General features: G+C 45.6%; 103 protein-coding genes, 2 tRNA genes and 1 riboswitch (1 of these 106 running past the window's edge). Of the genes, 34 read left to right on the top strand and 71 right to left on the bottom strand.

What is annotated here, in order from left to right:
* The 11 genes from MKY14_RS00520 to MKY14_RS00470 form a co-directional block, all read right to left on the bottom strand.
* On the bottom strand, window positions 1–204 hold the 5' portion of the coding sequence (locus tag MKY14_RS00520) for a hypothetical protein (RefSeq protein ID WP_076107537.1). Its footprint begins 441 nt before the window's first position; the window shows 204 of its 645 coding nt (coding positions 1–204); it begins with the start codon at window positions 202–204; its stop codon lies off the left edge, out of view.
* 144 nt (window positions 205–348) lie between these two features.
* Window positions 349–870 (bottom strand): flavodoxin family protein, encoded by a 522-nt coding sequence (locus MKY14_RS00515; protein ID WP_076124948.1) that lies wholly within the window; start codon window positions 868–870, stop codon window positions 349–351.
* A gap of 21 nt (window positions 871–891) precedes the next feature.
* Entirely contained in the window at window positions 892–1353 is a 462-nt protein-coding gene (locus MKY14_RS00510; protein ID WP_076305953.1) for an FMN-binding protein, read from the bottom strand.
* A gap of 90 nt (window positions 1354–1443) precedes the next feature.
* Window positions 1444–2022 carry a TetR/AcrR family transcriptional regulator gene (locus MKY14_RS00505; RefSeq protein ID WP_076124944.1) on the bottom strand — a complete coding sequence of 193 codons (579 nt, stop codon included), beginning with the start codon at window positions 2020–2022 and terminating at the stop codon, window positions 1444–1446.
* Between the two features lie 66 nt (window positions 2023–2088).
* Window positions 2089–4170: an alpha/beta hydrolase fold domain-containing protein gene (locus MKY14_RS00500; protein WP_340975481.1), complete on the bottom strand. Its 2082-nt coding sequence runs from the start codon at window positions 4168–4170 to the stop codon at window positions 2089–2091.
* A gap of 207 nt (window positions 4171–4377) precedes the next feature.
* Window positions 4378–5934: a glycoside hydrolase family 32 protein gene (locus MKY14_RS00495; RefSeq protein ID WP_340975479.1), complete on the bottom strand. Its 1557-nt coding sequence runs from the start codon at window positions 5932–5934 to the stop codon at window positions 4378–4380.
* 88 nt (window positions 5935–6022) lie between these two features.
* Window positions 6023–7507, bottom strand: coding sequence for a glycoside hydrolase family 68 protein (locus MKY14_RS00490; protein WP_076219908.1), 1485 nt, complete (start codon window positions 7505–7507; stop codon window positions 6023–6025).
* 138 nt (window positions 7508–7645) lie between these two features.
* Window positions 7646–8923 carry an ABC transporter substrate-binding protein gene (locus tag MKY14_RS00485; protein ID WP_076308264.1) on the bottom strand — a complete coding sequence of 426 codons (1278 nt, stop codon included), beginning with the start codon at window positions 8921–8923 and terminating at the stop codon, window positions 7646–7648.
* A gap of 29 nt (window positions 8924–8952) precedes the next feature.
* Window positions 8953–10149 (bottom strand): response regulator transcription factor, encoded by a 1197-nt coding sequence (locus MKY14_RS00480; protein ID WP_340975477.1) that lies wholly within the window; start codon window positions 10147–10149, stop codon window positions 8953–8955.
* Between the two features lie 5 nt (window positions 10150–10154).
* Window positions 10155–11936, bottom strand: a complete 1782-nt coding sequence (locus tag MKY14_RS00475) for a cache domain-containing sensor histidine kinase (protein ID WP_340975473.1) — start codon at window positions 11934–11936, stop codon at window positions 10155–10157.
* A gap of 209 nt (window positions 11937–12145) precedes the next feature.
* Complete coding sequence (locus tag MKY14_RS00470) at window positions 12146–12928, bottom strand: helix-turn-helix domain-containing protein (protein ID WP_036679206.1); 783 nt, start codon at window positions 12926–12928, stop codon at window positions 12146–12148.
* A 208-nt stretch (window positions 12929–13136) separates the two neighbouring features.
* On the opposite strand from MKY14_RS00470, the gene MKY14_RS00465 reads away from it, so the two are divergent.
* Window positions 13137–13502: a VOC family protein gene (locus tag MKY14_RS00465; protein ID WP_051491055.1), complete on the top strand. Its 366-nt coding sequence runs from the start codon at window positions 13137–13139 to the stop codon at window positions 13500–13502.
* Window positions 13503–13603: 101 nt separating this feature from the next.
* Here MKY14_RS00465 and MKY14_RS00460 read toward each other — a convergent pair whose 3' ends face one another.
* A complete protein-coding gene (locus MKY14_RS00460) occupies window positions 13604–14809 on the bottom strand; it encodes an MFS transporter (RefSeq protein WP_340393866.1) in 1206 nt (401 codons plus the stop codon).
* A gap of 192 nt (window positions 14810–15001) precedes the next feature.
* On the opposite strand from MKY14_RS00460, the gene MKY14_RS00455 reads away from it, so the two are divergent.
* A complete protein-coding gene (locus tag MKY14_RS00455) occupies window positions 15002–15574 on the top strand; it encodes a TetR/AcrR family transcriptional regulator (protein WP_076276409.1) in 573 nt (190 codons plus the stop codon).
* Between the two features lie 333 nt (window positions 15575–15907).
* Here MKY14_RS00455 and MKY14_RS00450 read toward each other — a convergent pair whose 3' ends face one another.
* Complete coding sequence (locus tag MKY14_RS00450; RefSeq protein WP_076305959.1) at window positions 15908–16786, bottom strand: SDR family NAD(P)-dependent oxidoreductase; 879 nt, start codon at window positions 16784–16786, stop codon at window positions 15908–15910.
* Window positions 16787–16951: 165 nt separating this feature from the next.
* Here MKY14_RS00450 and MKY14_RS00445 point away from each other — a divergent pair, with 165 nt between their 5' ends.
* Together MKY14_RS00445 and MKY14_RS30745 are read left to right on the top strand one after the other, a co-directional pair.
* Window positions 16952–17410 carry a MarR family winged helix-turn-helix transcriptional regulator gene (locus MKY14_RS00445; RefSeq protein ID WP_076220140.1) on the top strand — a complete coding sequence of 153 codons (459 nt, stop codon included), beginning with the start codon at window positions 16952–16954 and terminating at the stop codon, window positions 17408–17410.
* Between the two features lie 74 nt (window positions 17411–17484).
* A complete protein-coding gene (locus tag MKY14_RS30745) occupies window positions 17485–17550 on the top strand; it encodes a putative holin-like toxin (RefSeq protein ID WP_367946865.1) in 66 nt (21 codons plus the stop codon).
* 214 nt (window positions 17551–17764) lie between these two features.
* On the opposite strand, the gene MKY14_RS00440 is transcribed toward MKY14_RS30745, so the two are convergent.
* The 3 genes from MKY14_RS00440 to nrdR form a co-directional block, all read right to left on the bottom strand.
* Window positions 17765–17837, bottom strand: a tRNA-Lys gene (locus MKY14_RS00440).
* A gap of 10 nt (window positions 17838–17847) precedes the next feature.
* Window positions 17848–17923 (bottom strand) — tRNA-Ala (locus MKY14_RS00435).
* A gap of 251 nt (window positions 17924–18174) precedes the next feature.
* Window positions 18175–18651 carry a transcriptional regulator NrdR gene (gene nrdR, locus MKY14_RS00430; RefSeq protein ID WP_036678976.1) on the bottom strand — a complete coding sequence of 159 codons (477 nt, stop codon included), beginning with the start codon at window positions 18649–18651 and terminating at the stop codon, window positions 18175–18177.
* Between the two features lie 164 nt (window positions 18652–18815).
* Between nrdR and MKY14_RS00425 the strand changes: the two genes are divergently transcribed.
* A complete protein-coding gene (locus MKY14_RS00425; protein WP_036678974.1) occupies window positions 18816–19034 on the top strand; it encodes an alpha/beta-type small acid-soluble spore protein in 219 nt (72 codons plus the stop codon).
* Window positions 19035–19118: 84 nt separating this feature from the next.
* On the opposite strand, the gene MKY14_RS00420 is transcribed toward MKY14_RS00425, so the two are convergent.
* The 11 genes from MKY14_RS00420 to MKY14_RS00370 all read right to left on the bottom strand — a co-directional run bounded on the left by MKY14_RS00420 (window position 19119) and on the right by MKY14_RS00370 (window position 31515).
* Window positions 19119–19682 (bottom strand): lytic transglycosylase domain-containing protein, encoded by a 564-nt coding sequence (locus MKY14_RS00420; RefSeq protein WP_076124928.1) that lies wholly within the window; start codon window positions 19680–19682, stop codon window positions 19119–19121.
* The gene (gene coaE / locus MKY14_RS00415) at window positions 19679–20275 is read right to left on the bottom strand and encodes a dephospho-CoA kinase (RefSeq protein ID WP_076124927.1); all 597 of its coding nucleotides are present in this window, start codon (window positions 20273–20275) and stop codon (window positions 19679–19681) included. The genes MKY14_RS00420 and coaE overlap by 4 nt, the downstream gene beginning before the upstream one ends.
* 9 nt (window positions 20276–20284) lie before the next feature.
* The gene (locus MKY14_RS00410; protein ID WP_076124925.1) at window positions 20285–21031 is read right to left on the bottom strand and encodes a manganese efflux pump; all 747 of its coding nucleotides are present in this window, start codon (window positions 21029–21031) and stop codon (window positions 20285–20287) included.
* Window positions 21032–21162: 131 nt separating this feature from the next.
* Entirely contained in the window at window positions 21163–21999 is an 837-nt protein-coding gene (gene mutM, locus MKY14_RS00405; protein ID WP_076305960.1) for a DNA-formamidopyrimidine glycosylase, read from the bottom strand.
* Between the two features lie 52 nt (window positions 22000–22051).
* A complete protein-coding gene (gene polA / locus MKY14_RS00400) occupies window positions 22052–24721 on the bottom strand; it encodes a DNA polymerase I (protein WP_076191179.1) in 2670 nt (889 codons plus the stop codon).
* Between the two features lie 189 nt (window positions 24722–24910).
* The gene (gene phoU / locus MKY14_RS00395; RefSeq protein WP_036678957.1) at window positions 24911–25570 is read right to left on the bottom strand and encodes a phosphate signaling complex protein PhoU; all 660 of its coding nucleotides are present in this window, start codon (window positions 25568–25570) and stop codon (window positions 24911–24913) included.
* A gap of 73 nt (window positions 25571–25643) precedes the next feature.
* Window positions 25644–26399, bottom strand: coding sequence for a phosphate ABC transporter ATP-binding protein PstB (pstB, locus tag MKY14_RS00390; RefSeq protein ID WP_036678954.1), 756 nt, complete (start codon window positions 26397–26399; stop codon window positions 25644–25646).
* 198 nt (window positions 26400–26597) lie between these two features.
* Complete coding sequence (locus MKY14_RS00385; RefSeq protein WP_036678951.1) at window positions 26598–27326, bottom strand: response regulator transcription factor; 729 nt, start codon at window positions 27324–27326, stop codon at window positions 26598–26600.
* A gap of 109 nt (window positions 27327–27435) precedes the next feature.
* Window positions 27436–29232 carry a two-component system histidine kinase PnpS gene (gene pnpS, locus MKY14_RS00380; protein ID WP_076124920.1) on the bottom strand — a complete coding sequence of 599 codons (1797 nt, stop codon included), beginning with the start codon at window positions 29230–29232 and terminating at the stop codon, window positions 27436–27438.
* Between the two features lie 178 nt (window positions 29233–29410).
* Window positions 29411–29797, bottom strand: coding sequence for a VOC family protein (locus MKY14_RS00375; protein WP_076220032.1), 387 nt, complete (start codon window positions 29795–29797; stop codon window positions 29411–29413).
* Between the two features lie 158 nt (window positions 29798–29955).
* On the bottom strand, window positions 29956–31515 hold the full coding sequence (locus tag MKY14_RS00370; RefSeq protein ID WP_076278646.1) for a fumarate hydratase: 1560 nt from the start codon (window positions 31513–31515) through the stop codon (window positions 29956–29958).
* 102 nt (window positions 31516–31617) lie between these two features.
* Here MKY14_RS00370 and yfbR point away from each other — a divergent pair, with 102 nt between their 5' ends.
* On the top strand, window positions 31618–32223 hold the full coding sequence (gene yfbR, locus MKY14_RS00365; protein WP_081390510.1) for a 5'-deoxynucleotidase: 606 nt from the start codon (window positions 31618–31620) through the stop codon (window positions 32221–32223).
* Between the two features lie 83 nt (window positions 32224–32306).
* On the opposite strand, the gene thiH is transcribed toward yfbR, so the two are convergent.
* The 6 genes from thiH to MKY14_RS00335 form a co-directional block, all read right to left on the bottom strand.
* Complete coding sequence (gene thiH / locus MKY14_RS00360; RefSeq protein ID WP_076276413.1) at window positions 32307–33422, bottom strand: 2-iminoacetate synthase ThiH; 1116 nt, start codon at window positions 33420–33422, stop codon at window positions 32307–32309.
* A gap of 33 nt (window positions 33423–33455) precedes the next feature.
* Window positions 33456–34223: a thiazole synthase gene (locus MKY14_RS00355; RefSeq protein WP_340975469.1), complete on the bottom strand. Its 768-nt coding sequence runs from the start codon at window positions 34221–34223 to the stop codon at window positions 33456–33458.
* Between the two features lie 55 nt (window positions 34224–34278).
* Window positions 34279–34482, bottom strand: coding sequence for a sulfur carrier protein ThiS (gene thiS, locus MKY14_RS00350; protein WP_038569682.1), 204 nt, complete (start codon window positions 34480–34482; stop codon window positions 34279–34281).
* Between the two features lie 38 nt (window positions 34483–34520).
* The gene (locus MKY14_RS00345) at window positions 34521–35126 is read right to left on the bottom strand and encodes a thiamine phosphate synthase (protein ID WP_340975467.1); all 606 of its coding nucleotides are present in this window, start codon (window positions 35124–35126) and stop codon (window positions 34521–34523) included.
* 113 nt (window positions 35127–35239) lie between these two features.
* Window positions 35240–35341: riboswitch (TPP riboswitch) on the bottom strand.
* A gap of 87 nt (window positions 35342–35428) precedes the next feature.
* On the bottom strand, window positions 35429–36301 hold the full coding sequence (locus MKY14_RS00340) for an SDR family oxidoreductase (RefSeq protein ID WP_038569678.1): 873 nt from the start codon (window positions 36299–36301) through the stop codon (window positions 35429–35431).
* Between the two features lie 237 nt (window positions 36302–36538).
* Window positions 36539–38650, bottom strand: a complete 2112-nt coding sequence (locus MKY14_RS00335; RefSeq protein ID WP_340975466.1) for a GDSL-type esterase/lipase family protein — start codon at window positions 38648–38650, stop codon at window positions 36539–36541.
* A 194-nt stretch (window positions 38651–38844) separates the two neighbouring features.
* Between MKY14_RS00335 and MKY14_RS00330 the strand changes: the two genes are divergently transcribed.
* Complete coding sequence (locus MKY14_RS00330; protein WP_340975465.1) at window positions 38845–39783, top strand: AraC family transcriptional regulator; 939 nt, start codon at window positions 38845–38847, stop codon at window positions 39781–39783.
* A gap of 77 nt (window positions 39784–39860) precedes the next feature.
* Here MKY14_RS00330 and MKY14_RS00325 read toward each other — a convergent pair whose 3' ends face one another.
* From MKY14_RS00325 to citZ, 4 genes are all read right to left on the bottom strand, one after another.
* Complete coding sequence (locus MKY14_RS00325) at window positions 39861–40289, bottom strand: hypothetical protein (RefSeq protein ID WP_036678923.1); 429 nt, start codon at window positions 40287–40289, stop codon at window positions 39861–39863.
* Between the two features lie 127 nt (window positions 40290–40416).
* Window positions 40417–41358 carry a malate dehydrogenase gene (gene mdh, locus MKY14_RS00320; protein ID WP_340975464.1) on the bottom strand — a complete coding sequence of 314 codons (942 nt, stop codon included), beginning with the start codon at window positions 41356–41358 and terminating at the stop codon, window positions 40417–40419.
* 78 nt (window positions 41359–41436) lie between these two features.
* Window positions 41437–42732, bottom strand: a complete 1296-nt coding sequence (gene icd, locus MKY14_RS00315; protein WP_036678918.1) for an NADP-dependent isocitrate dehydrogenase — start codon at window positions 42730–42732, stop codon at window positions 41437–41439.
* A gap of 147 nt (window positions 42733–42879) precedes the next feature.
* The gene (gene citZ / locus MKY14_RS00310) at window positions 42880–43992 is read right to left on the bottom strand and encodes a citrate synthase (protein WP_036678915.1); all 1113 of its coding nucleotides are present in this window, start codon (window positions 43990–43992) and stop codon (window positions 42880–42882) included.
* A 397-nt stretch (window positions 43993–44389) separates the two neighbouring features.
* Here citZ and ytvI point away from each other — a divergent pair, with 397 nt between their 5' ends.
* On the top strand, window positions 44390–45505 hold the full coding sequence (gene ytvI / locus MKY14_RS00305) for a sporulation integral membrane protein YtvI (RefSeq protein ID WP_076124908.1): 1116 nt from the start codon (window positions 44390–44392) through the stop codon (window positions 45503–45505).
* Between the two features lie 89 nt (window positions 45506–45594).
* Here the strand turns inward: ytvI and MKY14_RS00300 are convergent, their stop codons facing one another.
* From MKY14_RS00300 to MKY14_RS00290, 3 genes are read right to left on the bottom strand one after another with little or no spacing between them, the layout of a single operon-like run.
* The gene (locus tag MKY14_RS00300) at window positions 45595–45993 is read right to left on the bottom strand and encodes an FxsA family protein (protein WP_076124906.1); all 399 of its coding nucleotides are present in this window, start codon (window positions 45991–45993) and stop codon (window positions 45595–45597) included.
* A complete protein-coding gene (locus MKY14_RS00295) occupies window positions 45990–46517 on the bottom strand; it encodes an acyl-CoA thioesterase (protein ID WP_340393849.1) in 528 nt (175 codons plus the stop codon). The genes MKY14_RS00300 and MKY14_RS00295 overlap by 4 nt, the downstream gene beginning before the upstream one ends.
* Window positions 46518–46556: 39 nt before the next feature.
* Window positions 46557–47741, bottom strand: coding sequence for an MFS transporter (locus MKY14_RS00290; protein ID WP_340975462.1), 1185 nt, complete (start codon window positions 47739–47741; stop codon window positions 46557–46559).
* A 127-nt stretch (window positions 47742–47868) separates the two neighbouring features.
* On the opposite strand from MKY14_RS00290, the gene MKY14_RS00285 reads away from it, so the two are divergent.
* A complete protein-coding gene (locus MKY14_RS00285) occupies window positions 47869–48570 on the top strand; it encodes a G1 family glutamic endopeptidase (protein WP_076301303.1) in 702 nt (233 codons plus the stop codon).
* Between the two features lie 186 nt (window positions 48571–48756).
* Here MKY14_RS00285 and pyk read toward each other — a convergent pair whose 3' ends face one another.
* The 6 genes from pyk to MKY14_RS00255 all read right to left on the bottom strand — a co-directional run bounded on the left by pyk (window position 48757) and on the right by MKY14_RS00255 (window position 57026).
* Entirely contained in the window at window positions 48757–50175 is a 1419-nt protein-coding gene (gene pyk, locus MKY14_RS00280) for a pyruvate kinase (RefSeq protein ID WP_076146191.1), read from the bottom strand.
* 330 nt (window positions 50176–50505) lie between these two features.
* A complete protein-coding gene (locus tag MKY14_RS00275; protein ID WP_036678900.1) occupies window positions 50506–51507 on the bottom strand; it encodes an acetyl-CoA carboxylase carboxyltransferase subunit alpha in 1002 nt (333 codons plus the stop codon).
* 1 nt (window position 51508) lies between these two features.
* Window positions 51509–52402 (bottom strand): acetyl-CoA carboxylase, carboxyltransferase subunit beta, encoded by an 894-nt coding sequence (gene accD / locus MKY14_RS00270; protein WP_076124903.1) that lies wholly within the window; start codon window positions 52400–52402, stop codon window positions 51509–51511.
* A gap of 72 nt (window positions 52403–52474) precedes the next feature.
* On the bottom strand, window positions 52475–52663 hold the full coding sequence (locus tag MKY14_RS00265) for a hypothetical protein (RefSeq protein ID WP_036678895.1): 189 nt from the start codon (window positions 52661–52663) through the stop codon (window positions 52475–52477).
* A 146-nt stretch (window positions 52664–52809) separates the two neighbouring features.
* Window positions 52810–53310 (bottom strand): phosphatidylglycerophosphatase A family protein, encoded by a 501-nt coding sequence (locus tag MKY14_RS00260; RefSeq protein ID WP_036678892.1) that lies wholly within the window; start codon window positions 53308–53310, stop codon window positions 52810–52812.
* Window positions 53311–53384: 74 nt separating this feature from the next.
* Complete coding sequence (locus tag MKY14_RS00255) at window positions 53385–57026, bottom strand: DNA polymerase III subunit alpha (RefSeq protein ID WP_340975459.1); 3642 nt, start codon at window positions 57024–57026, stop codon at window positions 53385–53387.
* Window positions 57027–57167: 141 nt separating this feature from the next.
* Between MKY14_RS00255 and MKY14_RS00250 the strand changes: the two genes are divergently transcribed.
* From MKY14_RS00250 to MKY14_RS00240, 3 genes are all read left to right on the top strand, one after another.
* Window positions 57168–57491, top strand: a complete 324-nt coding sequence (locus tag MKY14_RS00250) for a YtrH family sporulation protein (protein ID WP_036678886.1) — start codon at window positions 57168–57170, stop codon at window positions 57489–57491.
* Window positions 57492–57496: 5 nt separating this feature from the next.
* The gene (locus tag MKY14_RS00245) at window positions 57497–57997 is read left to right on the top strand and encodes a DUF4044 domain-containing protein (RefSeq protein WP_038569663.1); all 501 of its coding nucleotides are present in this window, start codon (window positions 57497–57499) and stop codon (window positions 57995–57997) included.
* An 83-nt stretch (window positions 57998–58080) separates the two neighbouring features.
* Window positions 58081–58395: a YtpI family protein gene (locus MKY14_RS00240; protein ID WP_076124899.1), complete on the top strand. Its 315-nt coding sequence runs from the start codon at window positions 58081–58083 to the stop codon at window positions 58393–58395.
* Between the two features lie 133 nt (window positions 58396–58528).
* Here MKY14_RS00240 and MKY14_RS00235 read toward each other — a convergent pair whose 3' ends face one another.
* Window positions 58529–59863: a DRTGG domain-containing protein gene (locus MKY14_RS00235; protein WP_076124897.1), complete on the bottom strand. Its 1335-nt coding sequence runs from the start codon at window positions 59861–59863 to the stop codon at window positions 58529–58531.
* A 300-nt stretch (window positions 59864–60163) separates the two neighbouring features.
* Between MKY14_RS00235 and MKY14_RS00230 the strand changes: the two genes are divergently transcribed.
* Both MKY14_RS00230 and MKY14_RS00225 read left to right on the top strand, forming a co-directional pair.
* The gene (locus MKY14_RS00230; RefSeq protein ID WP_340975457.1) at window positions 60164–60997 is read left to right on the top strand and encodes a hypothetical protein; all 834 of its coding nucleotides are present in this window, start codon (window positions 60164–60166) and stop codon (window positions 60995–60997) included.
* Between the two features lie 38 nt (window positions 60998–61035).
* Window positions 61036–61287, top strand: coding sequence for a hypothetical protein (locus MKY14_RS00225; protein ID WP_143762362.1), 252 nt, complete (start codon window positions 61036–61038; stop codon window positions 61285–61287).
* Between the two features lie 884 nt (window positions 61288–62171).
* Here MKY14_RS00225 and MKY14_RS00220 read toward each other — a convergent pair.
* The gene (locus MKY14_RS00220; RefSeq protein WP_076184273.1) at window positions 62172–62453 is read right to left on the bottom strand and encodes a hypothetical protein; all 282 of its coding nucleotides are present in this window, start codon (window positions 62451–62453) and stop codon (window positions 62172–62174) included.
* A gap of 195 nt (window positions 62454–62648) precedes the next feature.
* Here MKY14_RS00220 and MKY14_RS00215 point away from each other — a divergent pair, with 195 nt between their 5' ends.
* Window positions 62649–63224 carry a hypothetical protein gene (locus MKY14_RS00215; RefSeq protein ID WP_076124891.1) on the top strand — a complete coding sequence of 192 codons (576 nt, stop codon included), beginning with the start codon at window positions 62649–62651 and terminating at the stop codon, window positions 63222–63224.
* A 150-nt stretch (window positions 63225–63374) separates the two neighbouring features.
* Here the strand turns inward: MKY14_RS00215 and MKY14_RS00210 are convergent, their stop codons facing one another.
* Complete coding sequence (locus MKY14_RS00210; RefSeq protein ID WP_036683973.1) at window positions 63375–63713, bottom strand: YlbF family regulator; 339 nt, start codon at window positions 63711–63713, stop codon at window positions 63375–63377.
* A 368-nt stretch (window positions 63714–64081) separates the two neighbouring features.
* Here MKY14_RS00210 and MKY14_RS00205 point away from each other — a divergent pair, with 368 nt between their 5' ends.
* Genes MKY14_RS00205 through MKY14_RS00180 form a run of 6 tightly spaced genes read left to right on the top strand, consistent with a single transcriptional unit; the run spans window position 64082 to window position 70766 of the window.
* A complete protein-coding gene (locus tag MKY14_RS00205; protein WP_036683975.1) occupies window positions 64082–65449 on the top strand; it encodes a YheC/YheD family endospore coat-associated protein in 1368 nt (455 codons plus the stop codon).
* A 10-nt stretch (window positions 65450–65459) separates the two neighbouring features.
* On the top strand, window positions 65460–66626 hold the full coding sequence (locus tag MKY14_RS00200) for a YheC/YheD family endospore coat-associated protein (protein ID WP_340975456.1): 1167 nt from the start codon (window positions 65460–65462) through the stop codon (window positions 66624–66626).
* Window positions 66627–68000 carry a YheC/YheD family endospore coat-associated protein gene (locus tag MKY14_RS00195; protein WP_036683976.1) on the top strand — a complete coding sequence of 458 codons (1374 nt, stop codon included), beginning with the start codon at window positions 66627–66629 and terminating at the stop codon, window positions 67998–68000. It abuts the gene before it with no gap.
* The gene (locus tag MKY14_RS00190; protein ID WP_076124884.1) at window positions 67997–69109 is read left to right on the top strand and encodes a YheC/YheD family endospore coat-associated protein; all 1113 of its coding nucleotides are present in this window, start codon (window positions 67997–67999) and stop codon (window positions 69107–69109) included. Before MKY14_RS00195 ends, MKY14_RS00190 begins: the two co-directional genes overlap by 4 nt.
* A gap of 26 nt (window positions 69110–69135) precedes the next feature.
* Window positions 69136–69654, top strand: a complete 519-nt coding sequence (locus tag MKY14_RS00185; protein WP_076124882.1) for a GNAT family N-acetyltransferase — start codon at window positions 69136–69138, stop codon at window positions 69652–69654.
* On the top strand, window positions 69636–70766 hold the full coding sequence (locus tag MKY14_RS00180; RefSeq protein WP_076124880.1) for a YheC/YheD family endospore coat-associated protein: 1131 nt from the start codon (window positions 69636–69638) through the stop codon (window positions 70764–70766). Before MKY14_RS00185 ends, MKY14_RS00180 begins: the two co-directional genes overlap by 19 nt.
* 78 nt (window positions 70767–70844) lie before the next feature.
* Here the strand turns inward: MKY14_RS00180 and MKY14_RS00175 are convergent, their stop codons facing one another.
* The 5 genes from MKY14_RS00175 to MKY14_RS00155 all read right to left on the bottom strand — a co-directional run bounded on the left by MKY14_RS00175 (window position 70845) and on the right by MKY14_RS00155 (window position 77568).
* Window positions 70845–72230, bottom strand: a complete 1386-nt coding sequence (locus tag MKY14_RS00175; protein ID WP_038569657.1) for an ABC transporter substrate-binding protein — start codon at window positions 72228–72230, stop codon at window positions 70845–70847.
* Between the two features lie 93 nt (window positions 72231–72323).
* A complete protein-coding gene (locus MKY14_RS00170) occupies window positions 72324–73940 on the bottom strand; it encodes a response regulator (RefSeq protein WP_256717495.1) in 1617 nt (538 codons plus the stop codon).
* A gap of 7 nt (window positions 73941–73947) precedes the next feature.
* Complete coding sequence (locus MKY14_RS00165) at window positions 73948–75717, bottom strand: cache domain-containing sensor histidine kinase (protein WP_076124874.1); 1770 nt, start codon at window positions 75715–75717, stop codon at window positions 73948–73950.
* A gap of 45 nt (window positions 75718–75762) precedes the next feature.
* Entirely contained in the window at window positions 75763–76581 is an 819-nt protein-coding gene (locus tag MKY14_RS00160) for a carbohydrate ABC transporter permease (protein ID WP_076125141.1), read from the bottom strand.
* A gap of 90 nt (window positions 76582–76671) precedes the next feature.
* A complete protein-coding gene (locus tag MKY14_RS00155; protein WP_038569654.1) occupies window positions 76672–77568 on the bottom strand; it encodes a carbohydrate ABC transporter permease in 897 nt (298 codons plus the stop codon).
* 236 nt (window positions 77569–77804) lie between these two features.
* On the opposite strand from MKY14_RS00155, the gene MKY14_RS00150 reads away from it, so the two are divergent.
* Entirely contained in the window at window positions 77805–80345 is a 2541-nt protein-coding gene (locus MKY14_RS00150) for a heparinase II/III domain-containing protein (protein WP_340975455.1), read from the top strand.
* A 26-nt stretch (window positions 80346–80371) separates the two neighbouring features.
* On the top strand, window positions 80372–80692 hold the full coding sequence (locus MKY14_RS00145; protein ID WP_036683993.1) for a cupin domain-containing protein: 321 nt from the start codon (window positions 80372–80374) through the stop codon (window positions 80690–80692).
* Window positions 80693–80759: 67 nt separating this feature from the next.
* On the opposite strand, the gene MKY14_RS00140 is transcribed toward MKY14_RS00145, so the two are convergent.
* The 3 genes from MKY14_RS00140 to MKY14_RS00130 are packed head-to-tail and all read right to left on the bottom strand — an operon-like array spanning window position 80760 to window position 83864.
* Window positions 80760–81887, bottom strand: coding sequence for a glycoside hydrolase family 88/105 protein (locus MKY14_RS00140; protein ID WP_076278570.1), 1128 nt, complete (start codon window positions 81885–81887; stop codon window positions 80760–80762).
* Window positions 81888–81934: 47 nt separating this feature from the next.
* Entirely contained in the window at window positions 81935–82999 is a 1065-nt protein-coding gene (locus tag MKY14_RS00135; protein ID WP_254848713.1) for an alpha/beta hydrolase family protein, read from the bottom strand.
* On the bottom strand, window positions 82974–83864 hold the full coding sequence (locus MKY14_RS00130) for a pectinesterase family protein (protein WP_076191130.1): 891 nt from the start codon (window positions 83862–83864) through the stop codon (window positions 82974–82976). Before MKY14_RS00130 ends, MKY14_RS00135 begins: the two co-directional genes overlap by 26 nt.
* 73 nt (window positions 83865–83937) lie before the next feature.
* Between MKY14_RS00130 and MKY14_RS00125 the strand changes: the two genes are divergently transcribed.
* Window positions 83938–84819, top strand: coding sequence for a helix-turn-helix transcriptional regulator (locus MKY14_RS00125; protein ID WP_076124866.1), 882 nt, complete (start codon window positions 83938–83940; stop codon window positions 84817–84819).
* A 7-nt stretch (window positions 84820–84826) separates the two neighbouring features.
* On the opposite strand, the gene MKY14_RS00120 is transcribed toward MKY14_RS00125, so the two are convergent.
* Window positions 84827–86281 (bottom strand): glycoside hydrolase family 28 protein, encoded by a 1455-nt coding sequence (locus MKY14_RS00120; protein WP_340975453.1) that lies wholly within the window; start codon window positions 86279–86281, stop codon window positions 84827–84829.
* Window positions 86282–86300: 19 nt separating this feature from the next.
* On the bottom strand, window positions 86301–87866 hold the full coding sequence (locus MKY14_RS00115) for a glycoside hydrolase family 43 protein (protein WP_076304371.1): 1566 nt from the start codon (window positions 87864–87866) through the stop codon (window positions 86301–86303).
* A gap of 202 nt (window positions 87867–88068) precedes the next feature.
* Between MKY14_RS00115 and MKY14_RS00110 the strand changes: the two genes are divergently transcribed.
* From MKY14_RS00110 to MKY14_RS00090, 5 genes are all read left to right on the top strand, one after another.
* Window positions 88069–90312, top strand: a complete 2244-nt coding sequence (locus tag MKY14_RS00110) for an AraC family transcriptional regulator (protein WP_340975451.1) — start codon at window positions 88069–88071, stop codon at window positions 90310–90312.
* 321 nt (window positions 90313–90633) lie between these two features.
* Window positions 90634–91614, top strand: coding sequence for an ABC transporter permease (locus MKY14_RS00105; RefSeq protein WP_051491306.1), 981 nt, complete (start codon window positions 90634–90636; stop codon window positions 91612–91614).
* Window positions 91615–91626: 12 nt separating this feature from the next.
* A complete protein-coding gene (locus MKY14_RS00100) occupies window positions 91627–92511 on the top strand; it encodes a carbohydrate ABC transporter permease (protein WP_038569639.1) in 885 nt (294 codons plus the stop codon).
* 141 nt (window positions 92512–92652) lie between these two features.
* Entirely contained in the window at window positions 92653–94185 is a 1533-nt protein-coding gene (locus MKY14_RS00095) for a DUF3502 domain-containing protein (protein WP_076184258.1), read from the top strand.
* A gap of 390 nt (window positions 94186–94575) precedes the next feature.
* Window positions 94576–95127 carry a glutathione peroxidase gene (locus MKY14_RS00090; protein WP_340975450.1) on the top strand — a complete coding sequence of 184 codons (552 nt, stop codon included), beginning with the start codon at window positions 94576–94578 and terminating at the stop codon, window positions 95125–95127.
* A gap of 427 nt (window positions 95128–95554) precedes the next feature.
* Here MKY14_RS00090 and MKY14_RS00085 read toward each other — a convergent pair whose 3' ends face one another.
* On the bottom strand, window positions 95555–96280 hold the full coding sequence (locus tag MKY14_RS00085) for an HAD family hydrolase (protein ID WP_076184256.1): 726 nt from the start codon (window positions 96278–96280) through the stop codon (window positions 95555–95557).
* 193 nt (window positions 96281–96473) lie between these two features.
* Between MKY14_RS00085 and MKY14_RS00080 the strand changes: the two genes are divergently transcribed.
* Both MKY14_RS00080 and MKY14_RS00075 read left to right on the top strand, forming a co-directional pair.
* The gene (locus tag MKY14_RS00080; RefSeq protein ID WP_076124849.1) at window positions 96474–97637 is read left to right on the top strand and encodes a YhgE/Pip domain-containing protein; all 1164 of its coding nucleotides are present in this window, start codon (window positions 96474–96476) and stop codon (window positions 97635–97637) included.
* Window positions 97638–97733: 96 nt separating this feature from the next.
* Window positions 97734–98243 (top strand): PadR family transcriptional regulator, encoded by a 510-nt coding sequence (locus MKY14_RS00075; RefSeq protein ID WP_036684013.1) that lies wholly within the window; start codon window positions 97734–97736, stop codon window positions 98241–98243.
* Window positions 98244–98347: 104 nt separating this feature from the next.
* Here MKY14_RS00075 and MKY14_RS00070 read toward each other — a convergent pair whose 3' ends face one another.
* From MKY14_RS00070 to MKY14_RS00045, 6 genes are all read right to left on the bottom strand, one after another.
* Window positions 98348–98605 (bottom strand): AbrB/MazE/SpoVT family DNA-binding domain-containing protein, encoded by a 258-nt coding sequence (locus MKY14_RS00070; RefSeq protein WP_036684015.1) that lies wholly within the window; start codon window positions 98603–98605, stop codon window positions 98348–98350.
* 506 nt (window positions 98606–99111) lie between these two features.
* Window positions 99112–99753, bottom strand: coding sequence for a DUF6033 family protein (locus MKY14_RS00065; protein ID WP_340975448.1), 642 nt, complete (start codon window positions 99751–99753; stop codon window positions 99112–99114).
* A gap of 190 nt (window positions 99754–99943) precedes the next feature.
* A complete protein-coding gene (locus tag MKY14_RS00060; RefSeq protein WP_340977002.1) occupies window positions 99944–102025 on the bottom strand; it encodes a glycoside hydrolase family 36 protein in 2082 nt (693 codons plus the stop codon).
* 130 nt (window positions 102026–102155) lie between these two features.
* Window positions 102156–103466, bottom strand: coding sequence for an ABC transporter substrate-binding protein (locus tag MKY14_RS00055; RefSeq protein ID WP_076124844.1), 1311 nt, complete (start codon window positions 103464–103466; stop codon window positions 102156–102158).
* A gap of 122 nt (window positions 103467–103588) precedes the next feature.
* Window positions 103589–105235, bottom strand: coding sequence for a response regulator transcription factor (locus tag MKY14_RS00050; protein WP_340975444.1), 1647 nt, complete (start codon window positions 105233–105235; stop codon window positions 103589–103591).
* On the bottom strand, window positions 105228–107090 hold the full coding sequence (locus tag MKY14_RS00045; RefSeq protein WP_340977000.1) for a sensor histidine kinase: 1863 nt from the start codon (window positions 107088–107090) through the stop codon (window positions 105228–105230). Before MKY14_RS00045 ends, MKY14_RS00050 begins: the two co-directional genes overlap by 8 nt.
* Window positions 107091–107287: 197 nt before the next feature.
* Here MKY14_RS00045 and MKY14_RS00040 point away from each other — a divergent pair, with 197 nt between their 5' ends.
* Both MKY14_RS00040 and MKY14_RS00035 read left to right on the top strand, forming a co-directional pair.
* A complete protein-coding gene (locus MKY14_RS00040; RefSeq protein ID WP_036684044.1) occupies window positions 107288–108178 on the top strand; it encodes a carbohydrate ABC transporter permease in 891 nt (296 codons plus the stop codon).
* Entirely contained in the window at window positions 108178–109011 is an 834-nt protein-coding gene (locus MKY14_RS00035) for a carbohydrate ABC transporter permease (RefSeq protein ID WP_036684045.1), read from the top strand. The genes MKY14_RS00040 and MKY14_RS00035 overlap by 1 nt, the downstream gene beginning before the upstream one ends.
* A gap of 876 nt (window positions 109012–109887) precedes the next feature.
* Here the strand turns inward: MKY14_RS00035 and MKY14_RS00030 are convergent.
* From MKY14_RS00030 to MKY14_RS00010, 5 genes are all read right to left on the bottom strand, one after another.
* Window positions 109888–110880 (bottom strand): CapA family protein, encoded by a 993-nt coding sequence (locus MKY14_RS00030; RefSeq protein ID WP_445252431.1) that lies wholly within the window; start codon window positions 110878–110880, stop codon window positions 109888–109890.
* A gap of 143 nt (window positions 110881–111023) precedes the next feature.
* A complete protein-coding gene (locus MKY14_RS00025; RefSeq protein WP_076124835.1) occupies window positions 111024–111683 on the bottom strand; it encodes a class I SAM-dependent methyltransferase in 660 nt (219 codons plus the stop codon).
* 152 nt (window positions 111684–111835) lie between these two features.
* Window positions 111836–112858, bottom strand: coding sequence for an SDR family oxidoreductase (locus tag MKY14_RS00020; RefSeq protein ID WP_340975442.1), 1023 nt, complete (start codon window positions 112856–112858; stop codon window positions 111836–111838).
* Between the two features lie 35 nt (window positions 112859–112893).
* Window positions 112894–113742: an NAD-dependent epimerase/dehydratase family protein gene (locus MKY14_RS00015; RefSeq protein ID WP_076187126.1), complete on the bottom strand. Its 849-nt coding sequence runs from the start codon at window positions 113740–113742 to the stop codon at window positions 112894–112896.
* A gap of 31 nt (window positions 113743–113773) precedes the next feature.
* Window positions 113774–114706: an aldo/keto reductase family protein gene (locus MKY14_RS00010; RefSeq protein WP_340975441.1), complete on the bottom strand. Its 933-nt coding sequence runs from the start codon at window positions 114704–114706 to the stop codon at window positions 113774–113776.
* Window positions 114707–114880: 174 nt separating this feature from the next.
* On the opposite strand from MKY14_RS00010, the gene MKY14_RS00005 reads away from it, so the two are divergent.
* Complete coding sequence (locus MKY14_RS00005) at window positions 114881–115225, top strand: winged helix-turn-helix transcriptional regulator (RefSeq protein WP_036684053.1); 345 nt, start codon at window positions 114881–114883, stop codon at window positions 115223–115225.
* Window positions 115226–115343 lie beyond the last annotated feature (118 nt).

Raw genomic sequence — 115343 nt, 5'->3', positions numbered from 1 at the left:
GTGAAAAACAAAAACAGGGCCGTAGGCTTCCATGTTCAATACTTGTCCTTCAACATCTTTAAAGTGTACTCTCAATGCTACAAGGCCGTTATGGTGAACAGCCTTTAGCAGCTGCGCCATATCCTCTTCAGACATTTCTGTATTATCATTTACTTCCTCATTCTCATTTGTTATTTCATTTTCATTAGTCGTCTCATTGTTCATTTTATAATTCCCTCCCATACCTATCATACCATCTAGCGAATTGAAGGAACACTTTATAATAGAACAATTTCTACCAGATTGCAGAGAATACAAAAAAAACGGCAGCTTTGCCGTTTCTCTGTTCGTCTCGCTGGAGCTTAAAAGCTAGATCATATCCCTTACTTTCTTCACTATTTTTCCAGTTAATTGATTAATATCGCCCTCATTTAACTTATAAGCTGAGGTATCTTTACGTGCAGGTTTGTGATCTGCTGATATCAGATCTGCGATATGCTGCTCGATGAATACAACAGGGTCTGCTCCAGTTCTTTTTCTAAGCTCCCCTGGCACCTTCGGATTTGGACCGTCAGCTCCACCATTGATTGAAAGGTAACCATACTTTTGCGGATTTTTCTTCAAGTACTCTAAATAGGCACGGAGCGGTGTGGCCACTTTCCCCATCCAAACCGGTCCAAAAAATAGGATAATATCATATTTTCCTATTTGCTCAGGCTTCGGTTGAACCAACGGTATCCTGTCAAAAATCATATCAAAGGTAATCCTACCGAGTGTTCGGGGTTTAGCTTCCGAGATTCGGATATATTCAGCCGACAACGCTTTCGCCACACTCCTTGCTAATGCTTCATTATTACCTGTGAATGAATACGAAATGACTGCAATGTTCATATAAATTCTCCTTAAAATGAATTATTTCGTCTCCGCCTGCAGTAGGGCATTTTCGAGTGCCTTAAGATGTGTTTTAGAGGTAAGCGTTGCCCCGCTGATAACGTCCACCTGAAGAGACTGCGATTCAATCACATGACCAAACAAATCACCAATGCTTAGCCCACCCTTCAGTTCAGCAGGGTTCCCTGTGTTGTCCAAGGCACCTTTGAGTATTTTGATATCTGACAGTCGTCCAGCAGATATTGTGGCCTTCACCTTGGTATCTCTGGAATGATCTTTGATACCAATGTATTCCCCCACATAGCTGCCCTCCCGCAGTTTCTGTATATCTATGGCGTGGATAGTAAGCTGCTGAACTTCATGCCTTCCCGGAGCAGATAAGAGAATACCACCTATCCAACCTATGACTGTAATCCCGCATAGAATGCTGAGAACAATAATCCATTTATTGAATTTTCGCTTTTTTCCTCTTCTCTTACTCACCTGCTTGCCTCCTTCCTTTTGATTTAAAATTTGAATGAATATTTAATAATTCATTCATTTCACTAAAAAAAAAACTGCACCATAAGTGTATTAGGGGCAGTCTGTCAAACCCTTCATAATTAGTTCCAGCATATTGTCCAAAAGTTGTGGAAAATACTCCAGCCCGATTTCTTCCTTGTGGGTCTCCACATTAATCATTGCGCCGAAGATCATCATAATCATTTTACTATCCATATCGCTGCGCATTTTACCATCGGCTTGCCACTGCTTAATGATTTCATGGAAGCTATCATACAAGAAGTCGTTTACCTGAATGTTGGTTTCTTCCCGGTACAACTGTTCGATTTTTGCGAAAACACTTTTGTTATACCATTCCTTAAGAATGGGGTTGGCTATCATACCTTCCAAATTAAGCACCATCATCTGCCGTATTAGTGCTAATGGGCTTTGGCTCATATCGAGCGATTGCATACAGCTTTTTTTGAGCTTTTCGTTTTCCTCTAAAAAAATATCCATAAAAAGCTTTTCCTTGGAGGGATAATAGTTGTAAAAACTTCCTACAGCTATTCCAGCCATTGTGGTAATGCCAGAAACATTCGTGTCTTTAAAGCCTTTATTGCTAAATAGCTCTTTCGCACATTCGTATATCTTTGTTTTTTTGTCTTCCACTTTTCGTCTCTCCATGAATGAATAATTATTTTTTCATTCATATCATAGTGTTAACAGCAGAATATGTCAATGCACAAATAGATCACCAAAAGCATCAACATCCTTAGCCGAACCAATGCCGCTGTTATATTCCACCCAGCCCTTACGCCCCTCAACATCATTGTCATTGACCAATAACGAAAATTTCAGCTTCATTCCTGGCTTCACCTGTACATCGTCGGATTTTAGTTCACGCCAGGGAATGGCTAATTCGTAGCTGGTTTTTGAATCTTTACGTTCCACGGCATACTGTAATTCTATAGCATCACCCAAATTAAACCCCTTGGGTGCCAACCAGCACCATTTGAGTAATTCGCCCGTATCTCCGCGAGCCACACCGAGTTCATGGTACTCAGAAGGCACCGTTCCATCCCCGTTGGCAATGCCAATTCCAATCTGGATGCTGTCCCCACTCCAGATGGCATCTCCTGATGCTGACTGTGCATGATAATCATCGATAACTTCTACCCCAAGGTAAAGATTGTCGGCATCCCATGCTAAGGAACCCTTGGCGCTGAGATCCTGCTCTCCTTGCCAGCCCATGATTTTGACATCCTTCACATCAAAGGGAGCTTGATTCCCCCAGTCCGACAAGTTGCCATCGATTTGGACAGGCGGACTGAGTTTCGGCAACAGAAGCACGTTAAAAGAATCAACTGCCGATTGCAATAAGGTACCTATATCATTAAAAACTTTAAGCGACCGCTGGCCTCTTGCCAGCTCAGGAATCTCAAGACGAACGCTCTTACCCGGCTCCAGATTTTCCACAGTCGAAGCATAAGTACCTCGGGTAGATCGTCCCGTCTCATAATCAGCTTCCACTGAACCGCTGAAATTGCTTGTAGACTGATTAGTAACATCCATGTAGGTTTTTATCTCCTTAGTAGACTCCTCATAAAAAGTCTCGTAATACACTGCCAGCGGATCGATTACGTTGATATTCATAGTGAAGCTTGATGCCACTGTAGGATCTGCACCCCGAGAGACGAACAGCGAATCGTTTCCGCGCACCAAGCTTTCCGGAACCTGTATCCGCAGCGAACCTTCGTCTTCTCCACTAAGCAGCCATCCCTCTGGCAAATCGATATTAAGCGGCTCCTTCGATGCGCTGCGATAAGCTTCAGGCAGCTTAATATCAAAAGCAGAACCAGAAGCAACCGTGATCCCCGAATTTTCCGGAAGACTCGCAAGGTCCGAACTGTTCATGACATTCCACAGAAAATGTGCTGTTGTCTCCATAATTTCATCGATGTATTTTTCATTTTTATAATCATGTCCGACTCCCTCCAGCGTGAGCAGATTATGATAAATACCTTTCTCTTTCAATTGAGCGGCTAGGTCAATACTTTGCTGGTACGGCACCATTTTATCTATCGTTCCATGAATAATTAGGACAGGCGGCAGCTTGCTGTCAGCACTTCTTGTCAGTTCACCACCATAAATATCTATAATGGAAAATACAGACTTAACCAGGGAGGGATCTCTTGCTAAGGATAGATTCACAAAGTTCATGGCCAGATGACCTCCTGCTGAATCTCCGCCAATAACTATACGTTCCTTGTTCAATCCATAAGTCTCCGCATGCTGATTAATCCATTTGATCACATCATTTATATCCTCATTAGCATCATTAAGTGTGCGAGTAAAATTGAAAAACGGATCTTTTTTTAGCCTATAATCAATAGTGAGAACAGCATACCCCCGTTTCGCCAGGCCTTCGGAAAAATCTGCTGCATCAGACTTATCCCCTCCGGTATAACCTCCGCCATGAATAAAAATAAATATTGGCCTCTGCTTGGTATCGTCTCCAATGGGCTGGTACAAATCGAGCTTCAGCGGTTCTTCAGCATCCGTCTCGTTTTTCTTACTTGCATACAAAATATCGTGTTTCACTGTAACTTTATATGCGGGATCCAAGTACTGCACCGGAGTTTCTCTGTTATTTACAGTAACGTTAGCCATTGTTGTGTTAGTATCAACAGTACTCGTAGGCAGCACTTCCTGCACTTGCTTCTCCGAGGCGCTGTTATTTTCCCGGTGATTCAGCAGCAACCATGAACCTAATACAATAAACAGAATAAGAACAACATAAATAGGCCTTCGCTTCATTAGGACAACCTCCCAGAATGATTTTGAAACCAAAAAAGTAACATGATGCCAATAACATCATTCTAGAATTCAAGATAGCGTTTAACAATTATGTATTCCTTCGTGAATTAGGTTTAATATTACGTACTTATAATAAAAAAAGAGGACATCCATAGGTTGGAGTGCCCTCTTATTGCGCAAGAATTAGAAAAACTCTGTCTATTCATTCTAATCTTTGCCAAAATGCTTAATTACAACATTATTAAAAATCGCGGTGCCACCTTCAGAAAACAAGGTAATGCCTTGATCCTTTATTTCCGGGAAGATTTCATTAGAAAATACAATTTCACCATCATCTATAAAAACTTCAATACTTGTTCTATCCACAAGGATCTTCAGATGCACTTTTTTCTTGTTCACATCAAAGGGGGCCTTGCTTTCAAGATATCTGTCACTCTCATCAGGTTGTCCAGTGAAGGCTCTATTAACATAAGAATATTGTCCTTCAACAAACACTCCTACGTCCACGTGGCGCGTCTTATCTGCGGATTCACGAAGTCTTAAGCCTACATTGGTAATCTCTGACCAAGATAGATCTGCATCGAGCTGGTAATTTTCGCCTGTGATATCTAGTGTTGACGAGCCGTTCACTTTTATTTGTTGCAAGGAATCCGTTGAAGTTACCATTTGATCTAATGCTTCGATGGGCTGTGATACTAACTGATACGACTGCTCTTCATCTCGTGTTAATTTTATTTGACGCACGATTGAATCCATTCCGTTAAAACCTTCGTTAAGATTGGGGGTAACATGAGGGTAATCCCAATTATTCATCCAGGCCAAAGCATATCGATGATTGTATTGATCCTTGTCCTTTCCTTCTTCAAAAGTCACAGCACCATACCAATCAAATCCATAATCTAGCCACTGTGGTTCATGATGATCCGCGATAAATTCATTCTCATTAAAATCTCCAGTCCAGTAGGCATACGTGTTGGGTTTACCTATCGACTTACCATTTGCACTGACCCCAAGAACCCATTTATAAGTGCCATCATTCGCCCGCATCATATAGAAGTCAGGACACTCTACAATTCCGATATTTTCTGTTTCGAAGCCGCTTGTGTAGTGCCAATCCTTTAAATTGTCAGACTCGTAAAAGCCCACTTTCGTACCTTCGGCTAGCGTCATCACCCATTTATGAGAATGTTGATCCCATATTACCTTCGGGTCTCTGAAATCTTCCGTGCCCGGATTTGGCAAAATAGGATCATCACTATAAGATTTAAACGTCAGCCCACGATCCGTACTGAACCATAAATATTGTTCTTGCTTCCCCCCCTCTGCAGAGGGCTGTGTTAAAATCGCCACAATAGCCCCTTCGCCAAAACCTGCTGTATTGCTATCGTCAACAACAACAGATCCTGACCAGGGATCACCATTGGGTGTTGTATATTTTGGAATCGCAACGCCTTCATCTGCCCAGCTCACCAAATTCGTTGATGTGGCATGTCTCCATTCTGTACCATTTCCATCCGGGTAATCAGCATTATAGAGATAATAATAATGATATTTACCATCAAAATAAATGGGTTTCTGCGGATCGTTTTTCCAATGCTCAGGTACAGTGAAATGATAGCTAGCCCGAGTGGTAGGTTTATGATCAGGAACGTCGGTCCCCGGCTTCTTCTTCTCTCCAGCGTCATAAGTTACTAATACTATCGTCACAAAACAAATTAAACAAAGGATTAATATAGTGATTCCTATCATTTTTTTCTTATTCAAAATATACCTCGCTTTTTTCACATTGCTAATCTCAGCTTATAAAAAGAAAAGTAAACGCCAACTACATTGGCATTTACTTTGTAAATGATTAATACGGTTTGTTACCTTTAAGCGTCAATTGCCCTTGTTCCAAAATGCTGTTCGGTACAACTGAAGTCTTGGAGCCTTTAATATTCAGCACAAAGCTTGGGGCAAAAGTGGAATGATGATCCCCAAAGTAACCTCTATTCGTCATGTAACTTGTGATGACTACATTATTCCCTTTCGCTTGCGGAATCGCAAAGTGAGCATAAGTCCAGGTAATATCATAAGGATTAAGATCTTGATGGAGGACAAGTCCTGTACCATTTAATGGTTTATACGGTCCGGTTAAAGAATTAGATACGTACCCGAGCATATAGATGTCTTCATCATCAATGCCATCAATGAACATTTTAGAACCTCTTGAGCTTGTGAACAGATACCACTTGCCATTCAATTTAAATATGTTCGCACGTTCAATTTCATCTGTCACGGTGTTGGAGGCAAGTAGCGGCTTCATTTCTTTTTTGAATGTATAATCATTATTTAATTCAATGATACCGAGCGCACCATTCGCGGTTTCCGCAGATGTTTTGTCAGCACTGCTAAGTAATTTCTTTTTCTCCGCTTGGAAGAAGGCATTGCTATTACCATAATAAGCTTTGTTAAAGAGAGAGTCTTCACCCTGGTAACCCGTAGTTGTCCCTGTATTTGCTTCAAATACAAGATACTTGTGGCCTTTATCCTCCACATAGTGAGGATCTCTTAAGGTATGATTATCGTCGTAATCGCCTTTGCTAAAACCGGTGATATCAACACTTTGATAAATTTCACCTTGATTACCGTCATAGATGGATTTCATATCTTCTACGCCATCAATCTTAAGGGTATCCCCATCCGGGGCAGAGACATTAATTTGAGCTGTAGTTAAAGTTTGTTTCCCGTAAAATCCGCGATCTGGATCCCAAGGATGACGATTAGTGTAAAACAAGCGAACTTTGCCATCAGATGTCATGGTTGCTGAACCGGACCATTCTTCGGCTTGATTGTTTAAAACATAATCATCAGGAACAAGTTTGTCACTATCCTTAAACACTCTGCCGGCATTCTTCCAGCTGCTGATAGAGTTGTCTCCTTCTTTCTTATAGAACAAATAAATAAATGTGTCTGATCCATTATTAGGGTCGCCCGCCAGACCAAAAACAATTTGATACCCCTTATAACTGGCTACAGTTCCATCTGCATTTTGCAGCGGCCAAGTATCCCAAACATCCATTTCAATTTTGTTTCCATTCTCATCGAACTTAATGGCTGCAGGAATGTTCTCAATCGTTGAAGCATCAAATTTTGGGACTTGGAATTGTTTACTATTTTGTTGTTTGGGTAATTTTAACATGTCAGCGCGAGTGATATGAGAGAAACCATAGTCATTGTACTCCGGCTTGTTCGGCTTGTTATTTCCTTTCGCAAAGGTTTGAGTAGCTCCACCTAACATTAAAGCAGCTGTAAAGGTTAGGATTGTTGTTTGTTTAATCATTTTCTTGAAATTCATCATCTAACTCCTCTTATACTTTAAATTTGGGTTTCGATCTTCCTTTGTGCTGTTCCCCTTTTAAATTCTAATGAAGAGTAGACGTTATGAGTATGTCGTAAATTGATGCATTTACAGGGTTATATTGATTTGGTTTTATTACTTCACATGGGTATCCCACGATTTTTGAAGCTCTTGAAGCAATTGATCCCGATTAATTTGCTCTCCTACATAAGCTTGCATAAGATAGCCAAACTCCTCTCTTGCTCTGGGAGGGAATTTGAACCAATTCCAAGATAAAGTTTTCTGTTCATCGACGTATCGCATAAGATCTTTTACAAGCGCTCCCGAACGGTCCGTCTCTATATTTTTAAAAGCTGAAATAAAATGAAAGCGATCCTTCATGAACTTTTTCCCTGTTTCCGAGGAAACCATCCAGTTCAAAAACTTTTTGGCTTCCTTCTTCTTTTCTGGCGAAGATTCTTTATTAACAGCCCAATTATTAGATACCCCTACTGGCAACGCATTGTTTTCGGCACTATCATTAATAGGCATGGGTAAAAAACCGATATTCATATTCGGCGATATTTGATCAATTTTAGACTGAACCCAATTCCCTTGTTTTAGAATCGCCGTTCTCCCTGTTGCAAATAACTCAACTTCCGAATTATAATCTGTTGTCAAAAAATTTTCGTTACCATATTGTACGGTCAAATCCAGCATCCGAATGACATCTTTAACTTCCTTATTCTCTCGAAAAGATTGTGTTCCGTTGTTTAACCCTTGAATAAAAGCATCCGGGTCCTCCTGTTGTGCAATAGCAATATTCAACAGGAGTACAAAAAACCAATGATCGGAATACCCAACAGAAAAAGGAGTCACACCTATAGCCTTCAGCTTTTTCGCCGCCTCTTTTAATTCCGTAAACGTTGTTGGGAGAGGAGTAATCCCAGCCTTTGCGAATAAATCCTTATTATAAATAAAACCGTAGCCTTCAAAATTGATCGGCATCCCGTATATTTTCCCGTCCATCTTCATCGGTTCTAGCGCCTCGTCATAAGCCTGTTCCACCCAAGGTTGATCTGATAAATCCTCAAGATATCTACTCCATGCCTTCGCTTCTTCATAACCGCCATTTGGAAAAATATCCGGACCAACATTGGCCGCAAACCTCGCCTTTAGCTCATCAAGGTAGTTAGCTCCCCCGCCAAAGGTTAGAATTTCTACGTTAATATTCGGGTTTTCCTTTTCATATTCCTTAACCATCTGCTCGAATTCTATAGAGATTTCCACTTTAGGATTCAGTACCTCCAAAGTGACTGCCTTATCCGCTACCTTCAAATCCGCTTCCTTCAGTGGACGTGTATGCGCACCACATGAAGAAAGCGTTAGCGTAATCAACCCCACGATAATCATTTGAACCCTTTTTATTTTCATAATTCCCCCAGATGCATTCAACAATGAACTTATGTATTGGCTATCCTGACTTCCGCGTCTATTTCTCTTGCTCCCTGTGAATTACGATATTCAGCAGGCGTCATACCGACGTTTTTTTTGAACAGCTTAGAGAAATAAATCTCATCTTGATACCCTAGCTTTAAGGCAATCGAGTACATCTTTTCATCCGATTCTAGTAACCACTGTTTCGCTTGATTTATTCGTAAATGAATGACGTAATTAGTAAGAGTCATCCCTACTTCTTGCTTAAATCTCCGCGAGATATGTTCTCGGCTCAGAAAAAAACGGGTGGATAATTTGTCCAAACTTAGCTCTTCCATATAATGCTCATCAACAAATGCGACAATATCATTCATACGCCTAACATCATCTAAATCCGCCAAACGATGGATTGCTCTAAAATTTTGTTCAGCCATAGACCTTTGTACAGATTGAAAAGATAACGATATCTCTGCGAGTGATTGGATGGAGGGGCCACTAACCAAACGAACAGGTATATCAAAATGCTGGGTAATCCATTCCTCTATCGGGAAAAGCTGTCCATGAAGGGACAGAATCACACAGACATTAGGATCATTTTGAAGCGTAAATGCATTTCCCCACTCCCGTGTAGCCAGCTCTTCGGTCAAAAGCTGAATGTATGGCTCCGAATAATGAGATTGGTAAAAATACATCATGGTGAAGTCGTATACTTCTGCCTGTGGGAGAGCCGAGGCAATTTCGCCTGCATCAAAAGCTTCACCCTTACAAGCAGCAGTAATCTCCCTGTTTAAGCGAAACATTTTTACCTCTTCATAAAATCCGGACTCCATATTGCGACGTTCTCCCTCTTCTTGTTCCCAGGCTCTCAACGCCCCTTCTAAAGTTTCATTCAGCATTTTCTCTTCAATTGGCTTCATCAAATAATCAAAGCATCCCAGCTTAAACGCTTTACGCATGAAACAATAATCGTCAAACCCTGAAATCATAATCACTTTTCCCGGATAGTCTTTAGCAGCCAACCACTCGATTAACTCCATCCCGCTATTTTTGGGCATTTTGACATCTGTCATTATGATTTCTGGAGATTTCTGCTCAATCAACGCCTTAACCTCGAGACCATTTCTGGCTTCCAGCACTTCGGTAATCCCGTATTGTTCCCACCGTCCCAAAAAACGGATGATTTTTCTAACATTAGACTCATCATCTACAATAAGAGCTTTCATAAACGTTACTTCTCCTTTAGGTAGAGTGGAATTACTAGCCGTACAGTGAACCCTTGTCCCTGCATCGAATCTAGTTTGATTCCCGCTGTCTGATCGAAATGAAGAACCAAGCGATCATGAATGTTTTTTAACCCGATATGTGCAAAAGAAGAATTGCCTTCGTTAACCGATGTGTAGAGATTATTTTTTAATGCCTCAAGTTCATCATCCGTCACGCTGTTTCCGTTATTTTCTACGACTAGATTCAAATATTCACCTTGTATTTCACCATAAATATGGATGTAAGCTTGTTCATAGCCCTCGTCATAACAGTGCTTAAAAAAGTTCTCAACGAGCGGCTGCAAGATCATACTAGGAACCGGAATATCAAGAATATCTTTAGGTACATCAATGGAATAGCTAAAATCAGTCTGAAAACGTTCCGCTTGAAGATTCAAATAAGCCTGGACATAATCCACTTCGCTTTGAACCGTCGCCTTCTGATCCACACGAATCGAGTACCGCATCATTTTGGATAAAGAGGTAATCAGTTGATATACTTTTGGAGATTCAGAGAGTAGGGCAACAGCAGCAATGGATTGTAAAGAATTAAATAAAAAGTGCGGATTGATTTGCGACTTTAGCGCCCTATGCTGATTTTTCCTGTTCTCTATCTCAAGCTTATACTCCCGGTCAATATGACGGTTGATCCGATTCATCATCTCCTTGATATGTCTTTCTAGAATACCGATTTCGTCCTCCCGCATATCGTCGAATGGGGCATTCATATTCCTCCCCTCGATACGCTGGACTTTTTGACTAAGCAGTTTTATCGGCCGTGTAAATCCATAAGAAATGATTGTTATCATTATCAAGCCCAGTCCACCTACAACCACACCTACGATGATGTTTGTATAGGCGGTTTTCCTTACATCTTCAAATAAAAAAGAGCTCGGGGTTACCTTAGCAAAATGCCACGCTTTTATCGGTTCCTGCAATGTTCTAGTAAACACAATATCTCCTTCTGGAGATTTAGTATCTGCCTGTATCGGACTTATTTTCCTTTGCAGTTCATCGGGAACGGTTTTGCCTATCCATGTTTCATCACTTGCGTAAATGACATGATTCTCCGCATCGGAAAGCCATACGCTCTCTTTATTTTTCTGTAGAAAATGATTAGCGATATGAGCAATCTTGTCCAAATCAATATCTATAGTGATGACGCCCAGAAATTCCTGTGTTAGGACATCCACAATTTTGTGATGAACCGTCAAGACCATCGTTTTATCCGAAGGAGGCATAATGGAGGTATCGTTATAGTTCTCAATCGGATGCGGAGCTTCAATAAGATCATTGCTATTAGAGCTCATCAGCTTCTGAATGGAAGCTTGCTGTAATAAATCCGGATTCCTTTTACGGGAACTTAACATGGCATTATAAACTGTAAATGAGCTTTTCCCTTCATTTATGAATAAACGGATCTGACGAATTTCACTCCTCATGAGATAGAAGTTAGTCATACCCTTATTAATTTCAAGCTGCTTGTAATAAAAATCTTCTTCTAACCCTTCTTCAAACACCCTGAATAAGTCTGGATTTCGGTATAAAATATATGGAAGATTAATGATTTCATCAAAATATTGCTCTAGATCGGCTGACGCCTGCTGAATTTGCTCTTGGCTGTTCTCAAGTTCATGTCGTTCCACATTCTCTTTCGTCTGCCGATAGATCAACAACACGGATAAAAAATACGGTAGAATTATAAACACAAGCAGCAAGAATAATAAGCGCTTATGAATGCTTTTCAAATAAATACTCCTCTGTAAAAATTTCGGTTTTCAGCAAAAAATCTAATATCAGGTTTTATATTTTCACAAATATCCAACACAAAATCAAAATACTTGTTGCTGAGCAACAAGTATTTTTGCCGGATCAATATATGACAAACGCCAATCGTTTATTACCCAAATTATATCCATATGAAACAACCGTAAAGAAATTTCCGCAAATTAATCAGCTATTTGAAGATTGAAATAATTCCCTGCACAATGGGCTTCCAAAGATGTGGATATTCTTGCTGAATTAACTTTCTTACCTCCTCCCCCTTGATATCGTTGAAATTATTATCTTGAGTAATAAAGGTATAAGCACCTTTTACGGTATCCCCTATAGCTATATGCCCGCTTGCATATCCACCCATTGCAATATGGGAAGCGATAGAGAGACCACCCAAGGAGAACATACCTACAGCTAAACCTCCAACAGCAAATATCCCCAATGCTATTCCACCAACGGCCATTGTACCCGCCGCAATGCCCCCAACGGCTAACAAAAGCCCTAGAGCCAGACCTGCAAAACTGATGAGTCCTAAAGCAAGCGCACCTAAACATAATCCGCCCAAAGCAACAATACCAATGGATACCGCACCAATCGCAACATTACCTATGGCAATAACCCCTTTGGCAACGTATAGCCCCCGTCCGATATGGATATGAACCAGAGGAATTCCAAAGCATGTTCTCTTACTTTTGTACTCATAATGAAATAAGGAATTCAGATCTACATATACGGGGCTTGCGACATGCTCTGCTTTGGTATCGCTTGAAGCATCCTTCACCAGATGATCCAAACTTACGTGAAATAATTCACTTAAACTAATCATCTTATCCATTTCGGGATAGGATTGACCTGATTCCCACTTAGACACGGCTTGCCGCGAAACACCAATCACCTCCGCCAAGTTCTCCTGGGACATTCCTCTCTGTTTCCTATAGCTTTGCAATTTATTTGCAAAGTCCATTCGCCATCACCTCATGCTCATCATATTATAACGTTCTGTAATTGACTACCTATCTCCCCTTACATACTGTCAACCACTGGTTGCACAGCTGATTTTGCGGGCTTTTATCCTCATTAAACGTTCTTGATTCCCATTCTCCCTGTTTCCGGGCAAGACGATAGCGTATAATATACGAAATAGAATATTCATCAGAGGAGACTATAAAACCATGAAATTGAGTATGAATTGGATTACGCTTCGGGTCCGCGATCTGGAGGCTTCCCTTCATTTTTATAACCGGATACTGGGTCTACCCATTGAGCGTAGATTTGAGAGCAGTGGAAAACAGATCGTCATGTTAGGTCTGGAAGGGCAACCCAAGATCGAGCTTATTCAGGGAAGTGACCCGGCTTTGAAGCCGGAATGTGGCGTTTCTGTGGGTTTCGAAGTGGAGTCACTTGATGAAGCGATGGAGAGTTTAAAAAGCCAAGGTATCCCAGTAGCGCGCGGACCAATCGCACCCAATCCCCACCTGCGGTTCTTTTATATCCTGGACCCGGACGGGTTTGAGGTGCAGTTAGCGGAGCATAACTAACGTTTATCAAGCGTTATTACCTCAAAAAGAAATAGACCGCCCTAACCAAAGGTAGCGGTCTATTCTGCCGTAAACCCAACCCCCACACTTAAAGCAAGGCTTTATTCAACAGCTTTAGTTGATCTTTTTTCAGTGAAAAAGTAAACCAAAGCCAATAGCGGCAGGATCACTCCGATGAGTGAAGCGAAGGTCCATCCCCCATAGGCATAAGCCCAACCACCCAAAGATGATCCAACGGCTCCACCCACGAAGAAAATCGCCATAAAGATCCCATTAAGACGTCCCCTCGCTTCACTTCCCAATGAATAAATCACACGCTGTCCGAGTACAAGATTTCCAGATACGGCCATATCCAATGTAATCGCGGAAATAAAGAGCAGAACGAGAGCAAAAGTTGAGTGGCTATGGAAAAGATGAATTAGTAAAAAAGACAAGGTGGCTATGATCATGGCCAGTCCGGTTAACCATTTGCTCCAACCTTTATCTGCCAGTCTTCCAGCAATCGGCGCGGCTACAGCCCCACCAACACCTACTAAAGCAAACCAAGCGATACCTTGCTGCGACATTCCAAAATCATCCGCCAACCGCAACGGAACCACCGTCCAAAAGAGACTAAAAGCTCCAAATAAACAAGCTTGATATAAGGCACGTCGCCGCAATATAGGCGTTTGTTTTAAAAGGGTGCCTAAAGAGACAATTAATTTACCATAGCTTACCGAAGGTGCAGGTTTACGTTGAGGAAGAAATCGCGACAGAAGAATGGCTAACAACGTGATAACGACCGCTGAAAAAATAAACACGGCTTGCCATCCCCAGATGCTGGTGATAAAGCTTGCCACGGGCCGGGCAAACATAATACCAAGTAAAAGTCCACTCATAACATTACCAACCACACGCCCACGCTGCTCTTCAGACGCTAAATAGGTGGCATAAGGCACCAGGATTTGAGCTACCACAGAACCGGTTCCTATAAACAAAGATGCTGTCAGGAACAAAGGCGCATTAGCTGCGAAGGCTGCAACCAGCAATGCACCCACTGCAACCATTAACGTGATTATCGTGAGACGCCGATTCTCAACAATGTCACTCAGCGGCACGATAAATAACAAACCTACAACATAACCGATTTGAGTTAAAGTGACGATCAAGCCTGCGGCTGTAGAAGAAAGTCCTGTCGAGACACTGATAGGTCCGACAAGGGTTTGAGCATAATAAAGATTGGCCACGATAAGCCCGCATGCCGCTGCTAACATAAACATCATCCAACTTGAAATGTGGTTCTCTTTCGCCGCTTGTTCTTTTTGCATGTGAATCCTCCTCAGATGGTCATAATAATTTAAATACTATACGTTCAGTTCACTAATTCATGTTTAAATAATATACTGAACGTATCGTTTTGTAAATAGGCGATGGTCATTTATTTTCCCAGATTTTTTTAGTATACTGAACGTATAGTTTATATTTTGATTGGAGACAGATTAACGAAAGGGTGATTTCAGATGGAGAGTAAACGAGGACGTCCGCGTAATGTTGAGACGGAGAAGTCTATTCTTTCTGCTTCCTATGATTTGTTATTGGAAAATGGTTTTGGAGCAGTTACGGTGGAAAAAATAGCGGATCGTGCCAAGGTCAGCAAAGCTACGATATATAAATGGTGGCCTAACAAGGCTGCCGTGGTGATGGATGGATTCCTATCCTCCGCTGCGGACAGACTGCCCGTACCTGACACAGGTTCAGTATTCGATGATATTCTCATGCATGCAACGAACTTATCCCGGTTCCTGATTAGTCGAGAGGGTAAAATCATTACGGAGATCATTGGCGAAGGACAGATGGATTCAGGCTTGGCGGAAGCTTATCGGACCCGATATTTCCAGCCTCGCCGGCTTGAGGCACGGCTGCTTATGGAACGAGGTGTTCAGCGCGGGGAATTGAAGGATACTCTCGATATTGAAGTTGTTACCGATCTTATTTACGGGCCGATATTCTACCGCTTGCTGGTGACCGGCCAACCGATAGACGATGCTTATGTGCAGCAGTTGGTGAGGTACGCTTTTGAAGGAATACGGTAACTAACGGGAACGGTAAAATAGACCGCCCTCTCTCACAAGGGATCGGTCTATTTCTGATCGTAGTACTATAAAATGTCGGACTGGCGGAATGTTGAGATACAACGGACCGAGGTGCTCTTATTTTCTCATTATGGGGCATTTTCCCAAGCTATCGGACTCCTACGCACTTATTTAGTCTTTTCAAAACAAAATACTGCTACTGGAGAGGAAATAAGTGCGCTACGGTCCGATCACTCGACTAATTTCACTAAATAAAGAAAATAAGAGCTATACAGTCCGCAGGATCATGAATGGGTGATTCGAACGGACATGAGGTTAGTTTCACTAATTAAATCAGTTTCCAAAGAAACCTTTCTGCTGCAAAATGTCTCGTGTATCGTTCCATAATTTATTTTCCATTACCCTATCTCCTCCCGGTTGGACGGGTACAATGGGATTGCCTGTCCCAACGTTAAAATATCCCCCACTGCTCTCTTGATACTTAGGATCGCTCATTAAACGAATAATGATCTCCGCTCCTTTACGAGGATCGCCAATACGAAAGAAATTCAATAAGTGCTTAAGCATCGAAGAAAACCAAAGTTCACGCCCGAGACCCGTAACGTTAAAACCCGGATTCAATGCACGAACACTGATTCCCGTTCCCGCCCAGCGGCGTGCAAGCTCACTGTTAAACATAATGTTTAACAGTTTGGTTTTCCCATAAATCTCAGATGATCCCCTGTAAGTAAAGGAAGCTGTATTGAGCAAATCTCCTGGCAACTTTAGTACTCCATGCCGGCGTGAAGCTTCCGAAGCAACATTTATAATTTTTGCATTTCCTGCTGCTCTCAAAGAACGTTCTAAGGTTTGCGTCAATAACCATGGTGCAAAATAGTTCACAGCCATCATTTCTGAGAATCCATCGGCAGTTATCCGCTGTTCAAACCCATGAAGCCCTGCGTTATTTATTAACACGTCTATCTTCGGAAAAACACTAGATATTTCTTGTCCTAACCTAGTGACATCCCTCATTGAAGATAAATCTCCGTAGAAAAAACTAATTTCGGCTGCTGGTACGCTCTCCTTTATCATTTTTTCAGTTACTTCCGAACGGGTTTTACTCCTTGCAGTCAGAACAAGATGAGCACCCTGCTTTGCCATTTCAAGTGCAACGAGTTGTCCCAAACCGCTTGTAGCTCCAGTAATTACAATAATCGGCTTTGTCATCATCTACATTCTCCTTTATATCAGGAATTCATCAGGGGCAATTTCATTTTGACAGCGTATTGTCCAAATCATATAATTGACATATATCAACTATATGATTATGATTGATATATGTCAACTAAATAGATGTATGACAACTTTAAAATACAAGGTTAGGTGGTCAAAACAATGAATGCCGAACGTAAAGACACGTCGAGAGGACAATTAGAACTGAAGCTAGGTGGACAAATTAGTGCTCTCATTAGCGCTTCGCATGCCCTAAATGTCAGAACTGCTGCCGCTTTCGATTCATCTATACAGCCTGCTGCTTTCCATATAGTCCGTTGGCTGTACTCTTATGGACCAACAAGCGCCTCTGTGTTGGCAGAATCAACGGCTATGGATCGTAGTTCAGTCAGCCGTCTCATCAAGCAACTCGAAAATTTGGGTTATGTTAGAAGAGAAGACTCTCCTAATGATCGTCGAGCCATCCTTCTTACACTCACTGAACTTGGACGACAAAAAACCTTTGATGCGCTGCAGGATAAGGAATTCATATTTTATGAGCGCATAGCTCAATGGGATAATCAACAGCTTGAAACCTTTATTCAAATGCTTCAGGAGTTTAATGGATTTAATGATAATTAATAAATGGGAACAAAAAAAGAAACAGCATCTTGCTGTTTCTTTAGATATGGATTGTCTGTAATTGGAGCCAGCAATTGTCATTGATGTTCATGTTCGGCATGTTCATTATTGCATTGCTCAACTACCTCAAAAAGAAATAGACCGCCCTCTCGCAAAGGAATGCGGTCTATTTCCTGACTAAACTTCCGAAGCCGCCGCCCTTAAAAGCGGCTATTGCACTGGGAGTCGTGTTTCCGCACGGCTCTCTTTGCATTGTACGTTTTATCTACCCAAACTATACCACGATCAAAACCAAATAAAAAGTCACTCTTCCCCAAACAACAAAGAAACGGCATTTCTGCCGTTTCTTTAGGATGGACTCTCAGGGGCTCGAACCCTGGACAAATAGATTAAGAGTCTACTGCTCTACCAACTGAGCTAAGAGTCCATATGATGTTTGGTGGAGCCAAGGGGGATCGAACCCCTGACCTCATCGCTGCCAGCGATGCGCTCTCCCAGCTGAGCTATGGCCCCAAACTGAAATTTCAGATGTATGTAATCACACATTTTTTAATTTTAGTTTGGTCGTAATTGAGTTGTTCCGATAAACTCAAGCGTCGTAGGCGACTTCTATATAATATAAAAAATCGCCCTCTATGTCAACACTTTTTTTAAAATTCATTTTTCCACTCAAATTCCCCGCTCAAAACTCAGAGGAAACAAACCAGTACAAGCACTCCTAACAGACCCTAGGATTGGCTGTAACGCCCTAACTGGACAAAACCCTATAATCCCTCTAATTCTCCCGTACTCTTGGATAGCAGCCCCTTGAGTTCCTTCATGAACATATTAATATCCTTGAACTGGCGATATACGGACGCAAAACGAACGTAAGCCACTTCATCTACTGGGTAGAGCTGCTCCATCACGAATTCACCAATCTGTTGGCTTTCCACTTCCGCAACGGCGATGCCGCGCAGAGATTTCTCAACCTCGGACACGATCTTTTCTAGACGTTCCACAGAAACCGGCCGTTTCTCACAAGCACGGATGAGACCACGGAGTATTTTATCACGACTGAATTCCTCACGGCTGCCGTCTTTTTTAATTACAATGAGTGGCGTTTCTTCAATCATTTCAAAAGTAGTGAAACGTTTGCTGCAACGCTCACATTCACGCCTACGACGGATTGACTTATTTTCATTCGCTGGTCGCGAGTCCAGCACTTTAGTATTTGTGTGATCGCAGTAAGGGCATTTCATAAGCTTCATCACTTCCTATTACATAATGGTATGGGTCCCGGCACGTTATAAATCCGGCTTTTGAACGGCTTTTTTATTATTTCCAGAAATCACCGTTTTTTTCTTGTAATGATAATGGCAAGTCCGGCACATAATACAGTTACCAACAGAGGAGGTGAACAGCAATGAGCCAAAGCAACAACTCCAATAACCTTGTAGCTCCAAATTCCCGCGGTGCCTTGGAACAACTTAAATACGAAGTTGCCCAAGAACTAGGAATCACGCTTTCCCCAGATGGTTACCAAGGCAATAAAACTTCTTATGAAAATGGTTCGATCGGTGGTTACATCACTAAACGTCTTGTAACCCTGGCAGAACAACAACTGGCAGGTCAATACAAATAACCTGACCAACATAAGCTTTTTGAAGAAGTATTAAACGACCTACAGGTCGTTTAATACTTCTTTTTATACATAACACGGTAGAAATTAAAATTCTTTGTAAATGTCCGTGTACTGATCATAGTAATAATTAACGCGCTGTACATAATGCCTGGTTTCACCAATGGGAATATCTTTAATGGTTGCATCTGTCCCATCCCAGACCCCTTCGTCCAACCAGCGTTGAACTTTTCCGGGCCCAGCATTATAGGCTGCGATAATTGCTGTACGTTTACCTTCGAACTGACGGGATAAAGTTGAAAGATACCATGTACCCAGTTCAATATTAGCCGAAGGCTCATGCTTGAGTTCTTCCATAGATACGTTTGGAAGCTTGGCCTTTTCCAGCGCCCACTTCGCGGTATCCGGCATAAGCTGCATCAGCCCTAGTGCGCCTTTTTTGGATTCTCGTCCAGTTTTGAAGTTCGTTTCTACACGAATAATCGCGGTTACAAGAAACGGGTCTATCTCATAAGTGATGCTGTGCTTGCGAATCTCATCTTTAAAATGGATGGGATAAAACCACGACATCCAGTTAGTGCTCAGAAACAATATTGCCGTAAAACCCACAAATAGCAGAAGCAGTACTCTTTTTTTACGTAGCCATTTCATGATAAACCCAGCCTGTCCCAAAAAACAGCAACCTGTTGCTCAGTGTACGCAAGATCGCCACTGTTGTCGATGATGTAGTCCGCTTTATTACGTTTCTGTTCAATATCCATCTGTGCATTCAATCGCGCTTCTGCTTCTTCTAAAGAGAGCCTATTACGTTCCATTAATCGAGCAATTTGCATATCACGGGGAACGTACACTACTACAATCTCATGGAACAGGGTCTCAAGCCCTGATTCAAAAAGAAGCGGAATATCCACAATAATAAGCCGCTTCGGCTCTTCCTGCTCCATGCTGTACATACGGTCTTTGATTTCCTGCCGGATGGCAGGATGCGTCAAATTGTTCAAGGTTTGCAGGGCCACAGGATCTTGAAAGACGATTTCACCTAATTTGGCCCTATTCAGTGTTCCATCCGTAAAAAGGATCTCTTTTCCGAATTGCTTAGCAGCAGCCGCCAACACTTCATGCCCGGGAAGCATAACTTCTCTGGCGATCACATCGGCATCAACCAGCCTCGCTCCCTTGTTCACAAGCAGTGCAGACACTGTGCTTTTTCCGGATGCGATTCCTCCGGTTAAGCCTATAATCATGTACTCACCTCATAATAGCTTCAGTATTCCCATTGCAATTAATAATAACGCTGGTAATGCGGCAGCATGCTTCATCCAGTAGTTCCCGGCAAATCTAAGTCCAGTCTTCATACCCAGCAATAGAAATGTACCACTAAACAAAGCTATTGTAAGTGATGTCCATATCGGATTGAATCCAAGCAGCGCTGCGCCAAGTCCAGCCCCAAAAGCATCCAGAGAGAGCGCAATCCCCAGTATCATCGCTTCCATCGAAGAGATGCTTCCTGAGGCATCCATATCCGCAGAAGACGGGGTACGCAAGATCTGTACTACGATCCCCAAACGGCGAAGCTCAAGTGAAAAAACAGCTGATTTCAACGGTTCATCATTCATAACAGGTTCTGTACCCGCTTCAGAATCAGCAGCTACCTCTGCCCAAGCCTGCTCGGAAAATGAGCCCTTATCTACCGTTTCAGCTTTACGTCCGCCATCTGCATCTTTCTCTTTTTGCATCAGCATCTGAACAAGCGACCAGCATCCCATTAGCACAAGTATAACTGCACCAACTATAGAAGCTGCATTCGGAGACACTACCTTGGCAAGCAAAACCCCAACCTGCATCGATACACAGATAACTACCCCCGAACAGAGCGAGATAATCAGAACGGAGAGCAGTGGTATTTTCATTTTACGCAGCCCATATGTAATTCCTACACCAAAACCATCCAAACTCAAGGCAAACGCTAGCAATAGCAGTGAAAATAATGGGCTGAGCACCCGCAATCCCTCCTGTGAAGAACCGGAAAACTGAAATTTTATCGTTTCAGCTTCCGTTCTCTATTAAGCATTCTTCACACAGTATATGGGCGGGACAAGTAGTGGGTGCCAACCTTATTATTTCAACAAATTCAGTGAACAGTCGGACGCTGGCAATTTGGACAATAATGCGTGCCACGACCGCCTACAACCGTCTTCTCAATCATCGTTCCACAGTTACTACACGGCTGATCTTTACGACCGTAAATCAATAGCTGCTGCTGATACGTACCGCTCTCACCTTGGCCATTAACATATGACTTAACAGATGAACCTCCGGCGTTAACCGCTTCGGCCAGCGTGCTTACAATTGCATGATGCAGCTTGTCCAATTGATTGTCCGTGAGCGCTTTGGCGCTGTCTTCAGGATGGATACCCGCACGGTGCAACGACTCATCTACATAAATATTGCCGATGCCGACGATATATTCCTGATTAAGCAGCAGCGATTTAATTTTGGTGCTTTTACCGGACACGATCTGCTTAAACCTCTCCGGTGTAAAAGAAGGCTCCAGCGGCTCCTGCCCCAGCTTATTTAAAGGCGGCAGCTGAAGATCTTCTCCCATCTGAAAAAGATGCATCGTCCCGAACTGGCGAACATCCGTATAACGCAGCTCAGTTCCATCCGTAAAATGAAAAATCACATGTGTATGCTTGTCCAGTGGGTCATCATTTGAATAAAGTCCGTAACGGCCCTCCATCCGTAAATGTGACACAAGCACCAGACCATCCAGCACAATACGCAAAAACTTTCCTCTTCGTTCAACTTTTACAATGCTATGACCTGCCAGCAGGTGGGCAAAAGCCTGAATATCATCCGGACGCTGAATAATCCGCGCCAACCGGACGGTTACATTCTCTATCTGCTTTCCATTAACTAACTCATTAAGTGTTCTCTTGACTGTCTCTACTTCCGGTAATTCCGGCATGATGTCTTCACCTCAACTACATTATAGCTGATATGCACACCTTAAAGGGAGTCTATTTCGCCTCGTACCAGTTACTTCCAAAGCTGACCTCTGCCTTAAGCGGCACAGATAACTTCAGGGCTCCACCCATTACTTCCGGCAAAAGCGTCTTCATAAGCTCCATTTCATCCTCTGGCACCTCAAATACAAGCTCATCGTGTACTTGAAGCAGCATACGGCTCTTAAGCCCACGATCAAATAACGCCTTGTCCATATGCACCATCGCCAGCTTGATTATATCCGCTGCTGTTCCCTGTATAGGTGTATTCATTGCTGTCCGCTCCGCAAAAGAGCGCAGATTAAAGTTCTTCGCATTAATCTCCGGCAGATAACGGCGACGTTCGAGCAATGTGGTCACATAACCATACTTTCGTGCCTCCACTACAATATCGTCCATATAGCGGCGCACACCCTGATAAACCTCAAAATACTGTTCAATAAATTGCGCGGCTTCCTTACGCGGAATATTCAGATTCTGCGAGAGACCGTAATCACTGATCCCGTAGACGATCCCAAAGTTAACGGCTTTTGCGGCACGGCGCATATTACTGTCCACCTGTTCTGCGGTCACACCGAACACATCCATCGCTGTCTTCGTGTGAATATCCATATCATGCAGAAAGGCTTCCTTCATCCGCTCATCACCGGAAATATGTGCCAGCACACGCAGTTCGATCTGCGAATAGTCGGCTGCTAAGATGGACCAGCCCGGTTCGGACGGAACGAATACCTTGCGGATTTTGCGTCCTTCCTCTAGACGAATCGGGATATTTTGCAAGTTCGGGAATTGGCTGCTAAGCCGTCCTGTAGCGGCAATTGTCTGCCGATAGAATGTATGCACCTTCCCTGTGTTCGGGGAAATTTCTTTAAGCAGCCCCTCTACGTAGGTAGATTGCAGCTTTGCAATTGTGCGATATTGCAGAATCAAACGCACCACATCGTGGTATGGCGCCAGTTTCTCAAGCACTTCGGCATCCGTGGAATAACCCGTCTTCGTCTTCTTGACGACAGGCAGACCTAGCTTTACAAACAAGATTTCACCCAGCTGCTTTGGTGAGTTCAAATTAAACTCAGTGCCACAAATCTCGTATATTTCACTGACCAATTTGGAAATTTGCGCCTCGAATTCTTTTCCAAGCTCTTTAAGATCACCAGCATTGACTGCAATCCCCTGTTTCTCCATATCCGCCAAAATCCGTGACAAAGGCATTTCCAGATCCTCGAATAGCCCTGTCATTGCGGTCTCCACCAGCTCCTGCTGTTGCTTCTGTGCGATTCCAAGAACCGTTGCACTCTTTCGTGCAACGTGATTTCCTAAAACTTCAAGCTCAGGGATTTTGTATTTGGCACCTTTACCAAATACCTCTTCATCAGGAGAGAGCCGCGGCAAGCCGTATTTAGCAGTGAGATCATTTAGATTCTGATTAGCCTCCGTAGGATCAAGCAAATAAGCCGCCAGCTGCACATCATGGGCTGCACCTGCAAAAGCAATTCCCTGCCAGTGTAGAGCCAAATCAGCGCGGTGAAGATCATATCCACTTTTCGGAGCCTTTTCATCTCCTAGCCAATCACGCAGCTTCGCAGCGGCCGGTTTATGCAGTAATTCAAACGGCACATAGTAATGCCGCTCCAGAGAGGACAATCCTATTCCGATTACCTCGGCACGATGCGGATTATCTCCATACGATTCCACATGCAACGCCGAAATATCAGCCAGGGCTTCACTGAGCTCCTTAAGTTCTTCTTCACTTACGATCGTAATATCAAGTGCCGCAGCTTCTACTTCAGCTGCACTCTCCTCACCCTCGGCAACAGGAGCATAAGCACTAAGCGACAAACGTTCCAACAATGATTTAAATTCCAGCTTGGCAAGCGCTGGTCCGGCTGTATCCGCTGAAATTCCATTGAAGACCATGTCTTCCCACGAATGCTCAAGCGGTACTTCACGATAGATGGTCGCTAATTTTTTACTCATCACCGCATCTTCCGCATGGGTTTCCAGTTTCTCTTTCATTTTACCCTTTAGCTCACCGGTTCCAGCTAAGACACCTTCCACTGATCCAAATTGATGCAGCAGCTTCAAAGCTGTCTTCTCACCTACGCCGGGTACTCCCGGGATGTTATCACTTGCATCGCCCATCAGCCCTTTAAGATCAATGATCTGCTCAGGGGTTAGGTCATATTTCTCCCGGATTTGTTCCGGCCCATAAAGCTCAACTTCGGTGACCCCTTTGCGGATTAAAGCAACGGTCGTATGTTCAGAGGCCAGCTGCAACATATCCTTGTCTCCCGACACGATCATAACCTGCCGTCCCGCTTCATCCGCCTGGCGTGAAATGGTGCCAATAATATCATCAGCCTCATAATTGCCAATTTCAAACTGCGGTACACCTAAATTAGTCAGCAATTCCTTCAACAAAGGGAACTGCTCGGAGAGTTCCGGCGGTGTTTTTTGCCGGCCGCCCTTATAATCTTGATAACCTTCATGCCGAAAAGTAACTTTCCCTGCATCGAAAGCGACAATCATATGTGTCGGTTTATGTTCTTCGATTAAACGAAGCAGCATCGTTGTAAATCCGTACACCGCATTTGTCTGTTGCCCTGCTGTATTCGTCAGCGGGGGCATCGCAAAAAAAGCACGGTAAATAATATTGTTTCCATCTATAAGTATCAACTTGTCCATAGTGCACCTCGCCTTTTTCATGCTTACTCCTTACATCTTACCATATGCCCTGTACAAGTAGAAACGGCTTTACCAACCTAAACAGTGGGATAAGCTGATATGTTAAGGATATACAACAAGTAGCCGCCCTTTTAAAAGGGCGGCTACTTAGTTTAACTAAAGATATAACAAAAGCTGTGGAAGTGCAAATTACTGATTCAAGTCCGGACGGCTGCCTGTGACCAGATAAACAACACTCTCACCAATGTTAGTCGCATGATCGGCAATCCGTTCAATATAACGGCCTACCAGCGTTAATAACATAGCTTGGGATACAGAATCCGGTTTTGCCACCATATAACTATATAGCTCATTGATCATCGAACCATATAATTGATCGACCTGATCATCATCTTGTGCCATTCTATAAGCCAGATCCGTGTTCTCATCCAGATAAGACTGGATAGCCTCATCAATCATGGTCGTCACAATTTCCGCCATACGTGGAATGTCTACAAGCGGCTTGATCAGCTGCTGTCCATGGATGCGCATAGTTGCTTTCGCAACATCAATAGCCAAGTCACCCATACGTTCCAAATCGCTAGATATTTTGAAAGCAACGATAATGCGGCGCAAATCTTTTGCTACAGGCTGCTGTGTAATAATTAGCCGTGAGCCAATTTCCATGATTTTATCTTCCATGGCATTCAGCTGCAAATCTGCTTTAATGATTTCCTGAGCGCGCACAGTATCAAGATTCTGTAAAGCAACAATTGCTCCACCAAGAGCATCTATTACATGTTCACCCATCTGCTGCAGCAGACTGCGCAGCTCTTCCAAATCTTTATCAAATTCTTTTCTGCGAATCATAGTAAGAGCGATCCTCCTCATTAATGTATGGTCAGCTTGCCATTTCCAAGGACGAGCGCCCTTGTAGCCCGTATCAGCCGAAACGTCCAGAAATATAATCTTCGGTGCGGGAATCCTTAGGAGTAGAGAACAACACCTCTGTATCCGCCGCCTCTACAATTACACCATTCAAGAAAAACACGGTTCGACCAGATACACGTGCCGCCTGATGCATGTTATGAGTAACCATAACGATTGTATACTTACTTCTTAATTCCTGTACAAGCTCCTCTATCTTGAGCGTAGACACAGGATCAAGTGCAGACGTTGCCTCATCCATGAGCAGAATATCCGGCTGCACTGCCAAAGCTCGGGCGATACACAGCCGTTGCTGCTGTCCGCCGGACAAGCTAAGGGCAGATTTTTTCAGAAAATCTTTAACTTCCTCCCACAGCGCGGAATGACGCAGACTTTGCTCTACAATCTCATCCAGTTCGCTCTTTGAACGAATGCCGTGCAGGCGAGGACCATAAGCTACATTGTCGTAAATCGACTTTGGAAAAGGATTGGGCTGTTGGAATACCATGCCCACCTGCTTACGCAGGCTTTCTACCTCTACCTCGTCACTATAAATATTTTTGCCGCCGATGTTTACAGTTCCTTCAATACGTGTACCAGGAATCATATCATTCATACGATTCAGCGTGCGCAACAGAGTGGATTTTCCGCAACCGGAAGGTCCAATAAAAGCAGTAACCTGTTTCTCCGGAATTTGCAGATTCACATTCTTCAGTGCGTGAAATGACTCATAGTAGAGATCAAGTTTCTCTATGTCAATGATGGATTTCATTAGTATTTACGTCTCCTTCTCATCATCTTCGTTCTCCATAATAAGCTTTTAATGTAAATACAGTTGGAGAGAAATGTTAACGCAATGTAAAATTGGTGAAGATGAATTAGTCCACGTGATAGTATTCCCTACAATTCGGCGTGTAATCTCACCTGAATCTTGTTTATGAACGGGATAAAGAAGAAAACTCCAGTCATGCTAAATGACCGGAGCTCTCTTTTTGTTAACAACTAATTTATAACCTACACCTCGAATGGAATCGATATGGACGGATTCTGGATCTAGCTCAAGCTTTTTACGAAGTGAACTTACGTGCACATCAACGGTGCGCTGTCCACCAATATAATCAAAGCCCCATACAGCGTTCATAAGATCATCTCTTGTCAGCACTACCCCTGGTTTACGAGCCAAATATAACAATACCTCGAACTCTTTAGGTCGCAGGTTAATGCTATGTCCACCTAGGGAAACTTCATACCGCTCAGGATAGATTTCTAGTTGTCCCAGAATGATCGTAGAAGCAGATATAGGTGTCTCTTGTGGAGCCTCCTCAGCAAGACCGGAAATCCGCCGCAATACAGCGCTCACTCTTGCAAGCAATTCGGATACCCCAAAAGGTTTGGTTATATAATCATCAGCACCGGATTTCAGCCCTCTAACCACATCTTCTTCAGCATTTTTAGCAGTTAATACGATAATAGGTGTGCGGATACCTTGTCCACGCAATTTATCAAGGATGTCAATGCCATTCATTCCTGGCAGCATCAGATCCAATACGATCAAGTCAAAAGGTTCCCTCGTCGCACGATCATATCCTGCCGTTCCATGATCCTCTACCGTCACCTCGTAACCTTCCTGCGTTAAGTTATAGGACAGCAGCCGGGCTAGTGTCGGTTCGTCTTCAATGACAAGCAATCGTTGAGCCATAGGTTCCCCCGTCTTCCATATAATTTGATTTTTACAAAACAGCAACAAAACCATCATATCACCGTAATGTTAACTTAGTGTAAAATTGAAAAAGTGAATTTACAAAAATCTAATCGGTCTTTTCTTCCTGCAGCAAAGGCAATTCAATCACAAAGGAACTGCCGATTCCCAGATCACTTTCAACTGAAATCACTCCATGGTGCATATCTACCAAATGCTTCACAATAGACAGCCCCAATCCGGTTCCACCGGAGCTTCTGGATCTTGCCTTATCCACCCGGTAAAAACGTTCAAAAATACGCGGAAGATCTTTTTTAGGAATCCCCATACCTGTATCGCTAACAGTAAATTGAACATTTTCGGAGCCGTCTGGTTTCAGTAGACTCTTAACGTAGACCTTTACGTTTCCGCCTTCATGTGTGTAATTAATCGCATTAGAGAACAGATTCATAAAGATTTGACGCAGCTTATCCTCATCCGCCTCAATGAATAGCTCCTCTGGAACCTCTACATTAAGACTAATGTTTTTCTTCTCAGCGACTTTACTGATGGTTCCCAGCACGGAATCAAAGAATTCAATGATATGAACCGGTGAGCAATCGAGCTGCACCCGTTTAGATTCGATTTTAGATAATTCCAGAATATCTCCAATCAAGCGATTTAAACGCTCATTCTCATCATAAATAATTTGCAGGAAGGATCTCGCCGTCTTCTCATCTTTAACTCCGCCTCCCAGTAAGGTCTCGGCAAACCCTTTGACCGCTGCAACCGGAGTCTTGAGTTCATGCGATACATTAGCTACAAATTCACTACGCATCCGCTCCAAACGGCGAATTTCCGTAACCTCTTGCAATAGGAAAAGCATACCTCTGTACGTACCATCCTGGATCATCGGAACCGCGTCCATCCGTACAATTCGCTCTCTTGGGTTATAAATACTTCGTTCTTCATGAATCGGCTCCCGGCTTAACACCCCTTCTTCAAGCAGACGGGTTAGCTCATAATGCCGTTTTAACTCTTTGTACGAATGACCCGCCATTTCACCGTTACTGACATCAAGCATTCGCTCTGAAGCCCGATTAAGCAGCGCAATCTCTTCTTCCGCATTGATCATTATGATGCCGCCCGTCATATTATCCAGCACGCTTTGCAGCAGATCCTCATTATCACGAATCGTCTTAAGCTGGTCTTGAAGACTGTCTGCCATCGCATTAATCGCTGTAGCCAGCTGTCCAACTTCATCTTTACGCTTCAAATGAACTCTGGCATCATAATCCAGATCGGTAATCCGCCGGGCGACTCTTGTGATTTGCTCCAGCGGGGAAGTCATGCTTGAAGCTACTTTATAGCTCACAATAGTTGCTGACAAGAACAAGATAATTAGACCTGCAGCCATGATCATCCAAGCATGCTTAAGACCTTGCGTTACAGCATCAAGTCCCATTGAGACCCGAATATAGCCGTCAAATCCCTGATCAGAAGTTACCTTTCCAGCCACATATAACATCTCATGCTTTAGAGTTTCGCTGTAACGGATTGCCCGTCCAGTTCCCTCTTTCGCAGCCCCTATCTCTTCTTCACGATTGGAGTGGTTGTCCATTTCCAAGGGGTTTTTCTCAGAATCGCCAATTACTTTACCCGACTTTGTAATAAACGTTATCCGAGAATCTAAAAGTTTAGAAATATGCTCCGCCTGTTCAGTGTAATACGGGATCGCATTCGAAGAATTCATATCAACAAATTCCAGTGTGCCTGAGAGCAAGCTTATTTCCCGGGACATATTCTCTTCCAGAGCAGTTATATGGGAGCTCTTAAACAGATGAGCCATCGTAAATCCAGTACCAATCATGGAAATACCGATTAAGGCCATAAGTATAAACGTAAGACGAGCGCGAAACGGTTTCATCTGAAATTTGCCTCTCCCTTTATCATTGTATCTTTTATCCTAACTTCATTTTCTTCAAAATACCAGTACGACTATGACCGTGACATAAGCCCCCCAGAGTAGATTATATAAAAATAACAGCCCGAGTTGATTAACTCTGGACTGTTACTTTGTATTACTTTTGTAAAAACACATGAGTTTATTCTGTACGGGTGGCAAGAAACCACTGATTACCCTGAAGGTCTCTAACCCCTGCTCCTCTTTCTCCATAGGATTTATCCAGTGGTTCTTCAATAATAGAAGCCCCGGCATCCAGGCACTTGCGGTAGGTCTCATCAACATTTCTTACATAAAGATGAATGGCAAGCTGTACCGGTGAATACTTTTCATTCGCTTCGGAAATCTCAATGATGGAATCACCGATTCTGACCTCGGCATGCCTAATCCTTCCCTCATCATTTCGCAGCATATCAATAATTTTGGCATCAAAGCAGTGCACAACAAAATCTATCAATTGGTCTGCATCTTCCGCAATAAAATACGGCGTAACGTTAAGAAACCCATTTCTAATATAATGTGGTGCCATTCGTTGTCCTCCTTTAGACAGGTAAAAACGCCTTCGGCGTTCCTTAAGGATCATTTATAGTCTGGACATATAAATCCTTATAATTTGATTAAAACCCATGGAAAAGCCATTCAGAGAATCTGCCCTCCTCATGACTTATCCACCGGTTGTAACCCCATTTATTTAAACACTGGCTCCTTGAATTGAGTCAATTTAGCTGCAGAATCTTTTTCCACATCCGCATGCAGACTGTTGCCGTGAGCATCCATCGTCACAATCGCTGCAAAACCCTCCACATCGAGATGCCACATCGCCTCAGGAATACCAAATTCCATAAAATCAACAGCGTTGACCTTCTTAATACACTCAGCATAATACTGGGCGGCTCCACCAATCGCATTGAGGTATACCCCGCCGTGCTCCTGCAACGCTTTTAACGTTTTTGGACCCATACCACCTTTTCCGATGACTGCACGGATTCCAAATTTTTTGATGATATCGCCTTGATAAGGCTCTTCACGAATGCTCGTAGTTGGGCCCGCAGCTTTTACATGCCAGCCTTCCTCATCTTTCATCATCACAGGACCACAATGATAAATCACAGCCCCTTCCAGATCTACCGGAGACTCATGATCCATTAAATATTTGTGCAAAGCATCACGGCCTGTATGCATTTCACCGGATAAAATAACCACGTCTCCAACACGCAGACTACGGATATCCTCTTCACTTACCGGCGTTGTAAGACGTACTTCCCGCGACTCAGAGGCTGGGCTGTTAGCTCCCTCAGCAATTACCGCTTCAGATTCATGTGCCCCTTCATCATCTACAGATATCCCTGTACCACTCTCATACAACCAATCCTCTATATTGCCTGTGGATGGATCAACCAGCACCCCTTGGCGGCGGAAGGCCCAACAGTTATAAGCAACGGATACGAAAAAGCTAGCTGGCAGACGATTCATAACGCCAACCTTACAGCCCAGCAGCGATACTTCACCACCAAAGCCCATCGTACCAATTCCAAGCTTGTTAGCATTCTCCATAATATAGTCTTCCAGCTTGCTAAGGTCTTCTATCGGATTAACATCCTCCACTTTGCGGAACAGCTGCTTTTTAGCCAGCTCGTAGCCAGTCGTACGGTCACCGCCGATACCCACGCCAATAAAACCGGCACTACAGCCTTGTCCCTGCGCCTGATATACCGCGTGTAAAATACATTTACGGATTCCGTCCAGATCCCGACCCGCTTTGCCGAGTCCTTCTAATTCTGCCGGGAGACTGTATTGAATATTTTTATTCTCGCAGCCTCCACCCTTCAGAATAAGTCTAACGTCTATTTTATCCTCTTCCCATTGTTCGAAATGAAGGACTGGTGTGCCTGCACCCAAGTTATCTCCGCTATTCTCACCTGTTAATGAATCTACAGAATTGGGACGAAGTTTACCATTCTTGGTCGCTCGTACAATGGCATTATGAATATCTTTTTTCATCTCAATCTGATTGATTCCCACAGGGGTGTGAATGATAAATGTAGGCATTCCCGTATCCTGACAGATCGGAGACACTTGCTGCTCAGCCATTCCGATATTTTGCGCAATCGTGGTTAAAGCAAGACCGGACCGGGTAGCCCTGTCTTCCAGCGCGCGACCTTTTGCAACTGCCCGGCGTACATCTCCCGGCAAATTCGTGGAAGTTTCTACGATAAGGTTATAAATACTGTCTTCAAAATGCTGCATCTTCATTCAAGCTCCTCTCGGCAGTTCCAGGTTATCTAAAGTTTGATACAATTAGTATAATAATATCATACCTAGCACCGCATGAAAGGGGTTACTTTAAAATTGAGCTACCATTTTTCTGCCTATCTATATCGTCTTCAGTATATTCAGCGCTGGAGCTTGATGCGCAGCACCGCACCGGAGAACGTCGCTGAGCATTCTTTTCATGTTGCATTGCTCACACATATGCTCTGTTCCATCGGTAATGTTCATTTTGGACGTTCACTAAACGCGGAACGAGCAGCAACCATAGCTCTGTTCCATGATGCCAGCGAAGTGTTCACAGGTGACATCGCCACGCCGGTAAAATACAACAATCCTAGCTTACTCACCAGCTTCCGCGAAATGGAGAAAGTTGCGGCTGATCGCTTAACTGGAATGATTCCATCAGAGCTGAAAAGCATCTACACTCAGCTTATACGGCCGGAAGACAGCCCTCCCGATTCGGAGGACATTCTGCTGCACAGCTATGTGAAAGCCGCTGATCGGCTGGATGCTTATTTGAAATGCGTATGGGAAGTTGCTGCAGGAAACCGAGAATTTGCCGCCGCGAAGGAGCAGACAGCAGCAAAACTTCGTGGGCTTGACCTGCAGGAAGTGGATTATTTTCTGACTCATATGGCACCGAGTTTCGAAATGTCTCTCGATGAGCTCTCTGCCGGAAACTAAACACCCTCTATACAATAAAAAATGGACCTCCGCATGAATCTCGCAGGGGTCCATTTAGTGATTAATAATTGATAATACAAGTGTTACGTTGTTGATTCGGTCAGGATATCCCAGTCTTTAAAAATGGGCTGCAAACCCTTCGTATATAGCATTTTCGTAATCTCCTGCACACTACGGCTATCGGATATTTCGAATTGCGGAGTTCCCCCTGCATTAGTGTGACCGCCCACCTCAGTAGTGACCCCGGCTGACATCTTAGTTATTCCTAGATGAATTAAATGATCGCGTAGAGAGGCAGGCTCTCTTGTAGATAAAGTAATGCCCGAACGGGGTAAAAATAACCGGTATGCCAAAATAATCTGCACTAGCGATCGGTCGGTAACATCACACTCCGGGTTAAATTCCCCTAAATAAGGCCGAAACCGTGGAGGTGACAGACTGATCTCGCAATCTGGATACCGATCCTGCAAATAACGGGCATGCATGGCACTTTGGAATGCCTCTTGCCGCCAATCATACATCCCGAGCAACGTACCAATATTCACAGAACGAAAACCTGCCTGACAGCCGCGTTCAGGTGCATCCAGGCGATTCCGGTAGTTTCTTTTAGGCCCTTTAACATGCAGCTTTCTGTAAGTCTCCTGGTGGTACACCTCTTGGTACAGTGTTAATCCATCCACCCCTGCTTGAAGAAGCTCTTTATATTCTGCAGTTGATAGAGGATTTATCTCAATACTGACAGAGGAAAAAAATTCCCTGAGTACATCTACGCAATCCTTAATATATGAGACAGGATTCTCCCGGCGCGATTCACCAGTCAAAATGAGGATATGCCGCAGACCTGTAGCTGCAATCTTCTCAGCCTCCCTGCGAACCTCCTCCAAGGACAGCTTTTTGCGCGGAAAATCATAAATGGAGCTGAAGCTGCAGTAGGTACAATGATTCACACAAAAATCCGCAAGATACATCGGTGTGAACAGCTGCATCGAATAACCAAAATGTGCACGGGTCAGTCGCTGTGCAGCCAACGCCATCTCCTCTAGCAGCGGCGTTGCTGCCGGAGAGAGCAATGCCAGCAAATCATTTTCGTTCAGCTTGTCTTTTCCAAGCGCCCGCTTAACGTCATCCTCCCGGAACTCCTTCCACAGCTGCTCATAAGGATACTGCTCCAAGCGGGCCAGTGTGTCAAAAAAGCTCATGCTAATCTTCCCTCCTTTCGTGACCTATCAAATTCAGTTCAAAAATCCAGTCAACGGTGACGAAGCAAAAGCAACTTCTTCTACAGGACCGAGTCCTGCCAAATAAGCTTTGCGGCCAGCGGCTATCGCCTCGCGGAACGCTTCCGCCATGACGAGCGGATTACGTGCCGTTGCAATAGCCGTATTAAGCAGAACAGCAGCGGCCCCCATCTCCATTGCTTCCGCCGCTTCCGAGGGCTTGCCAATTCCGGCGTCTACAATAATCGGCAAATTCACTTCTTCAATAAGAATACGCACAAGCTCCTTAGTGCGCAGGCCGCGATTCGTCCCGATCGGCGCACCAAGCGGCATCACAGCAGCAGCACCGGCATCTCTCAGACGTAAAGCAGCCGAAAGGTCCGGACTCATATAAGGCAGTACTACAAAACCCTCCGCTGCTAAAATCTCTGTAGCTCGTATGGTCTCCAGATTATCTGGAAGCAGGTATTTCTGATCATTGATCACTTCGATCTTGACCCAGTTCCCCAGTCCCGCAGCTCTTGCTAATCTTGCAATACGGACTGCCTCTTCCGCTGTACGCGCTCCTGAGGTATTAGGCAGAAGAGTCATGTGACCGGGAATGTGGTTCATGATATTTTCTGCTCCACCTTGCGGGTCCACTCGGCGAAGCGCTACAGTAATCACCTGAGAACCAGAGCTTGCGATCACTTCGGGGATCAACGTATTCCGGCTATATTTTCCGGTTCCGATAAATAATCTACTGGTTAATTCGATGCCGCCAATATGTAACGGGTCATGCATGAAATTACCTCCCTTTGGTTCGTATAAATTTCTCAAAATTCTATACCGCTCCATCTCAACCCCCACCAACAAAGTGCACCAGTTCCAAACGATCATCCTCGCTCAGAGCAGTACTTTCATAATTCTCCTTACTGACAATTTCTCCATTCAGCTCAATGATCATCAGACGACCCGACCACTCAGGAAGACTGATCAAATCAGCTATAGTTTGAATACCACCAGAACACTCTGCGGATTTCCCGTTAATCAACAGCTTCATTCTGAATCACCCCCTTCGCCCATGCTGTTACCTCCAGGCTATGAATGAACCGCCTTATGAATAGCTTTGGCGGCCTCATAAGGATCATCCGCTCCGCAAATACCGGACATCACAGCAACTCCTGCCGCACCTTGTCTAATGATCTGCGCCGCATTAGCGGGGCTAATTCCTCCAATCGCAATTACAGGAATAGAGCTGGTCTCCACCGTTTCTGCAAGCAGCTCTAACCCACGTGCGGGCAGCCCTAACTTGCTATCCGAGGGAAATACATGACCAAACAAGCAATAATCAGCTCCCTGCTCTGAGGCATTCGCCGCTTCTTCCGGAGAATGAACCGATCTCCCCAGCCGAAGCTGAGGTGCAATTCGCCGGGCTGTAACCGGACTCAGACTGTGCCAAGCCAACTGAACCCCCGCGGCACCAGCTGCCAATGCTACATCGATCCGGTCGTTGATTATCAGTTTGGTAGCGGGCATACCGGCAGCCAACAGCTGCTGTGCCGCAGCGAGCAGTTCGCATGCAGGACATTGCTTATCTCTCAGGTGAATATAATCGACCCATGTCTGCACCGTGACAGCTAGTTCAACAAAATGTCTCAGCTGTAGCTTGCCGTCTGATATTAGATGGATCTCAGCTTGCAACATCACGATCTCCTCTCTCACTTCCCTGTAGGTCAGTAAAAAACAAAAAAACTGCCCCCCGTAAGGAAGGCAGTCAGAATCTGTATATAGACGGCACTACAAATAGCCCGACAACAGAAATTCGTTCTCCACTTCCCTACGCTGGTCTTAACCAGATCAGGTTCAAAGGGTCCGGAAATCCATTCCGTCTCAGCCAATCGGCACCCCTAGTGACATAAATATACAATTTTAAAATGCTAACGTGGTTTATAGTAACATATTTTTTTATTGAAATACACCCATTTATTCACATTAGCTGTACTGATCTAACCGTTTACTACCTCGCCACCATTTACATGAATAACCTGTCCAGTCACATAACTGGAATCGTCAGAGGCCAGATATACATAGGCTGGTGCCAGCTCTTCTGGTTGTCCAGGCCGTTTCATAGGCTGTGTACCTCCAAACTCGCTAACCTGTTTTGCATCAAAGGTAGAGGGAATCAGCGGTGTCCAGATTGGACCTGGTGCAACACCGTTTACCCGTATGCCCTTCTCTGCCAGATTCGTGGACAAGGATCGTGTGAAGCTAAGAATAGCTCCTTTAGTTGATGAATAGTCCAGCAGCTGCGGGCTTCCGCGATAAGCGGTAATTGAAGTTGTATTTATAATTGTAGATCCTGCTTTTAAATGAGGCATAGCTGCTTTTGTTAAATAGAACATCGCAAATATATTCGTACGGAAAGTACGCTCAAGCTGCTCGGAAGTAATATCCTCGATCTTAGCTTGCGGATGTTGCTCTGCCGCGTTATTGATGAGAATATCAAGCTTTCCTAAGCCCTCCACCGTCTGTTTAATAAGATCCTTACAGAATTTCTCGTCACCGATATCACCTGGAATTAGGATACATTTGCGGCCTTCCTGCTCGACCTGACGTTTAGTTTCCTCTGCATCTGAGTGTTCATTAAGATATGAAATGACCACATCAGCGCCTTCTTTAGCAAAAAGCACAGCAACTGCACGCCCAATTCCGCTGTCTCCACCGGTAATTAACGCCGCCTTGTCTTGCAGTTTACCTGCTGCTTTATAATTTGCCGGCTCGTATTTGGGCAGCGGCGTCATTTCACTCTCAATCCCTGGCTGATGATGCTGCTCCTGTGGGGGTAAGGTTTTTGTAGCTTGTTTATTGTTGCCTGACATCTTCCCTATCTCCTCTCGTTAAGCAAATTGATAGTTAACTGATCGTCTTAGGATGGCACAACTATGCACGTTTATACGCTGGGTTTGTCATTTTCTTAAATCGCTTTACGAATCTTACTTACCACAATGAAAGTAGATATAAACAACCGTGAGAGATATACTGCTGTAAGTGGAGAGGAATTCACTGCATACAAATAGACACAGCATCGCTGCTGTGCCTTGAATTGTTCACCCTGACTATTTTAGAGAAGAAACATGATTTTCTGCATTCACTTCATGTTCCAGCACCCACATAAAGTACAGAGCTTTGGCCGCTTTCTCCCGGGTCACTATAGCTTTAGGTTCTAGTTCTGTCCCATTGACCATTTCGCCTCTGGCAATCCCCACTTCAGATCTAATGAGTCCTAATTCATATGCACTTTTCACTTTTGAAATTAAATAAGGAGAAATGTCCGCTGTATCAACAAGCTGCGTCCAGGATACAAGAGGATAGTACATCGCACCTCTAGCTCCTGGCTCCAAATTCGAATCATAGCCAGGATCTCCTGGCACTACTGCTGTGCCGTTATAATCAGTCATGTACTTAGGTTTATTAGCAAACTTTACTTGGTAAACATCATAGAGAATAGCACCCATCGATTCACGTGACAGCTTACCTTTCGGATAATAGGCAACATCAGATCTTTCCACTTTCATTAACTTAGAAATACTGCGTGTGAATTCAGCAACTGTCATCTCCGTATCCGGATTAAAATTCCCTTGACGGTCTTTGCCCATTACTCCCAGCTGGATTAATTTTTCAATTTGATTACGGTAATAAGCAGCTTCCCCAGTCGTCGTATCATTCGTTATTTCCGGAAAAATCTTACCCCAGTTCCCTGTTAGTGCCGCATGCTTAACGTTCCCTTTAAGGTAAGGAGTAATGGAGGCAGCAGTAGAATCGCCAGTAGCACCTTTCTCTACAAGCTCCGTAACAATCATCCGCGAAAATTGTTTGGCGAGCGCTTCTTTAAAATGAGTCCCATCGACTTTCTTTGAAGGATGCCCGTTAGCGTAACTTCCGTCATTTGTTTTGCCTGGCGTTTCTCCGGCTTCAATTGACATGAAGAGGGCTGTTATTGCTTCTACACCGATCTCGTTATAATATTTCAGACTTTCCGAGTTAAGGTCAATAAGTGTAACTCCAGATTCATCTGCGACCCGTTTAAGAATATCTACAAACTTTCTTGATTTAAAAGAATTTTCATAGATATATCCCGGACTTGCATTCCCTTTAATTCTGGACATTGGCGTTACCAGTACTGGTATCATGCCCCGGGCTTGAATCGCAGGGAGATAGACTTCTTTAAGGTAATTTTCATACATTGCTTCTGTCGAACCTCTGCCGTAACGTCTGAACTCATCTGCGCTCTCATCATTGTGTCCGAATTGAATAAACACATAATCTCCAATGCTGCCATTCAGTAAAATGTCGTTCAGTCGACCTTCTGTATAGGCATTTTTAAACGAGCGTCCCCCCATGGAATAGTTAGTTACACTCAATTTATGTTGATTAAACATACTGCCAATAATCTGGCCCCAACCACTCATTGGTGCTTCGTCGAAGGTGTAGGACTTGACCGTAGAATCTCCAAGTATAAATAAATTTGGAAGAGCTCCAACTGCTCTATGCTGAGGCAAAATCGGTTCCAGTATGATCTCCTCAATCCCCACAGCTGTGTTCACTTTGTTCGGTTCGATCTCAATATCTATATGATCACGGCCGTTTACATACGTATAAGTCCACTCTTTCCCTTTGGCTACAGCCGTATGCTTGACGGGTACAAGCTTTGCAGCGTCCCAATGTCCACTTTTCAACAAGCGGCTGGTCTGCATTCCGGATACTGACACGATCCCATCCTCTGCGTCAGAAGTCGTTTTTACATATATGTTGTAGGTTCCAGGGGGCGCATCCATTCGAAACGCCATACCGTAGTTGTTATAATTATCTTTCTCAGATTTAGGTTCAGCAAAAAAATTAGGCTCTGTGATGAAAAAACCTGTTCCATCGGATGTAATTGAGTCGGTGTGCACTTCTCTGGCGGGTAAAGCGTTGGTCTCTTGAACAAAACCATAACCTAAAGATGAGTCATACAATTGTACACCGTGATTAGGATCATACCTGACGGATTGATACCCTGTTTTAACTTGGTTTGTAAAATTGAACTTGTATACGCGTGCAATTTGGGTTGGAGGTTGCCTCTCTGCCCCATCTTTTATAAAGGCTGCCTCTGTTGTACCGTGAGTAAGAGTCAATGAAGCCATTAGTAAAGAAGATAAGATTAGTATATTCCTACACAACTTTCCCACTTCATTACACTTCCTTCCGTTTCTCGAAATACTTCCCTAGGTTCCTCCATTATCCCTGTTCTCTAAAGTGATTCAAATGATGATTTCATTCTTTTTTTTGACCTTTTGTAAAGAAAACTATGGAATGATCAACGGCTCGCACTGCAAAACGGTCATATGTATAGGTATCCTTGATATAATTAAGAACATCCCTATTGATCCTAAGGAGGAGAACTCCTATCGCTTACAAAGTCAGCTTTCCGAACATTATAAGTACACTACAGCTGATCGGTGTTCATTATCGTGTAGCAGAACCTGGGTGGACATACCCTGATCATCATCACAAAATCTTCGAACTATTGTATTGCTACGACGGCAACTCCCATCAATATGTAGAAGGAAGTTCCATTGCCTTTGGTAAAGGAGATTGGTTAATTATTCCGCCTGGCTTACGTCATTATGTAGTTAATTCTGGCCTGAGCAACTATATCTACCTCTCTTTTCATTTCGATATTGACGATTTAAAGTTTCGTGAATGGTTTCAGTCTCAGGCTGTACAGAAATGGAATAACCAGCAAATGCAGCGTTCGGGATTAAATCACCAACTGGAACATTTGGATGAATTTATTAAGAACAATATTCTCGCCACGACGGCCTCCACTGGATTTCCCGAGGAAATTGAAGAAATGATTCTTGTAAAAGAAAGGCTTCGTTTGCAAGCGATCATCCTGATGATTTTGACTGAACTCATTGATGTACAGCTCTCGAATTCGGAGAATTCCAACACAGCGCGACAAGCAAACTCTTTGTACGAGGTGGAAACTGCTCATCAGATCGAAAAATATATTGCAGCCAATATTCATTTGCCGGAGCTCACGGTTAATTTGATTGCTGAGCAGCTTTGCTTAAGTCGGGTGCAGTGCCATAAGTTGTTTACAAAGATATATAAGATATCTCCTAGGCAGTACATAACTAACCTAAGATTAAAGAAGTCAAAACATTTGCTGCTTCATACCGATTTAAAAATACAGAGGATTTCTGAACAACTCGGGTTTGCTTCCCAGAGCCACTTCAGCCGACAATTCAAACGATGGACGGGTGTTTCTCCGTTAAATTACCGGCCGAAATCTTATACGAATCCTATCAGGGATTAACGTTTTATGAAGATAAATTACCGGAACATACGAAAAACCCGCTCTCCATTACGGAGGCGGGTATAATTCGCTATAGATTAAACTATATCGTTAAACACCATGAAGAATACCATTAGTAGCAATGACACCGTAAGCAGTGCACTAAGTGTGCGCAATTTTCCAGTCTCTGCGCTAACGTCGCGGTTCTCACGAATTCCAGCTGCTGCAAGACGCAAAGGCTTGCTCATAATACCGCCAAGTGCAAACATCGCTAGCAATAACACAACAACAATAATCATCCACGCTACTGAATAATCACCTTTGGTCATCATATAACCGCCTGTAAGGAGTTGGATCACCAATCCATACTGCGCAAAACGATTAAATCCGGTTACTGCACTTAACGTTCCTTCTTTAGCCCCAGACGACAGTTTCTCTGCACGTCCTAGGATGAAGGGTAGCACAAGGTAGAAGCCAAGTGCCAAGGTTCCGATCATATGTAAGAAAAACAACACGTTCCAATCCATAACATATCTCCTCCGTTTTAACTGTGATAATAGTTACATTTAATTATACCCATTATTGCTTGAGAAGAAAAGGAAACCCCCATTTTAAGTGAACAAAATGGGGGTTTCTTCATACCTCTGTCACAATCTATACAGTTAGCACAGCTGTTACGCTACGCACGGATTCAGCAGACTTATCTAAAGCCGCTTTTTCCTCAGCTGTAAGCTCGAGTTCAAAAATTTTCTCAATACCATTGGCACCAAGTAACGCCGGAACACCCATGAACAGGTTATCGTAGCCATATTCTCCTTCGAGCAAAGCGATAACCGGAATGATCCGTTTTTTGTCCTTCAAGATAGCTTCCGCCATCTGAACTAAAGAAGCCGCTGGTGCATAATAAGCACTACCATTTCCTAAGAGGTTAACAATCTCTCCGCCACCTACACGTGTACGTTGCACAATCTCATCAATACGCTCTGCAGATATCAATGTATCAATTGGAATGCCACCGACACTGGAATACCTTACGAGCGGTACCATATCATCGCCGTGTCCGCCTAATACGAAACCACGTACATCTTCAACAGATACCTTCAGCTCTTGTGCAATAAACGTGTTATAACGGGCTGTATCCAGCACTCCGGATTGTCCAATTACGCGACTCTTCGGAAAACCCAGCGCATTAAATGCCGCATAGGTCATAGCGTCAACTGGATTGCTCAGAATGATTACAATGGAATCTGGTGCTACAAGTTTTATGTTCTCGCATACCGACTTCACAATACCTGCATTGGTGTTCACGAGATCATCGCGACTCATTCCAGGTTTACGGGCAATCCCTGCAGTGATGATTACAATATCTGAATCCGCAGCATCTTCATACCTTGAGGTTCCTGTAATTTGACTGTCAAATTTCTGTACAGGACCTGCTTCCAGCATATCTAGTGCCTTCCCCTTGGTTGTGTTCTCCATTTGTGGGATATCAAGCAGCACAACGTCACCAAGCTCCTTTTGAGCAAGCATAAGAGCTGTAGTAGCCCCAGTAAAACCGGCACCTACAACTGTAATTTTATAACGTTTGATTGCCAAGGATTCTCCTCCTAGAACGGTGTCGGTATAGCTTGTATTAGCTAAACTTCAATATATTCAGTTGGTTGAGCCAGCCTCTTAGAGGTGATTAATTATCTCGTCGGCAAATGCAGAGCATTTCAGTTCAGTTGCGCCTTCCATCAGGCGGGCAAAGTCATAAGTCACGGTTTTGTTATTAATAGCTGTTTCCATACCTTTATAAATCAGATCTGCTGCTTCCTGCCAACCCAGATGCTCCAGCAACATTACGCCGGACAGAATCACGGAACCAGGGTTCACAACATCTTTGTCTGCATATTTAGGTGCGGTGCCATGAGTGGCTTCAAAAATCGCATGTCCAGAAATATAGTTAATGTTCGCTCCAGGAGCGATACCGATACCGCCGATTTGCGCAGCAAGCGCGTCAGACAGGTAATCCCCGTTCAGGTTCAAGGTAGCAATAACATCAAAATCAGTCGGACGAGTCAGAACTTGTTGCAATGCGATATCCGCAATGGCATCCTTGATGATAATTTTGCCCGCAGCTTCAGCATCCTTCTGAGCAGCATTGGCAGCAGCTTCACCTTCACGTTCTTTAATTACATCGTATTGATTCCAAGTGAAGACCTTATCTCCGAACTCTTGCTCAGCAACTTCATAACCCCAGTTTTTGAAGGCACCTTCAGTGAACTTCATGATGTTTCCTTTGTGCACAAGCGTTACGCTCTTGCGTCCGTGTTTGATCGCATATTCAATAGCAGCGCGTACCAAACGTTTTGAACCTTCGGAGGATACTGGTTTGATACCAATACCAGAAGTTTCAGGGAAACGGATTTTGTTAACTCCCATCTCTTTTTGCAGGAATTCGATGACTTTCTTCACTTCAGCAGAACCTTCTTGATATTCAATCCCTGCATAAATATCCTCCGTATTCTCACGGAAAATAACCATATCCACCAGCTCAGGACGTTTAACAGGAGAAGGAACCCCTTCGAAATAACGAACTGGACGCAGACATACGTACAAATCCAACTCTTGACGCAAAGCTACGTTCAATGAACGAATACCGCCTCCAATTGGAGTCGTAAGTGGACCTTTAATAGCTACAAAATATTCACGGATTGCCTCCAAAGTATCATTTGGCAGCCATTCGCCATATGTATTGAAGGCTTTTTCGCCAGCAAAAACTTCGTACCAAGCGATTTGCTTTGTGCCGCCATAAGCTTTAGTTACTGCTGCATCAAGTACGCGTTTGGAAGCCTTCCAAATATCACGGCCTGTGCCGTCACCCTCGATAAAAGGAATGATTGGATGATTAGGAACCTGCAGTTTACCATCTTTAATTGTGATTTGTTCGCCTTCTGTTGGCAGATCGAATTTTTCTAGTTTCAACATTTGAGTGTATTCCTCCTAAAGTTTTGTGGGATTTAATTTCTCATGGACAAGCCTCGAACAAAACTCTCTACGTATGAATATGCATTATTGCATATATTCTAGGGTTCATTCTACTAAACTTTAGGAGCAGCCCGCAAGGCTGCCCTTCTATCTTTCGTCTACTGGAACGTATTTCTGTTCAATCATACCTGTGTATTCTGCACGTGGCCGGATAATACGGTTATCTGTATATTGCTCCAGAATATGTGCAGTCCAGCCTGAAGTCCGGCTAATTGCAAAGATAGGAGTGAACAGCTCACGTTCAATACCCAGCTGTGTATAAACTGATGCCGAATAGAAATCAACATTCGGTTTAAGTCCCTTTTGTCCGGTAATCAATTCCTCGATATTTACGGACATATCATACAGCGTAGTATCATTTTTCATTGTGCCAAGTTCAAGTGACATTTTCATCAGGTGTTTAGCACGTGGATCACCATTTTTGTATACTCTATGGCCGAAGCCCATGATCTTCTCGCGGTTATCCAGCTTCTTACGAATATAAGGTTCAACCGCTTCCAAACTTCCGATCTCTTCAAGCATCTTCATAACGGCTTCATTCGCCCCACCGTGAAGTGGACCCTTTAGAGCGCCGATAGCGGAGGTCACGCCGGAATAAATATCGGACAAGGTTGCAACCGTAACTCTGCCTGCAAAAGTTGAAGCATTCAGCTCATGGTCCGCATGAAGCACAAGTGCGGTATCAAGCGCTTTAACAGATACACTGTCAGGCTCTTTTCCCCATAACATATACAGGAAGTTCTCGGCAATCGAGACGCCTTCTTTAGGAGCCACAGGTTCCAGACCTTTGCGAATACGCGATAGGGCCGCCACAACCGTCGGGAGCTGTGCCTGTAGTTTTACTGCTTTAATCTCGTTAGCTTCTCTACTCATATCGTCAGCCGCTTCATCATAGAGAGCAAGGCTTGATACAGCAGTCCGCAATGCTGCCATGGTGTTGGTGTCTTTTGGATAGAGCTTCATTTGCTCGATGACTGGCTCAGGAATCCGTGCGAAAGCACTGAAATCCCGTTTGAGCGCTTCCAGCTCTGGTGTTGTTGGTAGACTGCCAAACCACAATAAATAAGCGGTTTCTTCGAAGGTAGCATTTTCTGCGAGATCATCAATATCATAACCACGGTAAGTGAGTACCCCATCCACAATAGAGCTAATGGATGAAGTTGTTGCAACGATACCTTCCAAGCCTTTGGTAGCTGTCATAGCATATCTCTCCTTTGCCAACAAGGTATAAAAAGCATTCTCGGTTTCATGTAAACATTTCCAATTTAAAGCATTGAAAAATCTAAGGAGTGCAGTTCAAGGACATATCCGGCGAGGATGTTGTCTGACTTTCGTAATCGAATCTTTATTCATCATACTGGATTTTGTCGGTTATGTGAACAATGTGGAAGCTTTGCAGCGCATCAAATGATTTTATCACAGAGATAGAAAAAAACTTCTAAACCCTTGATTCACAGTTGAGATTTTAGTTTATAGCATCCGGTTCAGCCCAATATTTATCCCGTTTCCTAGTCTTTAAATAGGTTCTATGAATATATATGAAGACGAGCTTTTATTCCCCTGCATCCGCAGGAATGAAGGAGGTGTAGATCTTCGTATGGACCGATTAGCATTAAAAAGACTGCTGCGCGGCCTGTGGGTCGTTCTGGCTACCTCTATCCTCCTGCTGGCAATCTATTTATTGCTTCCGCTGTTATACCCCCTCCTGCTCGCTTGGTTGCTCGCTTATATCATGCATCCACTAGTGTTGATTCTTAAAGGCCTTAAGCTCCCAGCGTGGCTGGCGGTGTCGCTCTCGCTGCTATTTTACATAGGCGGAACCGCACTAGTACTGACCGCGATGATTACAAGGCTAGTGAAAGAATTGATCGTGCTGCTGCAGACCTTTAATCTTCATACGGACCAATGGAGAGAGCTTCTGCTGTCCTTGAGCCAGAATGCAAGCATACAGAATATCATTAACCAGATAAATCAGTTCTACCGCGACAATCCTGACTATCACGCCACCATTGACAGCAATATCAGCAGAACAACGGAAACCGTTGGTTACGCAGTTACGCAAGTGGTGACCGGATTTTTTAATGTGATCTTAAAGCTGATCTCCGCTCTACCCAGTATGGGTACAATTCTTATCGTGGTCGTTCTCGCTGCCTTTTTTATTAGTACTAGCTGGGAAAGACATAATGCCAAACTCACAGGCTGGCTGCCAGCCCCATTCTTAAAGCCGGTATCGGGTATCTGGCGGGATCTGCGAAAAGCTCTCTTCGGCTATCTCCGGGCTCAGCTAATCCTGATCTCCATTACAGCGGTCATTGTCGTGATCGGGTTGCTGCTCTTGGGTGTAAAATCTGCTTTCGCTATTGGCTTAATGATTGGTTTTGTGGATCTGTTGCCTTATTTAGGGGTTGGAATCGTAATGATTCCGTGGGCGTTATACTCTTACATGACAGACAATCTGGCACTGGGGATCGGACTTACTATCCTATATGCCGTTATCCTTGTAACCCGCCAAGTGCTTGAGCCGAAAGTGCTCGCCAGCAGCATTGGGCTTGATCCCCTTGCTATGCTGGTCGGCATGTTTGCAGGTTTGCAGCTGTTCGGTATGCTTGGGCTGATCATCGGTCCCGTTATTCTAGTTATTCTTGTAGCCTTTAACCGAGCAGGTGTATTTCACGCATTACACAGCTATATTGTCAGCGGAAGACTAAGATAATAAACAATACCCTACAATACTTGGAATAGCAAAACAGAGCGGGCTCCTATCAATGACAGGGGCCCGCTCTGTTTTTGTTTTGATTATGACTAGCGGCGGTAAAAGGTGAAGGTGCCGTTTTTCATCTTTTTCTCAATCCACTTCAGCAAAAATATACGATACAAAGGCCGAGTCAACGGAAACACCAAGGAGAAACCTACAATATCCGTTATGAAGCCAGGTAAGATCAGCAGTAAGCCACCGAAAAAAATGCATAGGCCATCCAGCATCGTCCGGCCAGGAACGCGTCCCTCCTGCATATGTGTTCTGCTGTCTTGCAGCACTTTATTCCCTTCGAAACGCATCATCAATAGTCCGATAACCGAGGTCGTCAACATAAGCAGCAGCGTTTTGAATGCTCCAAGTTGATCTGCTACAAAGATAAAGCCGAATAATTCCACGGCAGGAATGATAAATAATGCAGCCCACAACCATTTGCTTCTAATCATACAGAACCCCTTTCTTCCCGCAGCGCTCCTTTAATCGCGTGAAACAGCTCCGGAAGGGCTCTATCCAGCCTGGCAGGCTTCCATTCTCGATTCACCCAAACATGATTTGTCGAGCCGGTAACCAGCAGTTCCCCGGGGAGGTCCATCGACCGCAATTGTCCCAAAGTAGCCGCTGAACCCTCTAAATTCCTACCTTCTGCTTCCGAGAGCCTCCGCACCTGATACTCAAATGCGACTCTTAACGCCGAAAAGGTAGTCATTCGCGCATACACGGAGATAAGATCATCATATCGCGCCGGACTTTTAAATTGCAAATCGGCTGAGGTAACAGGCAGCAGCACTCCCTGATTCTCAAGCTCACGATAAGTAAAGCCAAGCTGACGTAACAACTCCGTACGGCCAGACTCAAACCAGTTCAAATAATTCGCATGATACACTACGCCCATCTGATCACTTTCCTGGTATCGAACACGCAGGGTAGACTCATACCACCGGCTTTGCAAGCCGTCTTGCTGTAATTCCATTTATAAATACTCCTTTCGGCATAGGCAGCAGGGAGAGCTTTAGGCCCGGGCCCCGTCTGAAGATAGCTTTGTCGTCGATAGTTTGCTTCGGGAGCTTCTGGCGACATAAAATAGCAGCATCGCTCCTGCAATTGAACTCAACATACAAGACAGGTTCATCACTTCTACGCCGCCTTGATTGAGCAAGAATCCATTTAATAAATTGCCAACAACACCGGCAAAACCCGAGAACACCATATTAAAAACACTTTGCCCAGTCGCCTGCATCTCGTTAGAGGTGATCTGAGATACATATTCAACGGCAGCAATATAAAAGAACCCGAATGACAGGCCATGCAGTACCTGCACTCCAATCATTACGGATGGATAAGGGAAAGCCACCTGAATACCCCACCGCAAGACATAAATAAGTGCGCCAAGGAGCAGCGTCCGCTCGCGCCCCAGCTTTTTGATTACCTTGGAAGCAAACAGCATGGAGGGCACGTTCGTTACAGATGCGAGGAAAAGCGCAATTCCTGCATAACGAGTTGAACCTCCAACCGACTGAAACGCAATGACGAAGTAGGTTCCAAAAGCAGTCATCGTCTGGTTCACAAGAAAACTGCCACCCAAAAACGCTAGGAACACCCGATTCCCCAGCAGCTTTTTAACCCCCTGAGAAAACGATTGCCGCATCATATGATTCTCTTCTGCCTGCTTCGGCAGCGTCAATGCAATAAGAACCGCAATCAGATTAAACATAAGAAAGGGCAGCCATATCGTGGATACAGAGAAGGACGATACATACAATCCGCCTAAATAGGCTCCCACAGCCGCTCCAATGCTCATCATAAGCCTTATACTGCCATAAGTAGCCCTAGCCCTCTTCGCCGCTGAAATCGCGTAAGAATCGGCTATAGGCGCCTGTGTCGAGGAAAAGATTGTAGAGAGGGTATACACCAGCAGTAACACTATAAAATATTCCGAACGGTAAAAGACGGCTAATAAAGCCGGTATCGCCACACTTAGGATTAGTACCAAACGCGTCTGATTATACCGATCCGAGACAATTCCCCATATTGGCTGAATCGTGATCGCAATTAGCGTGCCTGTTGCCATTAGTATACCTATCTGCCCGCTATCAAGTCCATTGTGGACAAGCAGCAGCGTTAGATATGAGCCAAATGAACCGCCGGCCAATCCTAAAAACAGATAAAAGCCACGCAGCTTTGATAATTTTTCCATTTTAAGCTACAAATCCTCTCCAGCTTCTTAATCAAGCATTGTACTCTCTTATATTTTAGCAGAACACCCGTACTTCCTATGTAATCACCGCATTTAATATAGCAGTACTATAAAGGCGGTGGACAAGTTGAATAATAAGCAAAATTCTAATCGGGTCAATCATCCATGTCTAAAAGACAAATCTAATTCGAACAAATTTCAAAGCTCCGGCTTCGGCTGGTCTTCAACAAACTGGAGCGGATATACGATCACTGGAAAAAAGGGGGCTTTTAACCGCATTGCCGGTGAATGGATCGTTCCATATGTAAAACCAACCTCTAAACCTTCCTATTCCTCTGCTTGGATTGGTATAGACGGTTTCAAGAACAGCAGCCTGATCCAAACGGGTACAGGCCATGAATTCGTAAATGGCCGTGCCCGGTATTACGCTTGGTGGGAAATCCTTCCTGATGTCGAAACGGTAATTCCCCTTCCAGTGAGCCCTGGAGACCATATAAAAGCGAACATCACGAAGGTAGGCCGCAACAAATGGACGATTACGCTCCGCAATTTGAGCCGAAATTGGATTTTTCGAACATTACAGCGATATACCGGACCACAAACCTCTGGTGAATGGATTATGGAGGCTCCCGAGGTAGACGGCTCGATCGCAAAGCTGGCGCGTGTCTCCCCTACTTGCTTCTATTGCTGTCGAATTAATGGCAAAAGTCCAAGGCTCACTCTCAATATGGGAGGAATCATGGTGCAAAATAACGCTACTATCGCCGTTCCTTCTTGTCCAAACCATCGTGGGGATTCTTTTACTGTCAAACGAACATACCCCAAATAAAAATACTCGAACCTATCATTCAAGATTTGTTACTAACAGCATAAATGGATTTAACATAATCTTCAATCGAATATGTTGATAAACACGAAAAAAAGGGCTGCCTCGCTTGTAGATTTTCACTACAGTTGAGACAACCCTTTAATTAAGCTTTATGGAACCTGTTAAACAGGTGAAGCCAATCGAGAACTACTCGATTGTGCTTACTTTTACCAAGTTAGTGGAACCAGAACGTCCAAGTGGAATTCCTGCAGTAATCACAACTAGGTCACCAGTTTGAACCAGACCGGAATCCTTACCACCTTTGATTGCTGTTTCCAGCAGCTCATCTGTGGAAGATGCAACTTGTCCGAACACTGGCGTTACGCCCCAAACGAGGGACAATTGACGCATAGTTCTTTCTTGTGTTGTAACGGCAATGATTGGTGCTTTAGGACGGTATTTGGAAACAACGCGTGCAGTATGACCTGTTACAGTCGAAGAAATGATAGCCTTAGCGTTCAGATCCAAAGCAGAAATTGCAACGGATTGGCTGATTGCTTCTGTAACTGTAGTTTCTTGTGCAGTTTGTTGTTTCATGAAGATTTCATGGTGGTTCAGAGCGGATTCCGCTTTCTCAGCAATGCGGGACATTGTAAGTACGGATTCTACTGGATATTTACCAGCAGCAGTTTCTCCGGAAAGCATGATTGCATCTGTACCATCTAAAATAGCGTTTGCTACGTCACTTGCTTCAGCGCGAGTAGGACGTGGGTTGCGTTGCATGGAATCCAACATTTGTGTAGCTGTGATTACTGGTTTACCAGCAACGTTACATTTTTGAATCATCAATTTTTGAGCCAAAGGTACATCTTCAGCTGGGATTTCAACACCAAGGTCACCACGAGCAACCATCAGGCCGTCAGAAGCTTCTAAAATTTCATCAAGGTTGTCAACACCTTGTTGGTTTTCGATTTTGGAAATGATTTGGATGTGAGAAGCGTTGTTTTTCTCAAGCAGCTCACGAATTTCCTGAACGTCGCTAGCTTTGCGAACGAAGGAAGCGGCGATAAAATCGATGTCCTGTTCGATACCAAAAAGAATATCGTTGGTGTCTTTTTCCGTAATACCCGGCAAGGAGATGTTTACTCCTGGTACGTTAACGCCCTTCTTGCTCTTAATCGTACCACCGTTTACAATACGGGTCTTGATTTCTGTACCTTGAATGTCGACAACTGTCAAACCAATCAGACCGTCATCAATAAGGATTGTGGATCCTACTTGAACATCGTTAGGAAGTTCGCTGTACGTGATGGAAATACGATCTTGAGTACCAAGGATCTCTTCCGTAGTCAGTGTCAGGTACTCGTCCTGAACAAGTTCAATCGGTTCTACTTCCAGCTTGCCTGTGCGAATCTCCGGTCCTTTAGTATCGAGCAGGATAGCAACTGTTTTGTTCAGTTCCTTAGATGCTTGACGGATCGTATTGATCCGAGCACCGTGCTCTTCGAAATCGCCGTGGGAGAAATTCAGACGGGCCACATTCATACCAGCCAAAATCAATTTTTTGATATTCTCCAACGATTCACTCGCAGGTCCGATCGTACATACAATTTTACTTTTCCGCATTAGGTTTTCCTCCGTTTTTTCGTTCTCTCTGTCTCACTTTTTCCAACTACAAAATCTACTACAAGGCTAACTAATAAAATAGGAACTTTGTCACATGTGCCTTTAAGTACGCCCTTATGAATATTACTGCAAACCAGACACAAAATCAATGTTGTAGGCACTTTTGGGTGTAACTTTAAGTCGAATTTTCTGTAAACATAAAAAAAATTAAAATAATCCCGTTAGTGGATCGAGATTATTTTAATTCCAATAAATTGTATATTTTACACTATATCCAAAAGACCCACTAAGTATAGCTATATGTCTTAAAGTGCAAATGATTTTGCACTTTTACACTTCTGACTTCACTTCTTCTTCAATAAAAATTTGTTCCTGCTGAGCCTCTGCAAACTCACCAATTTTACGGAATTTACGGTATCGATCATCCTTCAATTCCACTGAGTTCATCTGGGTTAGCTCCTGCAGATGCCGCCATAATGCATCCTTAATCGCCGCTGCTGTTGCTTCGTAATCCCGATGAGCGCCGCCTTTAGGCTCTGGTACGATCTCTTCTATAACTTCCATCTCAAGCAGATCAGCAGCCGTTATCTTCATGGCTTCTGCCGCTTGATCAGCCTTCGAAGCATCCTTCCACAGAATAGAGGCCGCTCCGTTAGGAGATATCGCCGAATAAATGGCATGTTCCAGCATGAGCACTCTATTCCCAACCGCCAATGCCAGGGCGCCACCGCTTCCGCCTTCACCGATGACCACACAGATTACAGGAACACCAAACTGAGACATCTCGCGTAAATTACGGGCAATCGCTTCGGATTGACCTCTTTCCTCGGCTGTGTTGCCTGGGTATGCACCTTTCGTATCCACGAAGGTAATAATGGGACGTTTGAACTTGTCCGCTTGCTGCATCAGACGCAGCGCTTTACGGAAGCCCTCAGGGTGTGCACTGCCGAAGAATCGTAAAATATTCTCTTTGGTGTCTTTACCGCGCTGCTGGCCAATAACTGTAACCGGCAACCCATTTAGTTTACCGATGCCGCCTACAATAGCAAGATCATCCCCAAACATCCGATCACCGTGGAGTTCAATAAAATCAGTGAAGATCTGCCCCATAAGATCAAGGGAAGTCGGACGTCCTTGATGTCTAGCCAAATGCATTTTTTGCGAAGGAGAAATATTAGAATATATCTCTTCCTCCAGCACACGGTATCGTTCTTCCAGCCTAGCTACCTCGTCCGTAAAATCAATACCCTTCTCTTCGCCAAACTGCTTCAGTTCAGCAATCTTCTTGCGCATTTCTACCAGAGGCATTTCAAAAGGCAACTCTCCTGCCAACCTAAAATCCCCCTTTCACGTCATGCAGCTCCAAAATTTTAGTCAATGTAGCGCGCATTTCTTTGCGGTGCACGACCATATCAAGCAACCCATGCTGAAGATTAAATTCAGCGGTCTGGAAATCATCCGGAAGCTTCTGGCGAATGGTCTGCTCAATGACTATACGTCCTGCGAAACCAAATACCGCTCCAGGCTCTGCAATAATTATATCACCAAGGCTGGCAAAACTCGCAGATACTCCACCGGTAGTAGGATCCGTAATTATCGAGATGTAAAGACCTCCAACCTCGTTAAAACGAGCCAGCGCAGCGCTGGTCTTCGCCATTTGCATTAGACTAAGAATACTCTCCTGCATTCTCGCTCCACCTGAAGTAGAGAAAATAAGGAGTGGAAGCTGTTGCTCTGTGGCCTCTTCTATCGCACGGGTGATCTTCTCCCCTACTACAGAGCCCATGCTGCCTGAGAAAAATTCAAAATTCATCACAGCTACGATGACTGGATGGCCACCAATGGAACCCTGACCCGTAATTACGGCTTCAGTTTGTCCAGATTTCAGCTGCTGTTGCTCCACTTTGGAAGCGTAACCCGGAAATTTCAGCGGGTCGATAGAATACATTTCACTGTCAAACTCAATAAAGCCCTCAGGGTCTAATGTCATTGCAATGCGCTCCACAGCATTTAGGCGCAAGTGGTGACCACAATTAGGACATACCTTTAGGTTCTTCTCTAATTCCTTACTATACTGGATCGTTCCGCATTTATTACATTTGCTCATTAACCCTTCAGGGATTTCACGTTTGGGGCGTTCGCCTTCCGCAGGCCCGCCGCTCCGCTCCAGACGTTCTGAAGGAATAGTCGCGTACTTCCGTTTCTTCTGAAATAAATCTTTGAACACACCCGCACCTCTTCAGCCGTTTATTTGCGTTATGCAGCTTGCCGCTGTCATGACTTTTGTCTTGTAAGAAACTCAGGGATGCAGAATAAGATTAAGGACTTCCTGTACTTCCTCCAGCTCACCTGAAGGAACCAATATCTCAAACTGCTGCTTGGACATATTGATTGGACGGCATTCTACCAAAAAACCTTCTTCTGTCAGCTTACTCTTAATCATATCCGCCACTCTGGCGGTCGGCGCGATATATATTACCGTCCACATGCCCTGCAAGGCCTCCCCAATCTTAATTCCCAGCCGTATCCCGTATAATGGAATTATGATAACACAGTTTTCTTTTTTCCCGCAACAGGAGTAGGGCATAGGAAGCAAGACTGAGGAACTTGTTCAAACGAAATAAAGGGGCTCAATTATTCCTTGTCCGTGCCTAAAGGATATACTTTTGCCCCTTCATGCCGATGAGCAATTCTGGCGGAAGCGGCGGCAGCAATGCCGGCAACAAGGTCATCCAAGAATACATGAATCCTACCTTTATCATCGTTCAGTTCACCAATGATTCCAAGCTTTATTTTGTCCAAATACCCAAAACCTGTCAGTCCGATCATCCCATATACCCCTGTAATACCAAGCGCCAGAGTCTCGTCCGCTCCGTAGAGGGATTCATCAGCCTCCATTACCGCCTGCAGCGGCTGTGGAAGCAGTTTTTTCTCGGCTAATTCATCAAGAGCAACACCTGTCATTAAAGTATACTGCACTTCTCTTTTGCCCAAAACAGACTTGACGCTGGACAGACATTCATCCTTGGTTAAACCAGGATAATAAACCGATTGTAAAATATATACGATTTCAGCAATGGAGGAAAGTGATACACCTCTGCGTTCCAACAGATCTACTGCCATTTGATAGGACATGCTGCGACTCCCCTTTCCGTACAGGGATGTGCCCTGTGGTTTCCTAATGTATGCGGAAAAGGGGAGAATTGTTCTTATTTTATTCTTACCGTACCTGCACCCAGCATAACCTCGATCGCCGCGAAAAGTTCCTCGGACGGCTTAATTCGATAATTATCGCTAAGAGCTAGGAGCTTCTGATCCTGTTCATAGAACAGAAGCGTCGCAGCTGGACCGGGATGATTCTGCAGCAGCTCTTTCAGGCGCGACAGCAACGCTGCATTCTCTGAGGCCGGCGTGATCTTGATAAAGACACGCTGGCCTGAGGTCGCCGCTGTTGTTGGCGCGGCCTGTGCAGGTGTTGCAGGCAGCGTTGTGCCGCCTGCTGGCCTGGCAGCCGGACCAGTGGCGGCACCGCTGGTCCGGGAAGCAGGAGCTGCGCCGCGTGGCGGCGCTCCTGCCGAGGCCGAGCATCCCGCGCTGTACGAGCGGGACGCGGCGGCACTGCGGCGCTGCAACAGCCCGCGGAGAGCCTCCGCAGACAGCAGCGCCACTTCCTCGGCCAGCAGCTTGAAGCCTTCGTCTTCCTGCTGAACCTTAGCGCGCAAGGCCAGCAGCGCGCCCTTGGCAATCAAGCTGCGGCTTCGCTTCCACACCTCAGGGAAGAGTACGACCTCGCAGCGCTCGATCTGATCTTCCCATTCGACGAAGGCCATCGATTTTCCTTGCTTCGTCGTAATTTCCTTAACGGATACTACCATTCCGGCCGTAACCGTCTGGCTCTCATCCGCGGCTTCACCAAGATCCATCAGCCGCTGCATGCCGGGCTCCTCAAGCAGTTCCGCGCTATCATCAAGCGGATGGCCCGAAAGATATAACCCCAGCAGCTCACGTTCCATCTCCAGTTGCTGGCCAATGGTGAACTTAGGGATATCCGGATAGCGGATTTCCCAGTTCGGTGTCTCCACCAAATCGTCGAACAGCTGGATTTGCAGTTCATCCCGCTCCTTGCGCCATTTCAGCGCAGCGTCAACCGTCTCGTCCAGCATAGCCAGCAGCTGGGCGCGGTGACCTGGCAGACAGTCAAAAGCTCCCGCCTGCAGCAAAGATTCCACTACCCGCTTATTGCAGACCCGCAGGTCCACACGTCGACAGAAATCTAGCAGACTGTCGAACGGCCGCTCCTTGCGGACTGCCATAATGTTCTCCACTGCCAGCGTGCCGACGTTCTTAATGGCTGCAAGTCCAAAGCGGATATGCCCGGTTCCGGTTCCTTCGCCAGGAACCGGAGTAAACAATACGCCGCTCTCGTTCACATCCGGCGGCAACACGCCGATGCCTGTGCGGCGGCAGTCCAGCACATACTCCGCTACCTTGCGGTGAGTGCCCATTACAGCGGTCAACATAGACGCCATAAACTGCACCGGATAATGTGCCTTGAGATAGGCTGTCTGGAAAGCCAATACTCCATAAGCCGCGGCATGAGCCCGCGGGAAGCCGTAATCAGCAAAGCGCACGATCATGTCATAAACAGCATTCGCATCCGTTTCATTATACCCCTGCTGCAAGCTGCCTTGAACAAAATGGCTCCGTTCCTTATCCAGCGTCTCACGTTTTTTCTTTGAGACCGCTCGACGGAGCAGATCCGCTTCTCCTAACGAGAAGCCCGCCATCAGAGAAGCAATCTGCATGATCTGTTCCTGATACACAATGATCCCATAGGTGTCCGCTAATATAGCCTTCAAATCAGAATGTGGATACTCTACTTCAATCTCACCGTGTTTGCCTGCTATATATTTCGGGATAAATTCCATCGGACCCGGACGATACAGCGCTAGAACCGATACAATATCTTCAAAGCCGTTAGGCTTCAGATCTTTAAGTACTCGTCTAACGCCCGCCGACTCCAGCTGGAAGACCCCTGTTGTCTCACCAGCCCCAAGCATTTCATACGTAGCTGGATCATGATCTGGGATGACACGGAAATCCGGAACACTTCCGCTCATTTCTCTAATCGAATTCATGCAGCGTTCGATAATCGACAACGTGCGCAAACCCAGAAAATCCATTTTCAACAGCCCGACACTCTCCAAATGCTCCATAGAGTATTGGGTTAACGCCGTACTTTCGTTACCTTCCTGAAGTGGGACTGCATCGGTCAACGGACCTTTCGAGATAACAACCCCAGCGGCATGTGTCGAAGCATGGCGGGGCATGCCCTCCACCTTCATAGCCATATCCAGCAACCCTTTAATCTTTGGATTGCTATCATACAGTGCTTTAAGATCTGGTGTACTCTCCAGCGCCCTGGCAAGGCTGATCCCTAGTTGACCAGGTATAAGCTTGGCAGCTTTGTCTACCTCGTTATAAGGCAAGTTCAGCACCCTGCCTACATCACGAACGGCAGCCCGTGCAGCCATAGTTCCGAAAGTAATAATTTGCGCCACATGTTCTTTGCCGTATTTCTCCACTACATAACCAATAACCTCATCACGCCGTTCATCACTAAAATCGATATCAATATCCGGCATGGTGATCCGTTCTGGATTTAGAAAACGTTCAAAGAGCAAGTTATATTTCAATGGGTCCACGTCAGTTATTCGCAAAGAGTATGCGGTGAGACTACCCGCGGAGGATCCCCGTCCGGGTCCCGTAGCAATTCCCTGACGATGACAATAAGCAATAAAATCCCACACAATTAGAAAATAATCGCTGAAGCCCATACTCTCGATAACGCCCAGTTCATAGGTGAGACGCTTCTCAGCCGTCTCTCTTTGCTCAGGTGTAGTCCATTGCGGTGTATCTATATATCGTTCCTCCATCCCCTTCCAGCACAGCTCACGCAAATAAGCAGCGGAATCCATGCCTTCAGGGAGCGGAGAATAGGCAGGCAGAATATGATTGCCGAAGGTCAGCTCCAAATTACATTTTTCTGCGATCAATAAGGTATTGGCGATAGCCTGCGGCACATGCGGAAACAATGCCGCCATTTGCTCGCTGCTTTTTAGAAACAGCTGATCTGTTCCGATCTTGAGACGTTCCTCATCATCCACCGTTTTGCCTGTTCCGATGCAGATCAGCACATCCTGAACCTCAGCATCTTCCTTCGCTAAATAATGGACATCATTCGTCACCACAAGTGGAATTTCACAGTCCTCGGCAAGGGCGATCAGCTTGGGATTGACTCTCTTTTGCTCGGAGATCCCGTGGTCTTGCAGCTCCAGATAGAAATCTTCGCCAAAAATCGCCTTATATCGCAGCGCAGCCTTGCGCGCCTCCTCATCACGTCCATGCAGCAGATGCTGCGGCACTTCTCCGCCCAGACAAGCACTTAGGCAGATAATCCCCTCTGAATGAGCTGCCAGCACTTCCATATCAATTCGTGGTTTATAATGATGGCCTTCCAGATGGCCGATAGAGATCAGCTTCATCAGGTTCTTGTAGCCGGTTTCATTCTTGACGAGCAGAATCAAGTGGTAGATCGGTTGATCTTTTCGACTGCCCCGCTCACGGCGTGAACCCGCGGTTAAATAAGCTTCACAGCCAATAATCGGCTTGATTCCATTCTCTTTACACGCTTTATAAAAGGGGATGGCCCCGTACATCACTCCATGATCCGTAAGCGCCAGCGACTTCATGCCGTATTCGCCGGCCCGGCGCACGAGATCGGTAATGCGCGCCGCCCCGTCCAGTAAACTGTATTCGCTGTGCACATGCAAATGCACGAAAGGGCTCATAACCCCACTTCCTCTCTACTGCAAAAATCAAACATAAGATGAAACTATTTTATCATATTAAAGGGGGACCCGCCCATAGAATGGATTAAGAGCATAAGGACAGGCAAAGCTTGTAAATGCCTCGTCCGGGAAGGGGCCTGAATGAGCATTTTTATGAGCAAAGCTATCCTCGACTTCTTTATCGCCTTCGGCATCGTGCTTGGCGGAGCTATGCTCGGCGGAATCGGCGCCGTTGTATCCCTGCAACCGCCGACGCAAACGATGCTGGATGTGGCAGATCGGATTAAAATATGGGCACTAGCAGCCGCTGTAGGAGGTACTATGGACCCCTTACGGGTCATTGAAAGCAACATGATTGGAGGCAACCTCTCCCCCGCCATCAAACAAATCATGTATCTTGCCTTCGCTTTTCTAGGAGCCCATATGGGCAGTGAGCTAGTAAAATGGGTGTGTGGCAGGGGGTAACGCCAGTGAGAGTTCCACCATTCAGTCGTTTTCGCAGATTCACCCAGATCTCCGCTATATTCATGCTAGGGATCGTCGTAGGAGCTGTCATATACAATGCTATTTACCATGTAGGATATAACGTATTATGGCTGCATAATCAAGATCTGCGTGTACAGATCGAGCAATATCAAAAAGATATTCAGACACTCAAAAAATACAATAATACCTCAACCGTGATCAGAGAAATCAAAATTCGATCGGAGGAAAGCAAATCCAAAGAAGATACCCCACTTGACCCCGTAACTGTAAAATTAATCATAAGCCAAATGGGCTCAGATCTGGAACCGATGCGCGGCCGCAGCATGTTCGATATTGATACAGACAGCAAACTGGTTAGACTGCTGTTGGATGGCAAGCTATACATTGTGCGTGACAAGGAATACTCTGTCAAAATCCGAACCATGCTCGTCATGGAAGGCGTCCTGCAAATCTGGGTAGAAATCAGTCCTTTTAAGCGCAGCTGACAGCCATCGTGTGATACAATAATGGACAGACGTGGAAATTACTTCTTGGCTACTGCAAGACACGATAAAGGAGCTGGCTGTCCATGGTTTTATTTATCAAGTATTTATTGTTTATCCTCCTGGTGATCTTTGTAATCGGTGCCGCTGTGTTCAGCATATCCTCCCGCCGTGCCTTAAATCCCCAAGATAAAGGGCTGAAACGCTCCGTCATGAATGTGATGCTCGGTGCTATGCTCGTAACGCTGTCCTTGATATCCATGTTTTTGTTTCGCGGCTCTACCGTTAATATCATTGTTGAAGCAGCCTTTCTGCTGATTGGTGCGTTCAACATCTTCTCGGGGCTACGCAGCTATAGTTTTTACAGCCGTAGTCGCAGCCGCAGCCAGGAACAACACTAGTCGAAAGCTTAACTGCTGTTCTGACGGAATAGAAAGAATAAAATAGACTCCCCTCTCTTTCAATGATGAGGGCAGTCTATTTAGCATGTATACGATCCTATTTACCGTATGCTATCCAGCTAGCAAACCATTTTTAGCCATGATCAATGGATTGCAGCATCAGAACAGCTTTGGCTACCAGAGTATCCGAGTGGCTGATCTCAATTTCAAGCTTACAGGTACGGCGGCTGATTTCGAGCAGTCTCGGCATTACAATGATCGCATGTTCGATCTGTACCGGTCGGATAAAATAAGTGGACATATTATCTAGTACATAATCATTTCCTGTGATGTCCTTAGCTGCTTTAAATGCCGAGAGCGTCATAAGCGTAGACAATATTCCTTCAGAAATCGTCCCAAGATCCGTGGCCATCTGCGGCGTAATAAAGCCATGGAAGAACAATCGTCCCTCTTCGTCCCGCTCATCCGCAAAACCATTCCAAATGAGATGATCAAAAGTCTCTCCCAGCTGAGGTTGATTCCGGACATCGCGTAAGCTTTGCAGCACTTCTTTACGGGTTAGGGAGCCTACCAGTTTACGGTTACGGTCCACTATGGGCAGAAAATCCACGCCTTCCCACATCATGATCTGGGCCGCGGAGGCTAGTGAGGTTTGCAGTGCAGCCGTAACCGGACTGCGAATCATCGCTTTTTCAATGATCTGGCCTTCCGTCAATTCCTCTACATCGCGGCGACCGATAATGCCGATGACTCGATTCCATTCATCCGTAACGGGAAAGCGCTGCTCTCCAGTTTCCTCAGAAACCTGTCGTAGCTCGCCGACGGTACTAGAGATTTTCAACGTATTCAGGCGCGGTTTGCTGTCGATAATATCCTCTACCAGCATAATTTTTTTCTTTATCAATCTATCAAAAATGGCACGGTTAATCATTGAAGCGACGGTAAACGTGTCATGTCTCGAAGAAATAATGGGAAGATCCAGCTCGTCTGCCAAGGCCTTCACTTCACGGCTCGTCCCAAAGCCCCCTGTCACCAGAACCCCCGCACCCTGCTCCAGCGCTAGAGAGTGAACATCATCACGGTTACCTACAATCAACAGACTGTCAGCGTCTATATAACGGATCATCGCATCGACCTTCATCGCCCCGATCACGTATTTATGCAGATGTTTATTTAGTCCACTTGCCCCGCCGAGCACATGCCCTTCAACAATATCAACTACATCGCCAAACGTCAGCTGCTCTGAAATGTTCCGAGGTTTCTTTTCTACACGAACTGTACCAATCCGTTCCTTCGTGATGACTATCCCGAGATTCTCAGCTTCCTTCACTGCACGGTAAGCAGTCCCTTCGCTGACTAACATTTCTTTGGCGAGCTTGCGAACAGATATTTTGGTGCCTACCTTAAGACCTTCAATATGCTGCAGCAGTTGCTCGTGTTTAGTAATCGCATCGCCTTGACCTTCCAACTGTTACACCCCCATGCTCCGATCTGTACTATACTGTACCTATTATACACGGATAGAATGGCTCAGTACAACCGATTCATAAGCTTCGAATTCGAATTTCACTCTCCTTACACAATCTACGATTAAGGTAGGTATTGCCACATAGTAAGTTTGAGAACCACCTTAAAATCGAATTTTTTGAAACTGAATATCTCTGATGCGTTTTAAGCTGACCTTAAAAATTCACTTCCTTTATTTAGCAACCTTTTCCTCTTTTTTATAGTCTGAGAATTAAAGAATGTGTAAAGGAGCATTGAAGAGATGAACAAGACCGCTTTATTACTACTTACTATTACTTTGCTTTTTATAGGACTGGTCGGCTGTGGAAATACGGGAAACGAAGTAAAACAAGCAGGCCAGATTGAGTTGGATGCAAATAATATAGTGTCTATTAACTTAATTGAAAAAAAACAGCCCATGGACACTATTTCGGATCCATCCTCGTTTGAACGTTTCGTTCAAGCCATAACTACTGCTGAATATGATAGAGGACAACTAGATATTGCTCCCAGCGATTATAGAACCACTGTGAACATGAAGGATGGCATAAGTTATGAGTTCTCCTTTTGGATCGGCGGAAGTAACAGTGGGTTACTCATTAAATCCGGACAAATGGGCCACTATCGTCTGTCAGATACCAGCAAAAAAGATCTATTGGACTTGTTTCAATCAACTTTTAAAGAAGATAAGATTTCATCAGAAGACACTGCTAACCCACAGCCCCCAAGTGTTCAAGTTACTGTTGGCGGTGAGCGGTTCGAGGCTATTCAAGGCTCTTATTGCTGGAACGACAATGGCAAAGGCGTATGTGTGGATAAGGCTTCTTACGATGAATTGGTTTCCAAACAAAAGGTACATCCTAAAGCCATCAGCGGTGATCGGGTAGAACTCGAGTTCTCATATGCACCCAAAGAGATAGAGGTTATGGCTTCATTTCCCCGTGAGGAACGACCGGACGAAACCCTTTCTGTGGACAAAAATAGTTTTCAACTCGCAACAGGTAGCGGCAGACATCTGTATATCATCCATGCAAGATGGCCTCAGGGAAGCGCCAGTTATGTATTTGAAGTAGAATGCTCGGTCAGTAAAAAGTAGTCGGATTGTTTTTGCTCAACAATTGGCGGGATGGTCGCATGATGGTAGGATGGGAGGATGGGAGGATCATATCCATCCTCTCTACGATCAGGAAAAAAGTTTATAATATCGACGTGAAAGGAGCTGAGCTTATGCAATTTCTTGTTATACTCGCGGTTCTCGTTCCTGCAGTGTGGTATTACGCGGCTCTCGGTAAACGGATATCTGCAGAAGAAAAGAAGGCTGGAAGAGATCTCACGAATGAGATCAATCCTTTTACGGGTGGAAAACAACATTTAGCCCCCTGCTAGCAATGCAGGAACATATTAAAGCCCACTGGCTTAGGCTAGTGGGCTTTTTCGTATGAGTGTGTCTTTTGGCGCGGCAGTCTACGTTATTTGTGTCTCTCTTTTCGCCACTTCTGTGCTTTCCGCAGCATTCTAAAGCATTTTTGCCTCTCTTCGCACCATTGCCGCGCTTTCCGCAACATTCTGAGGCACTTATGCCTCTCTTTTCGCTACTTCTGCGCTTTTCGCGGCATTCTGAGGCATTTTTGCCTCTCTTCGCGCCACTCCTACGCTTTCCGCAGCATTCTAAGGCATTTTTGCCTCTCTTCGCACCATTGCCGCGCTTTCCGCAGCATTCTAAGGCATTTTTGCCTCTCTTTTGGCTAGTTGTGCGTTTTGCGCGGCATTCTACGGTATTTATACCTTTCTTTTGGCTACTTGCGCGTTTTGCGCGGCATTCTACGGTATTTATACCTTTCTTTTGGCTACTTTGGTGTTTTGCGCGGCATTCTACGGTATTTATACCTTTCTTTTGGCTACTTGCGCGTTTTGTGCGGCATTCTACGGTATTTATACCTTTCTTTTGGCTACTTTGGTGTTTTGCGCGGCATTCTACGGTAATTATACCTCTCTTTTGGCTACTTTGGTTTTTTGCGCGGCATTCTAAGGCATTTTTACCTCTCTTTTCGCGACTTCTACGCTTTCGGCGGCATTCTGAGGCACTTATGCCTCTCTTTGCGCCACTTCTGTGCTTTCCGCAGCATTCTAAGGCATTTTTGCTTCTCTTTGCGCCACTTCTACGCTTTGCGCAATATTCTAAGGCATTTTTGCCTCTCTTTGCACGACTGCCGCGCTTATTCGAGAGACCTGAAGCTAATCTAGCTTTTTAGTATTCGATGCCAACTCTATTATCTTTGCGAAACTCTAGTTTCTTCATTCCACTTTGTCTGCCATTGCTCCAGTTTTGCTTTTCGCACAGCTTCCAAACGTTTGGACTTTTCTTCATCAACCCCGATAATAAAATGCAAATGTGCCGCAATGACCATAAACGCAAAAAGTGACCAGACGACTCCAAAACCAAACACCCAGCTCGGTCCATTCGCAAGCGAAAGCTTCGGCAGTGCATACAAAAGCATGGCCAACGCCAGCAACAAATAGATACCATGTTTGAACTTGTTTCTTTTTCTCATTAATAACAGCTCCTTCGTAGAGAGGATATTCGATTGAATCTATATCTCTACTCTATGAACATGAGGCCCGTAATATGAGACAAGTCCATTAAAAAATATATACCTTTTCAAAATTATGTATAAAAGGTTAGCATTTATATAGCAAGAGATGCTTATATATGAGATGATGATTTCATTTAGGGAGGCATTTTTGAATTGAATGCAGCTTATAATCATACCGAATACATAATTCGCAAAAAAGTATTTTCGATCATGGGTGCGAAACTTCATATTTTTGATAGCTCTGAGCAGCTTGTGCTCTATTCGCAAATGAAAGCGTTCAAGCTTAAAGAAGACATTGCACTTTATACGGATGAGTCCATGCAGAAGGAGCTTCTGCGCATAAAAGCCCGCAACGTGGTCGATTTTAGTGCTACTTATGATGTACACGATACAGAGTCCGGTGAGCATATTGGTGCTTTTCGACGTAAGGGTCTCAAATCTATTTTGAAGGATGAATGGATTATTCTTGACCGTCATGATCAGGAAATCGGAAAAATCAAGGAAGACAGCACCGCGATGGCTCTACTGCGCCGCTTCATCGCTATTATTCCGCAGAAATATAATATCGAGATGGATGATACTACGATCCCTGCATTCAAGCAAAATTTCAATCCATTTGTCACCAAAATTATGGCTGACTTCTCGGAGGATCGAAAAGGCAAGCTTGATCGCCGCTTAGGTTTGGCAGCTGGTATTCTTCTCTGCGCAGTCGAAGGTAAACAAGATTAGGTTGAGGTTGATGGTTGGGTTTGAGGATCAGGTCGAGGTCGAAGTCGAGCTTGAACTTAAGCTAGCCCTATAGTCACAGCCACAAGAAAGAGGGTGTTTCCAGAGCCACCGGCTTCGGGAACACCCTCTTTTGATTTTCATTGTTGAAATTTATTCGCCGTACAATTGAGACAAACTCTCGGTGATAATTTTATTTACATCCTCGATTACAACGCTCAGACGGCGTTCCGCATCGAACAGACGACGAATGCCAAGATTCAAGTTAAGCACCTCGAACAGCTTCTCCATCTTTTCCATTTCTTCCTGTGGAGGCATTTCTCCGCTCATCATCCGTTGTTGCAGCTCCATCTGACCTTGGCGGAAATTGTCCAGCATCGCTTTCGCTTCAGGATCTGTTTCTACGACCTTCATGGCATTTCTGATATCCGATACCTCGCTGCTCTCTTTAATGGCTTTCGCCAGTTCATGTGCTTTGTCGTGAATGCTCATTATGATTCCTCCTAAAAGTTTTGTTAGCGTACACTCCTCAGATCGTCTTCGTACAAAACTCACTTCGAAAGCATACGCTTAAGTTTTGTTAGCGTACACTTCCTATCGTCTTCGTACAAAACTCACTTCGAAAGCATACGCTTAAGTTTTGTTAGCAGCCGCTTCCTGAATTCACGCTGCTTTAGTTTCCAATATTCGCTCATTCCATACTTGTTTCGCTTCTTGGGCCGAGCTTATGAAATGACTGGGCAAGGTTTTTAGCGATTAGGTCAATCACCAAGGGTCATCTGTCTCCATATGATGAATGATATGTAACCCTTAGCTACCAAATTGCCGGCATCATGCTGCCTACCGGAAGGAGATCCACGATGTCCCAATTCAAGATCCCGGTCCATACGGTCAACTCGGGCATCCTGCAGGAAAACGCTATAATGCTTGGCGAAAAATCCATGAAAAGACTCAAAATCCCGTCTCACGGAACACTCCAGCTGGCATTCGGCTCTTTCCGGCAGGAGGTTACCATTATCTCAGCTCCCAAATCCGACATCCTGCGTGTAAGCGAAGGACTGGCGCGGCGGACCGGATGGAAACACCGACAAACCCTCAACGTTTCTTACAGCTCTGTAAGCCGCACCTTGCGGCTTGGACCGTTGATCGGCGTGCTCGTCAGTCGTGACCATCCAGATAATCTCGACAGGTTGTTTGGACCCATTACCATGTTCTGCCGGGAATTGACAAATGCCTGCCACACACAAGGCGCCTATGTATATTTCTTTACCCCGGAAGCGCTGGAAACACGCAGTTCTTCCATTCAGGGCTGGGTATACAACGAGGGTTGGAGAAAAATGAGTCTGCCCATTGCCGATGTAATCAACAATCGGTTAACGACGCGAAAGGTGGAGAATAAACCTAGCGTACAGCATTTTTTGGCGGATGTAAAATCACGATATGGAACGCATTTCTTCAACGAAAAATTTCTTGACAAGACAGAGGTATTTGAAGCTTTAGCGCAAGACCCTTCCCTGCAGCGGTATTTACCTGAGTCGCATGCGTTGAACGGCTTTGCCGTAATGAAGAAGATGTGCAGCCATTACCCAAGTGTATTTTTGAAACCTGTACGAGGCAGTCTCGGCAAAGGCATACTTCGTATCTCTAAAGAAGAAGGCGGAGGTTACCGTCTGTTGTCTACTACCTCCATAGGTACACGCAAGCAAAGCTACACCACTCTCGCTAAATTGTACCAGTCCATCGCTCCCAAAATGAAGACTACTCGATACCAGATTCAGCAGGGATTGCCTTTGATGGAGCTAGGAAGGCGGCCTGTAGATTTCCGGGCACTTGTTCAGAAGAATGGCAGCGGAAAATGGGGGGTTACCTCCATTGTCGCCCGCACCGCCGGAAGCAATCACTTCGTGTCTAATTTAGCTAGAGGTGGCAGTCTCAGCACTGTAAAAGAAGCGGTTAGCAAGAGCAGTCTTCCTCCGGGCGCAAAAGAAAACGTTCAGCTTCAGCTGCCCAGAGCAGCACTTGCCATTGCAAGAGGGGTCGAAACCTTTATCCCCGCTCATTTCGGAGAGCTCGGAATCGATCTGGCACTGGATCAATCAGGACGAATATGGCTCTTAGAGGTTAACTCCAAGCCCTCCAAGAACGATAATACACCGTTAAACGATCAAAAAATAAGACCGTCCGTCAAGCAAATGATTTTATATTGCCGCTACTTGGCCGGTTTATAAGGAGGACACGATGACTGAAACAGAAGTGGGGTTCCTCGGCATTATGACAGGCCGCCGCAACGGGAATCCACCGATCGCCGAGCCAGAGTTTTGCAGTCATTTATGCCGGGCAGCTCCTCTATACAACCTAAAAGTCCTCGTATTTCATCCAGACGGAGTAGCGGCAGACGGTTCCTCCATTACCGGCTATACCTGGAAAGATGGAAGCTGGCAGAATACTACTTCTTCACCGCCAGATATTGTCTATAATCGCTGCTTTTACGAAGGTCCTAAAGAAAGAAAAGAAGCTTCCGCTGCTCTCTCTACTCTTCATCGTTCCCTGCCTTGGTCTCGAGGTTTGCCAGATAAATGGGGTGTACATGAGATATTGAAGCGCGACCGGAGAGCAGCGGCAATACTGCCGGAAACTGTACTCTATACCGGTACCCGCAGGTTAAGTACAATGCTTGCTGAAAGAGAATATGGAGTCTTTCTAAAGCCCAAGGCCGGCACCCATGGCAAACGTACATTACATGCCATACTGCAGAACAGAGGCATGAGAGTTCGAGGGCGTGACGGAACAAATACACCCTTTCAATATGTTTTCGACTCACAGGCTGAAGGACTGAACTGGATTCATGAATTTATCGGCTCACGCCGCTATATTATACAGCCTTTCCTGCACCTAACGAATAGTAAGGGGCAACCGTTCGATGTGCGTGTATTGATGCAAAAGAATGGCCTTGGCCGCTGGACTCTTACCGGCATGGCCGTACGGCTGGGTAACCAAGGTTCGCTGACTTCGAACCTGCATGGCGGCGGAACAGCTGTTTCTCCCCTGCCTTTTTTGCTTGCTGAATATGGTCAGGGTGGAAAAGACATCATGCATGAGCTTGCTGCAGAAGGTGCATACTTGCCTCCCCTACTGGAGGCTGCATGCGGCAGGCTTGGAGAACTCGGCCTTGATTTCGGTATTGATTCGAGCGGTCGGATTCATTTACTAGAAGCAAATTCCAAGCCAGGGCGCACGGTATTCCGGCTGACGGGCGACCGCCGGGCTGCTAAGCTCGCCGCCGAGAATCCACTGTCTTATGCGCGCCATCTACTGCTCACACAACGACGGATACCATCCCTATCTACGGGCAGCTCCGTTACAAACGGGAGAATGATAACAATGGTTCCTAAGGAGGATTCATAAATGAGTCTCACTTTTTGCAATGTGCATTTCACTAAGCAGCCCCAAAGAGTTGTATATGTATCAGGTGCACTGATGAAAAGCTTGAAGTTAACGGGGAAAAAAAATATACGCTTAAGGCTCGGTAAAGATGCCACCCCGACCATGATCAAGCCCATCAAGCGCGCCGGAAATCACCTATATCTCGCCTCAGGCGTAAAAAGCGCTATCAAGGTTCCGAAATCAGGTGGTGTCTATTTACGCAATCTACAGAATGACGAGGTGCAGCTAGGACCTTTAGTTGGCATATTGTCCGATGGTCCTGCTTCCTCGTCTCAGCCCTTCGGTTCTCGCACAGGGTTCATCAAGCAATTACTGCGGGAAGGCAGCAACAAATGTTATATATTTGCCTTTATGCCGCGTGACATCAACTGGCAACAGGAACAGGTCTATGGATATTTTTTGACTTCAAGCGGTAAGTTTGAACGAAAAATGGTCCCTCTGCCTGATGTTGTCTATAATCGATTGCCCAGTCGGAGAGCTGAGACCTCACCCTATATCAACCAACTTCGCGAACGATTTATGCGGAAAAGAATTCCATACTTTAACTGGAGCTTTTTCAATAAATCCGATATCTATAAGCTTTTAGAAAATGATGGGGCGGCAAATCGATATGTACCTGAAACCCACAGCAATCCGTCCACGGAAAAAATGAGAGAAATGCTGGATCACCATCATTTTGTATACTATAAACCTTCTGCGGGAAGTCTGGGTCACGGAATTTACCGGCTTACCTATCTCCCGAAAAAGGGGTATTTTGCCCGCTACCGCCGCGGTGGAAAAAACGTTCTTTTACGCTTTACCACCTTTGAAGCCCTTATGCGTATGCTTCGTTCGCGTCACGGTCAAAATCTGCAAAATTATATAGTTCAGCAGGGAATACGTCTCATTGAAATAGATGGCTGCCCGATTGATTTCCGGTTCCATATGCATAAAAACGGCAGTAATCAGTGGATTGTAGTCGGCATAGGCGCTAAAAAAGCCGGCCGTGGCAGTGTCACCACTCACCTTAAAAATGGAGGAGCATTGCTTACACCTCAGCAAGCACTCGGACGTGTATTCGGCGCAAGAGCTGATGAAGTACTGCAGCGTGCAAAGACTACAGCCATCAAGCTGGCAGAATCACTAGAAGTCCAGCATCGTCATTTGCTCGGTGAAATTGGCTTTGATCTCGGAATTGATCAGGATGAAGACATCTGGATGTTCGAGGCCAACGCCAAACCAGGTCGTTCCATCTTCCGTCACCCTTCCCTGCGCGCTGAGGGCAAAGCTTCCATCGAGCACATTCTGGAGCATTGTCTATACCTCAGCAAATTCCGCAGGAGGGATGAGATGTGAGCACCCATAATCCGGAAGATACAAAACCTGTTATTGCCATACTGACAACCAGCGATAAAGTACGGCAATTTAATGGCAACCGCAGCAACTTCCGGGACATTATTCGCACAGGCAAAGAAATGGGATTTCTTGTCTACGTCATCACTGTCCGTGACCTCAAGCTTGAGGAACGGATGGTGAACGGATATGTCCCATCGTCCAGCGGTAAAATCTGGTACAGCATTCCTGTACCTCTTCCACAAATCATTTATAACCGAATTCCCACCCGTGAGGATGAGGAAAAACCTGCTGTAGTACGTAAAATAGCTCAATGCCTGGAACATCCAGGCATTAAGCTATATAATCCATATTTTTTCAATAAATGGAGTCTGTTCGAATGGTTAAGGGGTTCGCACTCCACCTCAAAGCATGTTCCAAAAACGAGACGATTACGCAGTGCAAACACCCTTACTGCCATGCTGAACCAGCATACCAGCCTCTACCTTAAACCAGAGAATGGCAAAGCAGGAAAAGGAATTATGCGCTTAAAATATCGTGCAGATACCGCCTTGCCTTACCGGCTCCAAATTCAAAGCGGCAAAAAAAATGTGACGTACAAAGCAGCTTCCATGGACCGGCTCTGGGCAAGAATCGGAAAAGAAAAAGGAATCTCTCGTTATATTGTGCAGCAGGCTATTGAACTGGCGACTCATCGGGGAAGACCGTTTGATCTGCGGGTGCTGCTGCAAAAAAACAGCAGAGGCGGCTGGGGAGTCACTGGCATAGGTGCACGCCTCGCCGGTGCCCGAAGTATAACGACACATGTACCACGCGGCGGTAGTATTGAAGAGCCTGCCAGCATGCTGGAAAGTACATTTGGAACCGAAAGAGCAGCCATGATCCTGAAGAGCGTGCCTACAACCGCCCTTCTTATCGCTAGACAAATTGAAAGAGCTTCTGACTCTATGCTCGGAGAGATGTCGATGGATCTGGGTGTAGATGAGAATGGGGGACTCTGGTTCTTTGAGGCCAACTCCCGGCCGATGAAATTTGATGAACCCGCGATCCGCAAGCTATCCCTAGAGCGAATCTTTCACTACGGCCAGCATTTAGCGCGCCAGTTTAAATAGAAATCATTAAAAGGATGTGACACAGCATGCAGATATCCTCCATCTATGACACAAATGCCAAGCAGTGGAAATCACGGCTGGCTGGACTGCTTGAGTTTATAAGAGCGCATGGGGAGAAGCGAATCACAAACCAAGCTTGCAAAGTACTGGCCCGATTAACACCGGATCAGTTGTCAGAGCCGGGTATCTCGCTGCTTGTCGCTACCGTACGCGGTCAGAATGGGCGCCAGCTCGCAGGAGTCAGCTTCGTATCCGGTTTCGGTGCAGAAGCCTGTCTTGTCGCTGTGCACCCCTTCTACCGGAATAGACATACCGGCACTGCCTTAATGGCTGCCCAGCTGAAACGCCTCGGGCATCTGCAATGCAGTGTTGCCTGCGACAATACTGCTAGCCTAAAGATGTGCTTCAATATCGGCCTTGCTGCCGACACACTTACCACTGGTCCTACCGGCAAGCCAACATTACTGCTCCGGTCACCCCATCATACCGGCAGCACTACTATTTCTCCACAAGAAGGTGAACTCCTGTGCCAGAGCCCGTCTTAGGCATTCTTACTTTATATATTAACGAAGCCAAGCAGCTTGAAGAAAAGGCCGTGTACCGGAGAATGATCGTCGAGGGCAAACGAATTGGCCTGGATGTCTTTGTGTTTACCCCCATGGATGTTCATCCCAGCAAAGAGCAGATCCATGCCCTTGTCTTTGATCCCAAGAGCGGAAAATGGTCACGCAAATGGCGTTCTTTTCCGAACATGATTTATGACCGTTGCCGTATTCAGCGCAGCTCACGCTTTCAGCAACTGCTTCGTTTCCGAGAACGCTACAATCATCTGTTATTTCTGAATCGTCCACTGCGCAACAAATGGACCATTCACCAAACATTCTCACAAAAAAGCCGTTTCCGGCAGCATATGCCAGAAACTTTACTCTATCAGTCCTCTGCCGACCTGCGCCGGATGCTGAAAACCAATTCAGTAGTCTATATCAAGCCGGCAAACGGCACAGGCGGACGTGGCATTCTCAGAATTGAGAAAATGAAGGATGGGCGTGGGGTATATGATATTCAAGGCCGTCGCCAGGATCGCCGAATCATTCCCACCCGTAAAGTCTCTTCTACTCGGCTGGATTCCATCGTACGGCAATGGTGTATCGGCGGGCGTTTCCTTATCCAACAGGGAATCCCATTACGTCTGCCGGGCGGACGTTTCCATGATTACCGGATGCTCGTTCAAAAGAACGGGCAAGGTGTCTGGGAACTCACAGGTATGGCAGCACGGGTCGGTGCAGCGCGGAGTGTAACCTCCAATCTTCATGGCGGTGGTCATGCCGTTCGAGCGGAAACGCTGCTGAAGGAATGGCTGGGTAGTCAGGATAAAACCGATAAAGTCATGAAGACTGCCGAGAGGTTAGGTCTTGATGCCGCAGCCTTCTTGGAAGAAAGTTACGGAGCCTTATGTGAGCTTGCATTGGACCTCGCCATTGATCGCGAAGGTAAAATTTACGTGCTGGAGGTTAATCCAAAGCCCGCCCGTGAAGTGTTCGCAAGATCAGGTGACGGAACCACTTACCGCAAAGCCCTGATTCGCCCTCTGGAATACGCGCTGTGGCTCTACAATAACAAAGGAACCCCGAGCACAGCTAAAACGACTGAGGAATAAAAATTATCTTAATAGTCATCAAAAAAAAGACGCCCCTAGCTCGTATTAATACGAAGCCGAAGGGGCGTCTTTTTCGATTTATTTGGCCAGTGATCCCTGCAGGGAACCTGCATCGAAGTCCGGCTGTGCTTCGATATCGGTGTCACCTGCGGCTTTGGCTTTTTCAAGTGCCGCATTATAGCGAGTATTCAAGTCCTGAAGCTCTTTATCTAAATCTCCACCACCAAAAATATATCTATTGAAGACATCAACCTTCTTTAGTCCTTCCAGACGTCCTTCACTAATGACCATCGGAGTCGCTGGATAAATTCCGTCTAACTTCGTAGGCAGAAAATCTTCAATTCCTGCAATGTCTGGTGCCTTGGCAACAGTAGCAACCGATGGAATAACCGAAACCCCATACCCTGCTTCCTGGTAAGCAATCTGCACATCATCACTGTACATCCATTCAATAAACTTCCAAGCTTCTTCCTTATGCTTAGAATCCTTGCTCATAGCCAAATAACTTCCTGCAATAACTTGGCTGACACCCTTCTGCTCCCCGTCAATGGTTGGAGGAATCGCAGCTGCCCAGCGAATTTCAGTTGGGAATTGGGTTTTGTAGACCGTCGGCTCAACGGAATGGTTGAAATACATGCCGATCTTGCCTTGAGCGAATTGCGCACGCAGCGGGTCGATATCAAGCGATTCCGATCCTGGCATCATGCTTCCATCCACCTTAATCTGCCGCAGCGCCTCAGCAACCTCTTTATAGACGCTAAAATCAAATTGCCCCGTCTGGAAGTCGAAGCCCTCTGTGCCCTTAGTCTTGCTAAGTGTTGTTATTGGATAAGCGATACGCTCAAATCCGCTGGTACTTTTGAAATTACCCGCGAAGCCGTAAGCGCCTATGTCTTTTCCTGCTGCCGTAATTTTCTTGGCATCCTCGACCATCTCTGCGAGTGTGGTAGGCGGCTCTGTAATGCCAGCCTTCTCGAACAAATCTACGTTATAAATGAGGCGCCAGAACTGACCGATATTGGGAAGGCTATATATTTTGCCGTCAACGGTATTTTTCTCGTTGATAAGTACGTTCTCGAACCGGCTCTTCATCTCTGGTGAAATGTAGCTATCAAAAGATTCCAGATACCCTCTTTTGACCCATGTTGGCACGTTATAAGTATCCACCCGGAGAATATCAGGCGCCTGCATGCTGGAGAAGGCAATATCCACCGACTGGGTATAGTTCTCTGCCATAACCTTCATTTCAATCTCGATATTGGGATTAAGACCTTCATACTCGCTGATCTTTTGCTCAATAAAATCAGAATCATGACGATCAATGGTCCAGTAGACCAATTTTGTTTTTTCGGAGTTTGTATTGCTGCTGCTTACCTCCGTATTAGATTCGGATGATGAACAGGCGGCCAACGAGCCAGCCAGCATCAGCGAAACCCCAGCTAATATCCATTTGTTTCTTTTCATCTAAAATGCCTCCCTTTTCTTTTGAAATCGCATTCATTTCTTAAGAAAATTATAATTCCACTGCCCTTTTATCAGTGAAGGAGAAAACAACTGTCAATGGGAGACGAAATCACTGTTTCCCTCCACTTTGGGCAAGGTATATTTTGCACGAAAGTCAGTCGGCGTCATTCCGGTGTATTTTTTGAACTGCTCTGTAAAATAGGGTCGATCCTCATAGCCCAAAGAGATGGCAATATCCTGAACCTGTATGCCTTCCAGCACCAGCTCCTTGGCTTTGTCCATTCGTCTCCCGATAATATATTGGGCGAGTGTCATTCCCGTCTCCTTTTTAAAAAGATTGGAGAAGTAGCTAGGACTAAGATGCACCTCCCGTGCACAGTCCGCGACGGATAGATTTCGCTGCAGATTTCCATTGATATGAGTGATGGCCCGATCCACAAGCATACGCGCGTCACTGCATTGGCGTTGTTGCAAATACGTACAGCCCAAACGGCAAAATTCCCGAATCTGGCGGCTAAGATCTTCAAAAGAGACTGCACTGCTCATGTCTGCAAGCTTATTTTCCAGAGTTTTAACTTCCGAATCCGTTGCTTTTTCCGAAAAAATCCGATGGATAGAATGAGCCAGTTCAAGACATAACGTCTTAACGATGGACGGGTTAGGCGTTGCCGGTGCAGTAATCCAATCATGCCAAATATGATCCAGCTGCTCCTCTGCTTTGGACAAATTCGCCGAACGCAGACAATAAAGCAATTCTTTCTCCTTGTCATATGAGTATCTGGGTAGCACGGCATTCACGACTGCATCTTCAACATAGGTGTACACGCTGTTCCCACCGTTCAGAAAGGTGTTCGCAAGTGCAGACAGCGCCTGCGCATAGGAAGCAGAAAGCTGCCCTACCTCCTCCACCTCTCCACCCAGTCCAATGGATACCGTCTGGTACGTATACCGATGTACATTTTCCCGGCATTTCTCTGCAAGTTGCTCCATATTCGGCTCCGCCAGAGGGTTCATCACAATAACGAACTGATTCACATTTTCCCGGAACACAATGCCCCGAGTGTATTCGGATATTGTATTTTCCAAAATATTCTGTACGGCAAAGCGGATTAATTCCACCTCGGAAACCGTAAGTTCTGATGTACGTTCCACAAAAAAATCCACTTCCGCTACCATCACGCAAAAGTTATGGTTATTCATCTCGATATTGTAAAAATCCCACTGCTGGCTCAAGTGCTGCTGCCTAGTGCCGTAACGGATGAGCAGACGCATATATTCCTGACGCAAATAAGGTAAGCTCTCGCGCAGCTTTTGTTCCATGCCCATCATCTGCTCAGCTTGACTGCGTTCCCGTTCCAACACTTCTTTGGCCTTCAATACGGATTCAAGCACTTGAACCTTGGTATACGGTTTTACAATCAGATCAAAGGCACCCAGCTTAACTGCTTCCTGGGCATAGGTGAAATCAGAATAACCCGTCAAAAAAATCAGTTTGATGCCTGGCTGCTCGGCTTGGATGCTCCGCATCATCTCTAAACCATCCTTAAAAGGCATTCGGATATCCGTCAATACGATGTCAGGACGATGCTTGCGGATCTGCTCCAGACCTTCTTCCCCGTCTGCCGCGGTGGCCGCGATCACAATCCCATGTTCCTCCCAAGGAATCCGCTGCGACAATCCGCGGACCACTGCAGGAATATCATCAACAATACATATTTTAATTGAATGGGCGCTCAGGATTTATTCCCCCTTCCACAGGAATGGATAGAACAGCTTCGGTTTCAACACGCGGACTGCTTCGAAAGACCAATCCGGCTTCTTTGCCGTAGTACAGCTGCAGTCGGCTACATATATTAGACAGAGCGTAACCTCCACTACCGTTCGGCTCCTTCAGCCAGGCATTGAGTTTCTCCGCATTCATGCCGGTTCCGTTATCGGTAACCCGGATGAGCAGTGTGTTTTTGGCTACTTCTACAGAGATCCGGATCACTCCCCCTCCCCTTAATTCCTTAAGGCCGTGCAGGATTGAGTTCTCCACCAAGGGCTGAATAATAATTTTCAACACAGGAAGCTCCAGCAGTTCCACTCCGGCATCAATTGTATAGTCAAACAACCCTTCATAACATTGCTGCTGAAGGTTTAGATACTGGCGGACATGTTCCAGTTCCTTGCCTAAGGTCGTAATTTCCTGCCCGTTGTTCAGTCCCAGCTGAAACAGTGCAGACAGCGAAATGACCATCTGTTTCACATCTTCATATTCATCCATCTCACATTTCCAGAAAATCGTGTTTAATGTGTTATATAAAAAATGAGGCTCGATCTGCGCCTGAAGCGCCTTGATCTCCGCTTTTCTCTTTTCTTTTTCTGTATCCTTGACTTCAGCAATCAACTCACCAATCCGGTCCAACATCTGGTTAAATTTGCGTCCCGCCTCCCCAATCTCATCCTGGAAAGGACTCTGGAAGCGTGCACTGAGATCCTCTTGCTCAACACGAGACATCGTCCGTTGCAGTTTCAGCAGCGGTCCCAGTAGCAAAGCGGACAGATACCTTGCAAGGAAAAGCGCGATGACGATACATGCCGCCATGATCATCAACACCAGCCATTGAATACTCCGAACAGGTTGCAGCAGTTCCTTTTTGGACAGGTAGCTGACCAACACCCAGTCTTTTGCGTACCCTGAACTGGCATAGCTGAGCAGCATTGGCCCATCCCCAGCAGAATATTCAAAATTACCCCGGTCCGCTTCCCTCAGTTTGTCCAAAAACACAGAGTCCCGAGACCATTCCGGACGTCTCCCGTCTCCGAAGACGCTTGTTCCCTCTTTATTGATCAGTAAAAAACGCGCGGAGCCAAGACTCCCGCCTCCACTTACAGTATCTTCAAGAATGTCCTCTTTTACATTAACGATCAAAAATAGATCAGGGACATAATTGTCTGTAAGCGGCTGCAAGACTAGGGAAATAACATGGTGTTTCCCGGCAAATAGCTCGTCCCGATGACTCTCCACCCAATTGGTTTCAGGTTTCTCCTTAATCCGTTGATACAGCGAAGATTCTAGAAACGGGGTCAAGGTTCTGCGCTGATTGCTGGTAGAGTAGAAATCCCCGTCCGGCGTACTGATCAAGATAGATTCAATGGAGTTTTCCGTCAACTCTACCTGCGTGAAGGGCGCTTGCAGCATAGAAAAATTGGCAAAAAAACGTTCCATATTATGAGCTTTAATATCCCGGATGGTCTGCTGATAAGCTTCGCTCAACATCATCGTGGAGGAAGCCACAATGATTTGCTTTAACTTCTGGTCCAGGACATTGATTGACTGAGTCAGCACATTTTGATTTAACTCGACAGAGTTACGCTCCATCGCCCGAGAAGCGATGGAGTAAGCCAATAAACCGGTGACAGAAATACAGAATACCGTCAGTGCGGTAAAAGATAGCCATATTCTTTTCTTCAAAGAGGTACGATAAACCCAGGCCTTCAGCATGTATTCACATCCTTCTTGAATAGCTGTCCGAAGCCCGCCCCGAATTTAGCCCTTTACAGAGCCAGCTGTCATCTGCATGAACGATTTATTAGCGAAAATATAGACAACAATCATTGGCAACATGGACAGACATGCACCCGCGAGCATCAATTGAGGTTGCGCCGCATCGCCGATACCATATTTTAGCCCCGCCAACCCTACGGTGAGTGTCTGTAATTTTGGCTGTGTCATGGTAAAAACCAGCGGCAGAATATATTCGTTCCATGCTCCGCGGAAGGTCCAGAGCGCCGTGACTCCAAGGGCGGGCGTCAGAAGCGGTAAGATAACTCGAAAGTATACGCTATAGAAATTACAGCCGTCAATAAAAGCAGCCTCATCCAGATCCTTCGGAATCGCTCGTACAAAACCAATCAACATAAAAAATGCCGTGGCATGCGCACTAATCAGAATAATAATGACACCCCATAACGATTTCTGTAGATTAAGCGCTACCATAAGGTCAAATTGCGGCCGAAGCACCACAGCACCGATCGAGATAAACAGCGTGCAGGACTGAATTACAACATATATACGTTTCCCGTAAAAATCGACTCTCGCTACCGCATATGCGGCCATCGTTCCAATGAATAGAGTGCCTAAGGTGGTAAAGATACTGATAAACACACTGTTCCATGTAAAGCGGGCAAAGTTAGCCGAATTCCAAGCCTGCGCGTAGTTTCCAATCTGCCATGACTTAGGCAGCAAGGTGGTTCCTGTCGTCAACTCCAGATTGGTCTTAAGGGATCCAAAAAAAGCCAGAATAATCGGAAACAACGCAAAAGCCGCCACTATAAGTAGAAAAATCCACAGCAAGGTCCGGGACAGCACCGCTCGGGTCTTGAAGGACCGGACAGGCTGGACCGAAGTGTTCTTCGTCTCCGCATGTAATGTACTCACTGTTCATTCTCCTCTCTTTTAATAGATATCATTTAGCTTTTTAGATACATAAAAGTAGACTAAGGTAATCAGACCTACAATAACTGCTGTGGCAAAACCAACCGCACTACCGTAGCCAAATTGCTGAATGCTTGTACCCCCACTGGATACAGGGAAGAACAGCTTATACAGGTACAGGTACATAACTTCCGTCTTGCCATAAGGACCGCCTTCGGTAAGCACCATAATACTCTCGTAGCCTTTTAGGGAGGCGGTAATAGCGAGCATAATGATCATTTGCAATACAGGTCCGAGCATGGGAACGGTGATGTTCCACATTTTTCTGAAAGGTCCAGCTCCATCTATAGATGCCGCCTCATAGAGATCCTCAGGAATGTTCTGTAAACCAGCGATAAAGAGCAGCATATAGTTACCGATAGCCCCCCATATCGCAATCATAATAGCTGTTAGTAAGGCATATTTGGGCCCTAGCCAATCTATCGGAGCGGAAATAATTCCAGAGCCGACCAATAGCTGGTTAACCATCCCATTGTATGAATTAAAGATAACGTAGAATACGATGGCCATAACCGAAGCACTGATTACGGTCGGCATAAAGTAAATCGCTCTTAGCAGCTGCCGCCCTTTCAAAGCACGATTGAGGACAACCGCCAGTAAAAATGATAATGGCAAGGTGATGAGCAGCTTGCCTCCAGCGTAGATAAAGGTGTTGACCACTGACTTCCAGAATTCCTGATCCCTTAATAAGCGCTCGAAATTCTCCAGCCCGATAAACAAGGGTTCGCCGAAACCCTGGTAATCATAGAACATGTACTTCAGAGCCCAAAAGATCGGATATACTCCAAAAACCAGCGTCAGAATCAAACTGGGAGCAACGAAGGTCCAGGCGTTAATTTGACGTTTTGATAAATTCATTTATTGTTCCTCCTGTCCATTGGACTAAGCTTATGTCCTTAATGATAATTCTATCCGTTCGTAACGGTTAGGGAGAAAGCGACTGCGCTTGGGGGAGAATTTCACTTTTTCAGTTGCTTTGTCCCCTTTCCTTCATTTGTTTATCTATCCCGTCCTTCGTAAAGCCACGTTTATACTAATTAAGAGAAAGCTCACCCACGAACCATGACTACTTTACAAGGAGGTTAGAACTACCGATGATTTCAGCATATGGTGGCGGTACACGCCCCTTCGGATGTTATACCGAAGGAGAGCTGGAGGGCATACGCCTTAGAATCGAACAGCTTCCCAAGGTCCGGCAAGAGTACGAAAGACAACAACAGCTGTCTGAACAATTTGCCAGCCGAGAAGCTGCTGCGCCCCTCCATAAACTCGGGGTGTTCCGGGTAGAACCCTTTGTTTTTAAAACCCCTCCCAGAACGGCCTTCCTCAAGCTTTCTGTACAGATTCGGGGAAAGGGCACGGCGCGCATCGGGGGCTTGCGTCTGACTCATTCGCAGCTTGGCTTGCCGGTTGAACTAGCGAATGGCGGTCTAGAATCTGGGATGCTGGGGTGGAGTCAAGACCGAGAAAACGGAAGCACAGTATATCTAGAGAAATTGGCCAGCTGGCAGCAGGGTCTCCAGCCATCTGGTGTAACCCCTTCTGGCGCTAGTCTGGCAGACGATTTGCAATGTATCTGCATCAGTAATGAGGAAGTGAAAGGATTGACAATCCTTCATTATGGAGAGACCATACCTGTATACGAAGGTGATCATTACAGCGTGCAGACGGTGCTCAGTCTGGAAGCTCCTCTAGGCGAAGGAATCTGCATCTGGGTCCATTTTCTAAATGCTGCGGGGCAGCCATTGGGAACTGAGCTGCTCTCCCCGCTTTTTAATCGGCCGACGCTTACCAATTGGGCCTACCTGCTGGAGGCTACAGGAGCGGACGCCAATATGTATATGACCACGGGTGAAAGTAAATTTGCGGTTCGAGCCAAGCAAAAGCTCCAGTACATGCTTGCCGATATGCGGGTAGGCATGGATATTTTCCGTAGAGACGGCTGGCATGACGATGATACTTACGGCGCGGTGCATATCGGGAGGGGGCTCGCTGCTGCTTCGGTAATCTACGATCAGATTGCTGGCAGCAGTGTATTCCTCACTGGAGAAGAAACCGAACTTCTCGCTCATTTCCGCTATATCGCAGACATGATGATGGATACCCACTACTACCGGTTTGATCTGGAGACCTTCCCAGATGAAAAGGGGGGAAAACGCAGTAATTGGAATGCCGACCGGGCAACCGGACTGGGTGTATATGCCCTCCTCTTTCCCAATGAAAAACAAAGTGAGGCATATCTTGATCATGCCCTCTCTGTCATCAACTGGCAGCTGGCAGAAGTGGTGGATTCAGACGGCGCATGGCCAGAAAATATTCGCTACCATGGCGCAGTATTGCATCGCTATTTTCTCTTCTTCGTCCTATTAAAGCGTTTGAAGGGCATTGATTATTTCAAGCATGAGAAGGTAAAGGGCATGTACCGTTTCCTAATCGGAACAGTGACTGCACCAGATATTATTCAAGGCGGCTCTTCTGGCTCCCCCATCCTGCTTACACCAGCGGTCGGCGATGCCAATGTGCAGGAAAAATGGTTTCGCTTGCTTGGATATGCGGCCCCATTCTATATGGACGAAGACCCCCAGCTTGCCGGGGAAATGCTCTGGACGTGGAAGCACGGCGGAGAACCTATTGAGGATAGTGGCGCATTTCCTCTGCCTCTGGTCGCGCTGTTATATCCACAGCCCGACTTAACAGAACAAAGGCCTGCACTCGACTCCGTACATTATCCCGATATCGGTTATGTCATCTTCCGCAACGGAGAACAGAACCTTCAGCATTATGCAATCTACGAGGCGTCTCCGCTGACTTATCACGCTCATCATGATGAAGGGCACTTCTCCATCTGGGCAGATGGTGTTCCAGTAACCCTTGATTCTGGAACGGGAGGTTACTATAACGGAGATCGGCATTGGTATGTGTCCAGCGCAGCTCATAATGTTGTTCAATTTACCGATTCATTCGGAAATTTTGCCAATGGCCCACTGCAAAGCACATGCAAGGAAGTACGCTTTTCAGAAGAGTTAGATCATGCCAGCAGTCTTATTCCAGAGGCTAACGCCAGAGAATATGAGCGGAATTTCTTGTTCATTAAAGCAGGCTTTAACGTCTACTTGATATGGGATCGAATTGAGGGAGCATCGAACAGCGTCTGGAATCTGCATACACTCAGTACTGATGCAAGTATAATGGAGCAATCCATTGATGCAGCTTGCCTGAACGGCAAGCACCTAAGCGCTTATATCGCCGAACCAGAACTTCCAGTGATTACAGTGGGAGAAGGCGCTGTCGCCGGGAATTATCCGCTGGCAGAGCAGCAACATTTCCGTGTTTATGGTGGTACAAGCGATTACGTCATTCTGCTTCATCCCCGGACAGAAGATGCTTCTTCACTACAGCTTGAACAGCTTGATTATGAAGAGGCTGTCGAAGGAGTACGCTTGTACAGGATATCCCGTACGGATGGAAAATGGTTTATCGCCGCCATCAACGGCACCAAGGAGGAACACCTTGTTACTGTTCCGGGTCTCGGACCGCTTAGGCTGCTCGGAGAATCTGAGTCAACATCCGGGCAACCTGAAGCAACCCAATTAAGAATTGAGGCAGGCAGAATTCACATCGCCATGCCCCGATAACTATATACAAGGAGGAAGATTAGAACATGAGCAATCTTGGAGTATGGGAACCAGCAGAACCGGGAGTTAAACGCTGTATCTTGAACGCTGCAGCCAGTCTGATGATGATGGAGGTTCATTTCGAAAAGGGAGCCGAGGGCTATGAGCATAGCCATCCTCACGAGCAGATGAGCTACTGTCTGCGTGGAAGCTTTGAATTTCGTATTGACGGCGAGAAGCATAAGGTAACCGCGGGGCAAAGTATTGCCATACCGCCAGATGCAAAGCACGGTGTAACCGCATTGGAAGCAGACTCTGCGCTGCTCGATGTCTTCACACCTATCCGCGAGGATCTGCTGAAACGCTAATAAATATATATCTGGCAGCAAAAAAAGGCCCAATCATTCCATTTCAGAGGGAATGATTGGGCTTCTGTTATTTTTCAGCTTGGTACCGTTCCACCTCAAGTGATGCTAATAACAATGGAGCGACGCCCATAGGCACATCCGACAATACGTCCTCAGAGATATAGTAATCGTATGAGCCATTACGGTCTTTGCTCAGACCCGCTCCATGACAGATCTGGTGCAAGTGCACACCTTGTTCATCCTCTTCAGTCAAATGCGTCAAAATGCCTTCATACCCTTGCAACATCGCCTCTATAAAAGAGGATTCCAGATAACCTAATCTTAGTCCCTTAGCCATCGCATAAACAAACATGCACGAGCCGGAAGCTTCAAGATAATTGCCTTTTCTCCCCGCTTGATCTAACACCTGGTACCAGAGGCCAGTCTCCTTGTCTTGAACCTCCAGAAGCGCGCCGCACATCCGCTGGAAAATGCCAATGATCGTCCCCCGCTGCGGATGAGTGAGCGGAAAATGCTCCAGGCAATCAACCACAGCCATCGCATACCAACCCATCGCCCGGCTCCAAAAATGAGAGGACAATCCGGTAGACGAGTCAGCCCATTCCTGCTCTTTGGATTCATCCCAGCCATGATAGAGCAGACCGGTCCGTGGATCACGGGTCCGCCGCTCAACCAGCAGCAGCTGATGCGCCGCTTCGTCAATCAGTTCAGGTCGTTGAAAAACCTTGCCGTATTCCGCTAGGAATGGCGATGCCATGTACAGCCCGTCCAGCCACATCTGGAAAGGGTATACCTTCTTATGCCAGAATCCCCCTTCGGAGGTGCGGGGATGTCCAATAAGCTGTGCGGCCAGCAAATGGGCTGCTTCAGCATACCGTTCTTCTCCGGTTTTCTGGTATAGCAAGAACAGGTTTTTCCCCTCGTTAATCTGGTCCAGATTGTATTCTTCCAGCCTGTAGGTACGGATGGAACCATCCTCTCCAATAAATGTGTCCATATGCCGCTCCATAAAGGAGACATACTCAGGCTGGTCGAGCTGAACACCCGCCCGGGCCATTGCCATCAGCAGCATGCCCGGAACATAAGCCCATCTTTCCAGCACATATTCATGCTCTCCCTGCTTGTTGCACCCTCCAAGAATCGTACTCGCGATTTTACTGGACAAGCGAACGGTTGTTGCTTCAGTTATAGACATCCTTATTCCTCCTTCGTTTGTCATCCATATGAAGTCTAATCTTATGCTCAGTTGAGCTGCTTGCGCAGCCAGGCAAAGGCTGGTTCACCATGAATCTCATGACCTCCGGTGAAGAAGTCCGCTTCTACCTGTCCGATATGATTCGCCGACCTGTAAATCGTCTGCAACTGGGTTAAAGCTAATTTTGTTCCGCGCGGGCCAAACAGATGATCAGCATCTCCCGATTCGAGGAACAGGCCACGAGGGGCAATGAGGCCCAGTAGGTCAGGCATCTCCGCTTCCAGCAAAATCCCTGGAATATAATTATCAAGGCAATGATTGCGTGTCAGAATACTGTCTGCGAAAGTATTGGCATACCCGCTTACGACCGCACAAGCGATTCGTTCGTCAAGTGCAGCTGTGAAGCCAGCCACCAGTCCCCCGCCGGAAATACCCATAATTCCAATTCGTTCATCCTTAACTTCTTTTCTTGTCTGCAAATAATCCAGTGCCCGCATGGTTTCGTAGATACGGTAGCCGGCCATTGTCTTCCCAACCATCAACAATGCGGATGACAGGCGAAAGCAGGAATTACGTCCAGGCTCCCCGCTTGTTAGGTCTTCTTCCAATCGTCTGTCCCCAAAGCCGAGCAGCTCCGGGGCTGCCACTACAAAGCCCTGTTTTACCAGTGAAACAGCGAAGTCTTTGTGCAGCCCTGGATCTCCCTGCCGATCCGATCCGTCCGGGTTCAAGCCTACGATCTCCCGGCTTCCATAGCCATGTCCATGAATGGCAAGAACGGCAGGAACAGGGGTAGAGAACGGCTGATCCGGGATCAAAAGATACAGCGGCATGCGCAACCCTTCATAGGTAGTTATCTCTATACGTTCACGGGTATACCCGGAGCAGACGGTTCGTTCCAGCAGAACCGGTTGCAGCTCCTCAGCTATTTCTGGAAAGCCACCTAACCGCTTCGTAAATGCTGTGCTAAGCTCATCACGCCATTGCTGAAAGGGTATGTCTTTGCTGAAAGCCGAGTTGCGTTGAGCTGAACCAGCTAGTTCTTTCATGTATTGTTCCAGAGGCTCCATCCGAAGTGCTCCTTCCTTAATATCCTTCAGGATGCCAGCCATCAAGCACGGTCAGCACCCTATACTCCGCAGCTTCCTGTGGAATCAGCTGCCGCGACCATGCAGCTCTGGCTTCGGGATTGGCTCCCGGTCCACTGCTGCCATATTCTTCATAGCGGCTAGTTTCCTCCCTGTCCGGCTGCCCCCAATTATGCCAGCCTTCGCCGATAATCGAACTGTCTATGACCGTGCGGATAAAAGCCACATGTGCATAAGGGCGCCAAGGTCGGCCAAGATACACTTCACTTACACCTTGACCGCCAGTAATTTCACAATCGAGGAATACATAACCAAACGGTGCGCCTTCAGGCGTTGATGCGGCTGTTATATATCCTCTGGAACGCTTGTTATGCAGCCGGCAACGTTCAAACAAAGCCGTAGCCGCGCCAAAAATATAATCCACATCGCCTTCAATGTAACATTCGTTATAATATTGCTTTCCTTGCCCTGTATACAAAGTATCCTGATCACCCAGCAGGCGTACACGCCGGAATACAGCATGACCAGCATCAACAAAAGCAGCCACCGCCTGGCCAGTGCCGGGACCTGATGCATTTCGAATGGTCAGATTTTCAGCGGTGAAATGCTCAGCGAATACATTCAGGGTACCGGATTTGAATGTGCCAATCGGCTCTCCGTCCGGACCTAAAGTGTGCGCGTTGTCTGACCACGTAATGATGGTGGAATTCGTGTCTTCCCCCAGTAGCAGAACCGGAGGCGTTCCCTGTTTCACTGTAATTTTTTCCTCGTAAATGCCGGGTTTGATCCGAATCGTCACTTCTTCCTTGTGTTCCTGTGGAATTGAATCCAATGCTGCCTGTAGACTACTGAATCCTTCGTCGACACTCTTAGAGACTGTAATTAACATCTGCGGCTCCTTTCCTATCAACCTGAGTTTATTCTATAATAACCGTAACGCTTCGTAAGAGAAGAGGAGAATTATGACTACCCTGACTAGCCCCAATCACAAATATCATATTGAAGAAGACCGCTACAGCATCCAGCATATGAAACGTAAAGGCATCACTGCTATGCCACGTCCCCACAGCCATGACTTAGCCGAGCTGTACTATCTGATACAAGGGGAGCGGGTATACTTTGTGGACGACCGAGTCATTACGGTTCATAAGGGTGAGCTTATTCTTATCTCCGGAAGGGAGCTTCATTCCACAGCAAGCTCGGAAGTAGCCGAATTCGAGCGGATTCTGATCAACTATGATCCTGCTCTTCTACCGCCATCCCTGCAGAATGAAGCCATCTGGTTTCATGACCGCGGGTACCGCTTGTTCAAGCTGACCCTGCGCGAGCAGGACGAAGCGGAAATTCTAATGAACCGGATGCTGGAAGAATGCCGGTTGCAGCGCCCGTATTACGAAACCAGCGTAATCGCTTTATTCTCCGAGCTGATGATTCTCCTCCAGCGTTCAGAGAGTATCTCACAAGCTGGAGGGACGAAACATCCGCTCCATCATCTAGTAACGGATGTAGCCACCTATATCCGTGATCACTACCGTGAGGCCCTTACTCTGGAAGAGACTGCGAGTAATTTTTACATTAGTCCTTCATACTTGAGCCGTGTATTTCACCGATTGACGGGTTTTCACTTTCGGGAATACATCGTTCATGTCCGCGTAAGGGAAGCCGAACGGCTGCTTGTCGGATCTACAGGCAAAATCCAGGAGATCGCCTCCGCTGTCGGATTTGAACATCTTTCCCATTTCAATAAAACATTCAAAAAATCAACCGGTCTGACCCCGCTCCAATACCGAAAAGAAGCAAGGTCACACCCACGGAAGTTCAAGACGGATTTCCATCATCCATAGAATTTTTTTATCTCTCTGTGATCGTCAAATCTTCGGAATGAGTGAGCGTGACGTGGCTGCATCTATGCGCTGTTATCTTCGGCATTTGCGAAGTCTGCAACCGGATACGATCCAGCGTGAGCCCCGTAGCATGCCGCAGCACAATTCCCCGGTCACTCACTGCGTGGAATTTTTCAATGGTTAGATCAGCAAGCGGCATCTCCGGCAGTCCGTTCACTAATAGTGCGGTTGCTGCACCATGGCACACGATGTTCTTCAGGGTAATCTTCCGAAATTGCGGAGTTTCCTCTGTAACCGAAAATAACTGCTCGTCATACCCTTCCGATCCTTCAACCCCTGCATAGAACATATGAAAGGATACAGCCTCGTGGATGATGCCAGTCATGTTGATATTCTCCATTACAATATCCTCCACCACACCGCCTCTTCCCCGGGTGCTTTTGAACCGCAGGCCAATGTCCGTGCCGATGAACAGGCAGTCGCTAACTCGAACTGCATGGACACCTCCGGACATCTCGCTGCCGATCACAACGCCTCCATGTCCGTGATATACCGTGCAATTCCGGATGGTAATATACTGACAGGGCATTCCCCACTTACGGCCTTCCTCATCCTTGCCTGACTTGAGACAGATGGCGTCATCACCCACATCAAAGCTGCTGTGCTCAACTAGAGCATGCGTGCAGGATTCCAAATCAAGGCCATCCCCGTTCTGCGAATACCAAGGATTACGTACCTGAATATTTCGTACGGTAATCTGCTCGCAGCCAATGGGATGAAGACACCAGGCAGGTGAATTCTGGAAGGTCGGCCCTTCCAGCAGCACCCGCCGGCAATTGCGCAGGCTAAGCAACGTCGGACGAAGATACGTACGAGCAGGCAGATAAGCCTCCATACTAGTTTCTCCCTTGTCCCACAGCTTCCGGCAGAAGTCCTCACCTTCCATGGCTTCCCGGGAAGGCCACCATACTTCGCCCTGCGGATCAAGCACTCCTCCAGATTCGATCAAACGCTCCCATTGCTTCTCGGTCATCTTAAACCGCTTCACTGGGCGCCAGCCTTCGCCACTGCCGTCGAATATCCCCTCACCGGTTATTGCCACATCGCTTAAAGCTTCTCCATCGAGCGGAGCCTGACAGCGCCAGCCGGCATTCCCCTCATAATGGGAAGAAAGTAACGGATACAAGGTATGATCAGGGTCAAACTGCACCAACGCCCCCTTGTCTACATACAGATTAATTCGACTACGTAAAGTAAGGGGTCCTGTGCGCCAGATGCCAGCGGGAATAACAACCTTTCCGCCTCCCGCCGAAGCGCAGGCATCCAGTGCAGCCTGAATAGCAGAGGTACATAGCGTTAATCCCCCCTCTTCTGCCCCATAATCCGTGATTGCAAAAGTCCGTTCGGGAATCTGGGGAAGCTCGGGAATCGGATACGTGTTAGTTACAAGATTGCTGCTCATTGAATTTCACCTCCTCCTATTACTCAAGTCCTTCATAGCTAAACCAGTCGAAATCGGCATAGCTTTCGCTCTTTGCACCTTGAGAGCTTGTGTACATCCCGAGGTATGCTCCTGTGAATCCTCCGGCCAGATCGGTGCTGAGCACTCTGCCATCCGTCCGTTCACAGAAGGCTGTCCACTTGGCGGCTTCAGAAGCTCTGTAATAGAAGCTATACTCTTGTCCTCTGGCTTCCACCTTAAGCTGTACCTGATCCTGTAGATATGGCACTGACGCCAGCAGCTGCTCGCTGCCACCCATCCGATGAATCAGCTGTAATACACGTTCGCCTGCCTCTAGCCCCAGTTCATAACGGAAGTGGTGATCCGCATTTTGGAGGAGAACAAGACCAGCTACTTCCCCTTCTGCAGCGGGACTAAACGTCATGTCAGTCGCCGCTCTGAAGCTCAAATGCTGCTGGCGTCTACCGATATAAGATGGATTGGCAATCTCCGAGAGCCGTTCTGGCTTCAGGCGAAGCCGCAGAACTCCAGGCTTGTCGGTAAGACTCCAGAATTCACCCCGCGGTGTCCGCAGGAAATTCCAGATCGGTGCCAGCTCATTACCTATAAACTCATCGCGCGCAGGCAATTCCGGCCATTTTGTCTCTGGCAAATCCGGAGCCTCCGTCTCAAATTCCAGCACTCCTTTGCCAGGATTGACCACAGGCCATTCATTCTCCCAGATTACCGGTGTCAGGAAGGTTTCACGTCCCAGATTGCGGTAATAACCACCGCTGGTTCGTGAAGCCAAGCAGAACATCCACCAGTCACCATGCTGAGTCTCCACTAGCTCTCCATGACCCACATTAACAATAGGATACGCTCTGCCAAGATGGCGATGCGTCAGAATCGGATTGGCTTTATGGCCCTCATAAGGACCGGTCACACTCTTGCTTCTGGCAATCGTAATCGCATGAGTATGCCCGGTTCCGCCCTCGGCAATCAGCACGTAATACCAAGCGCCGATCTTATAAATATGCGGTCCCTCTTGCGCATGAGCTACCTTGAGTGCGCCTTGCCAAATACTCTGCTTCGGACCGATTAGCTTCCCTTGGCTGAGATCAATCTCCTGCAGCCAGATATCCATATGCTTCGGATAAGCCTGCCCTTCCGGCGGAACACGGTTGCCGGTATAATACACCTTGCCGTCTTCATCGAAGAACAAAGAGGAGTCAATACCGGGTGCATCCTCCAACCATACAGGGTCAGACCAGTCTCCGGCCGGATCGGTTGTTGTTACATAAAAATTATGCTGGTTCTTGTCATTGTCAATAAAAGTGGTAATCATATAAAAAACTCCCTCATGATAGCGGAGCGTCGGTGCCCAAATACCCATGGAGGGAATCGAGTGATCCAGATTGAGCTGGGACGGGCGGTCCAGTACATGGCCAAGCTGGCGCCAATTGACCAGATCCTTGCTGTGGAAGATAGGAACGCCTGGGAAAAATTCAAAGCTTGAAGTCACAAGATAATAATCTTCACCAACACGGATAGCGGAAGGGTCAGGATAAAATCCCGGCAGCACTGGATTGTGGAATGTTCTCATTAAAAGTAATCCTCCTCAAAACAATTCAAATGTAAGCACCACCAATTATAGTTCGTATAAGTTTAACTTTCTTGTATTTTCTATGTTCTATTTCTTCATTTTTATACTTTCATGCTATATTGCCCATATTTCACTCCTTGTCAGCGAATGGCTTTTCCCTCTAGAATGGGTGTAATAGGATTTACCTGAAGGGGTGAGCAGCTTGGGAAAAAGAAAGAAATTGTACTCCCGCTTTTTTATGAGCCTAACCGCGATTTCAGTTTGCTGTATTCTAGTACTGGCTGTAGTGATCTTTTATTGGTACCGGAATATTACGATAGATAATGTCAACAAGGCGAACCAAAATGTACTGGTGAATACTGAAACCGTTTTTACAAACTATGAAGAGATCGTCCAGAACTACGCTATGGACTTCTATAGGAATCCAAACATCAACGCGCTCATGATGAATGGCGATACCAGCTGGAGCGACCAGTTGTACAGTGCCTTAAGCCAAATCCGCGGAGCATTGGTTGTGAACCAATATATGGAGAACGCCTACATCATGGGAGTGGATGAGCCTGTTGCCATGTTCGAAAACCTTCCGCTAAGCCCTGAATCCAAGCTGGAGCTATTCTCGAGAATGCGGGATAACATCATTGTTGAATCACCGTTTCTGTGGGAGGCAACCTTGAATAACGGTACCCCCATTACCCTGCTCACCGTGTTTTATAATGACCGGGCGTTTGCGGATAGCGAATATAATGGTGCGGTAGCACTGACCGTCAATTTGGGAAAGCTGCAGAATAATCTGTTTACACAAAAAGAAGGCGAAGCCACCCGTTACGCTGTGCTTGACGGAAAAGCATCTGTGCTCATGCACAGTGCATTATCTGACATCCCTCTGGAAGAGGGCATGTTAAAGCAGGTGGTGTCCTCCACCTCAGAAAGAGGCTCTTTTGTCTATAAGGGAGGTGAAGAGCCACAGCTGATTACCTATGTATATTCTGCAGCGGACAAGCTGTGGTTTGTGTCGGAGACTTCCTACAAGGATAGCATCCGTGATATCTCCAATGCCCGTAATCTGATGACTGGCCTGTGCTTGGCCTTGATTGCCGCCGCATCTATAACCGCCAACCTGATCTCACGGCGGATGTATAAGCCAATCGGCCGGTTGTTCGGCAATATCGCTCATCTATCTGGCAATGAAGAAGCGCTGAAAACCGGTGGCGATTTCGATACCGTAAGCCAGGAGCTCGAACAGATTGGCGTTAAGCTGGAGCAGCTAAAAAAAGAAAGCGATGATAGCGCCTTGATGCGGTGGCTGCTTTCCCCGCAGAGAACACCGGAGAACAGCGGCACACCCCTGATGAGCATAGCCGCTGCTGGGGGAGCATATTGTGTATGCGTGCTGACTGCTCTGGAGCCCGAACAACCTGAAGACTCCGACTTCCGGCATACCTTTGAGGAAAACATACAACAGATTGAACATGCCTTCTGTGAACTTGCAGCCATTCAATCCTTCCGCCCGCATCAGGGCACTGCTGTACTTATTCTGAGTGAGCTTTACAGCGGCAGCTTCGGCGATTACGCTTTGTACCGCGGTAAATGGGAAGAAACCGCCGCTCAGCTACAGCTTTCCGGAGCCTGCTGCGCCTTCGGAATCAGCGGGCTGACGGATGATTTAAACCTACTGAGGGCTAAATACAATGAGGCTGCGGACAGTCTGCAATATATTAAATTTCATGTGCAGCAGAACATCATCTTTGCCGATGATACGATCCACCTGAACAGCAGCCCAATGCCCGACAGTGCCCTTGAACCGGTACTGCAAGCCGTTAAGCAGACGGAACTCTCGAACCATATTCCGCAGGCAGTGGAGAGATTGCTGGCAGTAGCCTGCAGTTACCGCGTCGAGCCTGCCACCATCGCTTTATCGAGACTGGTCTTTGAACTCAGTCGCACGGCTGAGCTTAATGCAGACGTCCAGCATTCCGGCTTTCTAGATAATTACCAGCATATCTGGCAGATCCAAAGCTATGACAAGCTATGGAATTGGATTGTAGACAGCTGTTATACCGCCCACGAGCGTATTGCCAGCATGAGCGCTGTACAGACCAAGAGCATTGCTGGTGAAGCCATTTGTTATATCAGAGATCATTATGATGACTCCAGGCTCTCCCTTAATGCCCTTGCTGACAAGCTATCGCTAAGTCCCGCTTATCTCAGTAGACTTATTGCCGACGAAGTAAACTGCAGCTTTCCCGATTTCGTTAACCTGCTGCGTCTGGAGCAGGCGCAGATGTTATTAGTCACTGAGCTTGACTTGGATATCCGGGAAATTGCCGAGAAAGTGGGCTACAACAGCAGCACCTATTTTACAACCCAGTTCAAAAAGCGTTATGGGGTTACACCTTCTAAATGGAGAATGAATCATATTCTACAGAAACAGAATCTTCCTGATTGACCCGCTAAAAGTAAGGAACAAAGGGGATGTCCCGGCAGCATTTTCATAGCCGGAGACATCCCCTTTTTGACTTTCAATGAATAACCCTCGCGCCGGCCTATACTATGAAATCCCCCTTTAAATCAGGCTTTTGAGCACCCTAAAAACAAAAAAGTTCTGTCTTTTTCGTTTTTTTAAGCTGCCCTTTTCCGCTTTTTTTAACTTTTTTCCGTTTATTATGATAGCGTTTACATTCCGGGTGGATTTATGATTTTCATGTAAATCGTTCTCCTAAAACAAGGGACGGAAATGACAACGCTAGTATAAAGGAGTGGACTGTTAATGATGCAAGAGGCTACATCGGAGACACAAGGAATGCCAAGTCCGGGAATCAGGACGGCCAAAGCCAAGAGCTTCCGTAAATCCCTAAGGAAGGACAGCTCGCTTTATTTGCTCGCTCTTCCGGGAATCGTCATTCTAATTCTTTTTGCTTATCTGCCGATGAGTGGTCTGATTCTCGTCTTTAAAAATTACAACTTCAACGACGGAATCTTCGGCAGCCCGTGGGCCGGCTTCTCTAATTTCGAGTTTTTCTTCTCTAGTATGGAAGATTCTCTTAGGGCTACACGCAACACGGTGATGTTAAATGCGCTGTATATGCTAACCGGCACGTTTTTTTCAGTGGCCATCGCCATTATTCTAAATGAGCTGCGCAGCAAATGGTTTATCAAAATCACGCAGAGCGTCATGTTTTTCCCGTATTTTATTTCCTGGATTATTATCGGAGCCATTCTGTTCTCCCTGCTGGATTACGACAAAGGCATTATGAACCAGTTGCTCCAGACATTCGGCTTCTCCCAGGTTGACTGGTATTCCAGCCCTTGGCTGTTCGTAATCATTCTCGTGCTAGCGAATATCTGGAAAAGCGCTGGTTACGGCGCCATCATCTATTATGCGGTGCTGCAAGGCATCGACACTTCCTATTATGAAGCTGCAAGAATCGATGGTGCCTCCAGATGGCAGATTATCACCAAAATTACGGTGCCCATGCTGATTCCGTCGATCATTCTGATGACGCTGCTGGGCATCGGGGGCATGCTGAAAGGCGATCTCAGTATGATTATGGGGGTAACGTTCCTGAATCCGTTGCTTCTGCCGACTACCGACATTATCGATGTGTATGTATACCGCACAGCCATCCGTTCCGGAGAATTCGGCTTTGCTTCAGCCATCACGCTCTATCAATCCGTCTTTGGTTTCATTCTGGTGCTGGTGGCCAACAAATTAGCCGGCTGGTATGACAAAGACAGCAAACTATTTTAGGAGACTGATAAGATGCAAACTACCGAAAACAAAGGCCTGCTCATTTTCTTTTACATCTGTATTGCCGTATTTTCCGTAATCTGTCTAGCGCCGTTTATTCTGGCAGTATCCGGCTCATTATCTACCGAATCCAGAATCGCCGCGGAAGGCTATTCGTTCTGGCCCAGAGGCTTTACCTTTGAAACCTATGAATTCCTGTTTGGCTCGAAGGCACAGCAGATTCTGCGGGCGTATTCCATGTCGGTGATCGTTACGGTGCTGGGTACCGTGTCGGCCGTATTGGTGACCACCGCTTACGCTTATGTCATTTCCGTTAAAAGCTTCCGGCTCAAAAATTTCTTCGCCTTCTTCGCCTATTTTACAATGCTGTTCAGCGGAGGAACGCTGCCATGGTATCTGCTTAGCACCAAATATTATCATTTGGGCGATACGCTCATCGGCCTGTTCATCCCTTATGTGCTAAGCGTCTTTCTGATGTTTCTCATGGCTAACTATTTCCGCAGCATCCCGCATGAAATCGTGGAATCTGCGCAAATCGATGGTGCCGGACATCTGCGGATCTTCTTCAGCATTATGATTCCGCTGGGCCGTGTCGGACTGGTCACCATCTCGCTCTTTTACGCACTGCAATTCTGGAATGACTTCTATTTGCCACTAATGCTGGTATCCGATCAGGATCTCTATACGATCCAATATTTGATGTACAACATGATGGCGAATATTCAGTTCCTGGCTTCCGGCAATGCTGCTCAAGTTGGTGGAGCTATCATCGCACCGCCACTGGAGACAGCCAAAATGGCAATGACCTGTCTGACCGTTTTGCCAATCGCCATATTATATCCTTTTCTCCAGCGTTTTTTTGTCAAAGGCATTATCGTAGGTTCAGTCAAAGGCTAATTTCCAGCAAGGATGCCATATTATGTTCGGTTGCACCGGGTTTATGCTCCCCTACTTCTTGATGTACAATGGGACTTAAGGGAGCACGGCCTTTGCAATAGATGCCTCAAACATTATGATTCTATTTCAGGAGGGTTCATCATGAAAAAGAAAAAAGGTTGGTTAAGTTTGCTCCTCGCTGCGGTGTTCTTGGTAAGTGGCTGTGCTCAGGGCAACAATGAAAGCGCTCCCCCTAGTTCTGGAACTGGAAATGAAGGTACCTCTTCCTCTACGGATAGCGGTAGTAAAGACGGCAGCGCCTTGGCTCCTGCCAAATTGAAAATTGTGCTGTACGGGGATGAGTCCAACCGGATGAAGGAACTAGCGAAGACATCGTTCTACGACACTATTAAGAAAGAAATCAATGCTGAGGTTGAATTTCAGTTTCTTCCTTGGACCGAATATGGCGGCGGTAAAACTGATTTAATGCTGTCTACGGGAGAAGACTTCGCAACTTATACAGATGCCAATTACATGGTAAAATCTGTGGCAAAGGGGCTTTATGCCGACCTCACTCCGTATGCCGATGCAGCCGCTGATTTGAGTAAAAATGTGGACGAGGCCTCCTTCAAAGCCTTTCAGCTGGAAGGCAAGCAGTATGCGATCCCCGTCGGCAACAAACCGAATTCTGCGGAATTCTACAGTGCGCTAGTTAGACAGGATTTGCTTGAAGAAGCCGGCATGACACAGGTCACTTCACTGGGAGAACTAGAGCAGTTCTATGATAAGGTCCATGCCATTCATCCCGAACTGATCGGGTACGCTAACACCGATGCACGCAGACTCCTACAATATGATTACACGGACAAAAACCTCTATTGGCAAAATGATTTTATTGCCCTGGATGAGTCTGTGAAGGATGATCAAATTATTAGCTGGTTTGAAACCGAAGAGTTCAAGAGTTATGCGAACCTTATGCACGGCTGGTATGAAAAAGGAATCATTCCGAAATATGCCGCCACTAATGTTCCACAGCTGCAGTCTGACTGGAACTCTGGTAAAGCGATGTTCTGGGCCGGCACAGCAGCACGTCCATTCGAAGGTGCAGCAACCATCTCACAAGCAGTGCCTGATGCCAAACTGGTCAACTATTTCCTCGGCAGCGGCCGTCCAAAAATCAGCCGCGGCACTTACAGCACCGCCTTTTTTGTCTCCACCGCAGCTAAAGACCCTGAACGTTATATTATGTTCTTCAATCTGCTGCAAAAAAACCAGGAGCTGTACGACTTGTTCGCCTACGGGATAGAAGGAACAGACTATACGCTGGATGAAAACGGGCGTTTGACCAAAATAACCACTGATTCGCTGATCCCCGACTGGCTGCTGATGAACAAAAACTTCATGCGTTTCGACAACACGGTACCGGACGAGTTTATTGCAGAATATAAAGCTTGGGACGATGGAGCCATCATTTCCAAAGGTGCCGGCTTCAACTTTGACAATACACCCGTCAAGAATGAAGAAACGAAGCTGAACGGTGTATTCACTGAATACCTCGCTCCGATCGGCAGTGGCTTCAGTGATTATGACACCGCCTTTCCCAAAGCGCTAGACAGACTAAAAGCAGCGGGAATAGACAAATATATCGCTGAATACCAAAAACAATTTTCCGAATGGTACGCCAAGCAGCAGTAAGCACCGCCGCGGCAATTATCATACAGCTCAAGAAGCGTGTCTCCATTAAGGAGCACGCTTCTTTTGGCCTTCGAACACCGTGATGAAAGCGGTATAATGGCCAACCTTGAATCAATACGACGGCGAGCAGGATAATTCAATCAAAATGATTACGTTTGGGGAATTTTCGTTGCTGATACTCTTAGAATTATTTTCAAAGTAACCTGAAGGATAAGAGGGAAACTGCTCATTGGTTAAAAGCGCAAAAATAAAAATTTAAGCGGCATTTTATACTGGAGATACACTCGTTATAGGTTAATACTATAAATATTATTCCTATTATATATTAGACCAATAAACGCCTATAGCGCTATTATGTTATTTATAATAATTACGTGGAGGGATGGTCTGATGTCTATTTATGATTTTCAAGCAAAGTCAATTCATGGTGAGCCTGTTGAATTGTCCATTTATCGTGGAAAAGTTCTGCTTATTCTGAACACTGCCAGTAGGTGCAGCTATTCTCGCCAATTACCTGATCTTCAAAAACTTTACGAAGTTCACCATGAGCAAGGGTTTGAAATACTTGGTTTTCCTTGTAACCAATTCAACGAGAAAGAGCCAGAAAGCAACTCGGAAGTACATAAATATTGTGAGAGCAACTTTGGAGTTAAGTTTCCATTATTTGAGAAAGCTGAGGTTAGGGGACCGTCTGCCCATCCTTTATTTCAATATCTAACACAGCAAGCACCATTTCAAGGATTCGATACTGAGACATCAGGCGGTAAATGGATGCAGGATTTTCTGCAGGAAAAGTATCCGGACATATATGCCGGAGATGGGGTTAAGTGGAATTTTTCAAAGTTTTTAATCGATAGAAACGGTCATGTATACGGTAGATACGAAACAACGACTGAACCCTTTGACATAGAGCCATTTATTGAATCACTTCTTTTAAAGTAAATGAATCCGATTGGTAATTTAACCAACAGAGAACGATAGTTTAACATAAAGGGTTTACATATTAGGCATGCAAAACATTTAGAACCCTTTATATTATTTAAATTTCATTTCTTACTTTGATTAAATAATATAAAGTCAGAATAAATTGTATTAATAAGATAAGATATAAGCCAATAACCAGTAGTACATAAAGAATTGCCTGTCCTCCACCAATAGAAAAGACTATACCTATAACTAAAAACATGTTTTATCGGATTACTCCCTTTATTTATGTATATATCTTTGCTGCCTGACGACGATACCGATTTCTTTCAACTGAAGCACCATCTTTTTGACTTCAATAAAAAGACAACCTTCTTCAAGAAGGTTGTCTCTTATGTGATCAAGCGCTTGCTTGTAAGCTAAGCAAACTCCCCATCGTAAGTTCTTATTCACTAATCGCTGCGTTATCGTATAAGTCAACCAATTCGTCGAAGGAGGTAATAATGACATCAGAGCCCTTCAGCTCATCCTGACGTCCGAAGCCTGCATAGGCGCAGCCGATTACGGTCTGGCCATTTCCTTTACCTGCCTGAACATCAGAAGAACGATCCCCAACCATCCAGGCACTGCTGATACCATGATTATCCAAAAGAATACGTAGCAGCTCGGTCTTAGTCGCAGTGCCTTGACCTCCCGCACTATACAAGCCTTCGAACAACGCCTTAAGCTCATGCACCACAACGATGCTATGAATGTAATCCTCCAGCCCGTTGCTAGCCACAAACAGCTTCACTCCGCGCTCTTTAAGCGCTGTCAGTGTCTCAACCACCTGTGGATACAGTAGTGTGCCTCCGGCTTCAAGCCCTTCAATCTCCAGCTGCAGGAGCAATTCATCCGCCCGGCGGTGCACGGCTTCATCTGCTTCAGGCATAACATTCTTCCAAATGTCTGCCAGCAACATCCCTAAGCAGCCTAGAATACGTTCTTCTGGTGGTGTAGGTCCTACGTATAGTCCCTCTTCCCGCAAAATATCGAACATTTTATGATATGCAGGCAATAAAAGACTTTCAGTCTGGAACAATGTTCCATCCATATCAAATACAATCGCTTCTGGCTTGTTCAATTTCGCATGAACCACGTTTTGTTCCGTTCCATGTACTTCGTTACTCATCTGTTGTTCCTCCCCATTCTGTTCTGCTTCAGGTAAGACATTCATCTGTGCGATATTTCCAGTACAAGCCCTATGATATATGAAATCGCTTTGTAATGTCCATGCTCTTAACTTTTTCTGTTGCAGTTTATATTTCGTTATGCTATATTTCAATCTGTAATATTACAACTTGAAATATAAAGGAGAAATAACCATGTCAAATCAATTAATCATGCGCTTCCTCAAGCAGCCTGCTACCATCATTGGAATTATAACTGCACTGTTGTTCCAAGTTTTTTTCAGCTTAATTTGGATTACAGGGTACGATCATGTAACGGATCGGGTAGATCAGCTGCCCATTGCTATTGTTAATGAGGATGGTACAAATGCCCAGCCTATAGTCGATGGGATTGCAGGATCACTTCAGTTCGTAACCAGACAGGATCTCCAACTAGAAAATGCAAAAGAAGCACTTGAGCATAGAGAAATCCGCATGATTATCAATATTCCCCAAGGGTTCACTGGACAGATCAGTAATCCATCTGCAAAGACTGAACTCCACTACTTCTTAAATGAATCTAATCCGCAGATGGTCAGCAATGTGATGCAGTCGGTAGCACTTAAAGTCACGGCAGCAATGAACACTCAAAGCAGTAATTCAGCACTAAGCCACACCTTGGATGCTATGAATCTGCCGCAGGCACAAGCGGAGATCATCAAAAGTGCTGCAAGCAGCCGCATTTCCGCCAACGTCGAAATCATTAACCCTACAACTAATTTTGCACAAACTATGGTACCCTTAATGATCGTTACCGCCTCATTTACCGGTGCTATGTTACTCGCGATGAATCTCCATAAAGCTTCCTCCAACTTGTCTGGACAATTCAGTAAATGGAATCGCTTTGCAGCCCGATTTGTCATAATGGGTGGAACGGCTGTGCTTATCTCACTAGTGGGAACTATCATGGTTAACTCACTCGGTATCCACTCTAATCGTGGCTTTCTGCTTATGTGGCTGTTCGAGTTCACGGTAATTCTCTCCTGTATGATCCTTGCTCAGTTTAGTCTGCTGCTCCTCGGGGATGCTGGCGGCTGGCTAAATATTGCGCTTCTCTCCATGCAAATGTTAGCGTCCGGAGCAACTATTCCACGCGATGTGCTTTCACCTTTTTATAACTGGATCGGTCCCTTTTCGCCCGCTTACTATGCAGTTAATGGTATGCTCGACCTGGTTATCGGGGGTAACGGGGTATGGAAGGATATGTTCTATTTACTCTGTATTGGGGCAACAATTGCTGTATTAAGCGTACTTGTCACTTTCCTCCGTAAAGAAACTCGGATCTCACGAGAACAAGAGCCCGTGCCAGTAAATGCGTAATTATACAGTTTGCCACTCCGGCTATGCCATTTCAAATTGAGAGCGATATGCAGTTGTGATATGGTAGGAAGTGAAAGAAAGGAGCGGCAATGATTTATGAACATACAAGATGTTATTCTGGGGATTTTAAGCGAAAAACCTCATTCTGGTTACGAGATAAAACGACATTTCGAGGAATACTTCTCATTTTTCTTCGATGCCAGCTATGGCACGATCTATCCTACCCTAAGCAAGATGGAAAAGCTGAATCTGATCACTAAAGAATCTGTGCGACAGGAAGGCAAACCCGACAAAAATGTATTCACCATTACCTCTGCCGGCTTGGATCAGTTCCACGCTTATCTACAATCACCAGCCGAAAAAGATGTTCTGCGTTCTGACTTTTTTATGCACCTGTATTTTGGGGAAAAGACGGACAAAGAGAACATAGATAATCTGCTTCGGCAAGCATTGATAGAAAAGCAGGCAATGTACGACGATCTGGAACAGAAGTTGAACCAGCTAGATTACAAGTTATCTTCCTACCAGAAGTTGTGCATGGAGCTAGGCCTCGTACAATATGATGCTTTTATCAAAAAAATCCAAAGTGTGCTAGAGTCTAAATAAAACCCGCTTTCGAAAGTACACCATAAAAAAAGAACCAGTATTACATGCACATCTTGTGCTTGTAATACCGGTTCTTTTTTTTGAAATCATATGTGGTATATGGATTATGCTCTATCAAAGCTTGCAATAAGTTCATCAAGAACATCTTTGCTTACCATTTTACCTTTGAAATTGATCAGGTTTTCTGAGCTTCCGGAGAAGATACAAGTTGGCTCATATTTTCTAAGGATAATCTTTTCAGCGTCTACAAAAATCTCGAGCGGGTCTTTTATGTCGATTCCCATTGTTCTACGCAGTTCAATAGGAATTACGATACGTCCCAATTCATCCACTTTTCTTACTATGCCTGTTGCTTTCATCATCGTACATCCTCCCTTGAAGTCACATTTATAATCATTCTTGCTAAAAGCTATGTACGCTTCTATATGATAGTAATGATTACGCTACTACCTAATTCTAAAGTTCTATTCATTTCCTGTCAATTATTTTTCTACATTATATGATATTATTCGACAAAATTTCGACAATGTATGATATCTGTTGAGCACCAAGATTTGAAGCCATGTCAGAACACAAAAAAATAGGGGCTTCTCTGGAATGTCGAAATTCACCCAGAATGTAACCCTACTTGATGACAATTCTACCCTAAAATACCTTCGTTAATCTATTTGTAAATCTTGTCACTCCGCTTATCTGCAATCACAGTAAGTAGGAAATTGTCGAAAACTAGCAAGAACGCTACTCCGTCATTTACCCAGATGTTTAGTAAGTCAAACTTAAATGTGGACTTTTGGTGAAAAAAAATAAAACCGCCTAAGAGGTCACCAACGCATTGACCCAGGCGGTAATTATGATAAAAAGTTCTTAATCATTTAATTAACAGGTTTTTTTTTCGCAGCATTGAATCTAGACTAGCTTGACGGATACTATTTAAATTCATGCTATCTTCTTCTTCGCTGCCACTGGATATTTCTGTGGGTAACCCAAATTGTGATATGGGATCATTACTGCTTACTTTATTTAACGAGTCCAATTGGTCTGCACGCTTCTTTTTGTCTGCCTCTACTTCTTTTTGAATCTTTTCCCGCTCGGCAGGTGTCAAGTAATCACCAATCACCCAAAATGTAGCTGTTCCATCCGGATGTATAACGACACCACTGACATCACCGGGTTTATCATTAGCACTGGAAGTAAAATGATCCTGTATGATCGCTTCTACTTTGTTTTGCAGTTGTGGATCTGTTGCCGACTGATTCAGTATATTTGGAGCAATGGTTACATTTCCTTTGCCTGCACAATTGGAGTAAACACCCTTTACCGCTTCTTTGCTCTTGGGTATAGCTTGCACGTTGATCTTAATGTCGAATTTTTCTTCCAAATGTGTCAAAACCGCTTCTGCATGGGTTGTCGATAAGACATCTTGAAAAGAAATCTCTAAATTCTGATTTTTTGGGCTTACTTTTGTTGTTTCCACACGATTCAGGCTACTGAGTGAAGCTACATTCAACAACTTAAACCAACTCCCTTCTTCTTTTTTCCTGTAGAATGCGGCAAATTGTATTAGTTCGATCTAGGCGGTTGAAGCATCCATTTAATATATCGGATTCCTGAATTTGTATTTACAGTGTTTTCTCCAATTGAAATACAAAGAAGCCCGCTCCCAACTATTAGATACTAGGGGAGCAGGCCCGCTGCAAGCTTTACGAAGTAATCTCAAACAATCTCGCTGTTTTTCCTGGTGGGAGCGCCACCGTCAAAACCCCTGCCGATTTATCCCAATTCCAGGTTGAGCTATGCTGCTGAGGATAGGCACAGGCGATCGCTGGTTCAAGTCCCTTCAGTTCTTCTATCAGCAATTGGACATTTGCAGCTTCTCCGGCAATCCGCCATACCGCGACATACCGTCGTTCGCCGCGCCGCAGGCCAAGGCTGACCCATTCGCCCTCACTGTCCGGCAGGCCGAGTGGCCAGAAAGGTGTGGCGTGTGGGATATCACTGCGAATGGTTTTGTAATAATCCAGCGCTTCTTTAACTAGACTTCTGCGGTGGGGTTCAAGCTCCGCCAAATGACCGCTCTGGTGTACACGAAGCAACAGCGCATTAACCATATTGAAGATGACTTCCTCATCGTCCCCCTCGCGCAGCGGATAAGACCAAACTGCGGACTGCTCCGGTGTCAGTGCTGCCGGAGAACCTGCGGCAATGGCCGCATACTGTACATAATCCTCCTGGTCGCTAGTAGACTGGATGCTGTGTCGGCTGAGCATCGCATAATCCATGCGCATTCCCCCGCTGGAACAGTTCTCGATAACAAGCTTCGGATAACGAACAAAGATACTGTCCAACCAAGCCAGATAAGCGCGGTTATGCTGTAGCAGCCCATCTCCGAAGCTGTCCGCATTCGTTTCTGTCCCAATGCCTGCATTGATGTTGTAATCCATTTTAATGTATCCTACACCGTACTGCTCAACCAGACGCGCAATAACACCGTTTGCATGATCAATGACTTTCGGGTTGCGGTAATCTAGCTGATAGCGGCTACGGTCCTTAACCCTTTTACCATGCCGCATGAAAAACCAGCTGTCATCAGTCTCCGCAAGCTTCGGGCTGTTGATGCCCATAACCTCCAGCTCAAGCCATAGTCCGGGAATCATCCCTTTGCTGCGGATATAGTCGAGCACATATTTAATTCCTTCCGGAAACCGTTCGCTGGAAGGCTCCCACTGGCCTACACCATCCCACCACTCTCCGGGTGCATACCAGCCAGCATCAATACAGAAATATTCACAACCTACTTCTGCGGCAGCATCAATTAAAGGCAGTAGCTTCTCAGTCGTTGGGCTTCCCCATAGGCAATTCATATAGTCATTAAAAATAATCCGCAGCAGCTCATTATCCTCATTAGGTCTGCGGATCATCCGGCGATATGACGTAAGCTGTTCAGCCGCGCCCTGGAATCCTCCCTGCACAGCACCCACGGCTACCGGCACCGAGGTAAACTCTTCACCGGGAGCTAGCTTCAGCCACCAATGGTTGTCATGTTCTGTAGGTCCGCTGACCAGCAGGGTAAGCTGATCGTATTGATCCGTCAGCTCCCAATGCCAGGAGCCGTTATGCTCAATCTGCCAGAACAGGCTTGTCCCGCTCTCCTTATTATGCAAAACCGCCATCGGCAGAAGTTCCGCTGCTGACCAAGAGCCTGTATTGCTTGCGGCAATTCGTTTGGAGCCACGGTCTGCCAAATGATACATTCCGAGCTCAGGCAGGCGGTAGGTCCGCCACTGAAGTTCACTCTGCCATCCGCTGTGAGCAAGGGATACTTCAATCTTATCATTGCGCTCCCCGCCCCCCTCTTTGTCTACACCTGTAAGAGCAAAGGAGGAGATGTATTCCACTGCCACCTCAGCTTCTCCAGCATTCTTTAGCACTGTCCAGCTTCGAACGATTTGCACACCCTTGTAGAACTGGAAATGCTGCACTGCCTGGATTCCCGAAATCGGATCAGCCAAGCTAAACTCCAGTTTACGTCCGAGCGCATTCACTGTATCGCTGTGCCCCGCATATACCATCCGAAGACCCGGATAGGATGCTCGGTGTGTGCGCCCGTGATATTCGGCGCGGTCTTCGCCCGATAATTGCAGCTCCAGCAGCCGGAAGCCTTGCTTGTTCTTATCCTTTATGGCTGCTTCCAAAGGTGCCGCTCCAAAATGCAACAGCCGAACATCCTGATCTTCCGTAACTTCAATCGTAAGATATAGTCCATTTTCAATGATTTCAATCATTTTGCTATTCACAATAATGTACCTCCTGACTTTGTCTCAGTATCTTCTTATGATTATATAACATGTAAAAAAGGGACGGTTCTCCAGTAAGTGAATCTTACCTTGGAGCCCGCCCCTGATCTGAACCTAATTATTCTGCCGATCCGAATTGAATCCAAGCTTTTTGAATTTCATCGATGGCTTGATCCTTAGTTTTGCTGCCGCCGATGTAAGCCTGCATGAGCTCACCAAATTTTTGGTGGAAGGTATCCAGAGAGTAGTTCACGGACAGGTCGCCGGATTTCTCTGTTTTGAGGATTTCTTCCATTTCTTTTGGCATTTGCAGGTCAGGCATAGGAGCATCCTTAATTGGAGGAATAACCTTAGCTACTGTAGAGAACCAGTTCTTACCGTATTCAGAAGTATACAGCCAGTTGAAGAATTCAATAGTCTCAGCAGCTACAGCAGAATCCTTATTGATACGCAGGGCTTGATCCGCACCAGTAATGATCTGGGACTGTTCAGCCTTGTCGCTGACTGGGTAACCCATAATACCCAGGTCGAAGTCCGGTGTAATTTTCTTAATGGCTTCTTCATCCCATGCGCCTTTACCCGTCATGAACGCTGTTTTGCCGGATGCAAAGTCGCTGACTTCCGCATTGCTGTCCCGTTCAAGCGGTTTGTCTGTGCCATGTTTAACAGTGGTATCAACGAAGCTGAAGAAGTTATTGTACAGCACCGGGTGATCCTTGATCGTAGTTTTTCCGGCAATAAAATCATTTACTAGTGTCTTAGCATCCGTACCTGCATCTTGGGCTGCCGCATCTACGAAGTGTTGGAAGATGTGTTTCCATACCCACCACTCTTTATAAGCGTTGGCAAAAGGAGTAATGCCTTTAGCTTCAAGCTTAGTAATCGCATCGTCCATTTGGGCTGTTGTCTTAGGAACTTCTGTAATCCCAGCGTCAGCCAACAGTTTCTTATTGTACATCAGGACGAATAGATTTCCTTTTACCGGAAGACCGAGCACTTTACCGTCCGAAGAACTCATGTTAGAACGCACTGCATCGGTCATCGCCGCAGCCAGTGGCTCATTAGTTAGGTCAGCACTATACTCCGCAAAGGTATCAATATCTCCGCCCGCTGTGGTCTGGAATACGTCAGGTGTACTTCCCGCAGCAATCTTCGATTTGAGCACCGTATTGTAGTCAGCCTGCATAATCTCCAGATTAATCGTCACATTCGGTTTAACTTTCTTGTACTCGGCAATATAAGCGTTAAAAGCATCAGTGTACTCGGGTGATGCGGTGAACATATTAATCGTGACCGGCTTGCCAGAATCTGTGGCAGGAGTATTCCCTGTTCCGCTATTGTTAGCGGCATTGTTGTTTCCGCCGCAGCCCGCCAGTAATCCGCCGACGAGCAGCAGACTCGCAGATAAAGCCATAAATCTTTTTAACATGATGTTGCCCCCTTTTCCTCATGCATCTAGTGGTCTTGAGACAATTCTAAAGAAAAAGAAAAAGGATAAGAATGTACATAAGTGAACTTATTAGGGTAAAAAAGTGTGTTCATGTAACCGCTTCACTCCTCCCCGTTCAATAGCAGAACCCGATATTCAGAAGGTGAACAGTCATAATAATTCCGGAACGCCTTGCTGAAATAATTTTTGTCCTTGTACCCCAACATCTCGGAAATGTCTTGGATTTTCAAGTCGGGGGTGGATAGCAGCTCCTTTGCCTTGTCCATTCTTACCTTTTGTACATACTCATGTATGCCATAACCATATTGCCCTTTAAAAAGTTTCATCAAGTATTCTCTGCTCAGGAAATATTTATCCGTGAACATCGATATTTTAATATTCTCAAAATAGTGATTATCAATGTATGCTTTAATATTTTCCAGTACGCTGGGGCGATTGCCAGCAAGGCTTTTGCTGATTTCATTGCCATAGCAATCTAGAATTCCGCTCAGCACCCGCTCAAATTCGCCAAAGGAAGCAAAATCGCTCCCGATGCCTAGCCCACGCAATCCTTTATCTTTACCGCCGCGAATACGTTCGGGGATCGCATCCAGCTCCGTGGCAATATCGTTCAGCAAAATAATAAACTCCTCTATCTGCCGGTCAGCCTCGCCCAGATTAAAACGTCCGGAAGCCTCCCATTTCTTCGTGAATTCGCTTAAAATACTTTTGGCATGATTGATATTCCCGCTCTCCAGTGCGTTGCGAATCAAGGGCATGCGCCCTGTCAAGGAAGGATTATCTTTCCCCTGGGAAGTATCGTTGCTGCTATTTGTGACAATTGCTCCCTTCAGCGTCAGAAGGTCAATCCCGTCGAGAGAGGCTTTGGCAGTCTCATAGGATTGAGCAAGCGCCATGATGTCACCATAGGACTGTCCGATTCCTCCGGCAACAACAATTCCGAATAGCTCTTTCAGCGTCGAGACTAACTTCTTCATATGATGTAAAGAGCGGAAAGTTGCGTCCTCCTCATAGCCGCCTTTCATCGTGAAGATGGCGATAAACTCGCGTTCTCCCTTATGGCTGGCGAAGCTGAAAGCCTGAAAATGCTCATCGCTATTCTCATTAATCACATTTGTGACGGCAAAATGCAGCAAATCCCGGTCCTCATGGAAGCGATTACGACGCACTTGTTCCAAATTGAGCACCCGCAGTACACCCGCAGCAAAATAATTCCCAGCTGTATCGGCGCCGATCAACGGCAGAAAAGCCTCGTTGGACTGATTTTTGAAGCTGCGCTCAATGATCGACAGATAGATTTTCTCCTTTAGCTTCGGCAGAGACATGTTGAGCGTAATGTTCCTGTTGATGAACTCACTTTCTTTCTTGCGTTTGGCCTCCAGCACATCTATAGCTTTACGCAAGGCCGCATTCAAATCCGCCCGGTTGACCGGCTTCAGCAAATAATCAACTACCTTAGAACGGATAGCCTGGCGGGTATATTCAAAATCATTGTAGCCGCTGATTACAATCGTCAGCAGTTCCGGGAACTCCTTCTCCACGATCTGCAGCAGCTCACTTCCGTTCAGCTCCGGCATCTTCATGTCGACCAATACGAGATCGATCTTTTGCTCACGCAGCATGGCTAGGCCCATACTTCCATCCGTAGCCTCCAGTACCTGATCGACACCTAGTCCTTTCCAGTCTCCCAGGATGTTGATCGCCTCACGCAACGGTTCCTCATCATCTATAATCAGTACTTTATACATGGTTAATCCCTCCCCGCGGTAACCGCATGTCCATCTTTGTTCCGCCAGCATCACTGGTAATGGCCAAACCCGCAGCCTCACCATACAAAAGCTTCAGCCGCGTGTTCAAATTTTTCAGTCCGATGCTTTCCGTGTCACTTTCTGCAGCGTTTTCTCCGCCCTGATCCTCCCACTGGATTTGAAGAGAATTTCTCACTTGCTCCAGCCGCTCCCCGCTAAACCCCGGTCCATCATCCGTCACTGAAATAACAGTATGGCTAGGCGTCACATGCGCTTCAATGGTAATTGTGATCGTTGTGGATACTTTTTCCAGCGCATGCTTGATGCAGTTTTCTACCAAGGTCTGAATGGACAGCTTCGGAATCTCCAGCTCCAGCAAAGGGTCTTCCCACTGGTAGGCCACCTGCATTCTGTTTCCGAAACGGGCCTTCTGCAGCGCTAAATAACGTTCAATATGCTTTAATTCCTCTCTGGCATGGACCACATCTTTACCGCTAATGCAGTATCTCAGCGTCATAGCAAGATTATCGACCATATCAACAATATCATCATTGTTGTTTTTCAGCGCCTTGGTGGAAATGGCTTGCAGGGCATTATATAAGAAATGCGGATTGATCTCAGCTTCCAGTGCTTTGAGTACAGCATTTTTCTCGACAATTTTCATTTTGTACCGTTCATTGATCAGCTCATTCGTCTTTTCCACCATCTTATTGAAGTGGCGAGACAGATAGGCAATTTCATCCTTTCCTTCAACCTGTGCTTCAGCGTCAAAGCTGCCTGTACTGAACCGTTTCATCTGCAGCGACAGATTCTTTAGCGGGTTTGTTATTTTGTTCGAAATAAAGCTGACCAAGATGACCGAAACGATTAAAAATAACAGTCCTATGAAATAGTTCAATTTGCGTGTTGTCGTGGCCGCTTCATAAATTTCTTTGTAGGGAATCGGCTTAATCAGCTTCCAGCCTTCTTTTTTGCTGATGTCATAAATCACTAGATACTTCTCTTCTTTATCCGACCACGTCACGCGTCCTCCTGAGGCTGGTGTCAGCTCCTTAAGCAGTCCCGCTTGTTCACTCTGTTGATAAAACCCGGGGTCATCCACCACAAAAGGTTCATTATCGGGACTGACGTACATTAGGTGCTGCCCTTTACTGAAGGGAATATCCTTCATAATCTCGTCCGTAACCGAGGAGTTGAAATAAAGGGAGAGCACCGCCTGCGGTTCCCTGGAGACTATAGAGCGCAGCAATCGATGGTAGCCCATGAAGCTTTTATCCTTATTTATAGGGTAGTCGGAGCTATTGATCATCGAGGTTTGGTTTTTTACAAAAGACTGGTAAGAACGGTTAAACGGGCTGGCCAGCGCTTTTTTATACCAGGAAAGATTCTCAATCGACGGATGCTCGGCGACCCGCACGGTAATATTGTAGTTCTCTTTGGTGACATAATAATACTTGTGCTCCTTGATCACATACAGGTAGATAGCTTCCAGATCATTGCGGGAGAAGTACAGGTTCTTCAAGTAGTCCTCCACATACATCTTCGAGGCATAATCCTCCGATTCATGCAAAATCGCATAGGTGATCTCGTCATACGATATTTGCGGCAGGGATAATTGCTCGATGCCGTCCAAATAACTCTCCAGATTCCGGCCGACAAGCAACAGATTGTTGCTCGTACTGGCGATGCTGTTATCCACCGATTCTTTTCGCAGCATGCCGTATGAAATGAATGTCAGTGAGGTCACCACCAACACAATGATAATTGTAAACAGCAAAATAAGCTTGTTCGCCAACCTGCGTGAGACAAGCTCCAGCACGGGTTCAAACCGCTTTATGATCCACTTTTTAATAATGACCGGCAACCTCCCCCACGATTTACAGGCTTAATTATAAATATTTCAGTTCACCTTTTTACCCCTAACTGTACTCTTAAATCCATTTTTGAGTATAGGGTACTGCTCTATAATACACAATATAGACTAACCGGAATGGTTATGTGTGGCAAGCCTAGTCGATATTACCACCCAACAAATCAAGAAGAGGTGCATCCATGTTAAAATCACTCGGCAAAAGATGGCGCGAGAAAACAGAATTCGGATTATTCACTCTCCCAGTCCTAATCTGTATCGCTGTAGCATTCTACATTCCGTTTGCCATGACTATCCGCTATTCGATGACCAAATGGAACGGAATTTCGAAACACCCTAAGTTTGTCGGACTTGATAATTTCAAACAAATCTTTATGGGCGACACCAACTTCGCCAATTCAGCCTGGTTCACCATAAAGTATGCGATTCTGTACATCGTTCTCGTTAACGTGCTGGCCATTCTACTCGCACTGGTTCTGGACATGAAGCTGAAGAGCACTCCTTGGCTGAGAGCCGCTTTCTTTATTCCTTATATCCTCAGTCTTGTCATTGTCGGTTTTATCTGGAAATTTATCTTTATGCAAGGTTTCAACTCACTCGGAGAAAGTACAGGCTGGTCCATATTTGGTCTAAGCTGGCTAGGGACGCCGGGACTTGCTTTCGTCTCCATACTGGCCGTCTCCATCTGGCAGTCGATTGGTTTTTATCTGGTCATTTATATTGCCGGTCTGCAATCTGTACCTGAGGATCTCAAAGAAGCAGCCACAGTTGACGGCGCTGGTCCCATGAGAAAATTCTTCAGTATTACACTGCCACTGCTCGCTCCATCCATTACGATTTCTGTGTTCATGGCACTGACCAATTCGATCAAGGTGTTCGATGTCATCTTGTCATTAACCGGGGGCGGACCTGGCGGAACTACCTACAGTATCGCTTACGATATCTACCGGGATACCTTCCAGAACAATCTGTATGGATATGGTACAGCGAAAGCGCTTATCCTGTTCCTAGCCGTCTTGGTGGTAACCATTCTCCAGTTAGCATTCTTCAAACGAAGAGAGGTTGAGGCATAATGAATACAAACCGCAAAGCAGGCCGAATTATTCTAGAGGTTGTTATGGTCATCCTCTCTCTTCTGTTTCTATATCCGTTATTTCTGACGATTATCAACTCGTTAAAAAGCTTTAGCGAAGTCATGACGGATGTCATCGCCCTGCCGAAACATCTGGTCTTCGGCAACTATTCCTACGTGTGGAAGTTTATCAACTATCCGAAGCTGTTCCTGAACAACTTTGTCATTACCGGTGTAGGTCTTCTGGGTATTGTGTTCATTTCATCCATAGCAGCCTACAAGCTGGCACGGACGAAGTCCAGACTGAGCGGGGTGATTTATTTCCTCTGCATTATGCCGATGCTGATTCCGTTCCAATCGATCATGCTGACCGTTCTGCAAACCGCTAAAACCTTAAATCTCTCTGAGAGTACTTGGGGACTTGGGTTGTTATATTGGGGTTTCGGTGCTCCACTCGCCGTGTTTATCTACCATGGATTCGTCAAGGGTATTCCGGTTGAAATTGATGAGAGTGCCACGATTGATGGAGCATCCGGCTTCCGCCTGTTCTTCAGTGTCATCTTCCCACTGTTGAAATCGGTCACAACAACCATTGTCATTATCGACGTAATGTGGATCTGGAATGACTTCCTGCTCCCGCTGCTCATGGTCAACGGCTCCCCAGATACCAAAACGCTGACACTGGCTGCCTACACCTTCGTGGGCCAATATACCTCAGATTGGCAATATGCGATGACAGCTATGGTCATGGCGGTGCTGCCATCGATCGTAGTATTCATCTTCTTGCAAAAGTACATCGTTAAGGGTGTTGTTGCGGGGGCGGTGAAGGGCTGATTATCTAATTCCAAACCTAGCTTCTGTAAAAAGGGGGAGATCCATATGGATCTCCCCCTTTTTGCAAACGTTCCAATACTCTACATACTGCTGCAGTCTGCTTTTGATGCAGACGTTCCAATACTAACTAGTAGTTTAACTGTATTTTGTACAACTATAATTCTGCAACTCGCTCGGCTGATGGATATAGCTGTATTTCGTACAACTATTCTGCTGATTTATTGCCCTCTAGGTCGATTCTCTAGTATTTAGTTGCATAGAATACACTTAAAAGCAGAATGGTCCGTTTTACATATAAAATAGGTGTATAGAATACAGTTATTTCACAAACACAACGGTGATACTTTATAGGCACTCCATACGGACTCCATAAATACTCACTGCACACTGCTGCAGTCTGCTTTTTATACAGACGTTCCAATACTAACTAGTAGTTTAACTGTATTTTGTACAACTATAACTCTGCAACTCGCTCGGCTGATGGATATAGCTGTATTTCGTGCAACTATTCTGTTGATGTATTGCCCTCTAGGTCGATTCTCTAGTTTTTAGTTGCATAGAATACACTTAAAAGCAAAATGGTCCGTTTTACATATAAAATAGGTGTATAGAATACAGTTATTTCACAAACACAACGGTGATACTTTATAGGCACTCCATTGGTACTTCATACGCCACATCATACGTACTCCATACGTACTCCATACATACTCCATACATACTCCATACATACTCCATACATACTCCATACGTACTCCATACATACTCCATACGTACTTCATGCCACCCCATACGGACTCCACAGTTACTCCACACATTTCGCATTCTAACGAGATCGAGCGTGATCCGTGAATAGCTAATCAGAGTTTGTATTTATTAAAGCTGCTTTTCCGTGACCCTGCCGTTAGCATCTATATTGGCATTAAAAGATAGGGTGTTCAGGAGCTTAATCGTTTTCCTATTGTAGGAATCATCCATAAAATTGGGCTGTCCGCCAATGATTTTGACAGGGGTAATCTTGCTGGTCATCTTGGAGTCCTTAATCTCAACGTTCAATAGCATAGAATTAAGTGTTTTTTCCCCACCACGTGTGGAGCGATTAAACACAAAATTCCCAAGTGAATAATAAATGGGCTTGTGCTTATAGTATTCGATGCCCATAAGGCAGTGACTGTGTGCGCCAAGGATTAAATCCGCACCGCTATCAATCATCTGTTTAGCTAGTGTGCGAGCGTACTTTTCAGGGAAATCCTTAAACTCTTCATTCCAGTGAATATATACGATCGTGTAATCATTCTCCTTGGACATCTTCTGAATGGCGCTAAGCATAGGCTGCGAGGTGTAAGCTGAAGCGGCTCCCGGTTTGTTTTTGCCAGCATACCACGAAGGATTTGAAAGCACACGGCTAACGCCAAGGATGGCGATCTTTTTCCCTTTTACCGTCTTAGTATAAGGCTTGAACGCTTCGTCTTCATCTTTGCCAGCGCCTGTATGGCCAATCTTGTTTCGATCCAAATGGATCAGCGTGTCGAGCATAGCGTCTTTTCCATAATCCAAAATATGATTATTCGCCAAGGACACTCCATCAATCCCGGCATAGGTTAGGCCGCCTAACGTTGCTGGTTTGGATCTGAAGGCAAAGGTTTTCTCTGCCGCTTTCCCTCGGATAGACACAGGCGTCTCCAGATTGGCGAAGGCGATGTCAGCCTTTTGCAGCGTAGGTGCGACCTTTACAAACGGAAAGTTCACCCCATATTTAGCAATCTGATCGCCAACAAAACCGTCCAAAAGGATATCACCCGCAAAAGCAAGCTTTATAGGATCTGAAGATAGTGAAGCTGCACTGGAAGCAGATGTCACAGGAACTATTAGTGATAACAAAAGTGTAATGAGTGCTATTCTACGTAAAACCTTCGATCCTAATCTCAAAAAATACAGCCTCCTCTCATCTTTTGTTAGCATGATCCTAGCATACTGGAAAGAGGTTACTAAATTAAGAGTAAAAAGACCTGTTATTCCTTTGCTTTTTTCAGAACGGCTCTAAAACAATTTAATCCACCCCATGCATCCGTATGCACAGCATCCGCAGGCAATTCAAAATCTGTCTCCCCCCAATACTGAAATCCAGTTTGTAGCAGCAGGTCATTCATAAGACTCAGATTTACCGTTGGATAATCAAATGTCAATACCAATAATCCTTCTTCGTTCAACGTCCGGTGAAATTCCCGTAAAGTACCCACCGTATCCTCAAAGCTCAAATGCTCCAATACCGATATGCAAAAAACAGTGTCAAAGCTCTCATCCTCATAAGGCAGATCCGTCAGATTAGCTTGAGCGAAATGCAGGTTGTTTGTTCTTCTAGCGATAACCTGCTTCGCCGCTTTTTCCCCAATCTCATTCTCAATACATTCTTGGATAGCTTTTGGGTAAATAACCCTACTGTCCATATCGCAGGCATAGACCTCTGCACAAACCCCTGCTAAATAAAACTTCAAGGGATGAGGAATCCCACAGGCTGCATCCAGCACAACACCATGCGGAGAAATAAAGTTAATACACCACTCATATTCAAAGGGACGGCTCCACCATGATTCCGGCAGATCATAAATTAACTTCTCACGACGTGCATCTGAATTTACGAAAAAACGCGAGACAAAGGGATGGGTTGGCATGGCCAGGACTCCTTTTTCAACGGAATTTTAGGTAGTGAGAGTATATTCATGATTTGCTGATTCATTCCATAACCTTACATTGAACGAGACAAACCCAAAAAAACGGCTGCTCCCTTAGGAACAGACCGTCTTTAAATATAACTGTATAAACCTTATGCGTAGAATGAAAGAGGTTTGGCCTCAATTCCATGTCTCTCGATCAACTTATCAAGTAACGCAGACCATTCCGCATCGACCGTACATTGCTCAGGATGAGCCTCGAACCAAGCAACCGACTGCTTGATCCCTTCGGAGAAAGGCACAGTAGCCTGGAAGTCAGGCACGAAACGTTTGATTTTGCTATTATCAAAAACACTGCTTACCGCTTGATCACCGATCAAGCCATCCGCTGTCCCTGGAGGGGAAAAGGCTGTGATAAAGTCTGTGGAGATATGCACCACTTTAGGTTCCACACCTGCCGCTTGTCCGATGGCAGCATAGATCTGATTCCAATTTAATACCTCGTCGGAAGTTATATGAATGGCCTCGCCTATCGCTTCCGGATGTCCAAGCAATCCAACGAAACCTTTGGCAAAATCCGAATTATGTGTCAGTGTCCACAAAGAGGTTCCATCTCCATGTATGACTAAAGGTAAGCCGCGGCGGATACGATCGATCAGTGACCAAGGATGCTGGCCACTTGTGAGTGCCGCAGGGATGGCTGTATTTCCATAGGTATGGGAAGGACGAACAATCGTAACCGGGAATCCGTTCGCCTTGTAAGCTTCCATCAACAGCTGCTCACACGTAATTTTATTCCTCGAATACTCCCAATAAGGATTCTCCAGCGGTGTCTCTTCTGTGATTACATAATTACGCTGCGGTTTCTGATAAGCAGAGGCTGAGCTGATAAAAATGTACTGCTTCGTTTTACCTGTGAACAGGTCAATGTCTGCCTGCACATGTTCCGGTGTAAAAGCAATCCAGTCTACCACTACATCAAATTCGTAATCTCGTAATACTAATGCGGCTTCTGCCGGATTACGAATGTCTCCTTTAATTACTTTTGCACCTTCTGGAACGAATTCATCCCGCTGTCCTCTGTTGAACAAATACAGCTCGATTCCTTGATCTACAGCCAACGGGGATACAGCCTGACTAATTAATCCCGTACCTCCGATAAATAAGACCTTCATTTTGCACGCTCCTTATAGTGAATCCGGCTCGTTATTTACTGGTTAACAAAATCTCGCCATACGTGCTTCGGCTGCCAATTTAGCAGCTTTTTGGCCTTCTCATTACTGAGTAGCGACTCGTGACCCTCCAGCGGCTGGCGGAAATCCGTCACCTCTGGATAACGTGCGGCCATTAGCTCTCTGCTAGGAACAGCCATGCTGGTCTCATCTGCACATATATTAAGAGCAACCGCTCCTAATCCATCCGTTTCGATTGCCAATTGGCAAGCTGTTGCTACATCCCGTGTATCTATATAACTCCATAGAATCCGATCGCGCTGCGCTGGATCATGAATGAAGGAAGGGAAACGTTCATACGCCGATGGATCAATAACATTTCCGATTCGTAGGGAAACGACCTGTATACCCTTTCTGCGATAGAACATCTCAGCGGTTTGCTCATTCACAACCTTAGACAGACCGTAGCTGTCTTCAGGTAACTGTGGATGCTCCTCATCCATAGGCACATACTTCGGCCCCAAAGGATTAACCGCAAAACAGATTCCGTAAGAGGATTCACTGGAAGCAATCACTGCTTTCCGAATCCCGAGACCCGCTGCAGCCTCCAAAATGTTATAGGTAGATACTACATTATTTTGAAAGGTAACCTCACTTGTCTTTATATTTGCAGCTGGGATCGCAGCCAAATGTACAACTGCATCAGCGCCTGCAAGCACACCATATACTTCACCCAAATTATTCAAATCAGCAATCATCGTTGGGCACAAAGAATCTGCGGATTTTTGCGTATCTACATTCACAACCTCATACCCTTGCTCTACAAAATGCCGGACCACCCATCTGCCCAACATCCCACTGCCGCCTGTAACAACTACTTTCGCCATGAGTGTGTCTCCTTTTTTATGAAGCTAACAACTACTCCAGAATCTCCTCAATCTGCTTCAAAATCTCTTCCGAAAGCTCAATACCTGAAGCCTTAACATTCTCTTCGACCTGCTGCGGACGGCTGGCACCCACCAGCGCACTAGCTACATTAGGTTGACGCAAAATCCAAGCCAAAGCCAAATTCCCAACAGAAATATTCAGTTCCGTGGCGATCCCACTCAATTGACGGACTTTTTCAATCTTTTCTTCTGTAATCGAATCTTTTAATCGATCCAGCTTAGCAGCACGGCTATCCTCAGGGATGTCCGTGTTATACTTTCCAGTTAACAGCCCTTGAGCCAGTGGAGAAAATACTACCTGTCCAATCCCACGGCGCTCGCCAAGCGGAATAATCTCTTTCTCAATATAACGGTTAAACATATTATAAATCGGCTGATTAACAACAATATGATCTAGCAAATAGCGGTCTGCTACAGCTAACGCATCGGTCATTTGCGCCGCCGTCCACTCACTAACACCGACATAATATACCTTGCCTTGCCGAACCAGATCATCTAGCGCACGTAAGGTCTCTTCAATTGGAGTTTCCGGATCAAAACGGTGGCAATACATAATATCCACGTATTCTACTCCGAGACGTTTCAAGCTAGCATGACACTGTTCCGTGATATGTTTGCGGGATAGTCCACGGTCGTTAGGTCCCGAGCCCATTTCCCCGTATACTTTAGTAGCTAATACATAGGACTCACGAGAGTAGCTACGTAAAGTCTCACCTAGTACTTTCTCGGCAGCACCTTTTTCATAAACATTTGCAGTATCAAAAAAATTTACGCCTAAGTCGTAAGCGGTTTCAATGGCATTAACAGCATTATCTCTTTCCACATAGCCTCCGTATGTCAGCCAGCTTCCCAAACTAATCTCACTGACTTTTAAACCGGTTCCACCTAATCTGCGATATTTCATAATAACTGCTCCTCTCCATAGTTCCGTGTTTGATTTTGGCAGGTTGCTTAGCACTCATATTCATTCTAGAATAGTTTGTATATAATAGAAAGAAGTGAAAATTAGTTTATTATATGATCTCTAGTGTAGTTACTATACTAGAGTATAGTAGCTTCACAAACAGGAGGAGATACCTTGAAGACAGCTAAATCTACTAATAATTATATCCCCAAAACCCCTGTTACTATTGAATGTAATGTTGAAAAAACACTTGAAGTATTAGGTGGAAAATGGGCCTTTCTTGTCCTCAGAGAGCTATTCGACGGCACGCAGCGTTTTGGGGCACTGCAACGAAAAATCACTAATGTTTCTCCCCGCGCACTAACCACTACGCTGCGCCATCTGGAGGAGCATGGTGTGCTTGAACGTCACGTATTTCCGACTGTTCCTGTTACGGTAGAATATTCGCTTACTCCCAAAGGTGAGGATTTACATCAAATTTTGAAGGAAATGAAGCTGTGGTCCGCGAAATGGACTTAGCTTGAGCAGATTGTGACTGATGAAAAAAGATGCTGTCCAAAAAGTAGAGAATTCTACTTATAGGGCAGCTTCTTTTTTATAAATAAGCTATACAATGGATGGATTCTTACTTAACCCA

The sequence above is a fragment of the Paenibacillus sp. FSL R5-0887 genome (assembly GCF_038002305.1).
In the GTDB taxonomy this organism is placed as follows: Bacteria; Bacillota; Bacilli; order Paenibacillales; family Paenibacillaceae; genus Paenibacillus_AQ; species Paenibacillus_AQ odorifer.
The sequence above is the reverse complement of the archived record's forward strand: the minus strand, read 5'-3'. Positions and strand labels throughout refer to the sequence as shown.

Coding starts and splice junctions, on each gene's coding strand:
- MKY14_RS00515 (WP_076124948.1), bottom strand. CDS start 870: ATGAACATTGCAGTCATTTCGTATTCATTCACAGGTAATAATGAAGCA.
- MKY14_RS00500 (WP_340975481.1), bottom strand. CDS start 4,170: ATGAAGCGAAGGCCTATTTATGTTGTTCTTATTCTGTTTATTGTATTA.
- MKY14_RS00490 (WP_076219908.1), bottom strand. CDS start 7,507: ATGAATTTCAAGAAAATGATTAAACAAACAACAATCCTAACCTTTACA.
- MKY14_RS00485 (WP_076308264.1), bottom strand. CDS start 8,923: ATGAAAATAAAAAGGGTTCAAATGATTATCGTGGGGTTGATTACGCTA.
- MKY14_RS00480 (WP_340975477.1), bottom strand. CDS start 10,149: ATGAAAGCTCTTATTGTAGATGATGAGTCTAATGTTAGAAAAATCATC.
- MKY14_RS00470 (WP_036679206.1), bottom strand. CDS start 12,928: ATGGACTTTGCAAATAAATTGCAAAGCTATAGGAAACAGAGAGGAATG.
- MKY14_RS00465 (WP_051491055.1), top strand. CDS start 13,137: ATGAAATTGAGTATGAATTGGATTACGCTTCGGGTCCGCGATCTGGAG.
- MKY14_RS00460 (WP_340393866.1), bottom strand. CDS start 14,809: ATGCAAAAAGAACAAGCGGCGAAAGAGAACCACATTTCAAGTTGGATG.
- MKY14_RS00455 (WP_076276409.1), top strand. CDS start 15,002: ATGGAGAGTAAACGAGGACGTCCGCGTAATGTTGAGACGGAGAAGTCT.
- MKY14_RS00450 (WP_076305959.1), bottom strand. CDS start 16,786: ATGATGACAAAGCCGATTATTGTAATTACTGGAGCTACAAGCGGTTTG.
- MKY14_RS00445 (WP_076220140.1), top strand. CDS start 16,952: ATGAATGCCGAACGTAAAGACACGTCGAGAGGACAATTAGAACTGAAG.
- nrdR (WP_036678976.1), bottom strand. CDS start 18,651: ATGAAATGCCCTTACTGCGATCACACAAATACTAAAGTGCTGGACTCG.
- MKY14_RS00425 (WP_036678974.1), top strand. CDS start 18,816: ATGAGCCAAAGCAACAACTCCAATAACCTTGTAGCTCCAAATTCCCGC.
- MKY14_RS00420 (WP_076124928.1), bottom strand. CDS start 19,682: ATGAAATGGCTACGTAAAAAAAGAGTACTGCTTCTGCTATTTGTGGGT.
- coaE (WP_076124927.1), bottom strand. CDS start 20,275: ATGATTATAGGCTTAACCGGAGGAATCGCATCCGGAAAAAGCACAGTG.
- mutM (WP_076305960.1), bottom strand. CDS start 21,999: ATGCCGGAATTACCGGAAGTAGAGACAGTCAAGAGAACACTTAATGAG.
- polA (WP_076191179.1), bottom strand. CDS start 24,721: ATGGACAAGTTGATACTTATAGATGGAAACAATATTATTTACCGTGCT.
- phoU (WP_036678957.1), bottom strand. CDS start 25,570: ATGATTCGCAGAAAAGAATTTGATAAAGATTTGGAAGAGCTGCGCAGT.
- pstB (WP_036678954.1), bottom strand. CDS start 26,399: ATGAAATCCATCATTGACATAGAGAAACTTGATCTCTACTATGAGTCA.
- MKY14_RS00385 (WP_036678951.1), bottom strand. CDS start 27,326: ATGGCTCAACGATTGCTTGTCATTGAAGACGAACCGACACTAGCCCGG.
- pnpS (WP_076124920.1), bottom strand. CDS start 29,232: ATGAAACCGTTTCGCGCTCGTCTTACGTTTATACTTATGGCCTTAATC.
- MKY14_RS00375 (WP_076220032.1), bottom strand. CDS start 29,797: ATGGCACCACATTATATTAGAAATGGGTTTCTTAACGTTACGCCGTAT.
- MKY14_RS00370 (WP_076278646.1), bottom strand. CDS start 31,515: ATGCAGCATTTTGAAGACAGTATTTATAACCTTATCGTAGAAACTTCC.
- thiH (WP_076276413.1), bottom strand. CDS start 33,422: ATGAGCTTTTTTGACACACTGGCCCGCTTGGAGCAGTATCCTTATGAG.
- MKY14_RS00355 (WP_340975469.1), bottom strand. CDS start 34,223: ATGCATGACCCGTTACATATTGGCGGCATCGAATTAACCAGTAGATTA.
- thiS (WP_038569682.1), bottom strand. CDS start 34,482: ATGAAGCTGTTGATTAACGGGAAATCCGCAGAGTGTTCTGGTGGTATT.
- MKY14_RS00345 (WP_340975467.1), bottom strand. CDS start 35,126: ATGTTGCAAGCTGAGATCCATCTAATATCAGACGGCAAGCTACAGCTG.
- MKY14_RS00340 (WP_038569678.1), bottom strand. CDS start 36,301: ATGTCAGGCAACAATAAACAAGCTACAAAAACCTTACCCCCACAGGAG.
- MKY14_RS00325 (WP_036678923.1), bottom strand. CDS start 40,289: ATGGATTGGAACGTGTTGTTTTTCTTACATATGATCGGAACCTTGGCA.
- icd (WP_036678918.1), bottom strand. CDS start 42,732: ATGTTGAAACTAGAAAAATTCGATCTGCCAACAGAAGGCGAACAAATC.
- citZ (WP_036678915.1), bottom strand. CDS start 43,992: ATGACAGCTACCAAAGGCTTGGAAGGTATCGTTGCAACAACTTCATCC.
- ytvI (WP_076124908.1), top strand. CDS start 44,390: ATGGACCGATTAGCATTAAAAAGACTGCTGCGCGGCCTGTGGGTCGTT.
- MKY14_RS00300 (WP_076124906.1), bottom strand. CDS start 45,993: ATGATTAGAAGCAAATGGTTGTGGGCTGCATTATTTATCATTCCTGCC.
- MKY14_RS00295 (WP_340393849.1), bottom strand. CDS start 46,517: ATGGAATTACAGCAAGACGGCTTGCAAAGCCGGTGGTATGAGTCTACC.
- MKY14_RS00290 (WP_340975462.1), bottom strand. CDS start 47,741: ATGGAAAAATTATCAAAGCTGCGTGGCTTTTATCTGTTTTTAGGATTG.
- pyk (WP_076146191.1), bottom strand. CDS start 50,175: ATGCGGAAAAGTAAAATTGTATGTACGATCGGACCTGCGAGTGAATCG.
- MKY14_RS00265 (WP_036678895.1), bottom strand. CDS start 52,663: ATGTGGACGGTAATATATATCGCGCCGACCGCCAGAGTGGCGGATATG.
- MKY14_RS00260 (WP_036678892.1), bottom strand. CDS start 53,310: ATGTCCTATCAAATGGCAGTAGATCTGTTGGAACGCAGAGGTGTATCA.
- MKY14_RS00255 (WP_340975459.1), bottom strand. CDS start 57,026: ATGAGCCCTTTCGTGCATTTGCATGTGCACAGCGAATACAGTTTACTG.
- MKY14_RS00250 (WP_036678886.1), top strand. CDS start 57,168: ATGAGCATTTTTATGAGCAAAGCTATCCTCGACTTCTTTATCGCCTTC.
- MKY14_RS00240 (WP_076124899.1), top strand. CDS start 58,081: ATGGTTTTATTTATCAAGTATTTATTGTTTATCCTCCTGGTGATCTTT.
- MKY14_RS00230 (WP_340975457.1), top strand. CDS start 60,164: ATGAACAAGACCGCTTTATTACTACTTACTATTACTTTGCTTTTTATA.
- MKY14_RS00225 (WP_143762362.1), top strand. CDS start 61,036: ATGATGGTAGGATGGGAGGATGGGAGGATCATATCCATCCTCTCTACG.
- MKY14_RS00220 (WP_076184273.1), bottom strand. CDS start 62,453: ATGAGAAAAAGAAACAAGTTCAAACATGGTATCTATTTGTTGCTGGCG.
- MKY14_RS00210 (WP_036683973.1), bottom strand. CDS start 63,713: ATGAGCATTCACGACAAAGCACATGAACTGGCGAAAGCCATTAAAGAG.
- MKY14_RS00205 (WP_036683975.1), top strand. CDS start 64,082: ATGTCCCAATTCAAGATCCCGGTCCATACGGTCAACTCGGGCATCCTG.
- MKY14_RS00200 (WP_340975456.1), top strand. CDS start 65,460: ATGACTGAAACAGAAGTGGGGTTCCTCGGCATTATGACAGGCCGCCGC.
- MKY14_RS00195 (WP_036683976.1), top strand. CDS start 66,627: ATGAGTCTCACTTTTTGCAATGTGCATTTCACTAAGCAGCCCCAAAGA.
- MKY14_RS00185 (WP_076124882.1), top strand. CDS start 69,136: ATGCAGATATCCTCCATCTATGACACAAATGCCAAGCAGTGGAAATCA.
- MKY14_RS00175 (WP_038569657.1), bottom strand. CDS start 72,230: ATGAAAAGAAACAAATGGATATTAGCTGGGGTTTCGCTGATGCTGGCT.
- MKY14_RS00165 (WP_076124874.1), bottom strand. CDS start 75,717: ATGCTGAAGGCCTGGGTTTATCGTACCTCTTTGAAGAAAAGAATATGG.
- MKY14_RS00155 (WP_038569654.1), bottom strand. CDS start 77,568: ATGAATTTATCAAAACGTCAAATTAACGCCTGGACCTTCGTTGCTCCC.
- MKY14_RS00150 (WP_340975455.1), top strand. CDS start 77,805: ATGATTTCAGCATATGGTGGCGGTACACGCCCCTTCGGATGTTATACC.
- MKY14_RS00145 (WP_036683993.1), top strand. CDS start 80,372: ATGAGCAATCTTGGAGTATGGGAACCAGCAGAACCGGGAGTTAAACGC.
- MKY14_RS00140 (WP_076278570.1), bottom strand. CDS start 81,887: ATGTCTATAACTGAAGCAACAACCGTTCGCTTGTCCAGTAAAATCGCG.
- MKY14_RS00135 (WP_254848713.1), bottom strand. CDS start 82,999: ATGGCTGGCATCCTGAAGGATATTAAGGAAGGAGCACTTCGGATGGAG.
- MKY14_RS00130 (WP_076191130.1), bottom strand. CDS start 83,864: ATGTTAATTACAGTCTCTAAGAGTGTCGACGAAGGATTCAGTAGTCTA.
- MKY14_RS00125 (WP_076124866.1), top strand. CDS start 83,938: ATGACTACCCTGACTAGCCCCAATCACAAATATCATATTGAAGAAGAC.
- MKY14_RS00120 (WP_340975453.1), bottom strand. CDS start 86,281: ATGAGCAGCAATCTTGTAACTAACACGTATCCGATTCCCGAGCTTCCC.
- MKY14_RS00115 (WP_076304371.1), bottom strand. CDS start 87,866: ATGAGAACATTCCACAATCCAGTGCTGCCGGGATTTTATCCTGACCCT.
- MKY14_RS00105 (WP_051491306.1), top strand. CDS start 90,634: ATGATGCAAGAGGCTACATCGGAGACACAAGGAATGCCAAGTCCGGGA.
- MKY14_RS00100 (WP_038569639.1), top strand. CDS start 91,627: ATGCAAACTACCGAAAACAAAGGCCTGCTCATTTTCTTTTACATCTGT.
- MKY14_RS00095 (WP_076184258.1), top strand. CDS start 92,653: ATGAAAAAGAAAAAAGGTTGGTTAAGTTTGCTCCTCGCTGCGGTGTTC.
- MKY14_RS00090 (WP_340975450.1), top strand. CDS start 94,576: ATGTCTATTTATGATTTTCAAGCAAAGTCAATTCATGGTGAGCCTGTT.
- MKY14_RS00085 (WP_076184256.1), bottom strand. CDS start 96,280: ATGAGTAACGAAGTACATGGAACGGAACAAAACGTGGTTCATGCGAAA.
- MKY14_RS00080 (WP_076124849.1), top strand. CDS start 96,474: ATGTCAAATCAATTAATCATGCGCTTCCTCAAGCAGCCTGCTACCATC.
- MKY14_RS00075 (WP_036684013.1), top strand. CDS start 97,734: ATGAACATACAAGATGTTATTCTGGGGATTTTAAGCGAAAAACCTCAT.
- MKY14_RS00070 (WP_036684015.1), bottom strand. CDS start 98,605: ATGATGAAAGCAACAGGCATAGTAAGAAAAGTGGATGAATTGGGACGT.
- MKY14_RS00060 (WP_340977002.1), bottom strand. CDS start 102,025: ATGATTGAAATCATTGAAAATGGACTATATCTTACGATTGAAGTTACG.
- MKY14_RS00055 (WP_076124844.1), bottom strand. CDS start 103,466: ATGTTAAAAAGATTTATGGCTTTATCTGCGAGTCTGCTGCTCGTCGGC.
- MKY14_RS00050 (WP_340975444.1), bottom strand. CDS start 105,235: ATGTATAAAGTACTGATTATAGATGATGAGGAACCGTTGCGTGAGGCG.
- MKY14_RS00040 (WP_036684044.1), top strand. CDS start 107,288: ATGTTAAAATCACTCGGCAAAAGATGGCGCGAGAAAACAGAATTCGGA.
- MKY14_RS00035 (WP_036684045.1), top strand. CDS start 108,178: ATGAATACAAACCGCAAAGCAGGCCGAATTATTCTAGAGGTTGTTATG.
- MKY14_RS00025 (WP_076124835.1), bottom strand. CDS start 111,683: ATGCCAACCCATCCCTTTGTCTCGCGTTTTTTCGTAAATTCAGATGCA.
- MKY14_RS00020 (WP_340975442.1), bottom strand. CDS start 112,858: ATGAAGGTCTTATTTATCGGAGGTACGGGATTAATTAGTCAGGCTGTA.
- MKY14_RS00015 (WP_076187126.1), bottom strand. CDS start 113,742: ATGGCGAAAGTAGTTGTTACAGGCGGCAGTGGGATGTTGGGCAGATGG.
- MKY14_RS00010 (WP_340975441.1), bottom strand. CDS start 114,706: ATGAAATATCGCAGATTAGGTGGAACCGGTTTAAAAGTCAGTGAGATT.